Annotated in this window: 113 protein-coding genes and 1 tRNA gene (2 of these 114 running past the window's edge); 71 read left to right on the top strand and 43 right to left on the bottom strand. The window is 62.2% G+C overall.

Annotated elements, in window-relative coordinates:
- A protein-coding gene (locus J2045_RS08290) for a GNAT family N-acetyltransferase (protein ID WP_307371540.1) crosses the window boundary here: on the top strand, nucleotides 1–74 show its end. It extends 433 nt beyond the left edge of the window; the window shows 74 of its 507 coding nt (coding positions 434–507); its start codon lies beyond the left edge, outside the window; the stop codon is at nucleotides 72–74.
- A gap of 11 nt (nucleotides 75–85) precedes the next feature.
- Here J2045_RS08290 and J2045_RS08285 read toward each other — a convergent pair whose 3' ends face one another.
- Nucleotides 86–712, bottom strand: a complete 627-nt coding sequence (locus tag J2045_RS08285; RefSeq protein ID WP_307371538.1) for a hypothetical protein — start codon at nucleotides 710–712, stop codon at nucleotides 86–88.
- Between the two features lie 120 nt (nucleotides 713–832).
- Here J2045_RS08285 and ppa point away from each other — a divergent pair, with 120 nt between their 5' ends.
- Entirely contained in the window at nucleotides 833–1,369 is a 537-nt protein-coding gene (gene ppa, locus J2045_RS08280; RefSeq protein WP_166600420.1) for an inorganic diphosphatase, read from the top strand.
- Nucleotides 1,370–1,371: 2 nt separating this feature from the next.
- Here ppa and J2045_RS08275 read toward each other — a convergent pair whose 3' ends face one another.
- Together J2045_RS08275 and J2045_RS08270 are read right to left on the bottom strand one after the other, a co-directional pair.
- Nucleotides 1,372–1,686, bottom strand: coding sequence for a DUF167 domain-containing protein (locus tag J2045_RS08275; RefSeq protein ID WP_307371535.1), 315 nt, complete (start codon nucleotides 1,684–1,686; stop codon nucleotides 1,372–1,374).
- Nucleotides 1,683–1,973: a YggT family protein gene (locus J2045_RS08270; RefSeq protein ID WP_166600418.1), complete on the bottom strand. Its 291-nt coding sequence runs from the start codon at nucleotides 1,971–1,973 to the stop codon at nucleotides 1,683–1,685. Before J2045_RS08270 ends, J2045_RS08275 begins: the two co-directional genes overlap by 4 nt.
- 127 nt (nucleotides 1,974–2,100) lie before the next feature.
- Here J2045_RS08270 and J2045_RS08265 point away from each other — a divergent pair, with 127 nt between their 5' ends.
- Nucleotides 2,101–3,348 (top strand): MFS transporter, encoded by a 1,248-nt coding sequence (locus tag J2045_RS08265; RefSeq protein ID WP_307371531.1) that lies wholly within the window; start codon nucleotides 2,101–2,103, stop codon nucleotides 3,346–3,348.
- On the opposite strand, the gene J2045_RS08260 is transcribed toward J2045_RS08265, so the two are convergent.
- The 6 genes from J2045_RS08260 to hemC all read right to left on the bottom strand — a co-directional run bounded on the left by J2045_RS08260 (nucleotide 3,333) and on the right by hemC (nucleotide 9,225).
- Entirely contained in the window at nucleotides 3,333–4,067 is a 735-nt protein-coding gene (locus J2045_RS08260; RefSeq protein WP_307371529.1) for a glutamine amidotransferase, read from the bottom strand. The two genes, J2045_RS08265 and J2045_RS08260, sit on opposite strands and share 16 nt — an antisense overlap.
- Nucleotides 4,057–4,536, bottom strand: a complete 480-nt coding sequence (locus J2045_RS08255; RefSeq protein WP_307371527.1) for a tellurite resistance TerB family protein — start codon at nucleotides 4,534–4,536, stop codon at nucleotides 4,057–4,059. Before J2045_RS08255 ends, J2045_RS08260 begins: the two co-directional genes overlap by 11 nt.
- An 11-nt stretch (nucleotides 4,537–4,547) precedes the next feature.
- Complete coding sequence (locus tag J2045_RS08250) at nucleotides 4,548–6,212, bottom strand: heme biosynthesis protein HemY (protein ID WP_307371525.1); 1,665 nt, start codon at nucleotides 6,210–6,212, stop codon at nucleotides 4,548–4,550.
- Nucleotides 6,213–6,215: 3 nt separating this feature from the next.
- Nucleotides 6,216–7,487 carry a COG4223 family protein gene (locus J2045_RS08245; RefSeq protein ID WP_307371523.1) on the bottom strand — a complete coding sequence of 424 codons (1,272 nt, stop codon included), beginning with the start codon at nucleotides 7,485–7,487 and terminating at the stop codon, nucleotides 6,216–6,218.
- Between the two features lie 90 nt (nucleotides 7,488–7,577).
- Nucleotides 7,578–8,291: a uroporphyrinogen-III synthase gene (locus tag J2045_RS08240; RefSeq protein WP_307371521.1), complete on the bottom strand. Its 714-nt coding sequence runs from the start codon at nucleotides 8,289–8,291 to the stop codon at nucleotides 7,578–7,580.
- A gap of 4 nt (nucleotides 8,292–8,295) precedes the next feature.
- Nucleotides 8,296–9,225: a hydroxymethylbilane synthase gene (gene hemC, locus J2045_RS08235; RefSeq protein WP_307371520.1), complete on the bottom strand. Its 930-nt coding sequence runs from the start codon at nucleotides 9,223–9,225 to the stop codon at nucleotides 8,296–8,298.
- Nucleotides 9,226–9,298: 73 nt separating this feature from the next.
- Between hemC and tsaD the strand changes: the two genes are divergently transcribed.
- From tsaD to J2045_RS08210, 5 genes are read left to right on the top strand one after another with little or no spacing between them, the layout of a single operon-like run.
- Nucleotides 9,299–10,393: a tRNA (adenosine(37)-N6)-threonylcarbamoyltransferase complex transferase subunit TsaD gene (tsaD, locus tag J2045_RS08230; protein ID WP_307371518.1), complete on the top strand. Its 1,095-nt coding sequence runs from the start codon at nucleotides 9,299–9,301 to the stop codon at nucleotides 10,391–10,393.
- Entirely contained in the window at nucleotides 10,390–11,379 is a 990-nt protein-coding gene (locus tag J2045_RS08225) for an NAD(P)H-dependent glycerol-3-phosphate dehydrogenase (protein ID WP_307371515.1), read from the top strand. The genes tsaD and J2045_RS08225 overlap by 4 nt, the downstream gene beginning before the upstream one ends.
- Nucleotides 11,380–11,401: 22 nt before the next feature.
- The gene (locus tag J2045_RS08220; protein WP_307371513.1) at nucleotides 11,402–11,695 is read left to right on the top strand and encodes a YciI-like protein; all 294 of its coding nucleotides are present in this window, start codon (nucleotides 11,402–11,404) and stop codon (nucleotides 11,693–11,695) included.
- A 5-nt stretch (nucleotides 11,696–11,700) separates the two neighbouring features.
- Complete coding sequence (locus J2045_RS08215; protein WP_307371510.1) at nucleotides 11,701–12,132, top strand: EVE domain-containing protein; 432 nt, start codon at nucleotides 11,701–11,703, stop codon at nucleotides 12,130–12,132.
- A gap of 7 nt (nucleotides 12,133–12,139) precedes the next feature.
- Nucleotides 12,140–12,784 carry a class I SAM-dependent methyltransferase gene (locus J2045_RS08210; protein WP_307371507.1) on the top strand — a complete coding sequence of 215 codons (645 nt, stop codon included), beginning with the start codon at nucleotides 12,140–12,142 and terminating at the stop codon, nucleotides 12,782–12,784.
- On the opposite strand, the gene J2045_RS08205 is transcribed toward J2045_RS08210, so the two are convergent.
- On the bottom strand, nucleotides 12,781–13,131 hold the full coding sequence (locus tag J2045_RS08205) for a hypothetical protein (protein WP_307371504.1): 351 nt from the start codon (nucleotides 13,129–13,131) through the stop codon (nucleotides 12,781–12,783). The genes J2045_RS08210 and J2045_RS08205 overlap by 4 nt on opposite strands.
- A gap of 288 nt (nucleotides 13,132–13,419) precedes the next feature.
- Here J2045_RS08205 and sdhC point away from each other — a divergent pair, with 288 nt between their 5' ends.
- The 17 genes from sdhC (at nucleotide 13,420) to J2045_RS08120 (ending at nucleotide 30,791) form a co-directional block, all read left to right on the top strand.
- A complete protein-coding gene (gene sdhC / locus J2045_RS08200) occupies nucleotides 13,420–13,815 on the top strand; it encodes a succinate dehydrogenase, cytochrome b556 subunit (RefSeq protein WP_307371501.1) in 396 nt (131 codons plus the stop codon).
- A gap of 11 nt (nucleotides 13,816–13,826) precedes the next feature.
- On the top strand, nucleotides 13,827–14,207 hold the full coding sequence (sdhD, locus tag J2045_RS08195; protein ID WP_166600404.1) for a succinate dehydrogenase, hydrophobic membrane anchor protein: 381 nt from the start codon (nucleotides 13,827–13,829) through the stop codon (nucleotides 14,205–14,207).
- Between the two features lie 6 nt (nucleotides 14,208–14,213).
- The gene (sdhA, locus tag J2045_RS08190) at nucleotides 14,214–16,058 is read left to right on the top strand and encodes a succinate dehydrogenase flavoprotein subunit (protein ID WP_307371498.1); all 1,845 of its coding nucleotides are present in this window, start codon (nucleotides 14,214–14,216) and stop codon (nucleotides 16,056–16,058) included.
- Between the two features lie 15 nt (nucleotides 16,059–16,073).
- Nucleotides 16,074–16,853: a succinate dehydrogenase iron-sulfur subunit gene (locus tag J2045_RS08185; protein WP_307371496.1), complete on the top strand. Its 780-nt coding sequence runs from the start codon at nucleotides 16,074–16,076 to the stop codon at nucleotides 16,851–16,853.
- A gap of 191 nt (nucleotides 16,854–17,044) precedes the next feature.
- A complete protein-coding gene (locus J2045_RS08180) occupies nucleotides 17,045–17,572 on the top strand; it encodes a protease inhibitor Inh/omp19 family protein (RefSeq protein ID WP_307371494.1) in 528 nt (175 codons plus the stop codon).
- 59 nt (nucleotides 17,573–17,631) lie between these two features.
- Nucleotides 17,632–18,807 carry a cell division protein ZapE gene (zapE, locus tag J2045_RS08175; RefSeq protein ID WP_307371491.1) on the top strand — a complete coding sequence of 392 codons (1,176 nt, stop codon included), beginning with the start codon at nucleotides 17,632–17,634 and terminating at the stop codon, nucleotides 18,805–18,807.
- Nucleotides 18,808–18,968: 161 nt separating this feature from the next.
- Complete coding sequence (gene mdh, locus J2045_RS08170) at nucleotides 18,969–19,931, top strand: malate dehydrogenase (RefSeq protein WP_307371488.1); 963 nt, start codon at nucleotides 18,969–18,971, stop codon at nucleotides 19,929–19,931.
- Between the two features lie 45 nt (nucleotides 19,932–19,976).
- The gene (gene sucC / locus J2045_RS08165; protein ID WP_102020994.1) at nucleotides 19,977–21,170 is read left to right on the top strand and encodes an ADP-forming succinate--CoA ligase subunit beta; all 1,194 of its coding nucleotides are present in this window, start codon (nucleotides 19,977–19,979) and stop codon (nucleotides 21,168–21,170) included.
- A gap of 18 nt (nucleotides 21,171–21,188) precedes the next feature.
- Entirely contained in the window at nucleotides 21,189–22,091 is a 903-nt protein-coding gene (gene sucD, locus J2045_RS08160; RefSeq protein WP_112239456.1) for a succinate--CoA ligase subunit alpha, read from the top strand.
- A 162-nt stretch (nucleotides 22,092–22,253) separates the two neighbouring features.
- Nucleotides 22,254–25,250, top strand: a complete 2,997-nt coding sequence (locus J2045_RS08155; protein ID WP_307371484.1) for a 2-oxoglutarate dehydrogenase E1 component — start codon at nucleotides 22,254–22,256, stop codon at nucleotides 25,248–25,250.
- A 57-nt stretch (nucleotides 25,251–25,307) separates the two neighbouring features.
- Nucleotides 25,308–26,537, top strand: a complete 1,230-nt coding sequence (odhB, locus tag J2045_RS08150) for a 2-oxoglutarate dehydrogenase complex dihydrolipoyllysine-residue succinyltransferase (protein WP_307371481.1) — start codon at nucleotides 25,308–25,310, stop codon at nucleotides 26,535–26,537.
- 12 nt (nucleotides 26,538–26,549) lie between these two features.
- Nucleotides 26,550–26,963: an MAPEG family protein gene (locus J2045_RS08145; protein ID WP_307371479.1), complete on the top strand. Its 414-nt coding sequence runs from the start codon at nucleotides 26,550–26,552 to the stop codon at nucleotides 26,961–26,963.
- Between the two features lie 8 nt (nucleotides 26,964–26,971).
- Nucleotides 26,972–27,466 (top strand): hypothetical protein, encoded by a 495-nt coding sequence (locus J2045_RS08140; RefSeq protein WP_307371477.1) that lies wholly within the window; start codon nucleotides 26,972–26,974, stop codon nucleotides 27,464–27,466.
- Nucleotides 27,463–28,212 (top strand): SDR family oxidoreductase, encoded by a 750-nt coding sequence (locus J2045_RS08135; RefSeq protein WP_307371475.1) that lies wholly within the window; start codon nucleotides 27,463–27,465, stop codon nucleotides 28,210–28,212. The genes J2045_RS08140 and J2045_RS08135 overlap by 4 nt, the downstream gene beginning before the upstream one ends.
- A gap of 25 nt (nucleotides 28,213–28,237) precedes the next feature.
- Nucleotides 28,238–29,644, top strand: coding sequence for a dihydrolipoyl dehydrogenase (gene lpdA, locus J2045_RS08130; RefSeq protein WP_307371473.1), 1,407 nt, complete (start codon nucleotides 28,238–28,240; stop codon nucleotides 29,642–29,644).
- Nucleotides 29,645–29,772: 128 nt separating this feature from the next.
- Nucleotides 29,773–30,273, top strand: a complete 501-nt coding sequence (locus J2045_RS08125) for a cytochrome b (RefSeq protein ID WP_307371471.1) — start codon at nucleotides 29,773–29,775, stop codon at nucleotides 30,271–30,273.
- A 17-nt stretch (nucleotides 30,274–30,290) separates the two neighbouring features.
- Nucleotides 30,291–30,791 (top strand): DUF2867 domain-containing protein, encoded by a 501-nt coding sequence (locus J2045_RS08120; RefSeq protein ID WP_307371469.1) that lies wholly within the window; start codon nucleotides 30,291–30,293, stop codon nucleotides 30,789–30,791.
- On the opposite strand, the gene J2045_RS08115 is transcribed toward J2045_RS08120, so the two are convergent.
- Nucleotides 30,772–31,863, bottom strand: a complete 1,092-nt coding sequence (locus J2045_RS08115; protein WP_307371467.1) for a TraB/GumN family protein — start codon at nucleotides 31,861–31,863, stop codon at nucleotides 30,772–30,774. The genes J2045_RS08120 and J2045_RS08115 overlap by 20 nt on opposite strands.
- A gap of 90 nt (nucleotides 31,864–31,953) precedes the next feature.
- A complete protein-coding gene (locus J2045_RS08110) occupies nucleotides 31,954–32,877 on the bottom strand; it encodes a tyrosine recombinase XerC (RefSeq protein ID WP_307371465.1) in 924 nt (307 codons plus the stop codon).
- A gap of 145 nt (nucleotides 32,878–33,022) precedes the next feature.
- Between J2045_RS08110 and J2045_RS08105 the strand changes: the two genes are divergently transcribed.
- From J2045_RS08105 to J2045_RS08070, 8 genes are all read left to right on the top strand, one after another.
- Nucleotides 33,023–33,916 (top strand): GNAT family N-acetyltransferase, encoded by an 894-nt coding sequence (locus tag J2045_RS08105; protein ID WP_307371463.1) that lies wholly within the window; start codon nucleotides 33,023–33,025, stop codon nucleotides 33,914–33,916.
- 60 nt (nucleotides 33,917–33,976) lie between these two features.
- The gene (locus tag J2045_RS08100; RefSeq protein ID WP_307371461.1) at nucleotides 33,977–36,190 is read left to right on the top strand and encodes a primosomal protein N'; all 2,214 of its coding nucleotides are present in this window, start codon (nucleotides 33,977–33,979) and stop codon (nucleotides 36,188–36,190) included.
- A gap of 113 nt (nucleotides 36,191–36,303) precedes the next feature.
- Nucleotides 36,304–36,687, top strand: a complete 384-nt coding sequence (locus J2045_RS08095) for an AGROH133_08824 family phage infection protein (protein WP_307371459.1) — start codon at nucleotides 36,304–36,306, stop codon at nucleotides 36,685–36,687.
- Between the two features lie 263 nt (nucleotides 36,688–36,950).
- Nucleotides 36,951–37,517: a F0F1 ATP synthase subunit delta gene (locus tag J2045_RS08090; protein ID WP_307371457.1), complete on the top strand. Its 567-nt coding sequence runs from the start codon at nucleotides 36,951–36,953 to the stop codon at nucleotides 37,515–37,517.
- Nucleotides 37,517–39,046, top strand: coding sequence for a F0F1 ATP synthase subunit alpha (gene atpA / locus J2045_RS08085; protein ID WP_102020980.1), 1,530 nt, complete (start codon nucleotides 37,517–37,519; stop codon nucleotides 39,044–39,046). Before J2045_RS08090 ends, atpA begins: the two co-directional genes overlap by 1 nt.
- A 29-nt stretch (nucleotides 39,047–39,075) precedes the next feature.
- Nucleotides 39,076–39,954, top strand: coding sequence for a F0F1 ATP synthase subunit gamma (locus J2045_RS08080; RefSeq protein WP_307371454.1), 879 nt, complete (start codon nucleotides 39,076–39,078; stop codon nucleotides 39,952–39,954).
- Nucleotides 39,955–39,978: 24 nt separating this feature from the next.
- Nucleotides 39,979–41,442, top strand: coding sequence for a F0F1 ATP synthase subunit beta (atpD, locus tag J2045_RS08075; protein ID WP_307371452.1), 1,464 nt, complete (start codon nucleotides 39,979–39,981; stop codon nucleotides 41,440–41,442).
- 69 nt (nucleotides 41,443–41,511) lie between these two features.
- Nucleotides 41,512–41,919, top strand: coding sequence for a F0F1 ATP synthase subunit epsilon (locus tag J2045_RS08070; RefSeq protein WP_307371449.1), 408 nt, complete (start codon nucleotides 41,512–41,514; stop codon nucleotides 41,917–41,919).
- 66 nt (nucleotides 41,920–41,985) lie between these two features.
- Here J2045_RS08070 and J2045_RS08065 read toward each other — a convergent pair whose 3' ends face one another.
- The 4 genes from J2045_RS08065 to J2045_RS08050 all read right to left on the bottom strand — a co-directional run bounded on the left by J2045_RS08065 (nucleotide 41,986) and on the right by J2045_RS08050 (nucleotide 47,327).
- On the bottom strand, nucleotides 41,986–43,605 hold the full coding sequence (locus tag J2045_RS08065) for a GMC family oxidoreductase (RefSeq protein WP_307371447.1): 1,620 nt from the start codon (nucleotides 43,603–43,605) through the stop codon (nucleotides 41,986–41,988).
- A gap of 9 nt (nucleotides 43,606–43,614) precedes the next feature.
- Nucleotides 43,615–44,832, bottom strand: coding sequence for a mandelate racemase/muconate lactonizing enzyme family protein (locus tag J2045_RS08060; RefSeq protein ID WP_307371444.1), 1,218 nt, complete (start codon nucleotides 44,830–44,832; stop codon nucleotides 43,615–43,617).
- 42 nt (nucleotides 44,833–44,874) lie between these two features.
- Nucleotides 44,875–46,299, bottom strand: coding sequence for an aldehyde dehydrogenase (gene aldA, locus J2045_RS08055; protein ID WP_307371441.1), 1,425 nt, complete (start codon nucleotides 46,297–46,299; stop codon nucleotides 44,875–44,877).
- Between the two features lie 101 nt (nucleotides 46,300–46,400).
- Nucleotides 46,401–47,327: a LysR substrate-binding domain-containing protein gene (locus tag J2045_RS08050; protein ID WP_307371438.1), complete on the bottom strand. Its 927-nt coding sequence runs from the start codon at nucleotides 47,325–47,327 to the stop codon at nucleotides 46,401–46,403.
- 169 nt (nucleotides 47,328–47,496) lie between these two features.
- Between J2045_RS08050 and J2045_RS08045 the strand changes: the two genes are divergently transcribed.
- The 8 genes from J2045_RS08045 to J2045_RS08010 all read left to right on the top strand — a co-directional run bounded on the left by J2045_RS08045 (nucleotide 47,497) and on the right by J2045_RS08010 (nucleotide 56,046).
- A complete protein-coding gene (locus J2045_RS08045; RefSeq protein WP_307371436.1) occupies nucleotides 47,497–48,429 on the top strand; it encodes an L-lactate dehydrogenase in 933 nt (310 codons plus the stop codon).
- An 85-nt stretch (nucleotides 48,430–48,514) separates the two neighbouring features.
- On the top strand, nucleotides 48,515–48,880 hold the full coding sequence (locus tag J2045_RS08040) for an ArsR/SmtB family transcription factor (RefSeq protein ID WP_166600376.1): 366 nt from the start codon (nucleotides 48,515–48,517) through the stop codon (nucleotides 48,878–48,880).
- A gap of 29 nt (nucleotides 48,881–48,909) precedes the next feature.
- Nucleotides 48,910–49,848: a LysR family transcriptional regulator gene (locus J2045_RS08035; RefSeq protein ID WP_307371432.1), complete on the top strand. Its 939-nt coding sequence runs from the start codon at nucleotides 48,910–48,912 to the stop codon at nucleotides 49,846–49,848.
- Nucleotides 49,849–49,914: 66 nt separating this feature from the next.
- The gene (locus tag J2045_RS08030; protein WP_307371428.1) at nucleotides 49,915–50,394 is read left to right on the top strand and encodes a formate dehydrogenase subunit gamma; all 480 of its coding nucleotides are present in this window, start codon (nucleotides 49,915–49,917) and stop codon (nucleotides 50,392–50,394) included.
- Entirely contained in the window at nucleotides 50,391–51,947 is a 1,557-nt protein-coding gene (locus J2045_RS08025) for a formate dehydrogenase beta subunit (RefSeq protein ID WP_307371425.1), read from the top strand. The genes J2045_RS08030 and J2045_RS08025 overlap by 4 nt, the downstream gene beginning before the upstream one ends.
- A gap of 151 nt (nucleotides 51,948–52,098) precedes the next feature.
- On the top strand, nucleotides 52,099–54,981 hold the full coding sequence (fdhF, locus tag J2045_RS08020; RefSeq protein WP_307371422.1) for a formate dehydrogenase subunit alpha: 2,883 nt from the start codon (nucleotides 52,099–52,101) through the stop codon (nucleotides 54,979–54,981).
- Nucleotides 54,978–55,808: a formate dehydrogenase accessory sulfurtransferase FdhD gene (fdhD, locus tag J2045_RS08015; RefSeq protein ID WP_307371418.1), complete on the top strand. Its 831-nt coding sequence runs from the start codon at nucleotides 54,978–54,980 to the stop codon at nucleotides 55,806–55,808. The genes fdhF and fdhD overlap by 4 nt, the downstream gene beginning before the upstream one ends.
- Nucleotides 55,801–56,046 (top strand): formate dehydrogenase subunit delta, encoded by a 246-nt coding sequence (locus J2045_RS08010; RefSeq protein ID WP_307371416.1) that lies wholly within the window; start codon nucleotides 55,801–55,803, stop codon nucleotides 56,044–56,046. Before fdhD ends, J2045_RS08010 begins: the two co-directional genes overlap by 8 nt.
- Nucleotides 56,047–56,054: 8 nt before the next feature.
- On the opposite strand, the gene J2045_RS08005 is transcribed toward J2045_RS08010, so the two are convergent.
- From J2045_RS08005 to rocF, 4 genes are all read right to left on the bottom strand, one after another.
- Nucleotides 56,055–56,900 carry an asparaginase domain-containing protein gene (locus J2045_RS08005; protein WP_307371412.1) on the bottom strand — a complete coding sequence of 282 codons (846 nt, stop codon included), beginning with the start codon at nucleotides 56,898–56,900 and terminating at the stop codon, nucleotides 56,055–56,057.
- 126 nt (nucleotides 56,901–57,026) lie between these two features.
- Complete coding sequence (locus tag J2045_RS08000) at nucleotides 57,027–57,503, bottom strand: chemotaxis protein CheW (RefSeq protein WP_006724495.1); 477 nt, start codon at nucleotides 57,501–57,503, stop codon at nucleotides 57,027–57,029.
- A complete protein-coding gene (locus J2045_RS07995) occupies nucleotides 57,503–59,287 on the bottom strand; it encodes a methyl-accepting chemotaxis protein (protein WP_307371404.1) in 1,785 nt (594 codons plus the stop codon). Before J2045_RS07995 ends, J2045_RS08000 begins: the two co-directional genes overlap by 1 nt.
- A 235-nt stretch (nucleotides 59,288–59,522) precedes the next feature.
- Entirely contained in the window at nucleotides 59,523–60,458 is a 936-nt protein-coding gene (gene rocF, locus J2045_RS07990) for an arginase (protein WP_307371401.1), read from the bottom strand.
- Nucleotides 60,459–60,582: 124 nt separating this feature from the next.
- On the opposite strand from rocF, the gene J2045_RS07985 reads away from it, so the two are divergent.
- Nucleotides 60,583–61,008 carry an Lrp/AsnC family transcriptional regulator gene (locus J2045_RS07985; protein WP_307371398.1) on the top strand — a complete coding sequence of 142 codons (426 nt, stop codon included), beginning with the start codon at nucleotides 60,583–60,585 and terminating at the stop codon, nucleotides 61,006–61,008.
- 21 nt (nucleotides 61,009–61,029) lie between these two features.
- Here J2045_RS07985 and J2045_RS07980 read toward each other — a convergent pair whose 3' ends face one another.
- The 3 genes from J2045_RS07980 to J2045_RS07970 all read right to left on the bottom strand — a co-directional run bounded on the left by J2045_RS07980 (nucleotide 61,030) and on the right by J2045_RS07970 (nucleotide 67,565).
- Nucleotides 61,030–65,193, bottom strand: a complete 4,164-nt coding sequence (locus J2045_RS07980) for a translocation/assembly module TamB domain-containing protein (RefSeq protein WP_307371396.1) — start codon at nucleotides 65,191–65,193, stop codon at nucleotides 61,030–61,032.
- Nucleotides 65,194–65,219: 26 nt separating this feature from the next.
- The gene (locus tag J2045_RS07975) at nucleotides 65,220–67,154 is read right to left on the bottom strand and encodes an autotransporter assembly complex protein TamA (RefSeq protein WP_307371394.1); all 1,935 of its coding nucleotides are present in this window, start codon (nucleotides 67,152–67,154) and stop codon (nucleotides 65,220–65,222) included.
- Nucleotides 67,155–67,301: 147 nt separating this feature from the next.
- Nucleotides 67,302–67,565 (bottom strand): YMGG-like glycine zipper-containing protein, encoded by a 264-nt coding sequence (locus J2045_RS07970; protein ID WP_006724501.1) that lies wholly within the window; start codon nucleotides 67,563–67,565, stop codon nucleotides 67,302–67,304.
- 319 nt (nucleotides 67,566–67,884) lie between these two features.
- On the opposite strand from J2045_RS07970, the gene J2045_RS07965 reads away from it, so the two are divergent.
- From J2045_RS07965 to J2045_RS07945, 5 genes are all read left to right on the top strand, one after another.
- Entirely contained in the window at nucleotides 67,885–68,373 is a 489-nt protein-coding gene (locus tag J2045_RS07965; RefSeq protein WP_307371392.1) for a (2Fe-2S)-binding protein, read from the top strand.
- A 115-nt stretch (nucleotides 68,374–68,488) separates the two neighbouring features.
- A complete protein-coding gene (locus J2045_RS07960; RefSeq protein ID WP_307371390.1) occupies nucleotides 68,489–70,855 on the top strand; it encodes a xanthine dehydrogenase family protein molybdopterin-binding subunit in 2,367 nt (788 codons plus the stop codon).
- A 14-nt stretch (nucleotides 70,856–70,869) separates the two neighbouring features.
- Nucleotides 70,870–71,670 carry an FAD binding domain-containing protein gene (locus J2045_RS07955; RefSeq protein WP_307371388.1) on the top strand — a complete coding sequence of 267 codons (801 nt, stop codon included), beginning with the start codon at nucleotides 70,870–70,872 and terminating at the stop codon, nucleotides 71,668–71,670.
- A gap of 220 nt (nucleotides 71,671–71,890) precedes the next feature.
- Nucleotides 71,891–73,105, top strand: coding sequence for a 5-aminolevulinate synthase (gene hemA, locus J2045_RS07950; protein ID WP_307371386.1), 1,215 nt, complete (start codon nucleotides 71,891–71,893; stop codon nucleotides 73,103–73,105).
- 78 nt (nucleotides 73,106–73,183) lie between these two features.
- A complete protein-coding gene (locus J2045_RS07945; protein WP_307371384.1) occupies nucleotides 73,184–74,302 on the top strand; it encodes a serine hydrolase domain-containing protein in 1,119 nt (372 codons plus the stop codon).
- A gap of 8 nt (nucleotides 74,303–74,310) precedes the next feature.
- Here J2045_RS07945 and dxr read toward each other — a convergent pair whose 3' ends face one another.
- Nucleotides 74,311–75,489 (bottom strand): 1-deoxy-D-xylulose-5-phosphate reductoisomerase, encoded by a 1,179-nt coding sequence (gene dxr, locus J2045_RS07940; RefSeq protein ID WP_307371382.1) that lies wholly within the window; start codon nucleotides 75,487–75,489, stop codon nucleotides 74,311–74,313.
- 108 nt (nucleotides 75,490–75,597) lie between these two features.
- Here dxr and J2045_RS07935 point away from each other — a divergent pair, with 108 nt between their 5' ends.
- A complete protein-coding gene (locus tag J2045_RS07935) occupies nucleotides 75,598–77,445 on the top strand; it encodes a heavy metal translocating P-type ATPase (RefSeq protein WP_307371380.1) in 1,848 nt (615 codons plus the stop codon).
- 152 nt (nucleotides 77,446–77,597) lie between these two features.
- Entirely contained in the window at nucleotides 77,598–78,098 is a 501-nt protein-coding gene (locus tag J2045_RS07930) for a YciE/YciF ferroxidase family protein (protein ID WP_307371377.1), read from the top strand.
- A gap of 244 nt (nucleotides 78,099–78,342) precedes the next feature.
- Here J2045_RS07930 and J2045_RS07925 read toward each other — a convergent pair whose 3' ends face one another.
- Nucleotides 78,343–78,870, bottom strand: coding sequence for a sigma-70 family RNA polymerase sigma factor (locus tag J2045_RS07925; RefSeq protein ID WP_307371973.1), 528 nt, complete (start codon nucleotides 78,868–78,870; stop codon nucleotides 78,343–78,345).
- 333 nt (nucleotides 78,871–79,203) lie between these two features.
- Between J2045_RS07925 and J2045_RS07920 the strand changes: the two genes are divergently transcribed.
- The 3 genes from J2045_RS07920 to J2045_RS07910 all read left to right on the top strand — a co-directional run bounded on the left by J2045_RS07920 (nucleotide 79,204) and on the right by J2045_RS07910 (nucleotide 80,131).
- Nucleotides 79,204–79,605, top strand: coding sequence for a hypothetical protein (locus J2045_RS07920; protein WP_307371374.1), 402 nt, complete (start codon nucleotides 79,204–79,206; stop codon nucleotides 79,603–79,605).
- A gap of 43 nt (nucleotides 79,606–79,648) precedes the next feature.
- Entirely contained in the window at nucleotides 79,649–79,837 is a 189-nt protein-coding gene (locus J2045_RS07915; protein WP_307371373.1) for a hypothetical protein, read from the top strand.
- A 72-nt stretch (nucleotides 79,838–79,909) separates the two neighbouring features.
- On the top strand, nucleotides 79,910–80,131 hold the full coding sequence (locus J2045_RS07910) for a hypothetical protein (RefSeq protein WP_307371369.1): 222 nt from the start codon (nucleotides 79,910–79,912) through the stop codon (nucleotides 80,129–80,131).
- Here J2045_RS07910 and J2045_RS07905 read toward each other — a convergent pair.
- From J2045_RS07905 to J2045_RS07895, 3 genes are all read right to left on the bottom strand, one after another.
- Nucleotides 80,095–80,328: a hypothetical protein gene (locus J2045_RS07905; RefSeq protein WP_307371366.1), complete on the bottom strand. Its 234-nt coding sequence runs from the start codon at nucleotides 80,326–80,328 to the stop codon at nucleotides 80,095–80,097. The genes J2045_RS07910 and J2045_RS07905 overlap by 37 nt on opposite strands.
- A gap of 129 nt (nucleotides 80,329–80,457) precedes the next feature.
- A tRNA-Arg gene (locus J2045_RS07900) sits at nucleotides 80,458–80,534 on the bottom strand.
- A gap of 66 nt (nucleotides 80,535–80,600) precedes the next feature.
- Nucleotides 80,601–81,764 (bottom strand): M20 aminoacylase family protein, encoded by a 1,164-nt coding sequence (locus tag J2045_RS07895; protein ID WP_307371364.1) that lies wholly within the window; start codon nucleotides 81,762–81,764, stop codon nucleotides 80,601–80,603.
- A 189-nt stretch (nucleotides 81,765–81,953) separates the two neighbouring features.
- On the opposite strand from J2045_RS07895, the gene J2045_RS07890 reads away from it, so the two are divergent.
- Nucleotides 81,954–83,045, top strand: a complete 1,092-nt coding sequence (locus J2045_RS07890) for a serine hydrolase (RefSeq protein ID WP_307371361.1) — start codon at nucleotides 81,954–81,956, stop codon at nucleotides 83,043–83,045.
- Between the two features lie 8 nt (nucleotides 83,046–83,053).
- On the top strand, nucleotides 83,054–84,211 hold the full coding sequence (locus J2045_RS07885; RefSeq protein ID WP_307371358.1) for a CobW family GTP-binding protein: 1,158 nt from the start codon (nucleotides 83,054–83,056) through the stop codon (nucleotides 84,209–84,211).
- Here the strand turns inward: J2045_RS07885 and J2045_RS07880 are convergent.
- From J2045_RS07880 to J2045_RS07860, 5 genes are all read right to left on the bottom strand, one after another.
- Entirely contained in the window at nucleotides 84,208–84,462 is a 255-nt protein-coding gene (locus J2045_RS07880; RefSeq protein WP_307371354.1) for a sulfurtransferase TusA family protein, read from the bottom strand. The two genes, J2045_RS07885 and J2045_RS07880, sit on opposite strands and share 4 nt — an antisense overlap.
- Before the next feature lie 4 nt (nucleotides 84,463–84,466).
- Nucleotides 84,467–85,720, bottom strand: a complete 1,254-nt coding sequence (locus J2045_RS07875) for a L,D-transpeptidase family protein (protein WP_307371352.1) — start codon at nucleotides 85,718–85,720, stop codon at nucleotides 84,467–84,469.
- A 180-nt stretch (nucleotides 85,721–85,900) separates the two neighbouring features.
- Complete coding sequence (locus J2045_RS07870) at nucleotides 85,901–86,854, bottom strand: acetyl-CoA carboxylase carboxyltransferase subunit alpha (protein ID WP_307371350.1); 954 nt, start codon at nucleotides 86,852–86,854, stop codon at nucleotides 85,901–85,903.
- A gap of 62 nt (nucleotides 86,855–86,916) precedes the next feature.
- Nucleotides 86,917–87,858, bottom strand: a complete 942-nt coding sequence (gene xerD, locus J2045_RS07865; RefSeq protein ID WP_307371348.1) for a site-specific tyrosine recombinase XerD — start codon at nucleotides 87,856–87,858, stop codon at nucleotides 86,917–86,919.
- A gap of 14 nt (nucleotides 87,859–87,872) precedes the next feature.
- Nucleotides 87,873–88,025, bottom strand: coding sequence for a hypothetical protein (locus tag J2045_RS07860; RefSeq protein WP_307371346.1), 153 nt, complete (start codon nucleotides 88,023–88,025; stop codon nucleotides 87,873–87,875).
- 144 nt (nucleotides 88,026–88,169) lie between these two features.
- Between J2045_RS07860 and J2045_RS07855 the strand changes: the two genes are divergently transcribed.
- From J2045_RS07855 to J2045_RS07845, 3 genes are read left to right on the top strand one after another with little or no spacing between them, the layout of a single operon-like run.
- The gene (locus J2045_RS07855; protein ID WP_307371344.1) at nucleotides 88,170–88,760 is read left to right on the top strand and encodes a shikimate kinase; all 591 of its coding nucleotides are present in this window, start codon (nucleotides 88,170–88,172) and stop codon (nucleotides 88,758–88,760) included.
- Nucleotides 88,757–89,884 (top strand): 3-dehydroquinate synthase, encoded by a 1,128-nt coding sequence (aroB, locus tag J2045_RS07850; protein ID WP_307371342.1) that lies wholly within the window; start codon nucleotides 88,757–88,759, stop codon nucleotides 89,882–89,884. The genes J2045_RS07855 and aroB overlap by 4 nt, the downstream gene beginning before the upstream one ends.
- Nucleotides 89,881–91,185, top strand: a complete 1,305-nt coding sequence (locus J2045_RS07845) for an HlyC/CorC family transporter (RefSeq protein ID WP_307371340.1) — start codon at nucleotides 89,881–89,883, stop codon at nucleotides 91,183–91,185. The genes aroB and J2045_RS07845 overlap by 4 nt, the downstream gene beginning before the upstream one ends.
- A 10-nt stretch (nucleotides 91,186–91,195) precedes the next feature.
- Here the strand turns inward: J2045_RS07845 and J2045_RS07840 are convergent, their stop codons facing one another.
- Nucleotides 91,196–91,477, bottom strand: coding sequence for a BolA family protein (locus tag J2045_RS07840; RefSeq protein WP_102020932.1), 282 nt, complete (start codon nucleotides 91,475–91,477; stop codon nucleotides 91,196–91,198).
- A gap of 102 nt (nucleotides 91,478–91,579) precedes the next feature.
- Here J2045_RS07840 and J2045_RS07835 point away from each other — a divergent pair, with 102 nt between their 5' ends.
- From J2045_RS07835 to J2045_RS07820, 4 genes are read left to right on the top strand one after another with little or no spacing between them, the layout of a single operon-like run.
- On the top strand, nucleotides 91,580–92,206 hold the full coding sequence (locus tag J2045_RS07835; RefSeq protein WP_166600343.1) for a J domain-containing protein: 627 nt from the start codon (nucleotides 91,580–91,582) through the stop codon (nucleotides 92,204–92,206).
- Nucleotides 92,207–92,265: 59 nt separating this feature from the next.
- Complete coding sequence (gene cobS, locus J2045_RS07830; protein ID WP_006724531.1) at nucleotides 92,266–93,258, top strand: cobaltochelatase subunit CobS; 993 nt, start codon at nucleotides 92,266–92,268, stop codon at nucleotides 93,256–93,258.
- A 12-nt stretch (nucleotides 93,259–93,270) separates the two neighbouring features.
- Complete coding sequence (gene cobT / locus J2045_RS07825; RefSeq protein ID WP_307371335.1) at nucleotides 93,271–95,166, top strand: cobaltochelatase subunit CobT; 1,896 nt, start codon at nucleotides 93,271–93,273, stop codon at nucleotides 95,164–95,166.
- On the top strand, nucleotides 95,135–96,181 hold the full coding sequence (locus J2045_RS07820) for an esterase-like activity of phytase family protein (RefSeq protein ID WP_370873041.1): 1,047 nt from the start codon (nucleotides 95,135–95,137) through the stop codon (nucleotides 96,179–96,181). Before cobT ends, J2045_RS07820 begins: the two co-directional genes overlap by 32 nt.
- A 74-nt stretch (nucleotides 96,182–96,255) precedes the next feature.
- On the opposite strand, the gene J2045_RS07815 is transcribed toward J2045_RS07820, so the two are convergent.
- Nucleotides 96,256–96,894 (bottom strand): queuosine precursor transporter, encoded by a 639-nt coding sequence (locus tag J2045_RS07815; protein WP_307371332.1) that lies wholly within the window; start codon nucleotides 96,892–96,894, stop codon nucleotides 96,256–96,258.
- Between the two features lie 152 nt (nucleotides 96,895–97,046).
- Nucleotides 97,047–97,337 (bottom strand): 50S ribosomal protein L28, encoded by a 291-nt coding sequence (rpmB, locus tag J2045_RS07810; protein WP_102020925.1) that lies wholly within the window; start codon nucleotides 97,335–97,337, stop codon nucleotides 97,047–97,049.
- 242 nt (nucleotides 97,338–97,579) lie between these two features.
- Here rpmB and J2045_RS07805 point away from each other — a divergent pair, with 242 nt between their 5' ends.
- Genes J2045_RS07805 through J2045_RS07795 form a run of 3 tightly spaced genes read left to right on the top strand, consistent with a single transcriptional unit; the run spans nucleotide 97,580 to nucleotide 99,907 of the window.
- Complete coding sequence (locus J2045_RS07805) at nucleotides 97,580–98,341, top strand: DUF3108 domain-containing protein (RefSeq protein ID WP_307371327.1); 762 nt, start codon at nucleotides 97,580–97,582, stop codon at nucleotides 98,339–98,341.
- A gap of 33 nt (nucleotides 98,342–98,374) precedes the next feature.
- Nucleotides 98,375–99,253 carry an aromatic amino acid exporter YddG gene (gene yddG, locus J2045_RS07800; protein WP_307371324.1) on the top strand — a complete coding sequence of 293 codons (879 nt, stop codon included), beginning with the start codon at nucleotides 98,375–98,377 and terminating at the stop codon, nucleotides 99,251–99,253.
- Nucleotides 99,254–99,265: 12 nt separating this feature from the next.
- The gene (locus J2045_RS07795; RefSeq protein WP_307371322.1) at nucleotides 99,266–99,907 is read left to right on the top strand and encodes a lysoplasmalogenase family protein; all 642 of its coding nucleotides are present in this window, start codon (nucleotides 99,266–99,268) and stop codon (nucleotides 99,905–99,907) included.
- Here J2045_RS07795 and J2045_RS07790 read toward each other — a convergent pair.
- The gene (locus J2045_RS07790; protein ID WP_166600336.1) at nucleotides 99,901–100,323 is read right to left on the bottom strand and encodes a cupin domain-containing protein; all 423 of its coding nucleotides are present in this window, start codon (nucleotides 100,321–100,323) and stop codon (nucleotides 99,901–99,903) included. The genes J2045_RS07795 and J2045_RS07790 overlap by 7 nt on opposite strands.
- Nucleotides 100,323–101,093, bottom strand: a complete 771-nt coding sequence (gene gloB, locus J2045_RS07785; RefSeq protein ID WP_307371319.1) for a hydroxyacylglutathione hydrolase — start codon at nucleotides 101,091–101,093, stop codon at nucleotides 100,323–100,325. The genes J2045_RS07790 and gloB overlap by 1 nt, the downstream gene beginning before the upstream one ends.
- Nucleotides 101,094–101,184: 91 nt before the next feature.
- Here gloB and J2045_RS07780 point away from each other — a divergent pair, with 91 nt between their 5' ends.
- From J2045_RS07780 to J2045_RS07770, 3 genes are all read left to right on the top strand, one after another.
- Complete coding sequence (locus J2045_RS07780; protein ID WP_307371317.1) at nucleotides 101,185–101,937, top strand: class I SAM-dependent methyltransferase; 753 nt, start codon at nucleotides 101,185–101,187, stop codon at nucleotides 101,935–101,937.
- Nucleotides 101,938–102,069: 132 nt separating this feature from the next.
- Nucleotides 102,070–103,173, top strand: coding sequence for a pyridoxal phosphate-dependent aminotransferase (locus J2045_RS07775; RefSeq protein WP_307371315.1), 1,104 nt, complete (start codon nucleotides 102,070–102,072; stop codon nucleotides 103,171–103,173).
- Nucleotides 103,173–104,096: a prephenate/arogenate dehydrogenase family protein gene (locus J2045_RS07770; protein WP_307371313.1), complete on the top strand. Its 924-nt coding sequence runs from the start codon at nucleotides 103,173–103,175 to the stop codon at nucleotides 104,094–104,096. The genes J2045_RS07775 and J2045_RS07770 overlap by 1 nt, the downstream gene beginning before the upstream one ends.
- Nucleotides 104,097–104,108: 12 nt before the next feature.
- Here the strand turns inward: J2045_RS07770 and J2045_RS07765 are convergent, their stop codons facing one another.
- The gene (locus tag J2045_RS07765) at nucleotides 104,109–105,119 is read right to left on the bottom strand and encodes a DUF2125 domain-containing protein (protein ID WP_307371311.1); all 1,011 of its coding nucleotides are present in this window, start codon (nucleotides 105,117–105,119) and stop codon (nucleotides 104,109–104,111) included.
- Nucleotides 105,120–105,166: 47 nt separating this feature from the next.
- On the opposite strand from J2045_RS07765, the gene J2045_RS07760 reads away from it, so the two are divergent.
- On the top strand, nucleotides 105,167–105,700 hold the full coding sequence (locus J2045_RS07760) for a gamma-glutamylcyclotransferase (RefSeq protein ID WP_307371309.1): 534 nt from the start codon (nucleotides 105,167–105,169) through the stop codon (nucleotides 105,698–105,700).
- 22 nt (nucleotides 105,701–105,722) lie between these two features.
- Here the strand turns inward: J2045_RS07760 and J2045_RS07755 are convergent, their stop codons facing one another.
- The 4 genes from J2045_RS07755 to ftsE all read right to left on the bottom strand — a co-directional run bounded on the left by J2045_RS07755 (nucleotide 105,723) and on the right by ftsE (nucleotide 109,066).
- Nucleotides 105,723–106,508: a lysophospholipid acyltransferase family protein gene (locus J2045_RS07755; RefSeq protein ID WP_307371307.1), complete on the bottom strand. Its 786-nt coding sequence runs from the start codon at nucleotides 106,506–106,508 to the stop codon at nucleotides 105,723–105,725.
- A gap of 81 nt (nucleotides 106,509–106,589) precedes the next feature.
- Nucleotides 106,590–107,315 carry a YdcF family protein gene (locus J2045_RS07750; RefSeq protein ID WP_370873057.1) on the bottom strand — a complete coding sequence of 242 codons (726 nt, stop codon included), beginning with the start codon at nucleotides 107,313–107,315 and terminating at the stop codon, nucleotides 106,590–106,592.
- A gap of 76 nt (nucleotides 107,316–107,391) precedes the next feature.
- The gene (locus J2045_RS07745; RefSeq protein WP_370873040.1) at nucleotides 107,392–108,414 is read right to left on the bottom strand and encodes a cell division protein FtsX; all 1,023 of its coding nucleotides are present in this window, start codon (nucleotides 108,412–108,414) and stop codon (nucleotides 107,392–107,394) included.
- The gene (gene ftsE / locus J2045_RS07740; protein ID WP_166600327.1) at nucleotides 108,407–109,066 is read right to left on the bottom strand and encodes a cell division ATP-binding protein FtsE; all 660 of its coding nucleotides are present in this window, start codon (nucleotides 109,064–109,066) and stop codon (nucleotides 108,407–108,409) included. The genes J2045_RS07745 and ftsE overlap by 8 nt, the downstream gene beginning before the upstream one ends.
- Nucleotides 109,067–109,266: 200 nt before the next feature.
- Between ftsE and J2045_RS07735 the strand changes: the two genes are divergently transcribed.
- From J2045_RS07735 to J2045_RS07725, 3 genes are all read left to right on the top strand, one after another.
- On the top strand, nucleotides 109,267–109,920 hold the full coding sequence (locus tag J2045_RS07735) for a hypothetical protein (RefSeq protein WP_307371303.1): 654 nt from the start codon (nucleotides 109,267–109,269) through the stop codon (nucleotides 109,918–109,920).
- An 81-nt stretch (nucleotides 109,921–110,001) separates the two neighbouring features.
- Nucleotides 110,002–110,544 (top strand): hypoxanthine phosphoribosyltransferase, encoded by a 543-nt coding sequence (gene hpt, locus J2045_RS07730; RefSeq protein ID WP_166600325.1) that lies wholly within the window; start codon nucleotides 110,002–110,004, stop codon nucleotides 110,542–110,544.
- 150 nt (nucleotides 110,545–110,694) lie between these two features.
- On the top strand, nucleotides 110,695–110,714 hold the 5' portion of the coding sequence (locus J2045_RS07725) for a response regulator (protein ID WP_307371300.1). It continues 340 nt past the right edge of the window; only the first 20 of its 360 coding nucleotides appear in the window; it begins with the start codon at nucleotides 110,695–110,697; the stop codon falls past the right edge of the window.

The following is a 110,714-nucleotide window of genomic DNA, read 5'->3' as shown; positions in this document are numbered from 1 at the left end:
GCATGGATGCCGTCGAGGGCATGGAAGACTTTGACGATGTTCACCTCAAGAAGCTCGGCTTCATCTGGAACTGAAGCCGGATCCGTCAATCCACCACATAGCCCTCGGGCCAGCTGAAGGTGCGCTCGCTCGTCAGTTGACCGCGATTGCCGTACCAGAGCGGGGGCTGCATCCCGCAATCGAACCCTGCCGCAACCTTGTCTGCCACCTGTCTGGCCACGATGTTGGCGTTGGCCGTTGCCTTGGCATCGACCATGCCGACAAAGCAGGAGCCTGGATAGTCCGGGGTCGCAATGCGGGAGACAACGAGAACCTGGCCGGTGCTTTCCGGGCCGGGTGAACCGTCCGGCCCAGGGTTTTCGATGAACCAGCGGAGGATCGCGGCAAAGGGCTTGCCGGAGTCATCCAGCCGCCACTCGATCTTGTCGTTAACGCGGTTGAAGGCACTGAAACTCTCGAAGCCGGCGTCGCGCAATTCCCTGTCGACGGGGCCGAACAGCACGCTCTGCCGGAGGTCTCCTTCCTTGAAATGAACAGCCAGGCCCTTGAAGCCCTTGCAAAGCATACTGGCGCCCATCGCATCGGCTTCGATGGTCTGGCAATTGTCGAGGTCGAGGTTGGTATAGGCGCTGTCATTGGCCTGCGCCGGTGCCGCGAGGGTAATCTTTGCGGCCATGAGCACTGCGATCCGCACAGGGGTGGTGGCTTGCATCGTCTCATCTCCTGTATGCCCGCCGGTGAAGGCGAAGGGGCTTCTCCCAAAGCCGTGTTGCATTGCGCCATAATTCGCATTAGGTAACGCAGGAATTCAACACTCTACGGGGTCCAAAATATGCGTATTGATGCCATTGCCATCGGCAAGAACCCGCCGGAAGACATCAACGTCATCGTCGAAGTTCCTGTCGGCGGCCAGCCGATCAAGTATGAGATGGACAAGGACGCCGGCACGCTGGTCGTCGACCGTTTCCTCTACACCCCGATGACCTATCCGGGCAATTACGGCTTCGTGCCGCACACGCTCTGCAAGGATGGCGACCCGCTCGACGTCCTCATCTGCAACACGCGCCCGCTCGTTCCGGGCTGCGTCATCAATGTCCGCCCGATCGGCGTAATGATGATGGAAGACGATGGCGGCATGGACGAGAAGATCCTCGCCGTGCCGGTGCCGAAGCTGACCCGTCGCTACGACAAGATCACGAACTATACGGATCTTCCGGAAATCACACTGAAGCAGATCCAGCACTTCTTCGAGCACTACAAGGACCTCGAGCCGGGTAAGTGGGTCAAGATCGGCGACTGGATGGACGTCGATGTCGCCAAGCAGATCATCCTCGACTCGATCCAGCGGGCCAAGGACGAAGGCAAGTAAGTTCAGGCCGAGGCGACTGCCTCTATCCGCGATTTCAAGTCCTCCGGATCGCCCTCGATCCGGAGGATTTTTTGTCTGGCGGTCTCGCCGGAGACAACCGTTATGGCGGTTTTCGGGATTCTGAGCGTCTTCGAGAGCAGCGCAACAAGTGCCTTGTTGGCCTTGCCCTTTTCCGGCACGGTAGTCACGCGCGCCTTGAGGTGCGCCAGACCGTCAGCACCAACCTCTACACCGTCAAACGCATCGCGCCCGCCATTCGGTGTCAGCCGAACGGCGAGCAGCAGATGATCATGGCCAAGACGGCAGGGGCTGGTCACGCCACCAGCGGATAGATGCTGTTCCAGAGGAAGGAACGCAGGAAGAAGATAATCAAAAGAACCACGATCGGCGAGATGTCGATGCCGCCGAGGTCCGGCATGAAGCGGCGGATCGGACGCAGGACGGGTTCGGTGACGTTGTGAAAGAACTGTCCGAGCGAAGCGACGAAGCGGTTGCTGGAATTGATCACGTTGAAGGCATAGAGCCAGGAGAAGATCGCACTGCCGATCAGAATCCAGGTGAAGATGCTCAGGGCAAGGTCGATCGTCTGAAACAGGGCGTACATTCAGGTCTCCATTTCTCGGTTGACAGAGATGTAGACATTGGCGACTTAACGGACAAGTGGATGGGGCCCACGCAATCCGAATCATGTTTAACGGCGGGCCTGCCCCCGCAGTCCAAGGTATTGTTCGATGCACGCCTCCTCAGCCGACGATCGTTTTGCTGCGTTTCGGCATACTTCCTACACGCGCTTCTTCTTTGCCCGCTTCCTCGGCGCCTTCGCCACCCAGATCCTCAGCGTCTCGGTCGGTTGGCAGATGTATGACCAGACCGGCAATGTCTTCTATCTCGGCCTGATCGGTCTCGTGCAGTTCCTGCCATCGCTGTTGCTGATCCTGGTGACCGGTTCCGTTGCCGATCGCTACAATCGCCGAGCGATCGTCGCGGCCTGTATGATCGTCAGTGCCGCCTGTGCGGGGGCGCTGCTGGGGCTGACGATGGCGGATGCCTTCGAGCCGACGATCGTCTTTTCCATCCTTGTGATCTTTGGTATCGAGCGCGCCTTTGCCGCACCTGCCGTCCAGTCCCTTGCACCCAATCTGGTGCCGCAGAAGGATCTGTCGAATGCGGTTGCCTGGAACTCGTCTTCCTGGCAAACGGCCTCCATCGTCGGACCCGTCGCCGGAGGCCTGCTCTACGGTGCAAGCCCCGTCCTGGCCTATTCAGTGTCTCTCGCCTTTTTTGCCGGCGCCGCCGTTCTGGTCTTCCTGGTGAAGAGGCCGCCGCAACGCCAACCGGGCAAGGCGGTCACGCTCGATACCTTGTTTGCCGGCTTCCGCTTCATCTTCGGCGAGAAGGTGGTGCTCGGCGCGATTTCGCTTGATCTCTTCGCCGTGCTGCTGGGAGGTGCCGTGGCGTTGATGCCGGTCTTCGCCCGCGACATTCTCGATCTCGGCCCCTGGGGGCTCGGCCTTTTGCGCGCCGCACCCGGGATCGGCGCCATCATCGTCGCGATCGCGCTTGCAAGCTTTCCGATCCGCCACAATGCCGGGACCTTCATGTTCATCGGTGTTGCCCTCTTCGGGGTCGGGACGATCCTGTTCGGCTTCTCCCAGACGGCCTGGCTGTCAATATTCGCGCTGATGCTGATGGGCGCCGCCGACATGGCGTCCGTCTATGTGCGCGAGACGCTGATTGCGCTCTGGACACCGGACGAGGTGCGCGGCCGTGTCAACGCCGTCAACATGGTCTTCGTCGGTGCGTCCAATGAGCTCGGCGAGTTCCGGGCCGGCACTATGGCGCATTTCATCGGGCCGGTACCTGCCGTCGTGCTTGGTGGCTTTGGGACGCTCGCGGTTGCCGCCGTCTGGGCGCTCGGTTTCCCGCAATTGCGCAAGATCGACAGCCTTGAGGCGCCGGAGCGTCAGGACGTGCGCTGACTGCGCTCGAAGACCAGGTCGAGAAAGTCCGACAACCAGGCTCGTAGCGGCGCGTCGAAAATCATCCGGCCTTCCAGATGCTCGCGGCCTTGCTGGGCATTCGGCAGGACAAAGCGATGGGCGCCGTGAACCACCCAGCGGTGCATCATGGCGCGGGTCAATTCGGCATGGAACTGCACCGCCCAGGCATTCTCACCATAGTGAAAGGCCTGGTTCGGATATATGTCTCCGGTCGCCAGCAGTTTGGCGCCCTGTGGCAGGCTGAAGCCCTCGCGGTGGAAGTGATAGACCATCTTCGGCCAGTGCATCAGTAAGCGGCCATGTTCGGTCGGCTTGATCGGATACCAGCCGATTTCGGTGCGCTCATCCCGGTCGGCCTCCACCTTGCCGCCGAGGTGACGGACCAGCATCTGGGCGCCAAGGCAGATGCCGAGGAACGGTTTGTTTTCCTTGAGCGGCACATCGAGCCAGTTGATTTCGGTCTTGATGTAGTCGTCGGGATCGTTCGCGCTCATCGGACCGCCAAAGACGACCGCGCCCGCATGGTCCGCCAAGGTTTTTGGCAGAGCCTGCCCAAGCACCGGACGGCGGATGTCGAGGGGATAGCCCTTCTCCTCGAGCATCTGGCCGACACGGCCGGGGCTCGATCGCTCCTGGTGCAGGACGATCAGGACAGGCTGTTTGCGATCGCGAGGGCGCGATCGTTCGTCACGTGGCATCGTCGATCGCTCCAAGGCCGGCTCGTTCGGCCGCTTCCTGCCTTTGGACGATGCGTTCACGCCCGGATACGCCGAGCAGGTCGGCGACCCGCCAGATGGCGTGGTCTTCCATCTCACTGCGGCTGCCGTCTGCATAGACGATGTCCCAGAGGATGCCGACCAGATGTTGGCGCTCGTCTTCGTTCAGCTGTCGCTTCAGTTCCGTGGTGAAGCGGTAGTAATCGACTGCCTCGCTCTCGGCGTCCTGACCAGCCGCGATCAAGGCGTCGATGTCGCTCTCTTCGAGCCCGTATTCCTCCTTGAGGATTTCCCGCAGTTTTGCCTTTTCGGCGTCGCGAACGACGCCGTCCGCTTCCATGACCTGGAGACAGAGGGCGGCAACGGCGATCCGAGGGTCGTCAGGCGCAAAGACCGCCTTGGGGCGGTCCTGCATCATGGATTGAAAGAAGGATTGCAGGCGATCGAGCATGCCGGTTCCTGTCAGAAGAGTTTCAGTCGGGTCTTGGGTTCCGGTGCAGCGAGCGCCGGATCCTTGACGCCGGGGTCATCGGGAGGGCGACCGAAAAAGGGTTCGACCACTGCGGCCTCCTTCGCGGGCCTACCTTCCTTCGTTGAGTCAGCCGCCGGGGTCTCCGGCTTCGCCGGCTTGGCCAAAGGCACCTCTGGTTCTGCCGATTTGGCTGAAACCTCACCTTCGATCACTGGGCCCTTTGTCTCCATCACTTTTGGGCGTGTCGGCTCGACCAAAGGCTCGGGCTTGGCTGGAGCTTCCGTCCGAGCAACAGGCGGAAGTGATGCGAGCGCTTTCTCGCCTTGGGATGCCGTGCCTTCCTCGATCGGGCTAGCCAACTGGTCGAAGGGCGTCTTCCATTCGAACGCGTCGAGGCGGCCGGTTACCGGCGAGATCGGCATCCAGCGCTCAGACACGTGGCCATCGGCCACCCAGGACGGATCCCTTGGTGCTTTGAGCGCCTGACCCATCCAATGGCGGATTCGGCCCTGGTCGCCGGTCTCGGCTTCCTCGATGTCAGCCAGCAGCAGATAGACGCGTTCGCGCGAGGCAATACGGGCCGCTGCTTCGGCCTTGGCACGGGCCTTCTTGAAGTCCTGCGCATCGAGCGCTGCTTCCGCAACGGCTAGCAGGGACTCATAGTTATTCGGCTTCAGAGCTTCCAGCTTTTCGGCCTTCTTCAGGCGGTCGACCGCACTGTCGCCGCTGCGGGCTCTGACATAGGCGCGGGCGATTTCCGGATGCGGCTCGATCTTCCAGACCTGCTCCAGGGTGTTCGACGCCTTGCGCAGATTGTCTTCGCGCATGTAGGCCTTGGCGGCGACGATGGCGGCGGGCACCAGATCCTTGGCGAGTTTCAACGCCTTCAAGGCGCTGTCGCGCGCGCCGGCCGGATCGGCTTCCAGCTGGTCTTCGGCCTTTGCGGTAAGCAGGACCGCCTTCAGGCGTTCAGCTTCATGACGTTCAAGGACGTGGGCGATCTTCTGCTGATCGAGCAGGCGGATCGCATCGTCCCAATGACCGGCGCGGCAGCGGTGTTCCAGCGTCGCCTTCGCTGCCCATGGCAGATAGGGCGCAGCTTCTGCTGCGGTTTCGGCATATTGCCGGGCAGCCTCATGCGCGCCGAGGCGGTTCGCTTCCACGTAAAGGCCGCGCAGTCCAAGCTCCCGGGTTTCGGGGTCCTCCGACATCTCCTGGAACAGGCGACGGGCCTCGTCGTGACGGCCTTCGATCAATGCAGCCTGGGCATCGAGAACGCGGATCAGTGGTTCCTGGTCGGCGCGGATCAGGCCACGGGCGCGGGCGCTCATCTTGCGGGCGAGAATAGCATTGCCGGCGCCGGCTGCAATCAGGCCGGTGGATATCGCCTGGTAGCCACGGTCCCGTTTGCGTGCGCGGAAAAAGCGGCGGACCGAATGTGGCGAGGTCCACACTGTGCGGAGCAGCCACCACAGAAGCATGAGGGTGGCGACGAGGGCGACCAGCGCCGTCACCGCGACGATGAGATCGGTATTGTATTGCTGGCCTTCCCAGATCAGCGAGATTTCACCGGGACGATCGGCCACCCAGGAAAAACCGAAACCCAGCGCCAGGATGAAGCCGAAGAAGAAGAGGATCTTGAGGATGGTGGTCATGCGTCAGCCTCCGTTCCCGGCCACGGTCTGGGACAGGGCGGCGGCAACACGCTCCTCGGCCTCGATCCTGTTTTTCAGCTTGGTGGAAAACTCGGAGGATGCCTGCTTGCCGGCCTCGGGCAGCGTCTCCCATTCAAGAGCAGCTCCCTTCAGGTCGCCGTTCTGCAGCTTGTTCTCGACGCGGGCAACGATGGCCTCGGGCGTCTCGCCTTCGACATTGCCGACCGGTCGAACCTTGACCAGAGACCGGGCGCTTGCGAGCAGACGGTCTGTCCAGCCTTCGCCGGTTGCCGGCTGGTTGATGGCAGCGAGGATATCCTCTGCGACCTGGTTGAAGTCGCGAGCAAGATCCGAGCGAGACGACACACCGGCGCTCGCGAGCGGAGTGAGTGCTGCTATGGCCGGGTCTTCCGGCGACACGCTCTTCAGCGCGTCGAGCTCCGACAGGAAGGGGCCGCCGCGATCGATGGCGGTCTTGAGGCCGGCCAACGCAATCGCCCGCGCCATTTCAACATCGCTGCGCGGCTCTTCGAGCTTGCGCTCGGCTTCGGTCAGACGGGTGGTGCTCTGATCCAGAGCCTGCTTGTTGCTGGCGATTTCGGCACGCAGCGATTCAATCGCCTGTTCAGCCGCGACAAGCTGGGTCTTCAGTGCTTCAACCGCTGCCGCATCGGCTGCGGGAGCTGAGCCGGCATTGGCGACACTTGTTTCCAGGGCCGCAATACGCTCGGCCAGAGCAGGGTCTGTGGCCGGTGCTGCCGGTTGCGCAGCCAGGCGCGCAACCTCTATTTTCAATGCATCGAGCTCTGCCGTATCCATGACAGGGGCTTGAGCGGCCTGCTCGGGGCCGAGACCCGGCACGATCCCGGCATATTGCATGCTGCCCGCGAGGGCGAGCGCCACGAGGCCGCCGAAGATGCCGGAGGCGACCAGCGTCGAGGTTGCGGGTGATTGGCGGATCGGCTCCTGGGAAGGCGGCGCTTGGGTCTTCGCCGTGTTGTCGACAGGCGCGTCCTTTTCGCCGATCGACGTGGTTGATTCCGAGGTCTGAGGCGCAGGTTCCCAGGGGTCGGCGGGCGTGTCGGTCCGGGTGTCGCTTGCCGGTGTGGCGTCTGCGGGCGCACCATCAGTCACCAAAGACGGGGCAGGGGCATCAGATGGCGCGGCATCGACCGTGCCGTCATCCCTCGGTGTGGCGGCTTCCTGAGCGGTCAGATCTATCGTCACCGGATCATCGGTGGCTTTCGATCGACGGGGTGGCTTTCCGGAAACCATGGCAACCTCTTCATTTCGCGCGTGTGGCTAAACCTAGTCAGTCCTCATGGCGAAGGAAAGGCCTGAGGTTCCATTTCACGCGGCACTGCATCAAAGCAGAAGAAGCAGTTGATCCTCCCGAGGTTCCATCGACCACTGGCTGTTGGGCTGAATTTCTGCGGGGAGGGCTGAAGCGATCTTGTCGCTGAGGCATAGAAAGCGTACCCGGCGCCAGTCGAGCGTTTCACGCGTCTGGTTGTGCAATTCGCCCAGACGTCGGGCCGTTTCGGATGAGTAAACCAGGATGGCATCGGGCATCGGCGTAAGCATCCGGATCACTTCGGCGTCCGCATGCGTTGCCGGGATCATCCGATAGCATTCTCGGATATCGACCGAATATCCCGCTTCGGCGAGGTCTGTCTCGAATTCTGAGGACCGCGGGGTGCCGGTCAGATAGATGATTGGTGCCGCTGGATCGCGCCTGGCGATGAGCAGTCTCGCCAGCGACCTGCCGTCGCCATCGGCAACCGAGACGTCGTCAAATCCGGCGTCCCGGGCTGCTCGCGCCGTGGCGCGACCGACGGCGAAGAGGGGCAGGGCGAGGAACGGTTGTTGTGCTTCATCCGTCAGGGTCTCGATCACGCGCATCGCCTCGGCGCTGGTCACGGCTATGGCAGCCGTGCCGGTCAGGGGCGGCGGCGCCAGTGCCTGCGGTTGCTGCACTGCCTGCATCAGCGGCAGCAGGACCGGCTCATGGCCACGACGCTCAAGCTCGGCGGCAGTTCTGGCCGATGCCGGCTCGGGGCGCGTCACCAGAACGCGCATCGGTTCAGCTCCAGCTGTCGAAGAAGTCGGTACCAGCCTTGGCTCGCACCGTGCCGCCGGCTTGTGCACCAAGCACGGCACCTTCCGTGCGGCTGCCCTCGATCTCCACATCGTGCCAGCGGCTGCCATCGGGCGTGAGGATCATGCCGGCAAAGCGGATTGCGTCTCCGTCGACCGTTGCGTGGCCCGCAATCGGCGTGCGGCAGGAGCCATCGAGTGCGCCGAGAAAGGCCCGTTCGCAGCTCACGGCATCGAAAGTGTCGCGGTCATTGATCGCGTCGAGCAGGTCGTTGACCCTGGTGTCGCCGATACGGCTCTCGATGCAGATCGCGCCCTGGGCCGGAGCCGGGGGAAAGTCGGCTGGATTGAGCAGTTCGGTCGGAACATCAGGTTTTCCAAGACGGCGCAGGCCGGCATAGGCGAGGAGGGTCGCGTCGACTTCCCCGTCTGCGAGCTTGCGCAGGCGCGTGTCCACGAGGCCGCGAAAGGTGATGACTTTGATGTCGGGACGGATGCGACGGATGAGCGCCTGGCGTCGAAGCGACGACGAGCCGACGGTTGCTCCCTCCGGGAGTTCCTTCAGCGTCGGGGCTGTGCGGCCAACGACGGCATCACGGACATCTTCGCGTGGCAGGAAGGCCGAGAGGAAAAGCCCTTCCGGCAACTTGGTCGGCATGTCCTTGGACGAATGCACGGCGAAATCGAGATCGCCCGACAGCAACTGTTCTTCCAGTTCTTCGGTGAACAGCCCCTTGCCGCCGATTTCGGAGAGGGGGCGGTCGGTGATCCGATCGCCCTTGGTGGAGAGCACCACAATCTCGAACATGTCCTCTGGCAGACCATGGGCCTCCATCAGGCGGCGGCGGGTCTCATAGGCCTGGGCGAGAGCGAGCGGGCTGCCCCGCGTGCCGATGCGGAAAGGTTTTGTTTGCATCCGAACTTGTCCGTTGTTACCGACAGATTTCGTAGACCGGTTTCTCGGCAACCGCAATCAATGAACGGGTTCCATGACATCCAAACTGCGCATCCTCGGCATCGAAACCAGCTGTGACGAGACGGCGGCCGCTGTCGTCACGCGGCTTGCTGATGGCTCTGCTATCACCGAGGCGGATGTCGTCTTGAGCCAGCTCGACGAGCACAGCGCCTATGGTGGTGTGGTGCCGGAGATTGCGGCACGCGCCCATGTCGATGCGCTGGATACGCTGATCGAGGAAGCGCTCACCCGGGCAGGCATCACGCTGGCCGAGGTGGATGCCATCGCCGCTACCTCCGGCCCCGGCCTGATAGGTGGCCTTCTCATTGGGTTGATGACCGGCAAGGCAATCGCGCGGGCGACGGGCAAGCCGCTTTACGCCGTCAACCATCTCGAGGGCCATGCACTGACCGCGCGTCTCACCGATGGCGTTCCCTTTCCCTATCTGATGCTGCTGGTTTCAGGCGGCCACACGCAATTGGTTCTGGTCAAAGGCGTTGGCGAATACGAGCGTTGGGGCACCACGGTCGATGACGCGCTGGGCGAAGCCTTCGACAAGACCGCCAAGCTTCTCGGGCTTCCCTATCCGGGTGGTCCCGCCGTCGAGCGGGCGGCGGCCACGGGCAATCCCAAGCGGTTTGCCTTTCCCCGGCCTTTGGTTGGCGAGGCTCGCCTCGATTTTTCCTTCTCGGGCCTGAAGACCGCCGTACGTCAGGCGGCGGAAGGCATCGCGCCTGTCACCGATCAGGACATCGCCGATATCTGCGCTTCGTTCCAGCATGCCATCTCGCGCACGCTGAAGGATCGCATCGGCCGAGGCCTGCAGCGGTTCAGGCAAACATTTCCTGATGTGACCGAGCCTGCTCTGGTCGTGGCCGGCGGTGTCGCTGCCAATAAAGAGGTGCGCCAGACGCTGGATACGCTCTGCGCCGAGCATCGCTTCCGCTTTGTCGCGCCGCCGCATCATCTGTGCACCGACAATGCCGTGATGATCGCCTGGGCGGGCCTGGAACGCATGGCGCTTGGCATGCCCTCGGATGATCTTGCCGTCGCCCCCCGGTCGCGCTGGCCGCTGGATCAGGATGCGAAAGCTTTGCTTGCTTACGGCAAGCGTGGGGCCAAGGCATGAGCGGGATGCAGCGTATCGCCGTGATCGGCGCCGGTGCTTTTGGTACCGCGCTTGCCGCAGTGATTGCCCAGACCGGAAAGGGCGACGTGGTTCTGATTGGCCGCGATGCCTCGGTGATGGCAGATCTTGCCGCCAGTCGGGTGCATGAGGCCGCGCTCCCCGGTATCCGTCTGCCCGACACACTTGCCTTTTCTTCCACGCCGAAGGATCTCGTGAGTGCGGACATCGTGCTCTTCGCGATGCCATCCCAGGCGCAGATCGCGGCGGCCGAAACCTATGGGCCGCATCTGAAGCCGGGTGCGCCCGTCGTCATCTGCGCCAAGGGCATCGAGAAGCAAAGTTCGCGTCTGCTTACTGACGTTCTGGAAACGGCACTTCCCGGCCATCCAATCGCGATGCTCTCGGGTCCGGGCTTTGCGGCCGATATTGCCAAGGGCCTCCCGACGGCTATGGCGATCGCGGCTGAGGATCTTGTTCTGGCTGAGCAGCTCGCCAAGGCGATTTCCGGCCAGACTTTCCGGCTTTATGCGTCCGATGACCGGATCGGCGTGCAGCTCGGCGGTGCCTTGAAGAACGTGCTCGCGATTGCCTGCGGCATCGTCGAAGGGATGGGGCTGGGTGATTCGGCGCGGGCGGCACTCATCGCTCGTGGCCTTGCGGAAATGTCGAGACTGGTCGACGCGATGGGCGGGCGAGGGGACACGGTGCGGGGCTTGTCTGGTCTCGGTGACCTCGTGTTGACGGCGACCAGCCACCAATCACGCAATCTGCGCTTCGGCATCGCGCTCGGCCGTGGCGAACCCATCGGCTCCCAGCAAGGTTCGCTCGTCGAAGGTGCCTTTGCGGCTGCGGTCGCCGCGCGTCTCGCCGAAGGTCACCAGATCGAGATGCCGATTACTGAGGCCGTTGCCGCGATCATCGATGGCAGACTGGACATCCCGACCGCGATCACCCAACTGATGTCGCGACCGATCACCACCGAATAAGAGACCCCTTAGGAGAGACAAGATGCTGTTTGCCGTCATCTGCGCCGACAAGCCAGGCCACCTGAACCTTCGGATGGAAACACGTCCGCCGCATGTCGAGTGGCTGAATGGGCTCAATGCCGCCGGCCAGTTGAAGATCGCCGGCCCGTTCCTCGATTCCGACGGCAAGCCCTGCGGTTCGATGCTGATCATCTCCTCCGACGACATCGAGGCCGCCAAGGCGCTGGCAGCACAAGACCCCTATGCCAAGGCCGGCCTGTTTGAGAGCGTCGAGATCAAGCCCTATAACTGGGTCTTCAACAATCCGGAGGCGTGAACGGCATGGCATTCTGGCTCTACAAGTCCGAACCCTTCAAGTGGTCCTGGGAAATGCAGAAGGCCAAGGGCGACGTCGGCGAAGAATGGACCGGCGTTCGCAATTATCTCGCGCGCAACAACATGCGGGCGATGAAAATCGGCGACAAGGGCTTCTTCTACCACTCCAACGAGGGGCTCGAAGTTGTCGGCATCGTCGAGGTCTGCGCGCTTTCGCATCCGGATTCGACCGCCGAGGGAGACGCCCGCTGGGACTGCGTTGATATCCGCGCCGTCTGCGATATGCCGAAGCCGGTCAGCCTCAAGGACGTGAAGGCGAACGAAAAGCTGGCGAAGATGGCGCTTGTCACCTCGATGCGGCTTTCGGTCCAGCCGGTGACGGATGACGAGTATTTCGAGATCTGCCGCATGGGCGGTCTCGATAATCCGCCGATCTGATCCGCCCGTGAAGACCGATCCGGACCGTTTCATCCTCGAAAACACCAGCGTGCTCTCACCGCCGCATGTGCCTGAGATCCGGCTTCATCTTGCAAGCGAAGTGCATGACCTCTGGCTGAAGACGGAGGCGGATCTGGAGGCAATCGGTCTGCCGCCACCGTTCTGGGCCTTTGCCTGGGCGGGTGGCCAGGGGCTCGCGCGCTATGTGCTTGATCATCCGGAGACGGTTCGGGGAAAGCGTGTCCTGGATTTCGCCAGCGGGTCCGGTTTGGTCGCGATTGCGGCAGCCATGGCAGGGGCGACGCAGGTTCTGGCCGCCGACATCGATCCCTGGGCAGGAGGCGCGGTGCGGCTGAATGCCGCTCTCAACGGCGTGACCATCGAATTTTTCAGCGAGGATCTGATCGGGCGTTCGCCTGATGTCGATGTGATCCTCGCAGGCGACGTCTTCTACGACAGCGATTTCGCTCGTGCGCTCATCGCCTGGTTCGGTTCCATGACGAAGGCCGGCTGTCTGGTTCTTGTGGGTGATCCGGGGCGAAGCTATCGACCCACGGAGCATCTGGAGCCGCTCGCCACCTATCAGGTGCCTGTCACGCGGGTGCTGGAGGACAGCGAGATCAAGAAGACCACCGTCTGGAGATTTCTCTAGTTCTTCGGGCGGATGATGCAAACGCCCGCTTCGAAGGAGCAGGCTTCTTCCGGGTTTTCCGCTGAGATTTCAATGATTTTCGCCTTTGGCGCTCGATAGGCGACAACCTTCGGTCCCGGCGTCCGGTCAATGGCGAAAAAGACGCCGTTGCCCTTGATGCGCAGGGCTGAAACGTTCCCTGCAAACGTCCCGATGCCCGGGATCACAGACGGCAGCCCGTTGCTACCGATGATGGCATGGCTCTGTCCGCGATGATTCCACTGATCATGGTCCCCGGCCTGTGCAACGCCGGATGTTCCGATCAACAGGACGGAGAGGGCCGTCAGGGCCAGGCGAGACTTTAGCATGAGGGGCTCCCGGGAACGCAGTTAACAAATCGTTAACCCAACATGCCGCAAGTGATTGCTAAAGTCATCCATCTCCACGCTTTTTTCGTATCGAGGGATGCGGTTTGTCGTGGCGCTAAAGTTCTGTTCACGCGAATCGATTAAATTGAAATCGTCAAGCGAATGTGCTTGTCGTCCGGGATTTCGAGGATTAAACGTCGCCCTGATGCAATGCACTACAAACGTTATGACGCATTGCGAACAGCATGTCCGTATGGTCGGACCGCATCGAGACGCCGCGAGGTTTAGATGGCGAATGTGACAAAAAGCCGGCCCCTGTCGCCGCATCTGCAGATCTACAAGCCCATTCCCACCATGATTATGTCGATTCTGCACCGCATTACCGGTGCGGCGCTTTATTTCGGCACGATCCTGGTTGCGTGGTGGCTGATTGCGGCATCCACCGGTGCCGAATACTTTGAATGGGTGAATTGGTTCATGGGCACCATCGTCGGTCGCCTGATCCTGTTTGGCTACACCTGGGCGCTGATTCATCACATGCTTGGTGGCCTGCGTCACCTGATGTGGGATGTCGGCTACGGTTTCGACAAGCATTTCTCGACCAAGCTTGCCAAGGCCAACATCGTGGCATCCGTCGTCCTGACGATCCTGATCTGGGTCGTCGCCTATCTCATTCGCACCTGAGGCACCATTCCATGGATATGCGCACTCCGCTCGGCAAGGTCCGCGGTCTCGGCTCGGCCAAGGAAGGCACCGAGCATTTCTGGCGTCAGCGTCTGACGGCCGTTTCGAACATTCCGCTGATGCTCTTCTTTATCGGCTTCCTGGTTATGTACAACGGCGCTCCCTACGCCGAGGTGGTCGGCGCATTGTCGCACCCTCTCGTCGCGGTCGTCATGGGGCTGGTCCTGTTGTCGGCCCTGATCCATATGAAGCTCGGCATGCAGGTGATCATCGAGGACTATGTCCATACCGAGATCACCAAGCTGCTGCTTCTGATGCTGAACACGTTCTTCGCGATCCTGATCGGTGGCCTCTGTCTTTTCGCCATCTTGAAGATCGCATTCGTAGGGTAAATCAACATGGCAACCATTCATAACTTCGCCCAGACCGGCAAGGCCTACACCTATGTTGATCATTCCTACGATGTCGTGGTCGTCGGTGCCGGTGGCGCCGGCCTGCGTGCGACGCTCGGCATGGCCGAACAGGGCTTCAAGACGGCCTGCATCACCAAGGTTTTCCCGACCCGTTCGCATACGGTCGCAGCGCAGGGCGGTATCGCCGCCTCGCTGAACAACATGACGCCGGACTGCTGGCAGTGGCACCTCTACGACACCGTCAAGGGTTCCGACTGGCTCGGCGACGTCGACGCCATGCAGTATCTCGCCATGGAAGCGCCAAAGGCGGTCTATGAGCTCGAACATTACGGCGTTCCCTTCTCGCGTAACGAAGAAGGCAAGATCTACCAGCGCCCGTTCGGCGGTCACATGCAGAACTATGGCGAAGGCCCGCCGGTGCAGCGCACCTGTGCTGCTGCCGACCGTACCGGCCACGCGATCCTGCATACGCTTTATGGCCAGTCGCTGCGCAACAACGCAGAATTCTTCATCGAGTATTTCGCGCTCGACCTGATCATGTCTGACGATGGCAGCCGTTGCACCGGCGTCGTCGCCTGGAATCTGGATGACGGCACGATCCATCGCTTCTCGGCGAAGATGGTCGTGCTGGCGACCGGCGGTTATGGCCGCGCTTATTTCTCGGCGACATCAGCGCATACCTGCACCGGTGACGGCGGCGGCATGATCGCCCGCGCAGGTCTTCCGCTGCAGGATATGGAATTCGTCCAGTTCCACCCGACCGGTATCTACGGCGCCGGCTGTCTGATCACCGAAGGCGCACGCGGCGAAGGCGGTTATCTCGTCAACTCCGAAGGCGAGCGCTTCATGGAGCGCTATGCGCCGTCGGCGAAGGACCTTGCCTCGCGTGATGTCGTTTCGCGCTGCATGACGATGGAAATCCGTGAAGGCCGCGGCGTCGGCAAGAACAAGGACCACATCTTCCTGCATCTCGATCACCTCGATCCGGCGGTCCTGCACGAGCGCCTGCCGGGCATCTCGGAATCGGCCAAGATCTTTGCCGGCGTCGACGTGACCCGCGAGCCGATCCCGGTTCTGCCGACGGTTCACTACAACATGGGCGGCATTCCCACGAATTACTGGGGTGAAGTGCTGAACGCGGATTCCAGCAATCCGGAGCGGATCATCCCCGGCCTGATGGCCGTTGGCGAAGCCGGTTGCGCTTCGGTGCATGGTGCAAACCGTCTTGGCTCGAATTCGCTGATCGACCTCGTGGTCTTCGGTCGTGCGGCTGCTATCCGTGCAGCTGAAGTCATTGACCGCACGTCGCCTATTCCGCACCTCAACGTTGCGGCCTGCGACAAGATCATGGACCGCTTCGACAATACGCGCCATGCTTCCGGCCAGACGCCGACGGCTGTTCTGCGCGACAAGATGCAGCGCGCCATGCAGGACGATGCGGCCGTTTTCCGGACCCAGGAATCGCTCGAAAGCGGCTGCCAGCGCCTGTCGGCGATCTGGAAGGAGCTGCCGGATATCAAGGTCACCGACCGTTCGATGATCTGGAACTCCGATCTGGTCGAGACGCTCGAACTGCACAATCTGATGGCCAATGCGATCACCACGGTTTATGGCGCCGAGGCCCGCAAGGAGAGCCGCGGTTCGCATGCGCGCGAAGACTACACGTCCGGTCCGTTTGCTGGACGCGACGACGAGAACTGGCGCAAGCATACGCTGGCCTGGGTCTCCGAATCGGGTGACGTCAAGCTCGACTACCGTCCGGTTCACACCGAGCTCATCGCCGAAGGCATCGATCCCAAGAAGATCGCGCCCAAGGCTCGCGTCTACTGATTTGAGGACCTCATCATGGTAGAACTCGCTCTCCCCAAGAATTCCCAGATCACCGAAGGCAAGGTCTGGCCGAAGCCGGCTGGGGCCAAGAATGTCCGCGAATACCGGATTTATCGCTGGAACCCGGATGACGGTGCAAACCCGCGGATCGACACCTACTATATCGATGTCGATGACTGCGGCCCGATGGTTCTCGATGGTCTTCTCTACATCAAGAACAACATCGACCCGACGCTGACGCTGCGCCGGTCCTGTCGTGAAGGCATCTGTGGTTCGTGTGCGATGAACATCGACGGCACGAATACGCTGGCCTGCACAAAGGGCATGGAAGAGATCAACGGCACGGTGAAGGTCTATCCCTTGCCGCATATGCCTGTCGTGAAGGATCTGGTGCCTGACCTCACCAATTTCTACGCCCAGCATCGTTCGATCGAGCCGTGGCTGAAGACGGTGTCGCCGCCGCCGGCCAAGGAATGGAAGCAGAGCCACGAGGATCGCCAGAAGCTCGATGGACTCTATGAGTGCATCCTCTGCGCCTGCTGCTCGACCTCCTGTCCGAGCTACTGGTGGAATGGCGATCGCTATCTTGGGCCCGCCGTGCTCCTGCAGGCCTATCGCTGGCTGATCGACAGCCGCGATGAAGCGACCGGCGAGCGTCTCGACAATCTCGAGGATCCTTTCCGCCTTTATCGCTGCCACACGATCATGAACTGCGCGCAGGCCTGCCCGAAGGGGCTCAACCCAGCCAAGGCGATCGCAGAGATCAAGAAGATGATGATCGAGCGTCGCGCCTGACAAATCGGGACTGTCGATGAAAAGATCGCGAGGCCGCCCGGGAACAGTTTCGGGCGGCCTTAATTTATCCGTATAGTGCCGGCTATGGATCGCGCGCGGTGTGGAACTTGATTAACCATATTCGCGTAACATATTTCTAACCCAGTTGTACGGCAGGTTGCGGCGCAGGTCGCGAGAGCGGGAGTATAATGATGAAATTCAGCCATGCAGTTACCGGAGCAGCCATCCTCCTGGCGCTCGCAGGATGCCAGCGGACCTCCTATAGCAGCATGAACGCCGCCAACAGCGCCCTTCCGCCGCTGCAGGCCCAGCCCGTGCCTTCCGTCCAGTCCGGCCAGTTGCCGCCGCCCGGAGCGGTCGATCCCTCGCAATTCCCGGCAGCTCCCCAGACGACCGCAGCGCTCGATCCGGCCGCTGCTGGTGCGCCTGCGACGGCACTCGATGTCACCAAGGAATCAATGGTCGGCAACTGGCGTGTCCAGAGTGCCGGTACGAGCTGCGACATGTTCCTAACGCTTACCAATCTCGGCAGTGGCTCACGCGGCGGTACCCGCGGCTGCGCTGGCGAGCTTACTGCCATGGGCTCCTGGGAGGTGTCCGGCAAGCAGGTCGTGCTGAAGGATCGCAACGGCAATACGCTTGGCAGCCTGTACAAGACGGCTGATGCCCGGTTCGACGGCAGCACCGCATCCGGTCAGCCGGTCAGCCTGAGCCGCTGATCCAAATTCCAATCCTGCGGTGGCTCCGATGAGCCACCCTCCCGGCGGGACACAATTTCATGCAGCCAGTTCCTGACTACGGGCTCAGTGTCGCCGAGCAGTTGCGCGCGATGACGGAGGCGGGAACGCTGCAGCCCGACCGCTACCAGTTCGACGTCGCGGAGAAACTCGACCGAATCCTGACAGAGTTCAAAGCGCGCAAGCCGGCTGCCAAGACCAGCGCCCTCGGCTGGATGTTTGCGCAGAAGCGCAAGCCGCAAATTCCGATCCAGGGGCTTTATGTCCATGGCAGCGTCGGGCGTGGCAAGACCATGCTGATGGATCTGTTCTTCAGGCTCGCACCCGTCGAGAAGAAGCGACGGGCGCACTTCCATGAATTCATGGCCGATGTGCATGCGCGTATCCATGTCCATCGGCAGAAGCTGAAGGCTGGCGAAACCAAGCAGGCCGATCCGGTGCCGCCGGTGGCGGCAGCACTGCGCGAAGAGGCGCAGCTTCTGTGTTTCGACGAATTCACGGTGACCGACATCGCCGATGCGATGATCCTCGCCCGGCTCTTCACTGAGCTTTTTGCGCGCGGTTGCACGCTCGTCGCGACCTCCAATGTCGAGCCCGACAATCTCTACAAGGACGGCCTCAATCGCGGCCTCTTCCTGCCCTTCGTCGATCTCCTGAAGAAAAACGTTCAGGTCTCAACGCTCGACTCGCCGACCGATTACCGGCTGGAGAAAATGGAGAGCCTGCCGGTCTATATCGCGCCGCTCGACGATGCCCCGAAGTTGATGGACATTGCCTGGAAGCGTGTGACGGAGGGGATGTCCGAGGCTCCTGCTTCCATCGAAATGAAGGGCAGGACCATCGAGATCCCGCGGGCGACGGGTCGCTTGGCGCGCTTCACGTTCCGCGAACTGTGCGAGCGCCCTCTCGGCGCTTCCGATTATCTCGCCATTGCCAAACGTTTCGATGTGGTTTTCGTCGAGAACATTCCCCATCTCGGGCCTGAGAAGCGGAACGAGACCAAGCGTTTCATCATTCTGATCGATGCGCTGTACGATGCGAGCGTCCGCTTGTTCGCCTCTGCCGTTGCCATGCCGGAATCGCTGCTCACGGAAAAGAAGGGCACTGAAGGCTTCGAGTTCGATCGTACGGTTTCGCGTCTCTTCGAGATGCGCAGCGCAGACTATCTTGAACTGCATCAGGCAAAGCGACAGAATCATGACGATCCGGTGACATAATATTTGACGTTTACGTAAGAATTTTATGTTCTAACCGATTGAATTTGATACACAGAAAATTATCGTTTGCGATTTAAAGCCTTTGGAGCTATGCGGTTTGTCCTCAAGGGCAGGCTAAAACTTGTCTCGACCTTGGTCGCGGATCCAAAAGGAAGTCTACAATGGCGCGCAAAAAGATCGCTCTTATCGGTTCTGGAATGATTGGTGGTACCCTGGCGCATCTCGCCAGTCTGAAGGAACTGGGCGACATCGTCCTTTTCGACATTGCTGACGGCATCCCGCAGGGCAAGGGTCTCGACATTGCCCAGTCCGGTCCGGTTGAAGGCTTCAATGCCAAGCTGTCTGGCGCCAGCGACTACGCCGCCATCGAAGGTGCTGACGTCTGCATCGTCACCGCCGGCGTTGCCCGCAAGCCGGGCATGAGCCGCGACGACCTGCTCGGCATCAACCTGAAGGTCATGGAACAGGTCGGCGCCGGCATCAAGAAGTATGCCCCGAACGCTTTCGTCATCTGCATCACCAACCCGCTCGATGCGATGGTCTGGGCGCTGCAGAAGTTCTCGGGCCTGCCGGCCAACAAGGTCGTCGGCATGGCCGGCGTTCTCGACTCCGGTCGTTTCCGCCACTTCCTGTCTGAAGAATTCAACGTTTCCGTTCAGGACGTCACCGCCTTCGTTCTCGGTGGCCACGGCGACACCATGGTGCCGCTGGCTCGCTACTCGACCGTTGGCGGCATCCCGCTGACCGACCTCGTCAAGATGGGCTGGGTCACCAAGGAGCGCCTCGAAGAGATCATCCAGCGCACCCGTGATGGCGGCGCCGAAATCGTCGGCCTGCTGAAGACCGGCTCTGCCTATTATGCGCCTGCTGCTTCCGCCATCGAAATGGCCGAGTCCTACCTCAAGGACAAGAAGCGCGTTCTGCCCTGCGCGGCTTACCTGACCGGCCAGTATGGCGTGAAGGACATGTATGTCGGCGTTCCCGTCGTCATCGGCGAAGGTGGTGTCGAGCGCGTCATCGAGATCGACCTGAACAAGGCCGAGGAAGAGGCCTTCCAGAAGTCCGTCGGCGCTGTCGCCGGCCTCTGCGAAGCCTGCATCAACATCGCCCCGGCTCTCAAGTAATTGCCATAGCCCTATCATCGGGCGGCCCAGAACAGGGACACGACAATGAACATTCATGAATACCAGGCCAAGGCTCTTCTGAAGAGCTTTGGTGCACCGGTCGCCGAAGGTGTGGCGATCTTCTCCGCAGAAGAAGCCGAAGCCGCCGCGAAGCAGCTGCCGGGCCCGCTCTACGTCGTCAAGAGCCAGATCCATGCTGGTGGTCGCGGCAAGGGCAAGTTCAAGGAACTGTCGCCGGAAGCCAAGGGCGGCGTCCGCCTCGCCTTCTCGATCGACGAAGCCAAGGCGCATGCCAAGGAAATGTTCGGCAACACGCTGGTGACCGCTCAGACCGGCGACGCCGGCAAGCAGGTCAACCGCCTCTACATCGAAGATGGCGCCGACATCGCTCGCGAACTGTACTGCTCGCTGCTCGTTGACCGCTCGGTTGGCCAGGTTGCCTTCGTCGTTTCGACCGAAGGCGGCATGGACATCGAAGCCGTTGCCCATGACACGCCGGAAAAGATCCACACGATCGCGATCGACCCGGAAGCCGGCGTCACCGCCGCTGACGTGGCCAAGATCTCTGCTGCTCTCGAGCTCTCGGGTGCTGCTGCCGAAGACGCCAAGGCGCTCTTCCCGATCCTCTACAAGGCCTTCGTCGAGAAGGACATGGCACTGCTCGAAGTCAACCCGCTGATCGTCATGAAGAATGACCACCTGCGCGTTCTCGACGCCAAGATGTCCTTCGACGGCAATGCGCTCTTCCGCCATGACGACGTTCGCGCTCTGCGTGACGAAACCGAAGAAGATGCCAAGGAAATCGAAGCCTCCAAGTGGGACCTCGCTTACGTGGCGCTCGACGGCAATATCGGCTGCATGGTCAATGGTGCCGGTCTCGCCATGGCGACGATGGACATCATCAAGCTCTACGGCAAGGAGCCGGCAAACTTCTGCGACGTCGGCGGTGGCGCCGGCAAGGAGAAGGTCGCGGCTGCCTTCAAGATCATCACGGCTGACCCGAAGGTCGAGGGCATCCTCGTCAACATCTTCGGCGGCATCATGAAGTGCGACGTCATCGCGGAAGGCGTGATCGCCGCCGTGAAGGAAGTCGGCCTGAAGGTTCCGCTCGTCGTGCGCCTCGAAGGCACCAATGTCGAACTTGGCAAGAAGCTCCTGAACGAATCCGGCCTCGCGATCACCGCAGCCGACGATCTGGACGACGCTGCCAAGAAGATCGTTGCGGCCATCAACGGCTAATCTCAAGGGACCTATCTGATGTCTATTCTTGTAAACAAGAACACCAAGGTCCTCGTTCAGGGCCTGACCGGCAAGACCGGCACCTTCCACACCGAACAGGCGCTCGCCTATTACGGTACGCAGATGGTCGGCGGTATCCATCCGAAGAAGGGTGGCGAAAACTGGACCGGCTCCAAGGGTGAAAGCCTGCCGATCTTCGCGACGGTTGCAGAAGCCAAGGAAAAGACCGGCGCTGACGCGTCCGTCATCTACGTTCCGCCGGCAGGCGCTGCCGACGCCATCATCGAGGCGATCGACGCCGAGATCCCGTTCATCACCTGCATCACCGAGGGTATCCCGGTCATGGACATGGTGCGGGTCAAGGCTCGCCTCGACAAGTCGAAGTCGCGCCTGCTTGGGCCCAACTGCCCGGGCATCCTGACGCCGGAAGAATGCAAGATCGGCATCATGCCGGGCTCGATCTTCCGCAAGGGTTCGGTCGGTATCGTCTCGCGCTCGGGAACATTGACCTATGAAGCGGTGTTCCAGACCTCGAACGAAGGCCTCGGCCAGACGACCGCTGTTGGTATCGGTGGCGACCCGGTCAAGGGCACCGAATTCATCGACGTGCTGGAGATGTTCCTGGCTGATCCTGCCACGACCTCGATCATCATGATCGGCGAAATCGGCGGCTCGGCTGAAGAAGATGCAGCCCAGTTCCTGATCGACGAAGCCAAGAAGGGCCGCAAGAAGCCGATGGCCGGCTTCATCGCAGGCCGTACAGCTCCGAAGGGCCGTACCATGGGTCACGCTGGCGCTGTCGTTTCCGGCGGCAAGGGCGATGCGGAATCGAAGATTGAAGCCATGGAAGCCGCCGGCATCAAGGTTTCGCCTTCGCCGGCACGTCTGGGCAAGACCCTGGTCGAAGTCCTCAAGGGCTGAGACCTGACGAAAATCAAGCCAGGCGAAGGGTTGGTCCGCCAATCCTTCGCCTGGACTTCGCATATTTGAGACGATTCGCGTTTGAAGCGATCGCGAGCGGCAGGTCGGGCATCCGGCCATCAATTCTAGTCGGGAGGCGAGCCGAGAGGTTCGCAAAGCACAATGGGTAGGCAAGAAGCCAACGAGCAGTTTCTGATCACGTCCTTCCTCGACGGACAGAACGCGGCCTATATCGAACAGCTCTACGCGCGTTATGAGGAAGATCCCTCGTCGGTTTCCGACGAGTGGCGGGCCTTCTTCAAGGCGCTGGCCGACAATCCGACAGACGTCAAGAAGGCTGCCAAGGGCGCCTCCTGGCAGCGCAAGAACTGGCCGATCGCTGAAGGTGGCGATCTCGTAAACGCGCTCGACGGCAATTGGGGCGTGGTCGAAAAGGTCATCGAAAAGAAAGTTCAGGCCAAGGCTGAAGCGACCGCCGCTTCCACTGGCAAGTCTGTTTCGGAAGCTGAAGTCCTGCAGGCAACGCGCGATTCCGTCCGCGCCATCATGATGATCCGTGCATACCGCATGCGCGGTCACCTGCATGCCAAGCTCGATCCGCTCGGTCTCGCAGCGCCGGTTGATGACTACAACGAGCTTTCGCCGACGGCTTACGGTTTCACCGAGGCCGATTACAGCCGCAAGATCTTCATCGACAACGTGCTGGGCCTGGAATACGCCACGATCCCGCAGATGCTCGACATCTTGCAGCGCACCTATTGCTCGACGCTCGGCGTCGAATTCATGCACATCTCCAATCCGGAAGAAAAAGCCTGGATCCAGGAGCGCATCGAAGGCCCCGGCAAGGGCGTTGAATTCACGCCGAACGGCAAGAAGGCCATCCTTCAGAAGCTGATCGAGGCCGAGGGCTTCGAGCAGTTCATCGACGTCAAGTACAAGGGCACCAAGCGCTTCGGCCTCGATGGCGGTGAATCGCTGATCCCGGCGCTGGAGCAGATCATCAAGCGCGGCGGCCAGGAAGGTCTCGAGCAGGTTGTTCTCGGCATGGCCCATCGCGGCCGTCTGAACGTCCTGACCAACGTCATGCACAAGCCGCATCGCGCGGTCTTCCACGAATTCAAGGGCGGTTCCTTCAAGCCTGACGAAGTCGAAGGTTCCGGTGACGTGAAGTACCACCTCGGCGCTTCCTCCGACCGCGAGTTTGACGGCAACAAGGTTCACCTGTCGCTGACGGCTAACCCGTCGCATCTGGAAATCGTCAACCCTGTCGTCATGGGCAAGGCCCGCGCCAAGCAGGACCAGCTCGCCAAGGTCTGGGAAGGCGACGTCATCCCGCTCAAGGAGCGCGCCAAGGTTCTGCCGCTTCTCCTGCATGGTGATGCAGCCTTTGCCGGCCAGGGTGTCACGGCAGAAATTCTCGGCCTGTCGGGCCTGCGCGGTCATCGCGTGGCCGGCACGCTGCACGTCATCATCAACAACCAGATCGGTTTCACCACGAACCCGGCCTTCTCGCGTTCGTCGCCCTATCCGTCCGACGTCGCCAAGATGATCGAAGCGCCGATCTTCCACGTCAATGGTGACGATCCGGAAGCCGTCGTCTATGCGGCCAAGGTCGCGACCGAATACCGGATGAAGTTCCACAAGCCTGTCGTCGTCGACATGTTCTGCTACCGCCGCTTCGGTCACAACGAAGGCGACGAGCCGAGCTTCACCCAGCCGAAGATGTACAAGGAAATCCGCGCTCACAAGACTGTGGTCAACATCTATGGCGAGCGTCTGATCGCCGAAGGCCTGATCACCGAGGGCGAACTTGAGAAGATGAAGGCCGACTGGCGCGCCCATCTCGAGCAGGAGTTCGAAGCCGGCCAGAGCTACAAGCCGAACAAGGCTGACTGGCTGGATGGCGCATGGTCGGGTCTCAGGACCGCTGATAATGCCGACGAGCAGCGTCGCGGCAAGACCGCCGTGCCGATGAAGCAGCTCAAGGAGATCGGCCGCAAGCTGTCGACCATTCCGGAAGGCTTCAAGGCACACCGCACCATCCAGCGCTTCATGGAAAACCGCGCGCAGATGATCGAGACCGGCGAAGGCATCGACTGGGCCATGGGCGAAGCGCTTGCCTTCGGTTCGCTCTGCCTCGACGGCCACAAGATCCGTCTGTCCGGCCAGGATTGCGAACGCGGCACCTTCTCGCAGCGCCATTCGGTACTCTACGATCAGGAAACCGAAGACCGCTACATCCCGCTCGCCAATCTCGCGCCGAACCAGGCTCGTTACGAAGTCATCAACTCGATGCTTTCGGAAGAGGCCGTGCTCGGCTTCGAATACGGCTATTCGCTGGCCCGTCCGAATGCGCTGACCCTCTGGGAAGCCCAGTTCGGTGACTTCGCCAACGGTGCGCAGGTCGTCTTCGACCAGTTCATCTCGTCGGGCGAACGCAAGTGGCTGCGCATGTCGGGCCTCGTCTGCCTTCTGCCGCATGGTTACGAAGGTCAGGGTCCGGAACACTCGTCTGCCCGCCTCGAGCGCTGGCTGCAGATGTGCGCCGAAGACAACATGCAGGTCGCAAACGTCACGACGCCGTCGAACTACTTCCACATCCTGCGCCGTCAGATGAAGCGTGACTTCCGCAAGCCGCTGATCATGATGACGCCGAAGTCCTTGCTGCGCCACAAGCGCGCAACGTCGAGCCTTGCCGAACTGGCTGGCGAAAGCTCGTTCCACCGCCTGCTGTGGGACGATGCCGAAGTCATCAAGGACGGCCCGATCAAGCTGCAGAAGGATGCCAAGATCCGTCGCGTCGTCATGTGCTCGGGCAAGGTCTATTACGACCTTCTGGAAGAGCGCGAGAAGCGTGGCATCGACGATGTCTACCTGCTGCGCATCGAACAGCTCTACCCGTTCCCGGCCAAGGCGCTCATCAACGAGCTCTCGCGCTTCCGCAATGCGGAGATGGTCTGGTGCCAGGAAGAGCCGAAGAACATGGGCGCTTGGTCCTTCATCGATCCGTATCTGGAATGGGTCCTTGCCCATATCGACGCCAAGTACCAGCGCGTGCGCTACACCGGTCGTCCGGCTGCCGCCTCGCCGGCAACGGGCCTGATGTCCAAGCACCTCGCCCAGCTCGAAGCCTTCCTCGAGGACGCTCTGGGCGGTTGATCCGCCCAGACTTTCCCTCGCAGACCGAAACGTTCTCTGATCAACGGAATTGAGATCATGGCCACTGAAATCCGCGTACCCACCCTCGGCGAATCCGTCAGCGAAGCCACTATTGGCACCTGGTTCAAGAAGGTCGGTGACACCGTCAAGGCCGACGAGCCCCTCGTCGAACTGGAAACCGACAAGGTGACCGTCGAAGTCCCGTCGCCGGTCTCGGGCGTTCTGACTGAAATCGTCGCCCAGAACGGCGAGACCGTCGGTCTCGGCGCGCTGCTCGGCCAGATCGCTGAAGGTGCTGCAGGCTCCGCCGGTGCAGCCGCTCCGGCTCCTGCCGCAGCACCGGCTCCTGCTGCTGCGCCTGCTCCGGCCGCCGCTGCTCCGGCTGCTCCCTCGGCCATGCCGGCTGCTCCGGCTGCTGCCAAGCTTGCTGCCGACAACAACATCTCGACCGCTGATGTCGATGGTTCCGGCAAGCGTGGCCAGGTGCTGAAGGGCGACGTCATCGCCGCCATCGCCAAGGGCGTCTCCGCTCCGGCACCGGCTGCCACCCCGGCTGCGCCGCGTCCGGCGTCTTCCGGTGACGACGCATCGCGTGAAGAGCGCGTGAAGATGACCCGTCTGCGCCAGACGATCGCCAAGCGCCTGAAGGATGCCCAGAACACCGCTGCCATGCTCACCACCTATAACGAGGTGGACATGAAGGCTGTCATGGACCTGCGCAACCGCTACAAGGATATCTTCGAGAAGAAGCATGGCGTGAAGCTCGGCTTCATGGGCTTCTTCACCAAGGCCGTGACCCATGCGCTGAAGGAACTGCCGGCCGTCAACGCCGAAATCGACGGCACCGACATCATCTACAAGAACTACTGCCACATCGGCGTTGCCGTCGGCACGGACAAGGGCCTGGTCGTTCCGATCGTGCGCGATGCCGACCAGATGTCGATCGCCGAAATCGAGAAGGACATCGGTCGCCTCGGCAAGGCAGCGCGCGACGGTCAGCTCTCGATGGCCGACATGCAGGGCGGCACCTTCACCATCTCGAATGGTGGCGTCTACGGCTCGCTGATGTCTTCGCCGATCCTGAATGCGCCGCAGTCGGGTATCCTCGGCATGCACAAGATCCAGGAGCGTCCGGTCGTTGTCGGCGGCCAGATCGTCATCCGTCCGATGATGTATCTCGCGCTCTCCTACGATCACCGCATCGTCGACGGCAAGGAAGCCGTCACCTTCCTCGTCCGCGTCAAGGAAAGCCTTGAGGATCCGGAACGTCTGGTTCTCGATCTCTAAGGAAAACTCACGATGGAGCCGGTATCTGCTTCCGCCTCTCTGCTCGTCACGCTCCTTGCCTGGAGCGTGGTCCTTCTGGTTGCGCATGTCCTCACGCAGGGCATGCTCGCCACCAAGGAGTTGGGCACGCAGTGGAATGCCGGCCCGCGTGACGATAACAAGCAGCCGGCGAGCAAACTCGCCGGCCGTGCTGCCCGCGCCTCATCGAATTTTCGCGAGACCTATCCCGCGTTTGTGGCACTTGCCGCTGGCTTGCTCTTTACGGGCGAGACTGCGGGTCTCGGGTTGACCGGTGCGATCGTCTGGTTCGTCGGGCGGATCGTCTATTACCCGCTCTATCTCGCGGGCGTTCCCTATATCCGCTCTGTCGTCTGGACCGGGTCGATGGTCGGCCTTGGGCTGATGTTTCTCGCGCTGGCGTTTTGAGGTGAGGCATGGGCGCGTCGTCAGGAGCAGCCGTTCTTCTTGCCGCGCTTGCGCTCTGTCCCGCAGCTTCGGCTGCCGATTGCCGGATTGAAAAAGCCACCTACCGCGAAGCCGAAACCGGAGTCGAGCTTGTCTTTGCTGCTGCCAGCGGCGAGAACACGCCTGTGACGCATGGCTTCCGCACGGAGATCGGCAAGTACAAGCTTACTGGCCACGTCCTCTACGATCCCGAGATCGAGCGACCCATCGGCATGCTGATGAACAATTGCCCGGACGGCGACGTGACTGGTGCGACGATTGCCGCCTGTACCGTCTGGAAGGGCATCGTCTACGGCATCGACGAGGCGACCGGCCATGTCGATCTCTTGCCCCCGGAAGGGGCCGATGCACCCGACGCGCTTCTGCTGCCTGGCTTCGGCCCCGCCATCCTGTCGTCGGTCGTCGGCAAGGGCATGGAAAGCGCCCCCTGGGATGTCTTCGAGTTCAAGGGATGCGCGTCATGAGTAGCCGTCCTCTCCTTCTCGTCACCGGTGGTAGCCGCGGCATCGGTGCTGCCATCTGCCGCAAGGCTGCAGCGCAGGGTTGTGATCTGCTGGTGAACTATCGCTCGGACAAGGCGGCTGCCGAGGCCGTCGCCGCGGACTGCCGGACGCTCGGCGCCGGTGCGGAAATCGTCCAGGGTGATACCGCCACCGAAGAGGGCATTGCCGCGATCTTCGCCGCCGTTGACCGGCTGGGACCGCTCTTTGGTCTCGTCAACAATGCCGGCGTCGTCGACGTCACGGCGCGGGTCGAGGAATTCGACCGGGCGCGGCTCGACCGCATGTTCGCCGTCAATGTGATCGGCAAGATCCGCTGTGCCACGGAAGCGGTGAAGCGCATGTCGACGAAACATGGCGGGCAGGGAGGTGTGATCGTCAACATCTCCTCCATGGCCGCGGTGATCGGCAGTGCAGGACAATATGTCGACTATGCCGCCGCCAAGGCTGCGGTGGATACCTTTACTGTCGGGCTCTCGCGCGAAGTCGCGACCGAGGGTATCCGGGTCAATGCTGTCAGGCCCGGCATCATCGATACCGAAATTCACGCATCCGGCGGATTGCCGGACAGGGCGCGCGATCTGGCGCCCGTTGTTCCGATGCAAAGGCCCGGAACGGCGGACGAAGTGGCCGACAGCGTTCTTTATCTCCTCTCGCCTCAGGCATCCTATGTGACGGGTGCCCTCTTGAATGTCAGCGGCGGTCGGTAACCGTCGAAAACGAAGGAAGCTCCCCATGTCTTATGATGTCATCGTTATCGGCTCCGGTCCCGGCGGCTATGTCTGCGCCATCAAGGCGGCCCAACTCGGCATGAAGGTTGCCGTGGTCGAAAAGCGCGCCACCTATGGCGGCACCTGCCTCAACATCGGCTGCATTCCGTCCAAGGCCCTGCTGCATGCGTCGGAAGTCTTCCACCAGGCCGCCCACGGCATGGCGGATCTCGGTGTCGAAGTCGGCGCGCCGACGCTGAACCTTTCCAAGATGATGGCCCACAAGGACGCGACCGTGAAGTCGAACGTCGAGGGCGTCGCCTTCCTGTTCAAGAAGAACAAGATCGACGGCATCCAGGGGACGGGCAAGATCCTCGGCGCCGGCAAGGTGCAGGTCACCAATGATGCGGGTGAGGTCCAGGTTCTCGAGACCAAAAACATCGTCATCGCCACCGGCTCCGACGTCGCCGGCATTCCGGGCGTTGCGGTCGAGATCGATGAGAAGATCATCGTGTCCTCGACCGGCGGTATCGCGCTTGAAAAGGTTCCGGCCAAGATGATCGTCGTCGGCGGCGGTGTCATCGGCCTCGAGCTCGGCTCGGTCTGGTCGCGCCTCGGCGCAAAGGTCACCGTTGTCGAATATCTCGACACGATCCTCGGCGGTATGGACGGCGAAGTCTCCAAGCAGTTCCAGCGTATCCTTGCCAAGCAGGGCATGGAATTCAATCTTGGCGCCAAGGTCACCGGTGTGGTCAAGTCGGGTGATGGCGCCAAGGTCACGTTCGAGCCGGTCAAGGGCGGCGAAGCCCAGACGCTCGACGCCGACTTGGTGCTCGTCGCCACTGGCCGCAAGCCCTACACGGCTGGTCTCGGCCTTGAAGAATCCGGCGTTGCGCTCGACAATCGTGGTCGCGTCGAGATCGACGGCCACTACCGCACCAATGTTGCCGGCATCTTTGCGATCGGCGATGTGGTCAAGGGCCCGATGCTGGCCCACAAGGCGGAAGACGAAGGCGTGGCGCTTGCCGAAATCCTCGCCGGCCAGCATGGCCACGTTAACTACGAGGTCATCCCGGGCGTCGTCTACACCCAGCCGGAAGTTGCTTCCGTCGGCAAGACCGAGGAAGAGCTGAAGGCTGCAGGCGTATCCTATAAGGTCGGCAAGTTCCCGTTCACGGCCAATGGTCGTGCCCGCGCGATGCTCGCCTCGGACGGTTTCGTCAAGGTTCTCGCCGACAAGGACACCGATCGTGTTCTCGGCGTGCACATCATCGGTCTCGGCGCCGGCGAGATGATCCACGAAGCGGCCGTGCTGATGGAGTTCGGCGGTTCGTCGGAAGATCTCGGCCGCACCTGCCACGCGCACCCGACCATGTCGGAAGCCGTGAAGGAAGCCGCACTCGCGACCTTCTTCAAGCCGCTGCATATGTGAGCCTGCTGACCTGACATAGGTCAATTATTATATTTCGGTAAGATTGAAGGCCGTCGCTTGTGCCTCAAGCGGCGGCCTTTATCATGCGTGGTCAGTGCCTCCCATTGCTCCTCCCGAAAGGCAAGACCATGGCCCATGTCGCGCCCGCCTCCTATTCCATCCCGCAGAAGGCCCTTCACTGGCTGATGGCCTTGCTCATCCTGTTCAATCTCATCTTCTCTGATGCGATGGAGGAGGTGGCCGAAGCCTATGAGCGTGGGGAGGTCCCTTCCCCTGAGGACCTGACCTTCGCCAATATCCATGCCTATGTCGGGATCGCTGTGATCTGTCTCGGGCTTGTCCGGCTCGCGGTCCGGCTGACGCGCGGTGCGCCACCCGCGCCGGCCGAAGAGCCGCCGATGTTGGCACTCGCTGCGAAGCTGGCGCATGGCACCTTCTATGCGCTCTTCTTCCTGATCCCGCTTAGCGGCATCGGCGCCTACTACTTCGGCAACGAGACTGCGGGTTTCGTGCATGGTGGCCCGCTGAAGAGCCTCATGTGGCTTTTGATCGCAGTGCACATTCTGGCGCTTCTGGTACATCAGTTCTACTGGAAGACGCAGGTCGCCAAGCGCATGACGCGCGGGTGATCGCCAAGGGGGACCGGATGGGTGTTGTCGTCGAGCAGCGTGTGACGCTTCCGCATCCCGACCTTCCCTCAGCCGATTGGGCTGATAGCTACTGCGTCCGGCTTGATCGAAACGATCTCGATCCTATGGAGGTCGCCAGGGATCTAATGGGTCGCGCGCCGCGCTGGGTCGGGGCCCTGCTCAAGATCCGCAATCGGATTGTCGGTCTCTTCGGATTGAAATCGGCTGAGCTTGAACTGACCGGTCAGAATAAGATCGGCGGCTTTCCGGTGATTGATCATGATGGTGAGCGCGTCCTGCTCGGCTTCGACGACAAGCATCTCGATTTCCGGATCATCGTGACGGTCGAGCCGGAGGGTGCCGGCCACCAACACGTGTCGCTGACGACGCTCGTCAATCGGCACAATCTGTTTGGCCGGATCTACATCCTCGTCGTCACGCCGTTCCACAAGCTGATCGTGAAGACCTTCCTGAAGCGCTTTGCCGCTTCGAAAGGCCTCAGCCGTCGATCCGCGTAACGGTGTAGCCCTGGCCGCGCAGAAGTTCGACCAAGCCTTCTTCGCCCGGCAGATGCAGTGCACCGACGGCGATGAAGGCATTGCCCTTTGCGAGATGCTGCTTGCTGCCTTCGGCCATCACCAGGTTGCGGTCGCGGACGATCCGCGTCTCGAAGGCGGCATAGGCGCTCTCGTCTTCGCCTGACTCGGTCGGGGCCACGGCCTTCAGCATGGGCATGGTCATGCCGATGTCACCGGCGAGATAAAGCTCGGTCATCGTCTCGATGACGTCTTCCATCTTGTCGCCGAGCGCGATCGTCTCGATCAGAGCTTTGAAATGAAAGTCGACCGGCAGGTCGGCCATGGCTTCGAGCTGTTCCACGAGGGTTTCGAGCCCGGCGATCGGCTTGCCGGCTTTGACCGCATCTTCCGCGATCTGCTTGTCGAGGAAGGAGGCGCCGGCTGCCTTGCGCGACATTTCGCAGGCGGGGAGCGCAACGAAGCTCGCGAGGATCCAAGGCTTCATCCGGGCAACGGCGCCAAGCGCGAGACCGCGCTCCTTCAGGCCGGATTCCAGTTTAGCGAGTTCCGTAGCGTCGAGGTGGTCATTCACGGACTTGCCGTCCGTGAACATGGTGAGTTCGGGATGCATGAGCAGCGAAGCGGCGGCCTTCTGCTCGTCGAGGATCTCGTCTGATTCGATGACGACCACATCTGCCGCTGCCGCCGCTTCGCGGGCGCCGTTCGGCATGGTGAGAACGCGGGGATCGGTGACATGCATGGTGCCGAGCAGATAAGAAGGCTTGAGCCCCTCCTTCTCGACCTTCCAGAAGATACCTTGGCCATTCGGCACCTTGGCGGCTTCCGCGCGGATCTTCGCAAGCTCTTCCGGTTTATTCTTTTCCATGGCCACGAGCAGGTTCTCGCCATGGCAGGCGGTATCGGATGCGCGGGCAGGGCTGACCGCAAGCAGGGTAGCCAGCAGCAGGGCGACAAGCACAAGCGGCAGCGCGCCGGCGATCCAGAGACCGATCTCGGACGGCGAAAGGCGCGGCAGGGTCGGTCGCAGCGTGAAAAGGCGATGCGCGTTCATGTCGTCTCCTGTCAGAAGTCCGGAGAATAGAAGCGATCGCCCTCACGTTCGATTAAGGATCTTGGTTAACGCGGGCGAGATCGGCTCTCGTCACGCGCGGGGATGGGCGCGATCGTAGATGTCGAGCAGGCGTGCGCTGTCGACACCGGTGTAGATCTGTGTGGTCGAGAGGCTCGCATGGCCAAGCAGTTCCTGGATCGTCCTCAAGTCCCCGCCGCTGCCGAGAAGATGGGTCGCAAAGGAATGGCGTAGCGCATGCGGCGTGGCCGAATCCGGCAGGCCGAGGGCCGAGCGCAGCTTCTGCATCTCGCGCTGGATGATCGCCGGCTGAAGCGGTCCACCACGGGCACCCCGAAAGAGGGGAGCGCCGGGTTCGAGATGATAAGGGCAGAGGCCATAATAGGTTTCGACCGCCTCCATGACGACCGGAAGCAACGGCACTAGTCGCATCTTGCCGCCCTTGCCGGTGATGCGCAGACTGGTCGGTCTGCCCTGGAAAACGTCGGGTGTCAGCCCGAGTGCCTCGGAGATGCGAAGACCGCATCCATACAGGAGCGAGAGCACGGCTGCGTCACGGGCCGCGATCCAGGGCTCTTCGTGCATCTGCGTGTCGATCGCGACGACGGCCAGAGCCTGACGGTCGCTGAGTGGCTTGGGCAGGGATTTCGGCTGCTTCGGTGAGCGGATCGCACTCGCACCCGCCGCATTGACCAGGCCCTTGCGTTCCAGGTGACGCAGGAAGGAGCGCAAGCCCGCCAAATGGCGACCGAGCGTTCGCGCACCGGCCCCGTCCTTTCGGCGATGGGCAAGGAAGCCGCGCAGATCCGCCGGGCGCAGCGCCTCGATATCGCGGATCTTGACCATGCCGCCGACATGGGTGGACAGGAACTGAAGGAATTGCCGCGTGTCGCGTTCATAGGCTTCCAGCGTATTGCCCGACAGCCGACGCTCGGCGCCAAGGCTTTCCAGCCAGGCGGCGCGTTCGCCGAGGAGTTTTTCGTCTGCCTGGATCAATTTCGCGCCTTCCGCGTTGTTGGGTGTCGGCCAGCCCTCGCACGATGGCGCGGGAGGGTTAACGAAAGACGAATGCCGGGGCTGTCATGAACGGATCACAAATCGCTGCCAGAACGCCTCTGGAACTCTGGCGAGGTATTTGCTGATGCGCCGCTCTCCCGTCTCCACCTTCGCAAGCGTCACCGACACCCTGTCGCTTCTTTCCCACGGTCGCCCCGGGCATATCGTCGACACGCTGATTGCCGAGCGTGGACAGAAGCTCGTCGAGCATCCGCTCTGGCCCGTCATGCGGCCCTTTCTCTATAGCGTTCTGCGCTACGACAAGGCGATCCAGTTCGCCAATGATGTTGCCAACCTGCCGGGTCCGCAGGTGTTCGACTATCTGAGCGCTGCTCTTGGCCTCGATATCCAGGTCCGACATGCTGATCGCATCCCGTCATCCGGGGGCTTCATCCTGGTCAGCAATCACCCGACCGGCATTGCCGACGGGGTTGCGATGTATGATCTGCTGAAAGACCGCCGTCCCGACATGACCTTCTTCGCCAACCGCGATGCCGTCAGGGTCAATCCGCGGCTTGCCGAAATCATCATCCCCGTGGAATGGCGCGAAGAGCACAAGTCGAAGCTCAAGGCGCGCGAAACGCTGAAACTCACCACGCGGGCCGTAGAAGAGGGCAGGGCAACCGTGCTCTTTCCGTCCGGCCGCATCGCCTATTGGGATGAGGGCAAGCTCAACGAGCGGCCCTGGAAGACGTCTGCCATCTCGCTTGCGCGCAAATACAATCTGCCGATCCTGCCGGTGAACATGAAGGCGCGTAATTCCGGCCTGTTCTACTGGTTTGCCCGCTGGTCGACGGAACTGCGCGACATGACCGTCTTTTACGAGCTTCTCAACAAGCGCGGCGGTCGTTTCGATTTCACCGTCGGCAATCTGATTCCGGTCGAGGCTCTCGACGGGGATCCCGCCGAGGTGACCCGGGCGCTGGAGGATTACACCGTCCATCAGCTGCCTGCCGATCCCGACCGCAGTTTCCGCTGATTTCTCCCCGTACATAAAGCCTGTTTTCTTTCTGTTCTTCAGGGGGCAAGTTGCAGCCCGATGAAGGACGATTCGAAAAGCCTGTTCGGGGAGCTGTTCGAGACACCGCGCCGCAAGGTGGTGCCGGTGCTCGTGCCCATGCCTGCGCCGACTGCCTATAGTTATGCCGTGCCGGATGGGCTGACGGTCGAGCCGGGTGCGATTGTGCAGGTGCCGCTCGGGCCGCGTCAGGTGATCGGTGTGGTCTGGGATGGCGGCGAGGACACATCAGTTGATCCGAAGAAGCTCAGGGAAATCACCAAGGTCTTCGATTGCCCGCCGCTCGACAAGGACATGCGCACCTTCCTCGACTGGGTGGCTGCCTACACGCTTTCCCCGCCCGGCTATGTCGCCCGCATGGCGCTTCGTGCGCCCGCTGCCTTTGATCCGGAGCCGATGATCGAGGGACTGCGCTATGCCGGCTACGAGCCTGAGCGTCTGACGCCTGCACGACAGAAGGTGCTGGAGATGGCGGCCGATGGTCTCTCCTGGACCAAAAGCGGGCTTGCTCATGCAAGCGGCGTCTCGACCAGCGTCATCGACGGTCTCGTCAAGCAGGGCGTGTTCGAACAGGTCTTCCTGCCGCCGCCGCCGCTGGTTGCGGCTCCCGATCCTGACTACGCGGAGAACCGGCTCGCCGGTCCGCAGAAGGAGGCGGCCGAAGAGATTCTCGACAGCCTGCGCAAGGGCGGTTTCACTGTTTCCCTGATCGATGGCGTGACGGGCTCCGGCAAGACGGAGGTCTATTTCGAAGCGATTGCCGAGACGTTGAAACAGGGCAAGCAGGTGCTGATCCTGCTGCCGGAAATCGCGCTTACGGCCAACTTCCTCGAACGCTTCCAGGATCGCTTCGGCTCCAAGCCCGGCGAATGGCATTCTGATCTTGCGACCCGCACGCGTGAAAAGGTCTGGCGCCAGGTGGCGACCGGCGAGATCCGCGTCGTTGCCGGCGCCCGCTCGGCGCTCTTCCTGCCCTTCGAAAATCTGGGCTTGATCATCGTCGACGAAGAGCATGATCCTGCCTTCAAGCAGGAAGACCGTGTCTTTTATAATGCGCGGGACATGGCGGTCGTGCGGGCGCGGATTGCAAACTTCCCGGTCGTGCTGGTCTCGGCGACGCCCTCCGTCGAGAGCCAGGTCAACTGCATCGCCGGGCGATACACGCGCATCCATCTGCCGACCCGCTTTGCCGATGCGGCGATGCCGGATCTGCATCTCATCGATATGCGTCGCGCGCCGCCCGAACGGGGTGGGTTCCTGTCGCCGATCCTTTTGCGATCCGTCGGCAAGGCCGTGGAGCGCGGCGAACAGGCGCTGCTCTTCCTGAACAGGCGTGGTTACGCGCCGCTGACGCTCTGCCGTGTCTGCGGCCACCGCTTCCAGTGCCCGCAATGTTCGAGCTGGCTTGTCGAGCATCGTTTCCGTGGCCAGATCCAGTGCCACCAATGCGGCTATCACGAGCCGACGCCGAATTCCTGCCCGGAATGCGGCACGTTGGACCACCTCGTTGCCTGCGGCCCAGGTGTCGAGCGCATCGCCGAGGAAGTGGAAAAGCACTTTCCCGATGCGCGCACGCTGGTGCTCTCTTCGGATATAGGCGGGGTGAAGCGCTTGAGACTGGAACTCGAGGCGATCGCCAATGGTGAGGCCGATATCGTCATCGGCACCCAGCTCGTCGCCAAGGGACATAACTTCCCGCTGATGACGCTGGTCGGCATCATCGATGCGGATATCGGTCTGTCGAACGGCGATCCCCGGGCTGCCGAGCGCACCTTTCAGCTGCTTTCCCAGGTCACAGGCCGCGCGGGCCGCACCGGGCGCAAGAGCCTTGGCCTCCTGCAGACCTTCCAGCCGCAACATCCTGTCATGCAGGCGATCGTATCGGGTGATGCGGCCGCCTTTTATGAACGCGAGATCACCGAGCGCGAGCGGGCCCAGCTGCCACCTTACGGGCGGCTGGTCTCGATCATCGTCTCGGCCGATACGCGCGCCGAAGCGGAAGGCCATGCCCGTGGGCTGCGCCAGGCAGCACCCCATGAAAGCGGCATCATGATCCTTGGTCCGGCTGAGGCGCCACTGGCCCTGATCCGCGGACGCCATCGCTTCCGGCTCTTGGTGCATGGGCGCCGCAACAGCGACATGCAGGCCTTCGTGCGCAGCATGCTGGAACGGGGGCCGAAGGAGCGTCGATCGATCCAAGTGCAGGTGGATGTCGATCCGCAAAGCTTCCTCTGAGCGGTCAGCGCGGTTTCCGTCGCATCGCCAGCGAATTAAGGCGTTGGGGGCCATACCGCAGACGCCAGTTTCGTGGCATAAGCCCGGCGATTTCTTTCATCGCGGGTTGATCCATGGAATTCTACTTCCCCACTGAACTTGGCGAGCAACTGGCCTTCCTCTCCGCTGCCGCAGCAGCGCTTGTCGGCTGCTTCGTCCTCTTTGCTCCAGGCCTCACCCTGAAGGCGCTCGGTCTCACCGCTGCCGAGGGGCGCCCGGAAGGCCTGGGCGCTGCACGCTCGGTTGGCGGACTGATCGTCGGCTTCGCCGGCACAGCGCTCCTGCTTGCCCAGCCGACCGTCTATCTCGCCTTTGGAGCCGCTGTCGGCCTCTCCGCCTTCGCCCGGATACTCTCCATCATGTCCGACCATGGCAGCACCTGGCGCAACCTTCTCCTTCTGGTTGTGCAGGTGTTGATCGCTTCTCTCACGCTCGCCTATGTCTTTGGTCTGACTTGAAGATCGGTTCACAGGGTTCTGACCCTGCAGTCTCGCCAATTTGACGCAGTTTCGGACAAAAAACGCCGCGAGGCCTTGCTCTCAGGGAGCAAACCGTTAATACGCGTGTTGCGAGTCTAGACCTGCTATGCTAGACGAACCGCGAAATTCGGAAAACGCAAGTGCAGCATGCTTGTGTTTTTGGGGAAAAACAAAACGATATCAGGAGTTTGAGAGGCCTCAATCGAGGTGTCCGGCATCCTGGATCAAGATCAGGGAATTTTTTGCCCGTGGCAGACGCATCCCAAGTGATTTCAGGCGTGGCGGAGCGTTACGCTTCGTCGCTTTTCGAGCTCGCGCTCGAAGGCGGCGCAATTGACGCCGTTGCTGCCGATCTCAACCGTTTCCAGGCGATGATCGACGAAAGCGGCGATCTGAAGCGTCTGGTCCTGTCGCCCGTCTTCACGGCCGAAGATCAGGTCAAGGCCATCAGCGCTATCGGCGAAAAGGCCGGTTTCAACGCGCTGGTGTTGAACTTCCTGAAGGTCGTTGCAAGCAATCGCCGCCTGTTTGCCGTTCCTGGCATGGTGGCTGCCTATCGCCAGATCGCTGCCCGTCACAAGGGTGAGATCACGGCTGACGTCACCTCTGCTCACGCCCTCACGGCTGAGCAGGAAACCGAACTGAAAGCGGCGCTGAAGGGCGTTACCGGCAATGAAGTCTCGATCTCCGTCACGGTCGATCCTTCCCTGCTCGGCGGCCTGATCGTGAAGGTCGGCTCCCGCCAGATCGACACGTCCCTTCGCACCAAACTTTCCACCCTTAAGCTTGCACTGAAAGAGGTTGGCTGATGGATATCCGCGCCGCGGAAATTTCCGCAATTCTGAAAGATCAAATCAAGAACTTCGGCAAAGAGGCGGAAGTCTCTGAAGTTGGCCAGGTTCTGTCCGTCGGTGACGGTATCGCCCGCGTCTACGGCCTCGACAATGTTCAGGCCGGCGAAATGGTCGAGTTCCCGGGCGGCATCCGCGGTATGGCGCTCAACCTCGAGGCCGACAACGTCGGTGTGGTTATCTTCGGTGCCGACCGTGGCATCAAGGAAGGCGACATCGTCAAGCGGACCGGTGCCATCGTTGACGTTCCGGTTGGTCCGGAACTGCTCGGCCGCGTCGTTGACGCGCTTGGCAACCCGATCGACGGCAAGGGCCCGATCAACGCGACCCGCCGTTCGCGCGTCGACGTAAAGGCTCCTGGCATCATCCCGCGCAAGTCGGTTCATGAGCCGATGTCGACCGGCCTCAAGGCTATCGACGCCCTCATCCCGGTTGGCCGTGGCCAGCGCGAGCTCGTCATCGGCGACCGTCAGACCGGCAAGACCGCGATCATCCTGGATGCCTTCCTCAACCAGAAGGCCATTCACGACAATGGTCCGGACGCTGAAAAGCTGTACTGCGTTTACGTTGCTATCGGCCAGAAGCGTTCGACGGTTGCTCAGTTCGTGAAGGTTCTCGAAGAGCGTGGCGCTCTCCAGTACTCGATCATCATTGCTGCTACCGCTTCGGACCCGGCTCCGATGCAGTATCTCGCACCGTTCGCCGGTTGCGCGATGGGCGAATACTTCCGCGACAACGGCATGCATGCCCTGATCGCTTATGACGACCTGTCCAAGCAGGCTGTCGCTTACCGCCAGATGTCGCTTCTTCTGCGCCGTCCGCCGGGCCGCGAAGCTTATCCGGGCGACGTCTTCTATCTGCATTCGCGGCTTCTCGAGCGCGCCGCCAAGATGGGCGACGCTGCCGGTGCTGGCTCGCTGACCGCTCTGCCGGTTATCGAAACCCAGGGTAACGACGTTTCGGCCTTCATTCCGACCAACGTCATCTCGATCACCGACGGTCAGATCTTCCTTGAAACCGACCTGTTCTACCAGGGTATCCGTCCGGCCGTTAACGTCGGTCTCTCGGTTTCGCGCGTTGGTTCTGCCGCTCAGATCAAGGCGATGAAGCAGGTTGCCGGCTCGATCAAGGGTGAACTCGCCCAGTATCGCGAAATGGCCGCCTTCGCCCAGTTCGGTTCTGACCTCGACGCCGCCACCCAGCGCCTGCTGAACCGTGGTGCCCGTCTGACGGAACTCCTGAAGCAGCCGCAGTTCTCGCCGCTGAAGACGGAAGAGCAGGTTGCGGTGATCTTTGCTGGCGTGAACGGTTACCTGGACAAGGTCCCGGTCAATCAGGTCGGCAAGTTCGAGCAGGGCTTCCTTTCCTACCTCCGTTCGGAAGGCAAGGCGATCCTCGATGCGATCCGCACCGAAAAGGCGATCAGCGACGATACCAAGGGCAAGCTCAAGGCCGCTCTCGATACTTTCGCGAAGAACTTCGCCTAATTCAGGCTCAAGCCAAGGACGGATAACGGATGCCTTCACTTAAGGATCTGAAAAACCGGATCGCCTCCGTCAAGGCGACGCAGAAGATCACCAAGGCGATGAAGATGGTCGCCGCGGCGAAGCTGCGTCGTGCGCAGGAGGCGGCCGAGGCTGCCCGCCCGTACTCGCAGCGCATGGGTGTCGTCCTGGCCAACATCGCGCAAGCCGTGGGTTCGGACGACAGCGCACCGCGCCTGATGACCGGCACCGGCAAGGACGACGTGCATCTGCTCGTCGTCTGCACCGCCGAGCGTGGTCTGTGTGGCGGTTTCAACTCGTCGATCTCGCGTTTCGCCCGTGACCATGCGCGCAAGCTCCTGGCCCAGGGCAAGACGGTCAAGATCTTCTGCGTTGGCAAGAAGGGCTACGACAGCCTGCGCCGCGAATTTGCCGGCATGATCGTCGAGCGTGCGGATCTGCGCGAAGTGAAGCGTATCGGCTTCACCAATGCAGATGCCATCGGTCGCAAGGTCATCGGCATGTTCGAGCGTGGCGAATTCGATGTCTGCACGCTGTTCTATTCCGAGTTCAAGTCGGTGATCAGCCAGATCCCGACCGCCCAGCAGATCATCCCGGCCGCTCCGGCCGAAGCTGCTCCGCAGGGTGGTGCATCCGCGCTTTACGAATACGAGCCGGATGCGGCTGGGATCCTCGAGGATCTCATCCCGCGCAACATCTCGGTTCAGATTTTCCGGGCCCTGCTCGAAAACGTTGCTGGTGAAATGGGCGCCAAGATGAGCGCCATGGACAATGCGACGCGCAATGCCGGTGAGATGATCAACAAGCTGACGCTTTCGTACAACCGCCAGCGTCAGGCGCAGATCACCAAGGAACTCATTGAAATCATTTCGGGCGCGGAAGCGCTCTGAGGTTAAGGAAAGAGGGTAAGATAAATGGCTAAGGCAGCTACCCCCAAGTCTAAGGCGGTGAAGTCCGCAGCCGGTGCTCTCGGCAAGGTCACGCAGGTCATCGGCGCCGTCGTTGACGTCGCATTCGAAGGCGAACTGCCCCCGATCCTGAACGCGCTGGAAACCGACAACGGCGGCAACCGCCTCGTTCTCGAAGTCGCGCAGCACCTCGGCGAAAACCAGGTCCGCACGATCGCCATGGACTCGACCGAAGGTCTCGTCCGCGGCCAGCCGGTCTCCGACACGGGCGCTCCGATCTCGGTTCCGGTCGGTCCGGAAACGCTCGGCCGCATCATGAACGTTATCGGCGAGCCGGTTGACGAAGCTGGTCCGCTGGTCACCGAATCGAAGCGTTCTATCCACCAGGAAGCCCCGGCTTACGTCGAGCAGTCGACCGAAGCCCAGATCCTGGTCACCGGCATCAAGGTCGTCGACCTTCTGGCTCCTTACGCCAAGGGCGGTAAGATCGGCCTGTTCGGCGGCGCCGGCGTTGGCAAGACCGTTCTCATCATGGAACTGATCAACAACGTCGCTAAGGCGCACGGTGGTTACTCGGTCTTCGCAGGCGTGGGTGAGCGTACCCGCGAAGGCAACGACCTTTACCACGAAATGATCGAGTCCGGCGTTAACAAGCACGGCGGCGGCGAAGGCTCGAAGGCTGCGCTCGTTTACGGCCAGATGAACGAACCGCCGGGCGCCCGCGCTCGCGTTGCTCTGACCGGCCTCACGATCGCTGAAGACTTCCGCGACAAGGGCCAGGACGTTCTGTTCTTCGTCGACAACATCTTCCGCTTCACCCAGGCAGGTTCGGAAGTGTCGGCTCTGCTCGGCCGTATCCCGTCGGCCGTTGGTTACCAGCCGACGCTCGCCACCGACATGGGCCAGATGCAGGAACGCATCACCACCACGACCAAGGGATCGATCACCTCGGTTCAGGCCATCTACGTTCCCGCCGACGACTTGACCGACCCGGCTCCGGCCACCTCGTTCGCCCACCTGGACGCAACGACCGTTCTGTCGCGTTCGATCGCCGAAAAGGGTATCTACCCGGCCGTTGACCCGCTCGACTCGACCTCGCGCATGCTCGACCCGATGATCATCGGCGAAGAGCACTACGAAGTTGCTCGTAAGGTTCAGTCGACGCTGCAGCGCTACAAGGCCCTGCAGGACATCATCGCGATTCTCGGCATGGACGAACTGTCGGAAGACGACAAGCAGACCGTTGCCCGCGCCCGCAAGATCGAACGCTTCCTGTCGCAGCCGTTCTTCGTTGCTGAAGTCTTCACCGGTTCGCCGGGCAAGCTGGTGGCTCTCGAAGACACGATCAAGGGCTTCAAGGGCCTGGTCAACGGCGACTACGACCACCTGCCGGAAGCCGCCTTCTACATGGTCGGCTCGATCGAGGAAGCCATCGAGAAGGCCAAGCGCCTGGCTGCCGAAGCCGCCTAAGTATCGGGACTGCCGGCACGCGGGAAGCCTCGCGTGCCGCTCCATCCTTCATCAGAGAAGTGAACGACCATGGCCGACAATTTCAACTTTGAGCTCGTTTCGCCCGAGCGTCTTCTGCTCTCCGAACAGGTCAGCGAAGTCGTCATTCCGGCAACGGAAGGCGAAATGACCGTCATGGCCAATCATGCGCCGACCATGACGACCATCAAGCCGGGCGTGGTGACCGTGAAGCTCGCTTCCGGTCAGGTGTCCAAGTATGTGGTCTTCGGTGGTTTTGCCGACGTCCTGCCGACCGGCTGCACGCTGCTCGCCGAATCCGCCGTTCCGCTGGCCGAGATTTTGCCTGATACGCTGACGAAGCGCATCGACGAAGCCCGCAAGGAGCTGGAAGGTGTCGAGCATCACGAGCACCGCACCAAGCTCGAGCAGTATCTCGCTGAGCTCACCAACCTGAACGGCGTTCTCGTGGCTGCGTGATCGGCTGCTGACGATCGACAAGAATTTAAGCCGGGCCCTCGGGTCCGGCTTTTTCATGCCCTGATGTCAGGCGGAGACAGCGTCTTCCAGGATCATCGCCGCACCCTTTTCGCCGACCATCATCGTCGGCGCGTTGATGTTGCCTGCCGTGATGTTCGGGAAGACAGAGGCATCGACGATCCGCAGCCCCGGCACGCCATGCACACGGAGCCGGGCATCCACCACAGTTTCGCGGGGATCGCTGCCCATCGCGCAGGTGCCGCAGAGGTGATAGATGGAGCCGCTGTTAAGGCGGAAATAGTCGAGCAGCTTGTCGTCGCTGTCGACGGTCTTGGACGGTGATACTTCCTCCTCCACCCAATCCGACAGTGCCCGGGCATCCGCAATCCGCCGCATCAACCGGCTGCCCTGCACGACCTCCGCGATGTCCCGCTCCGTCGACAGGTAGTTCGGTCGAATAAGCGGTGCGTCTGCGGCATCGGGTGACGCGATGGTCACCGTCCCCTTGCTCGTCGGCCGGCAGGCATTGAAGGCGATCAGGAAGCCAGGATAGGGCTCGGGCGTCAGACCTGCTCGCGGATTGTCCGGAATGCGGTAGGAGAGCGGGTTGAAATAGAGCTGGATGTTCGGCCTGATCTCCTCCGGCGAGCCCCGGAAGAAGCCGCCGGCCTGATTGACGCTCATCGCAAAGGGGCCGCTGCGCTTCAACAGCCACATCAGGCCAAAGCGGGCCTGGCCAATGACACTGGCAAAATCGCCGTTCAGCGTCGGTTTCTTCGAGCGGTAGTAGAAGCTGGCGCAGAGATGGTCCTGAAGGTTCCGCCCGACGGCGGGCAGATGTTTGCGCGTTTCGATGCCCTGGGCAAACAGGTTTGCTCCATCGCCGAAGCCTGAAAGCTGCATCAGCTTGGGCGTGTCGACGGCCCCAGCTGCCAGGATCACCTCGCGGCGAGCGCTGAAGCTTCTCACCCGGCCATGCTGCATGACCTCGACGCCGGAAACCCTGCCGTCGGTTTCGACCAGCAGACGCCGCGCATGGGCCTCGCGCTCGATCGTCAGGTTCGCTCGCTTGAGCGCCGGTCGCAGATACTCCGCGCTTGAGTGGGAGCGCTGGCCGCGCCTTGTGTTGACGTCGTAGACGCCGGCGCCTTCGATCGTCGCGCCGTTGAAATCCTCGTTCAGGGGGATACCGAGCTCGTCACAGGCATCAAGAAAGGCGTCACTGACCGGATGCGTGGCGCCACGCATCGGGGTCACATGGATCGGGCCATTCGCGCCATGCCAGGGGCTCTCGCCACGGGCATGGGTTTCCAGCTTGCGGAAGTAGGGCAGCACGTCGTCGAAGCCCCAACCGGGATTGCCCGCGTCGCGCCAGTCGTCGAAATCCTGACGCGCGCCGCGCACAAAGACCATGGCATTGATCGAGCCGGAGCCGCCCTGCACCTTGCCACGCGGTGCATAGATCCGCCTGCCGGCGAGATTGGGCTCGGGCTCGGTGCGGTACATCCAGTTGACCTTCGGATTGTAATAGCTCTTGGCGTAGCCCACGGGGATCTTGAACCAGAAGGACTTGTCTTCGCCTCCGGCCTCGATGAGCAACACGGAATAACGCCCGCTTTCGCTCAGGCGGCTCGCCACGATGCAGCCTGCCGAGCCAGCACCGACCACGATGAAATCGAAGATCATGGTGCCACCTCAGCCCTTGGCCGGTGCGAAGGCCTTCACGTCGGCATGCTCCGCCGCCATTTGCAGATGCAGCCGCTCGCCGGTATAGGGCGTGTGCCTGGCGATGACGTCGTGGTTCAGCTCGATGCCGAGGCCCGGCTCGCGAGACGGGATGAGATAGCCGTCGTCGAAGCCTAGCTTCGTCTTCAGCACCTCGGCATGGAAACCGCCAAAATCCATGATCGCCTCATGGATCAGGAAGTTCGGGCAGGTCGCCGCAAGCTGGATCGAGGCGGCAGCCCCGACCGGGCCGTTGTAGAGATGCGGCGCGATCTGCGCATAAAAGGACTCGGCCATCCCGGCGATCTTCTTCGCCTCCAGCAAGCCGCCGACGCGAGCGACATTCATCTGCAGGATGGAGGCAGAGCCAAGCTGCAATACTCTCTGGAATTCGTATTTCGTCGTCAGGCGCTCGCCCGTCGACACGGGTATCGAAGTGGCGCGAGCGACTTCGGCCATCGCCGCTTCCTGGCCGGGCGGAACGGGCTCCTCGAACCAGAGCGGATCGTACTTTTCGAGCCGCTTGGCAAGACGGATTGCCGAGGAGGGTACCATCTGGCCGTGGGTACCGAAGAGGATGTCAGCGCGATTGCCGATGGCATCGCGGATCTTGCGGCAAAACTCCTCGCAGCGATCCATGACGGCCAGCGACAACTGGTGACCGGAATAGTTGGTGTAGGGGCCGGCCGGATCGAATTTCAACCCGGTGAAACCGGCCTCGACCATGCGGATCGCCTCTTCGGCGGCGAGATCCGGATCGTTGTAGTCGTATTCGCCCGATGCGTTTTTTGGGTAGAGATAGGTATAGGCGCGCAGTTTGTCGTGGACCGGGCCGCCGAGAAGATCGGCCACCGGCCGTCCCGCCGCCTTGCCGATGATGTCCCAGCAGGCGATTTCGAGGCCTGAGATGATACCCAGCATGGTCGGGTCGGGCCGCTGGGTGAAGCCGCTCGAATAGGCGGCGCGCCAGAAGCGCTCGATCTGGTGCGGATCGTGACCTTCGAGATAGCGGGTGAAGACGTCTTCGACTAGGACGGCGATGCCTGAGGGGTGGAAGGCGGTCGAATAGATCTCGCCGACGCCCTTGACGCCGCAGGCCGTCTCCAGCTCGACGAAGATCCAGTACATGCCTCCGATATGCGGTGCGGGCGTGGCGACAATGTGTGTCTTGAGCGAAGCGACTTTCATGGATGCCCCCGATGAAGAGTTCTTGAGCCGGCTAATCGGCGATCAGTGTTTGAGGATGACGAGACGGGTCTGGGTGAATTCCAGCATGCCGTGCTTGCCGTCGTCACCGCCGAGGCCGGAGCGCTTCCAGCCGGCGTGGTAGCCCTGGTAGGGGTCGGCCGGGAAGCGGTTGATGTAGAGCTCACCCGCCTCGATCTCGTTCGCGGCCTTCATCACCTTGCGGTAGTTCTCGGTGAAAACGACGGAGGCGAGGCCGAACTGGTGGTCGCTTGCCATGTCCAATGCTGCGTCGAAATCGGTGTAGGGGATGACCGCGAGGACAGGCCCGAAGACTTCCTCCTGGACGATCTCCATGTCCTGGCGACAATCGGAGAGCAGCGTCGGCGGATAGAAGTAGCCGTCGCCTGGCGGCAGGAAGCCGCCCGTTTCGATGACGGCGCCGTCGGCCCTGGCGCGCTCGACCATGTGATGAACCCTGAGGCGGGCTGCCGCATTGGCGAGCGGCCCCATGCGGGCCGGATCCTCGGCGCGATCGCCATAATGGCGACGTTCGAAGGCATCCTTCAACTTGGCGAGAAGCGTGCCATGCACAGAGGCATGCACGTAAAGCCGCTCGACGGAGGTGCAGACCTGGCCGCAATGGGCGGTCTTTGCCGCGAGCACGCTCCTCGTCACCACATCGAGATCGGCATCCGGCTCGACGATCACAGGCGTCTTGCCGCCGAGTTCGAGCGAGGGCTTGGCGATATTGGCCTTGCAGTATTCCAGAACCGTCTGGCCGGCGGCGACGCTGCCGGTCAGGGTGATCATGCCGACCTCGCGGCGGGTCGACATGACCTGGGCCACCTCGTGGCTCATGGCCATGATGCTGACGAGGCCTGCGGGAATGTCGGCTTCCCTGATCGCTTCGGCGAAGACGAAGGCCGAGGTCGGCGTGTTGTTGCTGGGCCTGACGACCACCGCGTTGCCGGTGATCAGAGCCGGCGCGATCTTGCGCACCAGCGTGTAAACAGGGAAGTTGAAGGGGATCAGGCAGGCGATGACGCCGATCGGGGCGCGCTTCAGCATCAGCGTTTCATCGGGCGTGTCACTCTCGATCACCTCGCCCTCGACGCGGCGCGCCCATTCGGCGTGGTAGCGCATCAGCTCGACGCCATAACCTGTTTCGGCCACGGCATCCTCGAGGCTCTTGCCGGATTCCTGCGCCAGTGCTGCGCCGATCTTCTGCTGATGACGCTCGACGGCATCCGCGAGCCTGCGCAGGGCATTGCCGCGTTCGATGGCCGGCAGACGACCCCAGGGCTTCTGGGCAACAGCGGCGGCGTCCACCGCCTCTATGACATCGGCTTCCGTCGCCGCCGTGACCGATGCAAAGACCTGGCCCTTGGCCGGGTTCTTCACCTCGATCGTCTGGCGGGCACCGGTCTCGCGAAAGGACCCGGCAATGAAGTTCTGGAAGGTGGTCATGGCAGGCGCTCCGGCAACGGACAGTCGCGCCAAGTAGGAAGTCGAGCCTTCTGCTTCGCAAGCGACTTATTGTCGGGTTGAGCATTCCAAAAAGGAATGTTTCAGGCGCTGATCTGCTTCAGTGGTGGAAGCGAGCCTTCGCTGAGTTCGCGGCTCAGCCAGCGCCTGAGCGCCTCGACATGCGGCGACAGCGCCCGGTCGGTGCGTGTCACCAGCCAGTAGGATTCGTGGCCCTCCACCTCGACATCCAGCACCTGGGTGAGCGCGCCCGTTTGCATCAGGGGTGCGACCATCGACCTGTCGGCCACCGCGACCCCGAGCCCGTTGCAGGCAGCTTCGATGACGAGATCAAGCAGGTCGAATTCCAGCCCGCCTTGCGTATCTGTTTCGGCGAGGCCCGCTGCATCCAGCCAGCGTTGCCAGGTGAGATACCGCTGGTCTGCAGAAGCCAGCACATGCAGGAAGGTGAAGCGGGAGAGGTCGATCGCCTCGTCGTTCTGCAAGCTCTCGATGAGATGAGGAGCGCAGACGGCGATATGGCGTTCGGTGAAGAGACGTTCCGAGCGCAAGCTCGGCCACTCCCCGTCGCCGAAGCGGATGGCGCAATCGAGCATGCCGCGTTCGGAAAGATTGTCCTCGAGATCGGTGGTGATGCTGAGATCGACATCGGGCAGGAAGGCCCTGAGGCTCATCAGCCGCGGCATCAGCCAGCGCTTGGCAAAGGTCGGTGGCACGTTGATCCGGAGACGGCGGAGATTACTCTTCTCGCGGATGTTGCGAACGGTCATCTCGACCGTGTGGAAGGCGTGCTGCAGCGAGGCCAGCAGTTCGGCGCCAGACGGCGTCAGTTCCAGGTGATGATGCCTGCGGATGACGAGGGTTTCGCCCAGCTGTTCCTCCAGATTGCGCACCTGGCGGCTAACAGCACTCTGGGTCAGGTTCAGCAATTCCGCGGCACGCGTGAAGCTGCGAGTCTGGCCGACCACCTCAAACACCTTCATCGCGGACAAGGCCGGCAGCCGTCTCATGTTCCCTCGTGCCATCTCATTTTAGTTTGAAGTATTAAATCAGAGGCGATCGGCGGGCGCCATGCAGTTCTGACGCGAATATGTCATGCTTTGCGCTATAGCTGGTTGGTGGAGCCGGATGGCCGGTGACATGGGTTTCGGGAATCTTGTGCTTTCGGGGGGAAACGGCATGAAAGTCGGTATCGTGGGTGCGGGAATGGTCGGCAGCACGGCGGGTTATGCGCTTGCGCTGATGGGGCTTGCGAGCGAGATCGTGCTGATCGACCGCAACGATGCACTGGCGGTCGCGCAGGCCGAGGATATCGCCCATGCGGTTCCCTTCATGTCATCCACCGTGGTGAATGCCGGACAGTACCGGGATCTGGAGGGGGCCGGCGTGGTCATCCTCGCCGCCGGTGTCAGCCAGAAGCCGGGCGAAACGCGCCTTGAACTCCTGGAACGGAATGCCGCCGTCTTCCGCGCGGTTCTCGCCGAGGTCCTGCCGGTCGCGCCGGATGCAATCCTGCTGATTGCCTCCAACCCCGTCGACATCATGACCCAGATCACCACTCGCCTGTCCGGCATCGATCCGCGACGGGTGATCGGCTCCGGCACCATTCTCGACACAGCCCGTTTCCGCAGTCTTGTCGGACGCCATCTCGGGATCTCGCCGCAGTCGGTGCATGCCTATGTGCTCGGTGAACACGGTGACAGTGAGGTTCTTGCCTGGACGAGTGCGCGTGCTGGCTCCGTGCCGCTGTCTTCCTTTGCCGCCCAGGTCGGGTCACCACTCACGGCAGAGGTGCGCGCCCAGATCGACGACGGCGTGCGCAACGCGGCTTACAAGATCATCAACGGCAAGGGTTCGACCTATTACGGGATCGGCGCCGGCCTTGCCCGTATCGTCAAGGCGATCGCGCGCGACCAGCGCGACGTGCTGTCTGTTTCCATCTCGACGCCCGAAGTTGCGGGTGTGCGCGATGTTGCTCTGTCCATCCCGCGGGTGGTGGGTGCAGACGGAGTGCTGGCGGATCTGTTCCCGGATCTCGATGATGCGGAATATGCGGCGTTGAACCGCAGCGCGTCGCTTCTGAAGGAACGAGCCGACGCCATTCCTTTGTAGGTAGCGCAGCCTATATGCTAGAAGATTGCGCAACAGGGTTCCCGTTGCCGTTAGTGAACACAACCCTTCATGTCTGGACCTCGTCATGAACGAAACGCCGCCACTCACGCCAGAAGCTCTCGAGGATTTCCTTTCGAAAGCGCGCGCCGCTAGCGGTTTGTTGAAAGCCCTGTCACACGAGACCCGCCTTCTGATGCTCTGCATTCTCTGTCAGGGCGAAAAGACGGTGACCGAGATCGAGCAGTTTCTCGGCATCCAGCAGGCGGTGGTTTCGCAGCAACTGGCGCGGCTCAGAAGCGACAAGGTCGTGCAAACCCGCCGTGAAGGCAGGCAGATCTATTATCGGATCGCCGATCCGCAACTCGCCGAACTGATTTCCGTGCTCTACAAGATGTATTGTGGTCCGACGCCCGTGATGCGCGAAGCAGAAGAAGCTCTCGCCGACGCCTGAGTTTGTCGGAACGACCGAAGGGCGGGAGCATGATCGACAAGCTGGAATTCTTCATCGCGCTCGCCCGCCAGCAGCATTTTGGCCGCGCGGCGGAAGAATGCGGCGTAACACAGCCGACGCTGTCTGCTGGCATCCGCCAACTCGAAGAACAGCTTGGCGTGATGCTGGTGCAGCGCGGCTCGCGCTTTCTCGGCCTCACCCCGGAAGGCCAGCGGGTGCTCGAATGGGCGCGGCGCATCGTCGGTGATAGCAGGACCATGCGCGAGGAGATGCGGGCGGCTCGCCGCGGTCTTGCGGGTCATATCCGGCTTGCCGTCATTCCCACGGCGCTTGCCATGGTGCAGAAGCTCACCGAACCCTTCCAGACGCGGCATCCGGACGTGACCTTTTCCGTCTTGTCGCGCACCTCGCTGCAGGTCTTGAGCTTGCTTGAAAATCTCGAGATCGACGCCGGCATCACCTATCTCGACAACGAGCCGCTGGGGCGCGTGACCAGCGTGCCGCTCTATTCCGAGCGCTACCACCTGATCACCGGTGTCGGCACGCCGCTTGCCGACCGCGACAGCGTCACCTGGAGTGAGGTGGCCGACTTGCGCCTCTGTCTGCTGACCGCCGACATGCAGAACCGCCGGATCATCAACCAGCACATGGCAGAGGCCGGGGTGACGCCGAAGCCGACGCTCGAATCCAATTCGATGATCGTGCTCTTCTCGCATATCCGCACCGGTAAATGGGCCTCGATCATGCCGAAAAATGTGGCGGAGTCCTTCGGCTTCGGCGAGGAGATCCGGATGATCCCGATCACCGCGCCCGAGGCGGAACATCTGGTCGGGCTGGTCGCCACCCACCGCGAGCCTTTCACGCCGCTGGTCTCCGGACTGTTGCACGAGGCACGGCTTCTGGCGGCCTCGAATGCCTTCGATAGAAATCTTCTATCGAACGACGGAAGCGCCGTATTGACCTCCTGACATCAGACCCATCATCATCTTCCGATAAACGAACCTGCAAGAGCTCGGCAGGTGAGGAGGATTTCGATGAATATTCGTGTGGCTGCGGACGACGTCTCCGCCCGCATATCGGCTGTGATCGCCGAGTTGCAGCATCTGGAGGGGCCGATGCTGCCGATTCTGCACCGCGTGCAGGAGGAATTCGGCTACATCCCGGAAGTCGCCAAGCAGATCATCGCCAGCGCGCTGAACCTGTCGCGCGCCGAAGTGCATGGTGTGATCACCTTCTACCACGATTTCCGCGCCCAACCGGCCGGGCGACACGTGCTAAAGTTCTGTCGCGCCGAGGCTTGCCAGTCGATGGGCTGCGAGCCTCTTGCGGAGACGATCAAGGTCAAGCTCGGCATCGATTGGCACGAGACGACGGCTGATGGTGCCGTCACCCTCGAACCCGTCTTCTGTCTCGGCCTTTGCGCCCAGGCGCCGGCTGCGATGCTCGACGGCGAGCTGCATGCCCGGCTCGACGAACACTGTCTCACCGACATTCTGGCGGAGGTGCGCTCATGAGCATTACCGTCTTCGTCCCCCGCGATGCGGCAGCCCTTGCCGTCGGCGCCGACAAGGTGGCGGCTGCCATCGAGCGCGAAGCCAAGGCGCGCGGCCAGGACGTTACCATCGTCCGCAATGGCTCGCGCGGCATGCTGTGGCTGGAAGTGCTGGTCGAGGTCCGCACCGAGCGCGGTCGCGTCGCCTATGGTCCGGTCAAGGCCTCCGACGTACCGTCGCTTTTCGATGCCGGCTTCCTTGATGGCGGCGAGCACCCCCTCGGCCATGGCCTGACCCAGGACATTCCCTTCCTCAAGGGCCAGACGCGGCTGACCTTCGCCCGCTGTGGCGTTACCGATCCGCTTTCGCTCGATGACTATCGCCACTATCAGGGCCTCAAGGGTCTTGCCAATGCCATTGCCATGCCGCCGGCCGACATCGTCAAACAGGTCACCGACAGCGGCTTGCGCGGTCGTGGCGGCGCAGGTTTCCCGACCGGCATCAAATGGAAGACGGTCGCGGACGCGAAGGCCGACCAGAAATACATCGTCTGCAATGCCGATGAAGGCGACAGCGGCACCTTTGCCGACCGGATGATCATGGAAGGCGATCCCTTCGTGTTGATCGAAGGCATGGCGATTGCCGGGATCGCGGTCGGTGCCACCAAGGGCTATGTCTACACCCGCTCCGAATATCCGCATGCGATCGCCGTCATGGAAGAGGCGATCGATATCGCCCGGCGCGAGGGCATCCTCGGTGCCTCGGTGATGGGATCGCCTTACGCCTTCGACATGGAAGTGCGCATGGGCGCTGGCGCTTATGTCTGCGGCGAGGAAACCTCGCTGCTCAATAGCCTCGAAGGCAAGCGCGGCGTGGTGCGCGCCAAGCCGCCGCTTCCGGCCCTTCGGGGTCTCTTTGGCAAGCCGACCGTCGTCAACAACGTCATGTCGCTCGCCTCCATCCCCGTCATCATGGATCGCGGTGCTGCGTTCTACCGCGACTTCGGCGTCGGTCGTTCGCATGGCACGATCCCGATCCAGCTTGCCGGCAATCTCAAGCATGGCGGCCTCTATGAAACCGCCTTCGGCCTGCCGCTCGGCCAGCTGATCAACGAGATCGGCGGCGGAACGATCTCCGGGCGTCCGGTCAAGGCGGTTCAGGTCGGCGGGCCGCTCGGCGCCTATTTCCCGCCCTCGCTGTTCGACACGATCTTCGACTACGAAGCCTTCACCGCTGCCGGTGGCCTGATCGGCCATGCCGGTGTGGTGGTCTTCGATGACACCGCCGACATGCTGAAACAGGCGCGTTTCGCCATGGAATTCTGTGCGGTCGAAAGCTGCGGCAAGTGCACGCCCTGCCGCATCGGCTCGACCCGTGGCGTCGAGACGGTCGACAAGATCGCGCGCGGCATCGAGCCGGAGAAGAACAAGGTGCTGCTGGAAGACCTTTGCAACACCATGAAGTTTGGCTCGCTATGTGCGCTGGGTGGTTTCACGCCTTACCCGGTGATGAGCGCTCTGACGCATTTCCCGGAAGATTTCGCGCCGGCCCCAGTCAGGGAGGCTGCGGAATGAGTGACGCTTCTCTTTCGTCATCCTCGGGCTTGTCCCGAGGATCTACCGATTTTGCCATGTGGGGGACGTTCGTTGCTGAACCGGCTCCCGAAGTTCAGACGCAGCAGATCCTCGGGACAAGCCCGAGGATGACGGCGGAAAGGTAAGCGCCATGCCCCTCGTTCCTGAAGTTGACTACGGCACGCCCGCCTCGCGCTCGGAGAAACTGGTGACGCTCACCATCGATGGTCGCGAGATCACGGTGCCCGAGGGCACGTCGATCATGCGCGCCTCGATGGAGGCTGGCATCCAGGTGCCAAAACTCTGTGCCACCGACATGGTCGATGCCTTCGGCTCCTGCCGTCTCTGTCTGATCGAGGTCGAGGGCCGCAATGGCACGCCCGCATCCTGCACCACGCCGGTTGCGTCAGGTATCGTCGTCCACACCCAGACGGAGCGGCTGAAGGCCATCCGCAAGGGCGTGATGGAGCTCTATATCTCCGACCATCCGCTCGACTGTCTCACCTGTGCGGCCAACGGCGACTGCGAGCTGCAGGACATGGCCGGTGCCGTGGGTCTGCGCGATGTGCGCTATGGCTATGAAGGTGAAAACCACGTCAAGGCGCGGTCTTCCGAGGGCGGCATCAACGCCCAGTGGATGCCGAAGGACGAGAGCAATCCCTATTTCACCTATGATCCGTCCAAATGCATCGTCTGTTCGCGCTGCGTGCGTGCCTGCGAAGAGGTGCAGGGTACGTTTGCACTGACCATCGAGGGCCGCGGTTTCGACAGCCGTGTGTCACCCGGTGCGCACGAAGCGTTCCTGTCGTCGGAATGTGTCTCGTGCGGCGCCTGCGTGCAGGCCTGCCCGACCGCGACACTGACGGAAAAGTCCGTGATATCAATCGGCCAGCCGGAGCATTCGGCCGTCACCACCTGCGCCTATTGCGGCGTCGGCTGTTCCTTCAAGGCGGAGATGCGCGGCGAGGAACTCGTGCGCATGGTGCCGTGGAAGGATGGCCAGGCCAATCGCGGCCATTCCTGCGTCAAGGGTCGGTTTGCCTATGGTTACGCAAGCCACAAGGACCGCATCCTAAACCCCATGGTTCGTGAAAAGATCACCGATCCCTGGCGCGAAGTGACCTGGGAAGAGGCCTATGCGCATGTGGCCTCCGAATTCAAACGCATCCAGTATCAGTATGGCCGTGAAGCCATCGGCGGCATCACATCGTCGCGCTGCACGAATGAAGAGACCTATCTGGTCCAGAAGCTGATCCGCGCCGGCTTCGGCAACAACAATGTCGATACCTGCGCCCGCGTCTGCCACTCGCCGACCGGTTACGGCCTCGGCCAGGCCTTCGGCACCTCGGCCGGCACCCAGAATTTCGATTCAGTCGAGCATTCCGACGTCGTCGTGGTCATCGGTGCCAATCCGACCGATGGCCATCCGGTCTTCGGCTCCCGGCTGAAGAAGCGGCTGCGTCAGGGGGCAAAGCTGATCGTGATTGATCCGCGCCGCATCGATCTCGTGCGCACGCCGCATGTGGAAGCGGCTTACCATCTGCCGCTGAAGCCAGGCACCAATGTCGCCGTCTTGACCGCACTCGCGCATGTCATCGTCACCGAAGGCCTGTTCGATGAGCGCTTCATCCGTGAGCGTTGCGACTGGTCGGAATTCGAAGACTGGGCGTCCTTCGTCTCTGAACCGGCACATTCGCCGGAGGAAACGGAAAAGTTCACCGGCGTGCCGGCTGCCGAGCTGCGTGGTGCCGCGCGCCTGTTTGCCACCGGCGGCAATGGCGCGATCTATTACGGCCTCGGCGTTACCGAGCACAGCCAGGGCTCGACCACCGTCATGGCGATTGCAAACCTTGCCATGGTCACCGGCAATATCGGCCGTCCCGGCGTCGGCGTGAACCCGCTGCGTGGTCAGAACAATGTCCAGGGCTCCTGCGACATGGGCTCCTTCCCGCATGAGCTACCGGGTTACCGCCATGTGTCAGACGATGCGACGCGCGAGACCTTCGAAAAGCTGTGGGGTGTCGAGCTCAGCAACGAGCCGGGCCTGCGCATCCCCAATATGCTGGATGCTGCCGTGGATGGCAGCTTCAAGGGCATCTATATCCAGGGCGAGGACATCCTGCAGTCCGACCCCGACACGAAGCACGTGTCGGCAGGACTCGCCGCCATGGAATGCGTCGTCGTGCATGACCTTTTCCTCAATGAGACGGCAAACTACGCGCATGTCTTCCTGCCGGGCTCGACCTTTCTGGAAAAGGACGGGACCTTCACCAATGCGGAGCGCCGCATCAACCGGGTGCGCCGCGTGATGAGCCCGAAGAATGGCTATGCCGACTGGGAAGTAACCCAGAAGCTTGCCCAGGCCATGGGCCTAACCTGGAACTACACGCATCCGTCGCAGATCATGGACGAGATCGCGGCGACCACGCCGAGCTTTGCCGGCGTCTCCTACGACTATCTCGAAAAGATGGGCTCGGTGCAGTGGCCCTGCAACGAGACATTCCCGGTGGGATCGCCGATCATGCATGTCGACGGTTTCGTGCGCGGCAAGGGCAAGTTCATCCGCACGGAATATGTGCCAACGGACGAACGCACCGGCCCGCGCTTCCCGCTGCTTTTGACCACCGGTCGCGTTCTCTCGCAATACAATGTCGGTGCGCAGACGCGCCGCACGGAAAACAGTGTCTGGCATGAGGAAGACCGGCTGGAGATCCATCCGCATGATGCCGAACAGCGTGGCATCAAGGATGGTGACTGGATCAAGCTTGCCAGCCGCTCCGGCGATACGACGCTGCGCGCCCTGATCACCGATCGCGTGGCCCCGGGTGTGGTCTACACGACCTTCCACCATCCGAACACGCAGGCCAATGTCATCACCACCGACTTCTCCGACTGGGCGACCAATTGCCCGGAATACAAGGTGACCGCCGTGCAGGTCTCGCCGTCCAACGGCCCGACCGAGTGGCAGGCGGAGTATGAAGAATTGTCGCGCCAGTCGCGGCGGATCCTTGGCAAACTGGAAGCGGCGGAATGAGCGATCTGATCGGCTCCACCGCACGCATGGTTGGCGGGCTCAAGGCGAGCCGAGGGCTCGTTTCGAGCAGCAGCCGACTTGTGCCCGAGGAGGTGCCTATTGCCTTTTCCTATGCCGGCTCCACCCATGCCGTGATGATGGCGACCCCGGATGATCTCGAAGACTTCGCGGTGGGTTTTTCGCTCGCCGAGGGCATCATCGAGGGGGCCGAGGATGTGGTCGCCATTGACGCCCTTGAGGCGGGCGATGGGATCGACGTTCAGGTGACGCTGAGGGAGATGACGGCGGAAGCGCTGACTGCCCGACGTCGTCGCATGGCCGGACCTGTTGGCTGCGGGCTCTGCGGCATCGAGTCGATCGAGCAGGCGAGCCGTGCCGTGCGTCCCGTTCCGGCCAGCCCGCTGTGTGTCACCGCGCAGAACATCGCCTGTGCGATGTCGCAGCTCAACGTGGCGCAGGATCTCAATCGCCAAACACGCGCGGTGCATGCGGCGGGGTTCTTCATGCCGACGGAGGGGCTGGTGGCTGTGCGCGAGGATGTCGGACGGCACAACGCACTCGACAAGCTCGTCGGTGCGGTGCTCTTGGGCGGCTGGAACCCGGCCCAAGGTGCAGTCGTGGTCACCAGCCGTCTGTCCGTCGAGATGGTGCAGAAGACCGCGGCGCTCGGGGCGCCCATGCTGATTGCCATTTCCGCGCCGACAGCGCTTGCCATCCGTACCGCCGCGCAGGCCGGCATCACCTTGGTCGGCATTGCGCGCGACGAGGATTTCGAGATTTTCACCCGGCCCGACCGGGTGGCCGAGGGAGTACCGCTGCATGTCTGAAACCGGCACCGATGCCAAGCTGATCCGCATGGCCAATCAGATCGCCACCTTCTTTGCCTCCCAGCCGGAGGCCGAGCGGGTGGATGGTGTGGCCAGCCACATCAACAAGTTCTGGGAGGCGCGCATGCGTCGGCGTTTCCACGAGCTGGTGGATGGCGGCACAGAAGGATTCCTGCCGCTGGTGATCGCTGCATCAGCGAAGATCCGCCGCCCGGAGCCGGTTGCTGCCGCGACCTGAGCAGCGGATCAGTTGAGCCAGAGATGGATGAGGGCGGCTTCCGGGGTCTCGGTGCCGCCGTTTTCGATGCCCGTGCTCCAGAGGCTGGCACCGGCGGCATAGACGCCGGGTGACAGGCCACCGGCCTCGCACTGGCTGACTGCCCTCAGCCGCTTTCCGCTCTTCACCGCCTCGGCAAGCACCTTAAGCAGGTTCGTATCGTTCATCGCCGTCCCGGAGCCAAAGATCCGCAGCACGGCGCCGTCCAGCTTCTCCAGTATGGCTTCAACCGCATCTGCCGGAATGCCCGGCGAGAGCGTTAGGATTGCAAGCTTGCGGTCAAGGAAGGTCCGGCGCTTCGTCGTGCGTGGCGTCGCCTGCGGCTGTGTTCGAAACGAATCGGCTTCCTGGCTGTGATGCTTGATGAGGCCGTCTGCGGCGAGAAGCCTGCCGTAAAAGGCCAGCAGGACGCCGGGCTCCGTGCCCATCGCAGCGGAAATCGCGAGATCGAGATTGCCCTCGGCATCGCCTTCCTGTCCAAGCGGCAGCATAGAGCCGCAAAGGATGACCCGCCGGACCTCGCCGGCAAGGGCTTGGCTGAGGGCTGCACCGGTAAAGGCCATGGTGTCGGTGCCGTGGGTGATGATGACCGTGGCGTCCGGATGGCTGCGGATCGTCTCCAGCATCCGGTTCCAGTGGGCAGGACCGACATCGGCGCTGTCGAGCAGGGGATTAAAGACATCGGTGATAAGTTCCGTGCCCTGCGGCAGCCGTTTGGTGATCGCCTCTTCCACGAGGCCCTTGCGGGGTGCCAGACCTTCCGGCGTTTCCGCCATGCCGATCGTGCCGCCGGTGTGGATCAAGAGCAGTTTCATGGTCTTCCTCCCAGACTTTTTGGGGTCTGGTAGGCCAGCTGCGCGCCAAGATCAACCATGTGCGTCAACGCGCAAGGGCAGCGCCTTGCAGCGCTGCCCTTGCGAAAGAGACGGAGTGGGCCCTAATCAGGCGGCCAGATCTTCCAGATCGCTGCCCTTGAACATCTTGGCGAGGTTCAGGAAGCAGATCATGCCATTCTCGTTGGCGATGATGCCTTCCGAGAAGGTCTTGTCGAAGGAGGCCGAGACTTCCGGAACAGGCTGGACCTGGCTCGACGGGATGGTCAGGATGTCCGAAACGCGGTCGACCAGCATGCCGATGACCATGTTGTGGACTTCGGCGACGACGATGGCCGAACGCTCGTTGGCAACGGTGCTCTTCATGCCGAGCTTGTAGGCCAGATCAATGATCGGGATGACCGAGCCGCGCAGGTTCATGACGCCGATGACGTCTGCCGGTGCATGCGGGATCGGCGTCGACGGGGCCCAGCCGCGGATTTCGCGAATGGTCGTGGTCTTGACGCAGAACTCCTGATCATGAAGCCGGAAGGCGATGATCTCGAGGGTCTCACTGCCGAAGCTGGTGGAGCTGATAGTTGCCATTAGAAATCTTCCCAACCTTCCTGTACCTTGGCGGCAGCGGCGCCACCTGCGGCGCGAGCGACGCTCGCCATGAGTTTGCGTGCCGGTGATGCGACAGGTGAAGCATCGGGACGCGCTTCCATGACTTTATGCGAAGAGTGTTGCCCAATTCTAAACTGCGCCACCAGTTCTCGCAGGGCTGCGGCCTGTTTGGCCAGACTGTGGCTCGCCGCCGTCGATTCTTCCACCATGGCGGCGTTCTGCTGGGTGTTCTGGTCCATGGCGTTGACCGCCTTGTTGATCTCGGTGAGGCCGGTCGACTGTTCACGCGAGGCTTCGACGATCGCGATGACGTTGACGTTGATCTCCTTGACCTCTGTGACGATCAGTTCGAGCGCCTTGCCGGTTTCGCCGACCAGTTGCACGCCGGCCTTGACCTGATCGGACGAGGTGTTGATCAGCGCCTTGATTTCCTTCGCAGCGGTTGCCGAGCGCTGCGCCAGTTCGCGAACTTCCTGGGCGACGACGGCAAAGCCCTTGCCGGCTTCACCAGCGCGAGCCGCCTCGACGCCTGCATTGAGCGCGAGCAGATTGGTCTGGAAGGCGATGTCGTCGATAACACCGATGATGTTGGAAATCTCCTTGGAGGAGTTTTCGATCTGGCCCATCGCCTCGATGGCGTTCTTCACCACCAGACCCGATCGCTCGGCGCCTTCCTTCGTGCGTCCGACAAGCTGGCCGGCTTCGTTGGCGCGCTTCGAACTGTCGGCAACAGTCTGGGTGATCTGCTCCAGGGCGGCTGCCGTTTCCTCGACCGCTGCCGCCTGCTGTTCGGTGCGTTTGGCGAGATTGTCGGAGGCTGCCCGAATTTCCTCAGAACCGGAGGCAATTGCATCCGTGTTGCTGTTTACGGTCTGCATCGCCTCCCGCATCCGCTCGATGGCGGCATTGAAGTCAGTGCGAACCTGCTCCAGTTCCGGCGGGAATGGTGTATCGATGCGCGCCGTCAGGTCGCCGGTGGCGAGAGCGGCGAGCCCCTTCGCAGTCGCGTCAACGGCGTTGACGCGCCCCGTGATGTCAGTCGCATACTTTACCACCTTGAAGACACGGCCGCTCGCATCGAAGATCGGATTGTAGGAGGCCTGGATCCAGACCACCTTGCCACCCTTGCCGATGCGCTTGAACTCCTGCGAGATGAATTGTCCCGAGGCGAGCGTCTTCCAGAAGTCCCGATAGGCCTCCGTGCGGGTGTAGTCAGGATCGCAGAACATTGAATGGTGCTTGCCGGCGATCTCGCCGAGCGTATAGCCGAGGGTTGACAGGAAATTCTCGTTGGCTGTCAGGATCTCGCCCGTGGTGGTGAATTCGATCGTCGCCTGGACACGGGAGATCGCTTCGAGCTTGCCGGAGTCTTCGGCGCTCTTCTGCTTTGCCGCCGTGATGTCGCTGGCGAACTTGACGATCTTCCAAAGTTTGCCGTTCCGGAAGACCGGGTTGTATGAGGCCTGGATCCAGATCTCGCTGCCGTCCTTCTTGAAACGCTTGTATTCGCGGCTCTCGAACTTTCCGGAGTTGAGCATCGCCCAGAACTCACGATAGTCCGCTGTCGCCGTGTAGGCGGGATCACAGAAGATCCTATGGTGCTTGCCCTTGATTTCCTCAAGGCTGTAACCCAGGGCCCGACAGAAGTTTTCATTCGCCGTGATGATCGTGCCGTCGAGCTTGAATTCGATGACCGCCTGTGACCTCCCCAATGACTGAAGGATCGCTTTTGACTCCGCCCCAGGCAACGCTATCAATCCCATTTGTATTCCCCCTCACAAGAATCCCTGCATGCACCGCTGGCCAGTGCAACTATGTCAATATTAGCCTTGTGGGTTTAAGCAATGGTCAATGTTCAACGATCTTTGCGGGTATCGGTGAGCGAAATTCGCTCACTTACCCCAAGATTTTGGGGGTGTTGAATTGACAAAAGGCAAGTTTGAATCGAAAAGTGCGCATATGATAACGTTATAATGTTGAGTGCCTGGCTGGTGAGGGTCACCCGCCACGGGTCGGACGGTCGAGGATCCGCTTGCCAAACAGGCTGGCAGCCAGCTCCACCATCACACGTGCGCTGCGCCCGCGATCGTCGAGAAAGGGGTTGAGTTCGACGAGGTCCAGCGAGGAGACCAGGCCGCTGTCATGCAGCAGTTCCATGATCAGATGTGCCTCGCGGAAGGTCGCTCCGCCGGGCACCGTGGTGCCGACGCCGGGGGCCACATCCGGGTCCAGGAAGTCGACATCAAGGCTGACATGCAGGAGTGCCCCGGCTCCGCGCACATCTGCGAGGATGCGCTTGACGATGCTGCCCATGCCTTCTTCGTCGATGGCCCGCATGTCGTATACGTTGACGGCGTGGTCGGTGATCAGCTTGCGCTCTTCCTCGTCGACGGATCGAATGCCGACCTGGTACACATGGTGCGGGTCGACGAAGGGCCGGTTCGCGGGAAGGATCGGCGCGAATTCCGCCTTGCCGCAGAAGAAGGCGACAGGCATCCCGTGGATATTGCCCGAGGGTGAGGTCTCCGGTGCATTGAAGTCCGAGTGGGCGTCAAGCCACAGAACGTAAAGCGGCCGGCCAATGTCGCTTGCATAGCGCGCCATGCCCGAGACACTGCCCATGGACAGGCTGTGGTCGCCGCCGAGGAGGATGGGCACGGCACCCGTGCTCGCCGCCGCGTGGGTCTGTGCCTCGATTGACCGGGTGAATGCGCCGACAACCGGCAGGTGCCTGGCACGGTCCATTTCGGGCAGATCCTTTGCCGGCTCGGGACGCAGGTCGCCGCGGTCCTCGACATGGTAACCGAGTTCTCGCAAGGCTGCGGCGATCCCGGCAATCCTGTAGGCCGCCGGCCCCATGGCGCAGCCACCGCGGCCTGATCCTTCCTCGAGCGGCACGCCGATCAACGCCACGGTCTTCTGCTGTTTTTCCATGTCTTTTCCTCGTCTGTCTTTTCGGGCCATGATCCGTCAAAGCGTCGTTATCAAAAAGATGGAACTTCGCCACAAAGCGCTATAGTTTGCGCAGATCGCAACCTCCATGTGACAGTTTGACAAGATGGACGACCTTGATCGTGATATCCTTGGCGCACTTCGCCAGAATGCGCGCCTTCCCGTCGCCTCGCTCGCGGCCATGACCGGCGCCTCGCGTGCCACCGTTTCCGCGCGGATCGACAGGCTCGTGGCAAACGGGACCATTGCAGCCTTCACGATCCTGACCGGGAGCGAAATCCAACCCAGCGGCGTCAGGGCCATCATCATGATCGAGGTGGTGGGCAAGGTCGCGGACCGTGTCGCCCATCAACTGCGCGGCATGCCGCAGGTCCGTTCGCTGCACAGCACCAATGGCAAGTGGGACTTCATCGCCGAGCTTGAAGAGCGGGATCTCGCGAGTTTCGATGAGACCTTGCGTCGTATCCGGCTGATCGAGGGCATCAATGTCACCGAATCGCATATCCTGCTCAAGACCAGCAAGGTGACCTAAGAGCGAACGCCGATCCCGCGCTCAGTATTCCTTCTCATAGAAGATGCCACCGCCTGCGCCTGTGCCGCCGGCTTCGCCCTTCAACTTCAGGCCCCGACCGATATCGAGGTTGATGACGGCCTTGGCTCCGCCGCTGCCACTCTGCTGCAGTTCGATATAAGTCCTGTCATTGAGATATTTGCCGGCGCTGATGCTCGTGCCACCGGTCTCGTCCGTCGAGATGTCCAGGTCGTCGATGCCGAGCGTACTGCGCAATGACTGGAAGAGTGAACTGCCGCGGCCACCGGCCAGTTGTGCTGCCGCATCGGCAAGCTGTGCGATCTGCAGCGGCGACAGACGCGACAGCGACTGGCCGAAAATCAGCTGTGCCAGGATTTCGTCCTGGGGCAGGGCCGGGCTGGAGCTGAAGCTGACCTCCGGATTGCTGGCAAGCCCACTGAGCCGGATGGTGATCGTGGTATTGCCCGAGGTCGTTGTCGCTTGGAGATCGAGCAGGGGTACGAGATCGCCGCCGAAGGTGATGGTTGCCTTCGTGATGTCGAGACGCCGCGTCAGGATCTGCATCCGTCCGCGGCGCAACTCGAAGGCGCCGGAGACCATAGGCGTCGCTGCCGTGCCCGCCAAGGTGATGGTCCCGCCGATTTCCGCATCAATGCCGCGACCACGCACGAAGGTTTGCGAGGGAGACGAGATCGTCAGGTTGAGCGCTATCGGCGCGCTTGCCGAGCGTCCCTCGGCTGGCTCCTGATCGCGTTGCTGCCGCAGAACGCCGGAAGGTGCATTACGATGCTCGATATCCAGCGCCTGCAGGCTTGACGGGCGGCTTTCGGACAAGGTGATCGATGTGCGTGAGAGGTTGATCGTGCCGGCGAGCGTCGGCCCGTTGAGAAGCTGCCCGGTCAGAGTGAGCCGGCCGTCTGCGGTGCTGGTGACCGTATTGCCATCGACATAGACGGCCTGATCCAGCACGATCGTCAGGTCTGCGGGCAGGCCCGCGCTGCCGATCTCGATGAAGCCGCTGGCCGACAGCCGGCCGCCCGTCGCCAGGTTGCCGCTGAGGCTGCCGATTTGCGCGCGGCTGCCGGTGAGATTGACTGTGGTGGATATTCCTTCGATGGCCAGATTGCGCCGCACGTCGACCACACGTGCGCCAGTCGTCGCCACCGTGCCGGTGATCTGCGGGCTGGAGGCCGGGCCGCCGATCGTCAACTTGACGCTGGCATTGCCTTCGGCGACCAGTCCCTGGGCGGCGAGCTGCCCGTTGGCCGCAGAGAGGGGAACGTTGCCCTGAACGCGGACATCGAGGCCCGGACCCTTCTGCAGTGCCACCGATCCCCCGGCGGTCAATGCGATGCCGCCACCGTCGAGGCGGCTGTCGATGGTGAGGTTCTGGTTTTCGAAGCGCCCTTTGGCGGCTATGCCGAACGGTGCCAGTCCCGCCTTGCGCGTCTGGGCGATTGCAGCTCCCTGCCAGTCCAGGCGGTAGTCGACCGCCGGAGACGCGGGCGTGCCACCCACAGTGACAGTGCCCGAGATCGTGCCCTCCGGTGCGATTTGCGGGACGAGCGCGGTGAGCAGCGAGGCCGGCAGCGCACGGATGTCTGCCCTCAGATCGAGCCTGTCGGCTACAGTTCCCGATACCGTGACACGTCCGGAGCCGGCGGATACAACGGTTTCGGCGATCACGACACTGCCATCGGCGACCCGCACGGATGTGGGGGAGGCCAAAGCCAGCGCAATGCCGCGCGGGGCGGCACGCAGCTCCTCGATGCCCACGAAGAGGATACCAGCGTCCTGACCAAGTGTGCCGCGCAGCAAGACGGGCGCATCGTCGTAACGCCCCGTCAGGCGGACATCGGTCTCTGCGCCGGCCCGTGTGAAATCGAGGGTCACTGCGTCAACGCGGTTGGTGCCCGATGCCACACTGGCCGCCTTGATGGAGCCTTCCGCCGCCATCGCTGCGACGTCCGAGACAGTCAGATCCACACGAGGCTCGGCAATCGTGAGGTTTCCCTGCTTGATCGCTGAGCCGGATGCTTCCACGTCTGCGGACAGGCGACCCGCAGTCGTGTTGATCGCCACGGTCCCCGTCAGATCCCCCTGGACGCTCTGACCCGCGAGCGCTGCCAACAGGCTGAGGTCAGGAAAGTCGAACGACACCCGGCCGTTGGGTTGCAGGTCGGTTCCAAGGTCGATGACGCCGGTCAGGCTGTTCGCGCCGACCAAGACTTCGAGCGCGTCAATGCGTGTCCTGCCGCCATTGCTCAGGACCTCTGCCGTTGCCGCGACCGGCTTGCCGTCGATCTGGCCGCTTGCGGTCAAGGTACCCTTCGGGGAAACCTGGCTTGCGATTCCGTCCAGCTGCAGCGTCAGCGCTTCAAGCCGGTAGCCCGCTGCCTGGCCTTCGTCGATGGCCAGGTTCAGTGTCGTTTCTATCGCATCCAACGGTCCTGAGGCTGACAGGTTGAAGGCTGCCGGTGCTGTGATGCGCTCGACGAAAATGCCGAGATCGCGCAGTTGTCCCGTCAGATCGGCGGCAATCACCCCTTCCTGGTCTAGCGACACGCTCCCCTCTGCATTGCCGATATCGGTCGAGAGCAAGATCTCCCGCAGGGCGATCGCCCGGGGTGCTGCGAAATCCACACGAGCGGACAGGGTTGCCGGATCGGTGATCACGTTTTCCAGAGCCGCTGGCAGAAGATTGGCCGCAGCCGTCAACTGCAGGCGACCCGAGAAGCTGTTCGTATCGAGGGAGTAGCGCCCGCTGCCTTGCAGGTCGAGGCCATCGCTGTCGGCATAGAGTTGCTGGAAGCCGATCGCGTCTGCAGAGATGTCGAGCGGTGCGTTCAGCGTCAGCGGTGCCCGGACATAGGTGGCGATGGCCGGATCCTGGATCTGCGCCCCCTGAACGGAAGCTAGGACTGTTACGGCACCCTCGCGGCTTGCGAGATTGAAGTCGTCGCTGGCTGCGGTCACCGTGACGTCGGCAAGACTGCCTTGCGGAACGGTCAGTTCCGCCAGCTCAACCCGGGCGGAGAGGGCTGCCGTTGTCGCCTGGCCGGTTATAGAAACCTCGAGGCTGCGCAGTTTCAGGTTGCCGGTGAATGCGGGTGACTGGGACGCGAGGAAAATCGGATCATCCTTGGCCCTGGCCGTCAATCGCATGTCGTTCCGCCCATCCGGGTCGTAACGTCCGGCGGCCGTTACCTCGGCGGATGCCGTGCCGAAGTGTCCTCTTTCGATGTCGATCGATCCGTTGGGCCCAAGCCGAGCGGCGATATCGATGCTGGTGTCTCCGGCAAAGACATCGCGCAGTTCCGGAGGCATCAAGCCGGCAAAGCGCCCGCCTCCGGTGGCTGTCAGTGACCGTCTGCCGTCAGCTTCCAGGCGATGAGTGGCATCGACGGCCATCGTGCGCTCGTCGTCCAGGGAGGCGGTGAGCTCGCCGGCCCAATCGTCAAGAGGCCCGTCGCCTTCGATCTCGATCGCCAGCGCGGGCCGACCCGGCAGTTGCAGCAGCTCACCCAGCAGGCCTGCCTGCGGCTCCTGATAGTCGAGATTGATGCGCAGCCGGTTTTCATTCGGGGCATAGAGCAGGTCGGCGACGGCGTTGTTGCCTGGCTCGTCGAGACGTGTGGCGGCGAGCCTGCTGGCAATCGTCTCGCCGACAATCTCGAGCGATCCCTGGGCAGAGAAGAGCATCTCCTTCTGGACCAGCGCTTCTCCGAGCGTGATCGATGTCAGATCGAGGGTCTCGATGGCGATTTCGACCGGCAGAGAAAAGGGTTCGTCCGTCTCCGGCGCAGGTTCTGCGGGGGGGAGAGGTGGACGTGCCACGGTTACCTGCCGCGCGGAGATGCGTTTGGCGGTGAACCGCTTGCGGACCAGATCCCGGGGTGTCCAGTCGAGCGCCAGGTCCTCGATCGAGGCGTAGACACCTTCGCTGTCGGACACCGTCACGCGTTCGACCGAGAACTGGCTGCTCAGTAGCGGGCCCGTGCCGCTGATTGTGATCTGGCGGTTGTCGGTGGACACGAGTGCGGCGATCCGGTCGGCGAGGAACTGACTGCCCGTGCGCGAGAAACCGCCCACGAGGATCACCACCACGAACAGCGCAATCAGCGCTGCCACGAGGGCGCCGATGAGGCGGGCCGTCCAGGTGAGAAAGCGCTTCAACCAGATCATGCTGTCAACCGTCCTGTCTTGCCCGTTCAGAAGCTCTGGCCGATTCCGGCATAGATGCCGTAACGGCTGCCGCCCTCATAAGGATCCAGGGGAACGGCGAGATCGAGCCTGAGCGGCCCGAAAGGTGTCATGTAGCGCAGGCCGATGCCTGCACCCATCTTGATATCGGAGAAATCGGGCAGGCTGTTGTCAGAGACGGTGCCGATGTCGAGAAACGGCACGATCCCGATTGTGTCTGTGATGCCGATGCGCGCTTCGAGGTTGGCCGTCATGTAGGAGCGCCCCCCGGTGCCGTCTCCAGCACCGTTGTACGGCGTGATTTCCTGGAAGGAATAGCCGCGCACCGAACCGCCGCCGCCGGCGAAGAACCGGCGGGTTGCCGGGATCGCGGAGAGATCGTCTCCGCCGACCAGCGTGCCCGCATTCAGGCGTCCGGCCAGCACGAACCGGTCCTCCTCGCCGAAGCCGAGATAGGCCGAGAGCGATCCGTCCAGCGACGTGAAGAAGGTCTGGCCAAAGAAATCGTAGCTCGGCGTCAGAGTCACGGTTCCGTAGTGACCTTCCGTTGCGTTCAGCCGGTTGTCGCGGGTGTCGCTGACGTAGCCGATCGGTATACCTAGCGTCAGATATTCGTTGTCGTCGCCAAAGGCATCGTCGATGCTGTCATATGACAGGGAGACCCCGGCATTCACGGTATCGGTGTCGGTCAGTTCGTAGGCAAGCGACACCTTTCCCGCGACGGTGGCCGCGTCATAGTAATCGGTCTCCAGCGTGCTGCCGCGAATGCTCGCCTCCAGCGTTGCGGATGGAAAGAAGGCTCCCGGTTTGATGAAGGTGAGGCCTGCTGTGTAGTCCAGTGAGGAGACATCGCTGACGTCCTCAAGCTCTCCCAGACCGCGTACCGAGCCCTCCAGGCGCAAGGACTCTGCTTCGCCGAAGAGGTTGCGGTGGCCCCAGTAACCTTCGATCCCACCCCCGTCGAGGGAGGAGTAGCTGGCGCCGAAGCCGAAATAACGGTGTTTGCCCTCGGAGACGACGATGCCGACCGGGAGGCTTCCATCCGGGTCGAGGCCATCGGCTTCATTGATCGTCACCGACGAGAATACGCCCAGGGCCCGCAGCCGCTCGGCGGCCTTGCGCAGTTGCTCAGGAGAATAGGTCTGTCCCGCGCGCAGCCGTGAATATCGCTCGATGAACGCAGGCTCTACAGCGCGCGCGCCCTTGACGGTCACGGCGCCAAGAGGTGCCACCGGACCGGCCTCGACAGCGATCGTCACGTCGACCGTGTTCGTTTCATGGTCTGCCACGACCTCGCGCCGGGTCACCTCGGTCAGCGGGCGCCCTTCCGTCTTCAGCCGTTCAGCCATTTTTTCGGTGGCTTTCAGGATGACGAGCGACCCCGCATCCTTGCCTGGCACCAATTCGAATTCCGCCGGGTCCAGGCGGCTCGCATCGCCTTCGAGCCTTATGTCGTCGAGCAGAAAGGCCTGGCCTGGCTGAATGGTGATCACGACCGGCACGGGATGCGACCGGTCGAATGTCGGGTTCGGCGGGAGGCTGTCGATGTCGCGGCCGTCGATGGTGACATTGACGATGCCGCCATAGAGCGCGTTCTCATAGAGCGTGGCGATGAGACGATCGCGATCGTCGCGCGCCTTGATCACCAGTCCGAGGTCGCCGGAGACCGGTTCGTCTTCTTCGGCCAGGAGGAGCGAGGTGCGTTCCAGCGACTTCCGGAGCCCGCGCTGCGTCGTGCCAGCGCCGAGCGTGATCGTGTAGTCCAGTGGGTCGATCATGTCACGATCGGCCTCATCGCTTCCGAAAAGACGGATGCCAAAAATCTCGAAGGCGCGTGCCTGCGAGGTCGCGCCGATCAGGAATGAGCAGGCAACAGACAGGGCAAGCCCCAGCCGCAACGCATGACTAAACTTCGGCAATGTCCATCCACTCGGTCTACGCATGTCGCTTTCATCGCGAAATGTTGGCGGTTCTCCTCGACGCCAGCCGACAACTTAGGCGTAAACGTCTGCGAGCGCATACCCCTTTTTAAGCGAGACATGAAAAAAGGCGGGGGATGCCCCCGCCTTTCACAGTCGTTGTGCCAGCGCTCAGTAGCTGCGCGGGCAAGCGTCGATGTAGCGGTTGCCGTAGCGGTCGCGGTAGTAGCACTGGCCCGGCTGTTCCGACACACGGCCGATTACGGCGCCGGCAACGCCGCCGATGGCGGCACCGACTGCAGCACCCCGGACGTTGCCTGTGGCAATGCCACCGATGATCGCGCCGGAGGCGGCGCCGATACCTGCGCCGCGTTCCGTCTGGGTGCAGCCTGCGACCGAAAGGCCGACCAGCATCAGCACTAGAGCTTTCTTCATCTTCATCTCTCCAAGTTCCACGCGTCCGGGCGAGCCGGTCTTGTTGTGACAGCGTGACGCGCCGCTCGAGTTCTCCCCACGCGGCCGTCGGCTTTCATGAGCATAGCCTTGACCAAGGGAAAGTCCATGGTCGTGGCTCACACCCGTCAGGGTGGTTTTCCTGCATGAGCCATCGAAGATGAACCCAGGATTTACAGGTGGTTTGATGCTGCGATGCGGCACACAAAATTTTCGTTTGCGACCTTCTGGACGGTTGCACATGTCACGTAAAACTCCCACCATGCTTCCCGTGTCCGGGAGAGACACGAGGAGGAACAACATGGCTAAAGTGACACTGACGGTGAATGGCCGGACAGTGAGCGGAGAGTGCGAGGATCGCACCCTGCTCGTGCATTTCATTCGCGAGAAACTTGGTCTGACGGGAACGCATGTGGGTTGCGACACCACCCAATGCGGCGCCTGCGTCGTTCACATGGACGGCAAGTCGATCAAGAGCTGTTCGATCCTGGCCGTCCAGGCGTCGGGATCGTCGATCACGACGATCGAGGGTCTCTCTTCCGGTGGCGAGCTGCATCCGGTGCAGGCGGCCTTCAAGGAGCATCACGGCCTGCAATGCGGCTTCTGCACGCCGGGCATGGTGATGACAGCGCTCGACATGATCTGTCGTCACAACGGTGCGCTCGATGAGGCCACCGTCCGCCATGAGCTCGAAGGCAATATCTGTCGCTGCACGGGCTACCACAACATCGTCAAGGCCGTGCTTTCGGCCAATGAAGCGATGACCGCCGGCCGCCAGGCCGCCGAATAAGGACTTTGGCAGTTCCGGTCGCCGCGACCGAGCGCCTGACCAAGGCCTCTGTGATGCCGACTGCGATTGCCTCTGTCCGACTGCCTGAAGTCCTGTTTCTCTGGAGGAGAAGACAATGGGTGTTGAAGGAATCGGCGCGCGGGTGGCGCGCAAGGAAGACAAGCGTTTTCTGACCGGCAAGGGCCGGTATACCGACGACATGGTCGTCCCGGGCATGAAGTATGCCTATTTCGTCCGTTCGCCCTATGCGCATGCGAAGATCAAGTCGATCGATGCGGCGGCGGCCAAGGCGATGCCGGGCGTCATCGACGTTCTCGACGGCAAGCAACTGCTCGCCGATGGCATCGGCAACCTGATCTGCGGCTGGATGATCCATTCCAAGGACGGCACGCCGATGAAGATGGGCGCCTGGCGTCCCCTTGCGCATGAGACCGTGCGTTATGTCGGCGATGCCGTCGCGATCGTGATCGCCGACAGCATCGGCGAGGCACGCGATGCGTCGGAGGCCGTCTCGGTCGAATACGAGGAGCTGCCGGTCGTTACCGGTGCTGTCGATGCCCTCAAGTCCGGTGCGCCGCAGCTGCATCCGGAAGCCCCTGGCAACCTTATCTTCGACTGGGAAATCGGCGACAGCGCTGCGGCCGATGCCGCAATCGCCAGTGCCGCCCATGTCACCGAGATCGACATCTTCAACAACCGCCTCTCGCCCAACCCGATGGAGCCGCGCGCGACGCTCGGCATCTACGATACGGCGGAAGACCATTTCACCTGCTACACGACCTCGCAGAACCCGCATGTCGCGCGTCTCGTCATGAGCGCCTTCTACAATGTGGCGCCCGAGCACAAGCTGCGCGTCATCGCGCCCGATGTGGGCGGTGGCTTCGGCTCGAAGATCTACATCTATCCGGAAGAAGTCGTCTGTCTCTGGGCCTCCAAGAAAACAGGCGTGCCGGTCAAGTGGACCTCCGATCGTACCGAGGCCTTCCTCACCGATGCGCATGGACGTGACCATGTGTCGAAGGTGAAGATGGCCTTCGACAAGGACCACAGGATCATCGGTCTGAAAGTCGACACGATCGCCAATCTCGGCGCCTATATGTCGCTCTTCTCGTCCTCGGTCCCGACCTATCTCTATGCGACGCTGCTGTCGGGCCAGTATGCGATCCCGGCGATCCACGCCAATGTGCGGACCGTCTATACCAACACGGTGCCGGTCGATGCCTATCGTGGTGCCGGGCGTCCGGAGGCGACATATCTCCTGGAACGCACCGTCGAGACCGCCGCTCGTGAACTCGGCATCTCGCCGGCGGAACTGCGCCGCAAGAACTTCGTGCGGACCTTCCCGTACCAGACCCCCGTGATCATGTGCTACGACGCGGGCGATTACGACGCTTCGCTCGAAGCCGCCATGTCCGCTGCCGACTGGAACGGTTTTGCCGCCCGCAAGACGGAAGCGGCACGGCGGGGCAAGCTGCGCGGCATCGGCATGAGCTGCTACATCGAGGCCTGCGGCATCGCGCCGTCGGCGGCGGTCGGCTCGCTCGGGGCCGGCGTGGGTCTCTGGGAATCGGCTGAAGTCCGCGTCAACGCAGTCGGTACGGTCGAAGTGCTCACCGGCTCGCACAGCCATGGCCAGGGTCACGAGACCACGTTTGCCCAGCTTGTCTCGGAGCGTTTCGGCCTGCCGATCGACAATATCTCGATCGTGCATGGCGATACCGACAAGGTGCAGATGGGCATGGGCACCTATGGTTCCCGTTCCGGTGCCGTCGGCATGTCGGCGATCGTCAAGGCGCTCGACAAGGTCGAGGCCAAGGCGAAGAAGATCGCGGCCCATCTGATGGAAGCCGACGAGAGCGACATCGTCATCGAGAATGGTGAGCTCAAGGTCGCAGGCACCGACAAGACGCTGCCCTGGTTCCAGGTGGCGCTTGCCGCCTATACCGCCCACAACCTGCCGTCGGGCATGGAGCCCGGTCTGAAGGAGGGCGCGTTCTATGACCCGTCCAACTTCACCTTCCCGGCCGGCTGCTACATTGCCGAAGTCGAGGTCGATCCGGAAACGGGCAAGACCGAGATCGTGCAGTTCGTCGCCGCCGACGACTTCGGCAACATCATCAACCCGATGATCGTCGAGGGCCAGGTGCATGGCGGCATCGCGCAGGGTATCGGCCAGGCAATGCTGGAGGCCGTGCATTACGATCCGCAGACGGGGCAGCTTCTGACCGCAAGCTACATGGATTATGCCATGCCGCGTGCCGACGATCTGCCGTCCTTCAATGTCTCGCACCAGAACACACCTTGCCCGGGCAATCCGCTCGGGATCAAGGGCTGCGGCGAGGCCGGCGCCATCGGTTCGCCGCCGGCGCTGATCAATGCGATCACGGACGCGATCGGCAATAACGACCTCAACATGCCGGCGACGCCGCTTGCCGTCTGGAGTGCGCTCCAGGCCAATGCGACCCGCCAGGCCGCCGAGTAAGGAAGGAGAGAACCATGCAGCTCTATTCCACCAGCTATCATCGTGCCTCGTCGATCGAGGATGCCGGAAAACTTCTCTCCGGTGCCGAAGACGGCAAGTTCATTGCCGGCGGCCAGACCCTGATCGCGGCGCTCAAGCAGCGCCTCGCCCAGCCGTCTGACCTCGTTGATCTCCGGCACATCGCGTCGATGAAGGGCATCACGGTGAATGGCCGTCAGGTCACCATCGGTGCTGCGGTCACCCATGCGGAGGTCGCCTCTTCGGCGGCCATCCGTGCAGTCTGCCCTGCGATTTGCCATCTCGCCTCGCTCATCGGTGATCCGCATGTGCGCCATATGGGCACGATCGGGGGTTCCGTCGCCAATGATGATCCGGCTGCCGACTACCCGTCAGCCGTACTCGGCCTCGGGGCGACGGTGGTCACCAATTCCCGCGAGATTGCGGCGGACGATTTCTTCGTCGGCCTCTTCGAGACGGCGCTTGCCGAGGACGAGATCATCACGGCGATCCGCTTCGATGCTCCGGAAAAGGCGGGTTATGCCAAGTTCGCCAATCCGGCCTCCCGTTATGCCATGACCGGCGTCTTCGTCTCGAAGGGATCAGGTGGCGTGCGCGTTGCGGTCACCGGCGCCGGGTCGTCGGGCGTCTTCCGGCATGCCGGACTTGAAGCGGCCCTCTCCGCCAACTGGTCACCGGAGGCTGTCGCAGGTGTCGAAATTGATTCGGCGGACCTCATGTCGGATCTGCATTGCACGGCGGAATACCGGGCCAATCTGATCCGGGTCATGGCGAAACGCGCCATTCAGGCCGCGTAATTGCCTTTGCTTTCCGGCATAAACGGAAAAGGACGGCTTCGGCCGTCCTTTTTCCTGCGCTTGACGCAGATCAAGTTTGCTCCGGCACGATCCGTTAGTATCTCTATGCAACCGTTCTAATGTTCGCGCCATTTGTCGCAGTTTAGAATGAATTTACAATGACGGGGTTGACCCCGGCGCCGGAGAGACACAAAAGAGTGTCGTAGACTGGAGTTTAGGCATGGATTTCGAGGCGTTTTTCAAGGATCAGCTCGCGGGGCTTCACGAGGAAGGCCGGTACCGCGTCTTCGCTGATTTGGAACGCCAGCGTGGCAATTTCCCGCGCGCGACCCGCTACACCGAGAACGGCACCCAGGAGGTCACCGTCTGGTGCTCCAACGACTATCTCGGCATGGGCCAGAACCCGCTCGTGATCGACGCCATGAAAAAGGCGATCGACGACTGTGGCGCGGGTGCGGGAGGCACCCGGAATATCTCTGGCACCAATCACTACCACGTTCTGCTGGAGCGCGAGCTCGCGGATCTGCACGGCAAGGAATCGGCGCTGATCTTCACTTCGGGCTATGTCTCGAACTGGGCAGCGCTTGGCACGCTCGGCGCCAAGATCCCGGGCCTGATCATCTTCTCCGACGCCCTCAACCACGCCTCCATGATCGAAGGCATCCGCCATTCCAAGGCCGAGCGTGTCATCTGGAAGCATAACGACGTCAAGGATCTGGAAGCCAAGCTCGCTGCTGCCGATCCGAAGGCGCCGAAAATGATTGCGTTCGAATCCGTCTACTCGATGGATGGCGACATCGCCCCGATCAAGGAGATCTGTGATCTCGCCGACAAGTATGGCGCGATGACCTATCTCGATGAAGTCCATGCGGTCGGCATGTACGGCGCCCATGGTGGCGGCATCGCCGAGCGCGAAGGCCTGATGGATCGTTTGACGATCATCGAAGGCACGCTTGGCAAGGCGTTTGGTGTCATGGGTGGCTATATCGCTGCCTCGACCGCGCTCTGTGATTTCGTCCGCTCGTTTGCCTCGGGCTTCATCTTTACGACGGCGCTGCCGCCGGCACTTGCCGCCGGTGCGGTCGCCTCGATCCGCCATCTGAAGACCAGCCAGGTCGAGCGCTTCGCCCATCAGGAGCGCGTGCGCCGCCTGCGCTCCATGCTCGACAAGGCCGGCATTCCGCATGTGCAGAACCCCAGCCATATCGTGCCGGTGCTCGTCGGCGATGCGTCGAAGTGCAAGTGGATCTCCGACCTGCTGCTCGACAACTGTTCCATCTATGTGCAGCCGATCAATTATCCGACGGTCCCGAAAAAGACCGAACGGCTGCGCATCACGCCGACGCCTTTGCATTCCGACGCCGATCTCGACCATCTGGTCGGCTCGCTGCACCAGCTCTGGTCGCGTTGCGCGCTCGCCCGCGCGGTCGCTTGATCGCAGGCCAAATCCTTCGCATAACAATGCGGGTCCCGGTAACGGGGCCCGTATTTTCGTTTAAGGGGTTTCAGCCAAGTGACCATTGCGACACGCGTCAATGATCTGATCGACAGGGTGATCGAAGAGGAACGCATTACGGGTGCCGTGGTGCTGGTCTATCAGGACGGTCAACCCATCCTGGAGAAGACAGCCGGCTTCGTCGACCGTGAAGCGGGCGTGCCCGTGCAGCGCAACACGATCTTTCGCTATGCCTCGATCAGCAAGCCAATCGTCGCAGTCACCGCCCTTGTTATGATCGACAAGGGACTGCTAAGCCTCGACGACCGCGTCGTCGATCACCTGCCCTGGTTCCGGCCGAAGACGCCGGATGGGCGTGAGGCCACGATTACCATCCGCCATCTGCTGACCCATACGTCTGGCCTCACCTACGACCCCGCGCTTGAACTCCTGCCCGAGGGGCAGCGGATGACACTCGGGCTCGGCAATACCGATTTCAGCCTCGAAGAGAATTTCAGCCGCCACAATGGCATTCCGCTCGCCTTTGAGCCGGGCAGTCGCTGGGCCTATTCCTTTGCTACCGACATTCTCGGCGGCGTGATCGCCGCCGTCCATTGCGGCACGCTGGAAGCGGCCGTGGTGCATCATGTCGCCGGCCCGCTCGGCATGGCCGATGCGCGTTTTCATGTGACGGATGCGAAGCGCCTCGCGGTCGCTTATGCTGATCATCCTGGCCGCCCGGTCCGGATGCCAGACCCTTGGGTGAGCGGTGACGAAGAGCGCTGGCGCACGGTGTTTTCGCCCTCTCGGATCTTCAACCCCAAGGCCTTCCAATCCGGCGGCGCCGGGATGGTCGGCACCGCAGGGGACGTGATGAGGCTTCTGGAGATGCTGCGCAGCGGTGGAGCTTCGCTGCTGAAGCCGGAAACTGCCAAGGCCGCACTCTCGAACCAGATCGGGGATATTGAGGGTGAACCTGGCTACCGCTTCACCTTCGTTGGCGGCCTCGTTGTCGATCCGGTCGCAGCTATGACATCCCTGCCCAATGGGGCGATCCAGTGGGGCGGCGTCTATGGCAATACCTGGTTCATCGATCCAGCCGAGCGGCTGACCGTTGTCAGCCTCACCAACAATGCGCTTGAAGGCTGCACCGGCGCCTATCCGGAAATGTTGCGGGCGGCTGTCTATGATAGGTGAGGTGCTGCCTATCTGGCAGCGATAACCTCTGCCGCCTTGCGCCTCGCCTCACGATCAGCGGCAAACACGTCTTCGATCGTGTCTGCCGGCACGCCTTCGACCATCGCGTCCATAACGGTCTCCACCACGTCGGCCATGTCGAGGAAGCGGATCTTGTCCTCGATGAAGGCGTTGAAGGCGGTTTCTTCGGCGGCGTTGAGGATTGCGCCCTGCAATCCGCCGCGTTCGAGTGCCGTGCGAGCAAGGCGGATGGCCGGAAAGCGGATTTCGTCGGGGGCTTCGAAATCGAGCCTTGCCAGCTTGGCAAAATCGAGCCTGTCAACATTCAGCGCCGGACGCTTCGGATAGGTCAGCGCATAGCCGATGGCGGTGCGCATGTCCGGCACACCGAGTTGGGCGATGACGGAGCCGTCGGTGTAGCCGACCATCGAATGGATGATCGACTGCGGATGCACGACGACCTCGATCTGGTCGGGGCGCACATCGAAGAGGTGCTTGGCCTCGATCATTTCCAGCGCCTTGTTGAACATCGAGGCGCTGCCAACGGAGATCTTCAGGCCCATCGACCAGTTGGGATGGGTGCGGGCCGTCTGCACCGTGACATTCGCCATCTGCTCGCGGCTATGGGTGCGGAAAGGGCCACCGGAGGCTGTCAGCACGATGCGCTCGAGCGCGTGCCGCTGGTCCTGTTCCAGGCACTGGAAGATCGCCGAATGTTCGCTGTCGACCGGGATCAGCCGTCCGCCGCCATGTCTCACCGCCTCGACGAAGAGGTGGCCTGCGGAGACGAGGCATTCCTTGTTGGCAAGCGCGATGTCGGCGCCCCGTGCGGCAGCCTTCAGCGTCGGAGCGAGGCCTGCGGTGCCGACGATTGCGGCCATCACCCAGCCGGCCGCCATGTCGGCTGCCTCGTCCAGTCCGCTCGTGCCGGCGGCAACGTCGATGCCCGATCCTGACAGCAGGTCCTTGAGCGCCATGTACTGGCTCTCGTCGGCGGTGACGGCGAGTTTGGCACCCGTGCGACGCGCCTGTTCGGCGAGCAGATCGAGATTGCCGTTGCCGGTCAGCGCCATGACCTCGAAGGCATCACGGCCACCGAGCTGCTCGATGACGTCGAGCGTGTTGACGCCGATCGAGCCGGTCGAGCCGAGGACTGAAAGGCGGCGGGGCCGGGCGCTGTCGATCATGCTGCTTACGTCCGATTGCTTCATGCTCAGAAGGCTCTACAAGGGAAAGGGAAGACCAGCAAGAGAGGTCGATCTCGACCCCTCGCCAGCCCGCTCGGGAATGAGAGAATGCCGGACATTCTGCAGTCGACACCTTTGCGTGAGAGCCTGCCGGTCCTGCTCGCGGCGCTTGCCTTTCTCTGCCTCGCCGGCGGCGGCATTCTTGCCCTGACGGACTATCCCGAGCTTGCGCGTCAGGTCTGGCTGGTCGGGGCCGGTTCCGTCTTTGTCGTCCTCGTCATCGACATTCTGCGGGCGCTTGTGAACGGTCGGATGGGCGTCGATGCGATCGCCGCTTTGTCGATTGGCGTCGGCCTCGCACTCGGCGAAAACCTCGCTGCCGCCATTGTCGCCGTGATGTATGCCGGCGGCCAATTGCTTGAAAGCTTCGCCGAGGGGCGCGCCCGGCGTGACATGACGGCCCTGCTCGGTCGTGTCTCGCGCACGGCCATGCTCTACCACAGTCAGGCTCTCGAAAGCGTGCCGATCGAAAGCCTGAAGCCACAGGACCGGATCTTGGTGCGCAAGGGCGAAGTCGTGCCCGCCGACGGGCGCCTGCTTGCGGCCACCGCCGTACTCGATCTCTCGGCACTGACGGGCGAATCGCTGCCGGTGCCGATCCAGATGGGGTATGAGGTGCCGAGCGGCGCGACCGTTCTCGGCGATGCCTTCGATCTGCTGGTCTTGCGCGGCTCGAAGGAAAGCACCTATGCCGGCATCGTGCGCCTCGTCGAGCAGGCCCAGGCAAGCCGGGCCCCGATGGCGCGTCTCGCGGACCGCTACGCACTCGTCTTTCTCGGCGTCACGCTGCTGCTTTCCGGTGGCGCCTGGTGGTGGAGCGGGGACGCGACACGGGCGCTCGCCGTGCTCGTCGTTGCAACCCCCTGTCCGCTGATCCTCGCCGTGCCCGTTGCCGTCATTGCCGGGATGTCACGGGCTGCGTCGCACGGCGTGCTGGTGAAAACCGCCGGCGCGCTCGAAGCGCTCGCTGCCGTCACCACTGTCGTCGTCGACAAGACCGGCACAGTGACCTCCGCGCGGCCGGAAGTGTCGGAGGTCCGGCCGCAACCGGGTTTCACGCCCGATCGGGTGCTGGCACTGGCCGCCTCTCTCGATCAGGCCTCCGGGCATGTCGCGGCGGAAGCGCTTGTGCGCGCCGCCACCATACGTGGTCTAAGCCTGACTCTGCCTCAGGGCGTCATCGAAGAGGCGGGGCGGGGGCTTTCCGGCCTGGTCGGAGGCGTCAAGGTGGTGCTCGGCGGCAGCGGCTATGTCAGCTCGCAGCTGCTTGCCGGCGAAGACTTTGCCAGAGCCGACATCGACAACGGCACGGCGGTGGTCGCCGTCGGTATCGATGGACGGGCCGCCGGCTTCATTCTGCTGTCCGATCCCATTCGTGCGGACGCCGGTGACACGATCAGTGCTTTCAGGGCTGGCGGGGTGCGCCGCATCGTGATGGCCTCCGGCGACCGCACCGATGTGGCGGAAAAGGCCTCGGCCAGTCTCGGCCTCGATGCCGTCGCCGGAGACCTCGCGCCGGAAGACAAGGTCGGGCTCATTCGGCGGGAGCGGGCTTCTGGCGTGGTGATGATGGTGGGAGACGGGGTCAATGATGCCCCGGCGCTGGCGCTGGCCGATGTCGGCGTGGCAATCGGTGCGCGCGGCTCTGCGGCCTCTTCGGAAGCGGCGGATGTGGTGCTGCTGGCGGATGATCTGTCACGCCTGCCGCTTGCCTGCGGCATCGCGAAGAGGTCCCGCAAAATCGCCCGGCAAAGTGCGATTGCCGGGCTTGTTCTCTCGGGCGGCGCCATGGTGATGGCCGCCTTCGGCTATCTGACGCCGGTTCAGGGGGCGCTATTGCAGGAGGTGATCGATGTCGCGGTCATCCTCAATGCCTTGCGCGCGCTTCGCGGCTGAGGCTTCCTTTCGAAAAAGCGAGCCAGAAGCGCTCGCAGGCAACTCCGATCGGCCATGTTCGTTCCCCGCCGTATGCGAAATAAAGCCAGGAACAAAGGGGTTTGGGGCCAGTTAGTCAGCGGTAATTCCCAAAACCCGAGGAGATAGCCATCATGGCCAGCAAAACACTTGAAGACCTGTTTCACGAGACCCTCAAGGACATCTATTACGCGGAACGGAAGATCCTGAAGGCTCTGCCGAAGATGGCGCGTGGCGCCCAGGACGAGAAGCTCAAGGCTGCCTTCCTGCAGCACCGGGACGAGACCGAAGGTCAGGTCGAGCGACTGCAGCAGGTGTTTGAGATCATGGGCAAACGGCCGCGGGCCAAGACCTGCCCGGCGATCGACGGCATTGTCGAGGAAGGCGAGGAGATCATGGACGAGTTCAAGGGCTCGCCCGCGCTTGACGCCGGACTGCTGGCTGCCGCGCAGGCGGTCGAACACTATGAGATCAGCCGCTACGGCACGCTTCGCGCCTGGGCCCAGCAGCTCGGCTATACCGATGCCGTCGCGCTGCTCGAGCAGACTCTGGCCGAGGAAACAAAGACCGATCAGGCTCTGACCAAGCTTGCCGAAAAGGCGGTCAATGCCGCTGGCCAGAAAAAGGCTGCGTAAGTCGTCATCATCACTTTGCTATCGGGGCCGGTTCTGCCGGCCCCATTCTTGTGTGCCGCTTTCGGCGCGCAGTTGTGGGCTCGCTATCTGACACCTCAGATCGCCCGCATTCTGTGCGGGTGATCCGAAGTTGGCGGCTATATCTTTTGGATTACCGGTCTTTCCCCTGATCGGGCGGAGCACCCGGCTTTGTCGGGACCGGCGATACGGCAAGCCTCGAAGAGGTGGGTGGTGGTTGACGGCCTCATCCGAGGGGACTGTCGTTGCCCATCTCGCCGAGCTCGCGCCGCAATTGCTGGCGTGCGCGGCTAAGCCTGCTTTTCACTGTACCCACGGCGCAGCCGCAGATTTCGGCGGCGTCCTCGTAGCGTTCGCCGAGCATGACGATCAGCACCAGCATTTCACGATGATGTTCGGGCAGGCGGTTCAATGCGCGGCGGACCTCATCGGCCTGCACCGTCCATTCCTGGCTGGCTTCGGTTGTCAGCCGAGTGGTGATCACGTCTGGCAGGCCCACAGTCTCACGGCTGCTCTTCTTGACGCGTGTACAGAAGGTGTTGCGCATGATTGTGAACAGCCAAGACTTCAGTCGTGTTCCCGGCTCGAACTTGTCAAGGTTCGCCAGGGCCCTGGTCAGCGTTTCCTGAACCAGATCGTCGGCCTCCTCGGGCTTCTGGCAGAAGGTTCGTGCGAAGGCACGCAAGGCCGGAATGAGTTCAACCACCTCAGACTGTGCGGCAAGCTCGGCTCTAGGGGTCGTCAAGATCGCCATCCTCCATGTCTGCAATACCAGGCCTATCGACAACGCGTCCCGATTTGCTTGGTTCCTGAAATCCTCAACCATTCCGCAATGGTCCCACTCTCCTTGACGCCTGACGACCGACCATCGCGGATCTCGATCCATCGCCTTGTCCTGCCATGCCCGGTAATCCCGCCGGCACTGCCCATCGTCATATCCTGTCGGGTTCTCCTCAAGGTAATCCCGTGCAGAAAACGCCTCGTCAGGGGTGTGGTTCCGGCGGATGCGCAACTTTCTGAAAGGGAACCAGACAGGCAACAAAGGGTTACCTGCCAGAGCAATGCCTGAACCAGGAACGGCAACTCCATGACTCACGTGCAGAACTCCGGCGCCACCGGGCAGCTCCTCATTGGTGAGCGGCTATCGCCGATGGCCTATCACGTTGCGGTGGAGCAAGCCGAAGGGCACTACCGCGTGACGGTCGAGGCGCTGGCGCCGCGAGACTGGCTCATCCGTCAGGGCTTCGAGCGGTGCGCGACGCTGCTTCTGGCATCCGGAAACCGTGTGGAGCTCGAACATCAGGAGCGGGTGGATGTGTCGGACAACATCAGCGTTGTCTTGCGGGCGCCGCCGCTGGACTACGATGATCATGTAGCGTTGTTCGCCGCCTTTCCCGAAGTCGAAGATGGCTTTTCCTCACGAATCGTGACGGGGCCATCCAAGATTCTGTTTGATCCGGTTCAAACGACGCGCCTTATGAACTCTTAGACAAACCAACAAACCTCAAGAATTTTGAGCAGGAGGCCGGCCAATGGCGAAATCAGAGGCGATGTCGATGCAGGGCCGGCGAGACCGCACCGGCGGGATCGTGCGTGACAAGCTCGACCTGCTGATGGCGGAACTGGAGCGTGAAAAGGCGCCGACGCGCCTCGTCGAGCTGGCGAAGGATCTGCAAGCTGCCATGGACGACAAGATGGCCGCCTGCGACAAGCGCGACTGACCTGCGACAGAGGAACCTTGGTCGCCGCTTTGGGTTGCCCCATGACACCTCATGGTCATGAAAGCACGCGGCATGTTGGATTTTCTCTGGCTTTTCGTCGTCATGATGGGGCCCGCTCTTCTTGCTGGCGCCATTGCCTATGCCGTCATCGGGCAAAGGCGCTTGAGCGGAGAGTACCGCGACTATCGTGATGCCGCGACACGCCAACTCTACCGGAAGAACGAAGCGGCGGGCGCCGCTGAAGGCGCCGGCTGCTATCACGGCTCCAGGAAACTGCCATTGCTTGGATCGTAACGCTTGCCATTGGCAATTCTGGCAAATTCGACGAGTTCGTCCTCATCGCGAATGCCGCTCTCAATCAGATAGGTCACAAGTGCTGCGGCATTTTCTTCCTGGTGACTGTCCGACCGTCTGCGGCCGTAGATGCGCCTGACGGCGCGTTCGACGATTGCGATTTCTTCGCTGGTCTTGCCCGGGGGTCGTGATGCCATGGCATGTCCTCCCTTTGAGGCCGACGTCAAAAACAGAAGCACCCGCCAGCGTGGCATGGAACCATCATGCCGGACAACGACCTGAGTGCAACCCCCGATTCGCAATGGCAAGATATCAGTAGCTGAGAGTGGTGATCCCGACGCGATTCGAACGCGTGACCCTCAGATTAGGAATCTGATGCTCTATCCTGCTGAGCTACGGGACCACTTCCTTCTCCATACAAAAGCAGAGCCTTCAAGCCAAGCGGTTTTGCATGGTCGAAATGCCGTGTTCAGCGCGGCAGGCGTTGCTCGGCCAGACGAACCCAATAGGATATCCCCGCCGCGATCGCCTCATCGTTGAAGTCGTAAGCCGGATTGTGCAGGCCAGCCGTTTCGCCATTGCCGATCAGGATATAGGCGCCGGGGCGCGACTGGAGCATGAAGGCGAAATCTTCGCCGGCCATGCTCGGATCCACTTCGGTGTCGACATTGCCAGAGCCCACCACGTCGATCGCTGCGCGTGCAGCAAAGTCGGTCTCAGCGGGATGATTGACGGTCACGGGGCACGCGCGCTCGTATTCATACTCGATGGTTGCGCCATGGGCTGCCGCTATGCCGGTCGCGATCTCGCCGATCCGGCGCTCGGCCAGATCGCGCACACCTTCGTCCAGCGAGCGCACGGTGCCGGAAATGAATGCCTCTTCTGGAATGATGTTGTGTGTCGTGCCGGCATGAAACTGGGTGACGGAGACCACGACCGAGCGGAGAGGATTGGCGTTGCGGGCGGCAATCGTCTGAAGGGCGCCGACGATCTGCGCGCCGATGACGATCGTGTCGGCCGTATTGTGCGGTTCAGCCGCATGGCCGCCGAGGCCGGTCAGCTTGAGCTGGAACTTGTCGGGAGCCGCCATGATGCCGCCCTTGCGGATGGCGAAGGTCCCCACGGACTTTCCGGGCATGTTGTGCATGCCGTAGATCTCCGCGATGCCGAAGCGATCCATCATGCCGTCTTCGACCATGGCCAGTGCACCACGCCCACCTTCTTCAGCCGGCTGGAAGACGACCGCCACGGAGCCTGAAAAATTGCGGGTCTCTGCGAGGTATTTGGCGGCACCCAGCAACATGGCGGTGTGACCATCATGGCCGCAGGCATGCATGCGTCCTGCAATGGTCGAAGCCCAAGGCTTGCCGGTGATTTCGTCGAGCGGAAGCGCATCCATGTCAGCACGCAGACCGATGGTGCGGCCCTCGCCGCCCGATCCCTTGATGATGCCCACCACGCCGGTGCGGCCAAGCCCGGTCACAACTTCGTCTACGCCGAATTCGCGCAGCTTTCCTTCCACGAAGGCTGCTGTGTTTTCAACGTCGTAGAGGATTTCCGGATTGGCATGCAGATGGCGGCGCCATTCAGTGGCCTCCGTTTGGAGTTCGGAGGCTCGGTTCAGAAGAGGCATTCTCTCGTCCTGGGTTCAGTCCTGGTCACGCACAACTCGCATCACGCGATTGTCGGACACGAATGTGCGCCTTTCAATTGACGTATTCAATGGGCTTTGCCATTCCTTCCCTACATAAGATCTCGTCATGCGTTGACGAGCGACCCGCCGAACCAGAGGATCGAAGTCGTGTTTGCGAAACGTCCCCGCATGTTGTCTTCAACCGGATCCGTCCGCCGACTGGCGGTCGCCGTCTCGCTGGTGGCAATGGTTCTGCCGGGTTTGGCTGCCGCCAATCCGATCATGGTCGTCGATGTCGGTAGTGGCCGCGTGATCGCGCATCAGGAAGCCTTCCGCAAATGGTATCCGGCCTCGCTGACCAAGCTTATGACGGCCTACACGACCTTCCGCTCGATGCGATCAGGTGAGCTTTCGCCCGAAACCGTGGTCGTCATGAGCAAGCATGCCGCCGACCAGCCGGCCAGCAAGATGTATTTCAAGCCGGGCTCGAAGCTGACCCTCGATAGCGCATTGAAGCTCCTGATCATCAAATCGGCCAATGACGTTGCCGTCGCGATCGGGGAAACCGTGAGCGGCAGCGAGGGTGCCTTTGTCCAGCGGATGAACCAGGAGGCTCAGCGCCTCGGCATGACCTCGACGCGCTTCGTCAATCCCAATGGACTGCCGGGCAAGGGCCAGTATACGACGGCCCGCGACATGGCGCTTCTGGCGGCAACCATCCGGCGGGAATTCCCGGAATATGCGGGCTACTTCGCACTCGAAGGGGTGACGACGGGCAAGAAGGACTATCCGAACTTCAATCTGCTGGTGGGCCGCTTTCCGGGCGCCGATGGCATGAAGACCGGTTATGTCTGCGCTTCCGGCTTCAACCAGGTGTCTTCCGCCACCCGCAACGGCCGCACGGTGATCTCCGTCGTGCTTGGCGCTGACAGCCTCGGCGCGCGCGCAGACCTCTCCGCCGAACTCCTGCAGAAGGGGCTGACGACAACGGTCGCCGGAAACCGGCTGGAGCAACTCGCCCCCTATGGCGAAGGGCTGGATCAGGTGACCGATATCAGCGCCGAGATCTGCAACCCGCAGGCGCGCAAGGTGCGAAGCGAAGGTCGCGACGAGGCCGGGCGGATGAAGCTGCTCTCGCCCTATATCCGCGAGATGGGTCGCCCGCCGGCCATGAGCTTCGCCGGTCTGATCCCGGGCAGCGAACCGGTCGAGACCAAGAAGGGGGCCGGCACGGGCGAGATCGCCAATGTGCCGATCCCCAAGCCGCGTCCCACCTTCTGAGCTGATCCATGACCCAGACCCGCATCCCCGTTTCCATCCTCACCGGCTTCCTCGGTGCGGGCAAGTCGACGCTCCTCAACCGGCTCCTCAAGGATCCGGCGATGAAGGATGCGGCCGTCATCATCAACGAATTTGGTGAAGTCGGGATCGATCATCTCCTCGTCGAGGCGTCCAACGATGCCGTGGTCGAGCTCTCCGACGGCTGCCTCTGCTGCACGGTGCGCGGCGAGTTGGTTGACACGCTGGCAGAGCTGATCGACGGCATGCAGACGGGCAGGATCAAGCCGCTGTCGCGGATCGTCATCGAAACGACCGGGCTTGCCGATCCCGCACCTGTGATGCAGTCGGTCATGGGTCATCCCGCCGTCGCCCAGCATTTCGACCTCGATGGCGTCGTGACGGTCGTCGATGCGGTGAACGGTCTTTCGACCATCGATGCCTATCCGGAGGCCTACAAGCAGGTGGCTGTGGCTGACCGGCTGATCCTCACCAAGAAGACGCTCGCCGACGCGGCGACGATCGCAGGGCTCACCCAGCGCCTGCGGTCGCTCAATCCGCGTGCGCCGATCACCGATGGCGACGCCGAGGATGCCGGCTCTGCTGCCATGCTGGTCAACGGGCTCTACGATCCCGCAAGCAAGATCGCCGATGTCGGTCGCTGGCTGAAGGACGAGATGGCGGCGGACGATCATCATCACCACGACCACCACCACCATGGTCACGACCATCATCACGGCCATGGCCATGATCACCATCACCATCACCATGCTCACGACGTGAACCGTCACGGCGCCTCGATCCGGTCCTATTCGATCCTGCATGACGAGCCGATCGATCCGATGGCGATCAACATGTTCATCGATCTCCTGCGCTCGACGCATGGCGAAAAACTGCTCCGGATGAAGGCGATCGTGGCGCTCACCGACCGGCCCGACAAGCCGCTGGTGCTGCATGGTGTGCAGTCGATTTTCCATCCGCCGGTGCGCCTGCCGGCCTGGCCAGAAGGTTCGGATCGCAAGACGCGGCTGGTGCTGATCACGAAGGATCTGTCGGAGAGCTATGTGCGCGACCTGTTCGGCGCCTTCACCGGGAAGCTTGCGGTTGACCGGCCGGACCGCGCTGCGATGATGGACAATCCGCTGTCCATTCCCGGCTTCAAGTTCTAACCAGTCTCGGTCTCGGTCTCGGTCTCGCCCTTGCGGATATGAAAGCGGTGGCCGCCCTCCAGCCGCTCCTGCGCCAGTAAGTGGTGGCCGTCTTCATTGCAGAAATGCGGAATGTCGATGCCGGCGAGGGGATCGCTGGTTTCCACGATCAGTTCGTCACCGGGCTTCAAGTCGGCCATGCGGCGGCGCGTCTTCAAAACGGGAAGGGGGCATTTCAGCCCCCTCAGATCGTATGTCGGCGCCTCGGGCATGCTCTTACCAGAGCTTCCAGAAAGGCTTCTTCGGTACGACTTCGGGAGCCGCCTGTGCCGTCTGCGGTGCAGGGGCGAGCGGGTTCGGCTGCGGAACGGGTATCGCGGTGGTTCCTGCAGCCGGGGCCGCTGCGGTGGCGGCAGTGGTGGTCGGCGCGGTCTGTGCGGCCTGAACCTGCGGATCACCGTTCGGGTTGGTCGCCATCTGGTTGACGGCGGCGGTCCCATTGGCGGGTGTCGACATCGCAGGAGCGACATCGTCGATGTCGAGCAGCTTGCCGGCCTTCAGGGCAGAGCCCGTCGGTGCGAAAGCGAGATCATGCGAACGCGACTTGCGCAGGTCCGCTACCAGCGCCTTGCGCTCGGCCTCGGTTGGGTCGTACCAGATCTTGCCGTCGTATTTCTTCAGCGCCTTGGCATAGGCTGCGTCATAGGCCTCGTTGTAGCCGTTGAGCGCCACCGAGAGTGCTGGCGGCGTGCTGATCGGCGGGCAGGCGCCCTGCGGATTGAAGCTCGATCCGGCCGGAGCCGTCTGGTTGAAGACATACTTCTTCTCGCAGACATTGACCTCGGGCGGACGCTTGGTCACCTCAAAGTGGTCGTAGCCGACCTTCAGCGTCTTCCAGAAATCATAATGCGGGCTATGGCGATGGCGCGCCATGTTTTCCGCGGTCATGCGGAAGGGGAAGGCCTGCAGCTGAACTGCCTGCTGGCCGCCCTTGAAGGCGTCACGCGCGAAGGCATAGATCTCCAGCATCTGGGCATCGGTCATGGAATAGCAGCCCGAAGACGAGCAGGCGCCATGGATCATCAGATGCGTGCCGGTGCGGCCGTTGGCCCGGTCGAACTGGTTCGGGAAGCCGGTGTTGATGGCGAGGAAATACTTGGAATTCGGGTTCAGGTGGTAAGGCGTCAGCGGATAGAAGCCTTCCGGCGCCTGGCGGTCGCCTTCCTTCACCTTCGGACCCAGCCTGCCCGACCAGGCACAGATGTCGTATTCCACAACCTTGTCGAAGCGGTTGTTGGTTTTCGCCTTCCAGACTTCGAGCTTGCCCTCTTCCTTGAAGATGCGGATCATGATCGGCGAGTTGCGATCCATGCCCTTCTTCTGGATTTCGGCAATCAGGCGAGCGGGCAGCGGCTGCGCGACCTTGTTGGATACCCGCGGCGTATCATAGGCCGCGCTTTCCAACGTGTCATTGCAGCCGGCCAGGGCGGCGGCGAAAAGCAGAACCAGGGCCGTCGATGTCAAGCGCATGCGCGAACGCTCTTTCCAGGAACACATGTTGCGGCTCGAGACGAGCCATTCATGGGTAGTTTAGAACTGCTTTCTTCACAAATTATAAACCAATGGCCACTGATTTCGCCATTCGTCCTTCCGCGCTATCCACGCAAAGCGGCGGAGTGATGGCGAATGATCGCAGCCTGTCGGTCAAACTCAGAGATTGCGGCCGATATCGAGGAATTTCTGGCGGCGGTCGGCGCGCAGCTTGTCGCCCGGCAGCGGTGTCAGTTCGGCAAGGGCGCTGGCGATGACGTCGCCGGTCATGCCGATCACCCGGTCCGGTGCGCGATGAGCGCCGCCGACGGGTTCCGGAATGATGGCGTCGATGATGCCAAGACCCTTCAGGTCTTCCGCCGTGATCTTCATGTTGGTCGCAGCTTCCTTGGCGCGGGTGGAATCGCGCCAGAGGATCGAGGCTGCACCTTCCGGCGAGATCACCGAATAGATCGCGTGTTCCAGCATATAGACGCGGTTGCCGGTGGCGATCGCGATCGCCCCACCCGAACCGCCTTCGCCGATGACGACGGAGACCATTGGCACCTTGAGGCCAAGGCACATCTCGGTGGAGCGGGCGATTGCTTCCGCCTGGCCGCGTTCTTCCGCACCAACGCCCGGATAGGCGCCTGCCGTGTCGATCAGGGTGATGACAGGCAGGCCGAAGCGGTCGGCCATTTCCATGACGCGGATCGCCTTGCGATAGCCTTCGGGGCGCGGGCTGCCGAAATTGTGCTTGATGCGCGACTTGGTGTCGTTGCCCTTTTCCTGGCCGATCACGGCGACAGGCTGGCCGCGGAAGCGGGCGAGGCCGGCCTGAATGGCGGCGTCCTCGCCGAACTTGCGGTCACCGGCGAGCGGCGTGAATTCGGTAAACAGTGCTTCGGCATAGTCGACGAAATGCGGACGCTGCGGATGGCGCGCGACCTGCGTCTTCTGCCAGGCGTTGAGCTTCGAATAGATCTCCACCATCGCCTCGTCGACGCGGCTTTCCAGCCGGCTGATCTCTTCAGACGTGTCGATGCTCTCGTCCTCTTCCGCGATCTTCTTCAGTTCGCGGATCTTGGCCTCGAGGTCGGAGATTGGCTTTTCGAAGTCGAGATAGTTGTGCATGAACTCCGTTCCGATCGTTCGTTCCTGGCGCTCGCCGCCCGCAGGAACCGGCTTTGCCGGCTCTAATCGGGGTTTTTGGCCTGTTTTGCAAGGGGGTGGTGTGTATGCACCAGATGTTGCAGGCGCTCATCGAGCACATGCGTATAGATTTGTGTCGTTGAAATGTCGCTGTGGCCGAGCAGTTCCTGCACGGCACGCAAGTCTGCACCATTGCCCAGGAGATGGCTGGCAAAGGCATGCCTAAGCACATGCGGGGACACGGCATTTGCGGACAAGCCGGCCCTGATGGCGAGATCCTTCAGCTCGCGTGCAAAGACCTGGCGGGGGAGGTGGCCCTCCTTGCTCGCGGCGGGAAAGAGAAACGGGCTGTCGGCCTGGGCCGGGTCCGCCCCCCTGAATTTACCGTATCGTGCCAGCGCCTCAAGCGCCGTGCGTGACAGCGGAACGAGCCTTTCCTTGTTGCCCTTGCCGCGCACCAGCAGGAACCGCCCCTCCTGTGTGAGCACCTTCACCGGCAGGGAAACAAGTTCGCTGACGCGCATGCCGGTCGCGTAGAGCAGTTCTAGCAGTGCCAGCCGACGTATGCGCGCCGGTTGCTCTGGGCCTTCAAGACCTGCTTCCTCCTCGGCGCGGGACAGCATGGCGGTGACGTCCTGCACCGACAGCACCTTGGGCAGTGATCGCGCCTTTTTCGGCGCGTCGAGAATGGTCGTCGGATCGTCTCCGCGCAGTCCTTCGGCATAGAGGAACTTGTAGAACTGGCGCATCGCAGACAGGCGCCGGGCCTGCGACGTCGGTTGAAAGCCGCGCCGTGCGAGATCGGAGAGATAGGCCGTCAGGTCCTCCCGCGATGCCGCGCCCAGGCTCACCTTGCGGCCCGAGAGAAAGTCAGAGAGATCGTCGAGGTCGCGCTCGTAGGAGGCAAGCGTGTTCTGCGCCGCGCCTCGTTCGGCACTCAACATTTCGAGAAAGGCTTCGACCCTGGCGCGGCTCAGATCCGACATTGCGTTTCCTCCCGCTATTGCTCGACCGGATTGATCCGCTCGGAGGGGATGCGCACTGTGACATCCCGTTCCCGCGGCTCGACGAACACGACGAAGGACCACATGGCGGCGTAGACCATGCCGACAATGGTGGCGCAGATGAACAGAAAGCGGAACAGGGTGGGCATCGGCGATCCTCGGCCAGTCATCGCAATAAATAGGTCTCGACGCCGGCCATACCAAGGGCGGGACAGTCCGGCTGCAATTGCAGCCATGGCTTGACGCTAGCCTCCTATATGTCAATAGGTCATGAAACAGTCGTGAACAGGCCGATGACCGATACGATCCTCAACCTTGCTCCCAGTCTGGGCGAGCGCGCCAAGGCGGCGCTCGGAAAACGCAATCTCGTGCTTGTCGGCCTGATGGGCGCGGGCAAGTCGGCGATCGGCCGGATCGTCGCGCAGCAGCTCGGCCTGCCTTTCGTCGACACGGACACCGAGATCGAGCGGGTCTCGCGCATGTCCATCAGCGAGCTCTTCGCGGCCTATGGCGAAGACGAGTTCCGCGCGCTTGAAACGCGTGTCATCAAACGTCTGTTGCGCACAGGCCCGCGTGTCGTTTCCACCGGCGGCGGGGCCTTCATCAATGAGAAGACCCGCAAGCAGGTCGAGCGCGGCGGGCTCTCCATCTGGCTGAATGCAGATCTGGAGGTTCTCTGGGAGCGGGTCAACAAGCGGGATCACCGCCCGCTGCTCAAGACAGAAAATCCGAAGCAGACTCTCAAGGACCTGATGGACAAGCGCTATCCCATCTATGCGCTCGCCGACATCACCGTCCAGTCGCGCGACGTGCGCAAGGAAGTGATCGCCAACGAGGTCATGACCTCGGTGATCGAACATATCGGCAAGGACAAGACGTTATGACGAAGCTCGAGATATCAGAACGCCTGGTGCATGTGCCGCTGGGCGAGCGCTCCTATGACATTCTCATCGGACCCGGCCTGATGGCGCGCGCCGGCGGCGAGATCACGAGCCGCATCAAGGGCCGCCGCGCGGCGATCGTCACCGACGAGAATGTCGGCGCGCGTTACCTCGATGGCCTGATGGACAGCCTGCAGACGGATGGCATCGAGGCCGTGTCGGTGACGCTGCCGGCTGGCGAAAAGACCAAGAGCTTCGACTACCTCACCAAGGTCTGCGACGTGCTGCTCGAGGCGCGTATCGAGCGCAACGACACAGTGATTGCGCTTGGCGGGGGCGTCATCGGGGATCTCACCGGCTTTGCCGCCGGCATCGTCAGGCGCGGCGTGCGCTTCGTGCAGATCCCGACCTCGCTGCTCTCGCAGGTCGACAGTTCCGTCGGTGGCAAGACGGGCATCAATGCCCGCCAAGGTAAGAACCTCGTCGGTATCTTCAACCAACCCGATCTGGTGCTTGCCGATACCGACGTGCTCGACACGCTGTCGGAGCGCGAATTCCGCGCCGGTTATGCCGAGGTCGCGAAATATGGCCTGATCGACAAGCCCGATTTCTTCGAGTGGCTGGAGAACAACTGGCGCGATGTGTTTGCCGGCGGTGCGGCTCGCATCGAGGCGATTGCCGTCTCCTGTCAGGCCAAGGCCGATGTGGTGGCTGCCGACGAGCGCGAAAACGGTCGCCGGGCGCTCCTCAATCTCGGCCATACCTTCGGTCATGCGCTCGAAGCCGCCACCCAGTATGACAGCAGCCGCCTGGTGCATGGTGAGGGCGTGTCGATCGGCATGGTGCTTGCGCATCGCTTCTCGGCCCGCATGAACCTTGCAAGCCCGGATCTTGCGGATCGCGTCGAGGCGCATCTGAAGGCCGTCGGCTTGCCGACCCGCATGGATCAGATCCCCGGCGAGCTGCCGCCGACCGATGTTCTGATGGATGCGATCGCCCAGGACAAGAAGGTCAAGGCTGGCCAGCTGACCTTCATCCTCACCCGTGGCCTCGGCCAGTCATTTGTCGCCGACGACGTGCCTGCCTCCGAAGTCCAGCGTTTCATCGAGGAGATGCGTCCGTCATGATCGAGCAAGTTCTCTCCACCCTCGCCGACTACTGGCTGACACTCGCTGCGATCCTCGGGCTGATCTGTGCCTCGGCCTTCTTTTCCGGTTCCGAGACGGCGCTGACCGCAACGTCCCGCGCGCGCATGCATAGCCTGGAAGTGAACGGTGACGATCGCGCGGGCGTGGTGAATTTTCTGATCGAGCGGCGCGATCGGCTGATCGGCGCGCTGCTGATCGGCAACAACCTTGTTAACATCCTTGCCTCGTCGCTGACGACCAGCCTGTTTCTCGGCCTGTTCGGCGATTCCGGTGTCGCCATCGCCACGCTGTTGATGACGGTTCTGCTCGTCATCTTCTCGGAAGTGCTGCCGAAGAGCTGGGCGATCTCCACGCCGGAGCGCTTTGCTCTGGTCGTCGCGCCTCTGGTGCGCCCCTATGTGGCCATCGTCGGCCCGCTGTCGAGCGTGGTCAACTGGATCGTGCGCCAATTGCTCGGCCTGTTCGGGGTCTCGATTTCCGGCGAGGCGTCGATGCTTTCGGCGCATGAAGAGTTGCGCGGCACAGTGGCGCTCCTGCATCGCGAGGGATCCGTGGTCAAGGCCGACCGCGACCGTCTGGGCGGCGTTCTCGATCTCGGCGAGCTCGAAGTTTCCGATATCATGATCCACCGCACCGCCATGCGGGCCGTCAACGCCGACGAGCCGCCAGAAGTCGCGATCCGCAACATTCTCGAAAGTCCCTATACCCGCATGCCCGTTTGGCGCGGGGCGACCGACAACATCATCGGCGTGATCCATGCCAAGGACCTGATCCGGGCGCTCGCCGAGCCGCATGTCGAGCCGCAGGATCTCGATATCGTCAAGATTGCGCAGAAGCCCTGGTTCGTGCCCGATACCACCAACCTCAAGGACCAGCTCAACGCCTTCCTGCGCCGCAAGACCCATTTTGCCGTCGTCGTCGACGAATATGGCGAAGTGCAGGGCGTGGTGACGCTGGAAGACATTCTGGAGGAAATCGTCGGCGACATTTCCGACGAACACGATCTGGAGATCCAGGGCGTGCGGCAGGACAGCGACGGCTCGATCGTCGTCGATGGCGGCGTGCCGATCCGCGACCTCAATCGCGCCATGGACTGGATGCTTCCGGACGAGGAGGCGACGACGATCGCTGGTCTCGTCATTCATGAGTCAAAATCGATTCCCGAGGAGCGCCAAGCCTTCACCTTCTACGGCAAGCGCTTCGTGGTGCTGAAACGCGAAAAGAACCGCATCACGCGCCTGCGCATCCGCCCGATCGACCCGACAGAGCCGCAGACCTGAAGGCCCGCAGCTACCAGCGCGTCGGCTCGCCAGGCGCTGCCGGCTCGATTGCAAGGGCATGCAGGCCGGCATCGAGCTCCGGCTTCAGGAGATCCGTCACGGCCCTGTGACGGGCGAGCCGTGTCATTCCCTCAAAGGCCGCCGCGACGATCCGCACACGCATATGGGTCTCGCCGGTGCCGGTGATATCAGGCTGGTGGCCGGCATGGTGGTGGCTCTCGTCTAACACGACGAGGCGTTCGGGGCTGAAAGCCTCCGTGAGACGGGTCTCGATCCGGCTCTTTACCGACATGGTCTGCCTCTTCCTGCTGCTTCGCAAAACGCCCCACAAAGCGCGTAACAAACCGGTTTGTCAATTCTTGTCCGCCTCCAGCCTACGCCCCATAATTACGGCATGAAACTCGACTCGAAATACTTCGATCGGATCCGGACCCGGCGAAAGCGGGAGGCCGAGCCCGAGCCATCCAATCCAGTGTGCCAATGGGACGGCTGCGACAAGCCGGGTGCTCATCGCGCACCCGTGGGCCGCCATGCCGAAGGCCAGTTCTTCCTGTTCTGCTTCGAGCACGTCAAGGACTACAACAAGGGCTACAACTACTTCTCCGGCCTCTCGGACACCGAGATCGCGCGCTACCAGAAGGAGGCGATCACCGGTCATCGCCCCACCTGGACCGTCGGCGTCAACAAGGCGGCGAAAGCAAGCCCGCTTCACTCCACCATGCGCTCCGGTTCGGCTGCGTCACAGGCGCGCATGAAGGACCCCTTCGGCTTCGTCCAGCAGGGGCGCGGCGGTGCGTCGCGCTATCAGGCGGCGGATCGAAAACTCAAGACTCTCGAGGCAAAAGCCCTTGATACGCTTGGGCTTAACGTCAGCTCCACGCCGACCGACATCAAGACCCGCTACAAGGAGCTTGTAAAAAAACACCATCCTGACGCAAATGGCGGAGACAGGGCTTCTGAAGAGCGTTTTCGCGCTGTCATTGAAGCCTACAAATTGTTAAAGCAGGCCGGTTTCTGTTAGTCCAAACATACAGCAGCGATGAGATGCGGCCGGTCGGTGGCGCCCGGCATGGAGAAACGATGAGCAAAATTGATCTTGATATTACCAATCTCCCCGACACCACCGTGTCGGTGCGCGAAGTGTTTGGTATCGACAGTGACATCCGGGTGCCTGCCTATTCCAAGGGTGACGCCTATGTACCGGATCTCGATCCGGACTATCTCTTCGACCGTGAAACCACGCTCGCCATCCTCGCCGGCTTTGCCCACAACCGCCGCGTCATGGTCTCCGGCTTCCACGGCACGGGCAAGTCGACGCATATCGAGCAGGTTGCGGCCCGCCTTAACTGGCCTTGCGTGCGCGTCAACCTCGACAGCCATGTCAGCCGTATCGATCTCGTCGGCAAGGACGCCATCGTCCTCAAGGACGGCAAGCAGATCACCGAATTCAAGGACGGCATCCTGCCCTGGGCCTACCAGCACAATGTCGCGCTCGTCTTCGACGAATATGATGCCGGCCGTCCGGACGTGATGTTCGTCATCCAGCGCGTGCTGGAATCGTCCGGCCGCCTGACGCTGCTCGACCAGAGCCGCGTCATCCGTCCTCACCCCGCCTTCCGCCTGTTTGCGACCGCCAACACGGTTGGTCTCGGTGACACGACCGGCCTCTATCACGGCACGCAGCAGATCAACCAGGCGCAGATGGACCGCTGGTCGATCGTCACCACGCTCAACTATCTGCCGCATGACAAGGAAGTCGACATCGTCTCGGCCAAGGTGAAGAGCTTCGGCTCGACCGCCGAGGGTCGCGATACCGTGTCGCGCATGGTCCGCCTCGCTGACCTTACGCGCGCCGCCTTCGTCAATGGCGATCTCTCGACCGTCATGAGCCCGCGTACCGTCATCACCTGGGCTGAAAACGCCGAGATCTTCGGCGATGTCGCATTTGCCTTCCGCGTCACCTTCCTCAACAAGTGTGACGAGCTGGAACGCACGCTGGTGGCCGAGCAGTATCAGCGCGCCTTCGGCGTGGAACTCAAGGAAAGTGCGGCGAATATCGTGCTTGGCGCATAAGGACTGATCGGCATGGCAGGGCGGGGCGACAATTCGAAGGCCAAGGCAGGCGGCGTGGTGGACATGGAGCCAATGCGCCGCGCCATCACCGGCTGCGTTCGCTCGATTGCGGGTGACCCGCAGGTCGAAGTCGCTTTCGCCAATGAACGCCCCGGTCTCGCCGGCGAGCGCGTGCGCTTGCCGGAACTCTCCAAGCGTCCGACCGCCCATGAACTTGCCGTGACCCGTGGTCTCGGCGACAGCATGGCGCTGCGCATTGCCTGCCATGATCAGAAGATCCATGCCGCCCTTGCCCCGCAGGGTGCGGATGCGCGCTCGATTTTTGATGCCGTGGAGCAGGCACGCGTCGAGTCGCTCGGCTCGCTGCGCATGCCAGGTGTGGCTTCGAACATCCAGTCGATGAACACCGAGAAATACGCGAAAGCCAATTTCTCGACGATCAGCCGCCAGGAAGACGCGCCGATCCAGGAAGCCGTCGCCATGCTGGTGCGCGAAAAGCTCACCGGCCAGAAGGCCCCTGAGTCTGCCGGCAAGGTGCTCGACCTCTGGCGTCCGTTCATCGAGGACAAGGCCGGCGCCGACCTCGACAATCTCTCTTCCGTCATCGAAGACCAGCAGGCCTTCTCCCGCGTGATCCGCCACATGCTGTCGGCCATGGAGATGGCCGAGGACATGGGTGACGATCAGGAGCAGAGCGAGGACGATCAGTCCACCGACGAGGAGCAGCCGCGCAGCGGCGAGCAGGACCAGGAGACCTCTGAGGAAGAGGCCGGACAGGACTCCGCGCCTGCTGAGGAGAGCGAAGCCTCGCAGGAACAGCTCGACGACGGCGAGATGGACGGTGCCGAGATGTCCGATGAGGAGATGTCGGACGAGGGCGAGGACGACAGCGAGACGCCCGGCGAAATGCGCCGACCCGCAACGCCCTTTGACGATTTCAACGAGAAGGTCGACTACAAGATCTTCACCCAGGAATTCGACGAGGAAATCACCGCCGAAGAACTCTGCGACGAGGCTGAGCTCGACCGGCTGCGCGCCTTCCTCGACAAGCAGCTTGCCCATCTGCAGGGCGCCGTCGGTCGTCTGGCCAACCGTCTGCAGCGCCGCCTGATGGCGCAGCAGAACCGCTCCTGGGACTTCGACCTCGAAGAGGGTTACCTCGATCCGGCGCGCCTGACGCGTCTGATCATCGACCCCATGCAGCCGCTCTCCTTCAAGAAGGAAAAGGACACCAAGTTCCGCGATACCGTCGTGACGCTGGTCATCGACAATTCCGGCTCGATGCGCGGCCGTCCGATTACGGTTGCCGCCTCCTGTGCCGACATTCTCGCCCGTACGCTGGAGCGTTGCGGCGTCAAGGTCGAGATCCTCGGCTTCACCACCAAGGCCTGGAAGGGCGGTCAGTCCAGAGAGAAGTGGCTCGCAGGCGGGAAGCCGCCGGCACCCGGCCGTCTCAACGATCTGCGCCACATCATCTACAAGTCGGCTGATGCTCCGTGGCGCCGGTCGCGCCGCAATCTCGGCCTGATGATGCGCGAAGGCCTGCTCAAGGAAAACATCGACGGCGAGGCGCTGATGTGGGCGCATAACCGCCTGATCGGGCGGCGCGAGCAGCGCAAGATCCTGATGATGATCTCTGACGGCGCTCCGGTCGACGATTCGACGCTGTCGGTGAACCCCGGCAACTATCTCGAGCGCCATCTGCGCGCCGTCATCGAGCAGATCGAGACGAAGTCGCCGGTGGAACTGCTCGCCATCGGCATCGGCCACGATGTCACCCGCTACTATCGCCGCGCCGTCACGATCGTCGATGCGGATGAACTGGCGGGCGCGATGACCGAACAGCTCGCCTCGCTCTTCGAGGAAAAGCCGTCGGGTGGTGCCGGTCGGGTCCGCCTGCGTGCTTGAGCGCTACGCCCGGACGCTGGGTGGCGCCTGCGCTCTGTCGGCGCTGGTCGCACTGTCGTCCTGCACGCCGGCCACCATTCCGCCTGGTGAAATGCTTCCCATCGCTGTCGATAGTGCCGTTATCGATGATCTCGGGGGCAACCCGACCCTGTCACAGGGGCTTACCTTCCTCGGGGGCATCGAGCTCTCTTCGCCGGAGCCGCTCTTCGGTGCGTTCTCGTCGATCCGCTTCCGGGATGAACAGTCTTTCCTTGGTGTCTTCGACACCGGCTACTGGATCGAGGGGCGCATCAGGCGCGATGCCGAGGGCCGTCTCTCGGGGGTCGACGCGGTTCGCCTTGCCCCGCTGCTCGACGCGTCAGGCCGTGAGAGTTCGAGCAAGTTCCTGGTCGATGCCGAGAGCCTGGCGCTGGATGGCGCGCGTGCCTTTGTCGGCTTCGAGCAGCGGCATCGCGTCGTTACCTATGCGCCGCTCGCCGACCTCGGAAAGGCGCTGCCGTCGGTCCCGGTCGCCTTCCCCTTCGACCTCGACATCCTCCACAGCAATGGCGGCTTCGAGTCCCTCGTCATGGCGCCGAAGGGCAGCCAACTCGAGGGCGCGCTGGTGGCGATTACAGAGAAGAGCTTCGACGAAAACGGCAATATCTACGCCGCCATCGTCGGCGGGCCACTTGCCGGCGAGTTTCGTGTGCGCCCCCGCGACGCGTTCGAGATCACCGATGCCACCTTCCTGCCCGATGGCGATCTTCTCCTTCTCGAACGGCGCTTCTCGATTGCCACCGGTGTCGGCATGCGGCTGCGCCGTATCGAAGGGGCGAGCATCAGGCCCGAGGCTGTTGTCGACGGGGAGATCCTGTTCGAAGCGAACTACCGGTCGCAGATCGACAATATGGAAGGCCTCGACGCCATTCCGGAAGCGGATGGTTCCGTCCGCTTGATCGTCGTCTCCGACGACAACCACTCGATCCTGCAGCGCACGCTGATGCTGGAATTCCGGCTGGCGCCGCAGATGTGAGGTTACTCCATCCTGCAAAAAAACAGCCCCGGTCTCCCGAGGCTGTTTTTTGTTGTCTGCCGAGTTTGCCTGCATCAGGCCGAGCGTGCGACCGGCGGCATTGGCCGTACAACGCTCATCAGGGCGCCGTAGGGCAGAAGCATGATCACGCCGATCAGCATCTTCACGCCGAAATCGGCGATCGCCCAGGAAATCCAGCGCGGTGCTTCCGCCGTCATGACACCGAGGATCGGTGCTGCGGCGATCGCGAAGTCGTCATTCGGGCCGATGAAGCCGAAGACGGGTGCGAAGGAGAGCGAGAAGAAGATGACCGTGTCCAAGGCTGAGCCGATCAGCGAGCCCATCAGCGGCGCCTTCCACCAGGACTGCTGGCGCAGCCGGTTGAAGACCGAGATGTCGAGCAGCTGGCCGACCAGGAAGGCCGTGCCGGACGCGACCGCGATGCGCGGCGTGGCGAGCAGGATCGAGAGGAGAACGCCGGCAATGAAACCGACAAGCACTACACGGCGCGCAACCTGAGAGCCAAACTGACGGTTGGTCAGGTCGGTGACGAGGAAGGCGATCGGATAGGTGAATGCGCCGAAGGTCAGGAGATCGGCGAGATTGATACCGGCCAGGACGCCGTTGACCGGGTGCTGGACGAGGAAGTTCGATGCGACGACGATGGTCGTCATCAGAAGGCTGTAGATAAAGAAATAGCGCTTGTTCAGCATTTTTTTATCCTGGGTGATGCCACCAGTTGGAGGGACAATACTGTAAAGGGTGAATGCGCATGGCAGGCATTTGACCTGCATGAACATCCCAAACGAAAAGGCTTGCCCGGCGAACCGGTCAAGCCTTTCGAAAGTCTGGCCGAATGACGCTATTAAGCGGCTTCAGCTGTCTTCTTGACGATCTGGCGACGCAGCAGACGTGCGCGCATGCTCAGGTCGTTTTCGGAAGCCTTGATCAGGAATGCATCGAGACCACCGCGATGCTCGACCGTGCGCAGGGCAGCAGCCGAAACGCGCAGGCGGAAGCGCTGGTTGAGAGCGTCCGAGATCAGCGTGACGTCGCAAAGGTTCGGCAGGAACCGGCGCTTGGTCTTGTTGTTCGCGTGGCTCACGTTGTTGCCCGACTGGACGCCCTTGCCGGTCAATTCGCAACTGCGGGACATGGTACACCTATTGTTTTTCTAGGCCATCGCATCGCTTCCGGCCAAATGCCGGCGAGGCAATCCAACAGCGTCTGATTGGAAAGTTGCGGTTCTATAGTCAGTGAGAACCGGCGCGTCAAGCCAAACCTTGGATTTTCCGGGCGGCAGAGAGGCTGTAGGATATTTTCTTGCCACAGTCCACCGTGAGTATGCATTCTCGATTGTGCCGATCGTCCGGCCATGCCCCATCTGGAGACCGCGCCTTGCGTCCAACCGGCCTCGCCCTTGCCTTCCTTGCCCTGATGCCGGTCGCGGCCGGTGCGTCTGATTACCGCTATGACACAAGCTACAGTGTTGCGCTGGGGATCCTGCCGATTGCCCGCATGACGTTTCAGACGGAGGTGATATCCGATCGCTACACGATCTCCGGGCAGTTCCATTCCTCCGGCCTCGTCGACATCGTGCGTGAGGTTGCCGCCAAGAGTACCGTGACCGGTACGCTCGCCGGTGGGCGGATGCTGCCCCGGCGCTATGCGCTCGACTACACGAGCGGCAAACGGGCAAGTACTTACGAAGTGCTGTTTTCGGGCGGCAATGTCGTGGAGACTCGCGTCAAGCCAGAGCGTCGCAAGCCGAGCTCCTGGGTGCCGGTCGCGCCCGCTGACCTCAAGGCCGTGCTCGACCCGATCGGCGCCCTGCTGATCCCTGGCGATGCGGATGTCTGCGGACAAACTTTGCCCGTCTATGATGGCGAGAGCCGAATGGATCTGGTGCTTTCCCCGAACCGCTCCGAGCGCTTTTCAGCGGGCAAGGCGAAGGGCGAGGCTATCGTCTGTTCGGTCCGTTACGTGCCGAAATCGGGCTACCGCAAAGGGCGCAAGGACATCGAGTACCTCCAGTCCGTGGCCGGCATGGAGATCTGGTTTGCCAAGACGGCGACGCTGAAGCTATATGCTCCTGTCTATGCGAAGATCCCGACCCGCTACGGGACGGTGCATGTGACTGCGGAAAAGTTCGACGGCTAGTTTTTGCGGGCGCGCGCCACATCAGGGGATTTCATGAAGACCAAGGCAACGCTCATCGGGTTCACCGCGATCCTGATGTGGTCCTTCCTCGCGCTGATGACGGCAGCGTCCGGCACCATGCCGCCCTTCCAGCTGTCGGCCATCACCTTCGCCATTGGCAGCCTGCCGGGTATCCTGCTCTTCATCGCGCGGCCGGAACGTCTCAAGGCGCTCCGCCAGCCGCCGAAGGTCTGGCTCGCCGGTGTCGGCGGTCTCTTCGGCTATCATTTCCTCTATTTCACGGCGCTCCGGAATGCGCCCGCCGTCGAGGCCGGGTTGATCGCCTATCTCTGGCCGCTGCTGATCGTCGTCGGCTCGGCCCTGCTCCCGGGCGAGAAGCTCCGCTGGCATCACATCGTCGGGGCCCTGTGCGGTCTGGCCGGTACGGTGCTGATCGTGGCGAAGAACGGGCTCGCCTTTGATCCCGCTTATGGCCTCGGTTATTTCACCGCCTTCCTCTGCGCCTTCACCTGGGCTGCCTATTCGCTGGTCAGCCGCAAGTTCGATGCGGTCTCCACTGATGTCGTCACCGGCTTCTGCCTCGCTACCTCGATCCTGTCGCTTGTCTGCCATCTGGCGCTCGAGACCACCGTCTGGCCGGATACGACGGGGCAATGGGCGGCGGTGGTTGGCCTCGGGCTACTGCCGGTGGGGCTCGCCTTCTATGTCTGGGACTATGGGGTCAAGAACGGCGACATCCAGATCCTCGGCGCTTCGAGCTATGCCGCGCCGCTTCTGTCCACGCTGATCCTGATCATTTTTGGGTTTGGGGATATTAGTGTTAGAATTGGCCTGTCCTGCCTGCTGATCACCGGTGGTGCAGTGCTGGCCGCGCGGGATATGCTCTTCCGGAAACAGAAACACCGGACCTGACCAGGAGGCCGTATGGCTCTCGCGACCAGCATCCTATGGCTCTCGGTCGCGCTCGGTTCGAGTTATCTCTGGATTTTGCCGCGCGAAAAGACCCTCTTCCGGGCGGCATGGAAGACATTGCCCGTCTTGCTTTTGGCGCTTTATGCCTTGCTTGTGGGCGCCCATCCACTTCTCGTTCTTGCGCTCGTTTTCGGGGCGCTCGGTGACCTGTCGCTTGCCTTCGAAGGTGACCGTGCCTTTGTCGGCGGCGTAGCCTTTTTTCTCTCGGCGCATGTCGCCTACATCGCCCTGCTGCTCACGCTGGCGGAGCCGGCAATCGCTTTCGGCGAGCCCTGGCGCATCATCGCCGGCGCCGTCATCGCGCTCGTGACATGCGGGGTGCTCTTCCGCATCTGGGGGCCGGCCGGTCGCATGGCCATGCCGATCGGCATCTACGTGTTGCTGTTCATGATTCTGGTGTGGTTGACACTTGGCCTTGCGAACCCCCTCGTCTTTGTCGGGGCCGCGCTGTTTATCCTTTCCGACATCGTTCTGGCGATCCGGAAATACTGGTCGGGGCCTGACCACCCGATGGATAGTCAGGCCGCCCATTTTGTCTGGGTGACCTATTATGCCGCGCAGGTGGTCCTGACGCTGACGCTGTCGGATTACTGACCCGGAGCCCAGCCGGGTGCCGCCATCTCGAAGACGGAAAAATCGAAGCCCGGGGCGACGGTGCAGCCTACCAGCGTGAAGTCGCCAAGGCTCTCGGCTGACTGCCATTCATTGGCTGCGATCACGGCCTGGGGACGCTGCCCGGCGGCGAAGTCGAGGCCAAGGACCACCGTCTGAGCCGTCACGCCATCGAGGGAGCGATGCAGGGCGAGCGGTGCGCCGGCGTAATAGTGCCAGGCCTCCGAGGCGTCCACGACCTTGTGCCAGTGCGAGCGTTCGCCCGCCTCCAGAAGGTAGTAGATCGCTGTAGAATGGCCACGTGGGCCGCCATTTTCGTCACGATAGGTTTCCGTGTACCAGCCGCCCTCGGGATGGCGTTGCATGCCGAGGGTTGCGATGATGTCCTTTGCCTGCATCAGAATGTGTCCTTGCGCTTGCGGATCTCGGCGAAGACCTCCTCATTGGTCGCGCCCGCCATGCCGAGTGTCTTGCGGATGTCCGGGTCGCCGGCCCGCAGGAAGGGGTTGGTTTCCTTTTCCAGTCCGATGGTGGTCGGAATGGTGAAATCGCCGCGCTTGCGTTGCATCTCGATCAGTTCCACCCGGGACTTCAGACGCATGTTGTCCGGATCGATCGTCAGAGCGAAACGCGCATTCGACAGCGTGTATTCATGGCCGAAATAGACGACGGTTTCGTCCGACAGGGCGGCGAGTTTCTGCAGCGAATGCCACATGTCCATGGCCGAGCGCTCGAAGAGGCGACCGCATCCGAGGGCAAACAGGGTGTCGGCGGCAAAGAGCAGCATGTCCTCCGGCAGGTGGTAGCAGATGTGACCTGCCGTGTGGCCCGGTGTTTCGATGATCCGCACAGGCCGGTTGCCGAAGATGAATTCGTCGCCGTCGCCAACCGTCCGGTCGATCCCGGGGATTGCGACGGCCTCGTTGCGTGGGCCGATGATCTCGCAGCCGAATTTTTCCTTCAAGGCGAGATTGGCCTCGACATGGTCGCCGTGGTGATGGGTGGTGAAGACATGGGTAATCGTCCATCCTCGCTTTTCCGCGGCCTTGACGATCGGGTCCAGTTCGGGCGCGTCGATGGATGCCGTCTGCCCGGTCTCCGGGCAATGCAGCAGGACACCGAAGTTGTCACTTCGGCAGAGGAATACCTCGATCTGCAGTGATTTCATTGTTGATCCGCTTTTTTATGTCCCACCTCGTTTTCTCGAATGTAGCTGTTCGCGGCTTGAAGTCCAAGGATGGGCTGCTAACAATAAGTTCATGCATGTCGATATCGTCGATCTGAGGCAGTTCTATTACACGATGCTCGGTCGCGTGGCGGAGCAGTCCATTGCGCTTGCCCTGTCCTCGGTCTGGGCCCGCCTGCCGCAGGAGCGCCTGGTCGGCATCGGCTACTGTATCCCTTTCCTCGAACGCTTCCGCGCCGATACCGAGCGCACCATGGCCTTCATGCCGGCGGGGCAGGGGGCGGTGAACTGGCCGGTCGGCGAGCCCTCGGCCACGGCACTGGTCTTCGACGAGGAACTTCCGCTGCCGGACAGCTCGGTCGACCGGGTGCTGATGGTGCATTCGCTGGAATTTGCCGAAAACCCGCGCGAGACCTTGAAAGAGATCTGGCGCGTGCTGGCACCGGGTGGGCGTCTCGTCATCGTCGTGCCCAACCGCAGGGGTGTCTGGGCTCGCATGGAGCACACACCTTTCGGCTCCGGTCGCCCCTATTCGCGTGGCCAGCTCACCTCGCTCCTGCGCGAGACCAATTTCACGCCCGGCGCTTCAGCGGAAGCGCTGTTCTTCCCGCCATCCAAGATCCGGGCGGTTCTCAGGCTCCGGCGCGCCTTCGAGCGTCTCGGTCGCCTGCTCTGGCCGGCTTTTTCCGGTGTGATCGTGGTTGAGGCGCAGAAGCGGCTCTATCAGGGCCTGCCTGTTGCGTCCCGGGCATCGCGCCGTGTCTTCGCGCCGGTGCTGGCCCCCCAGGGCGTGCCGACGACGCGCAACCTGCCGCCTGCCGCCTGACGCGGTCCGTGAGGCCGCCGCCTAGGGGCAGAGGCGGTGCTCGTCCGCCTCGACAAACCGTGCTTTCCGCAGTAATCCCAAGCCTATGTGAAGGGTTGGTCTCTGCCGCCCGACGGGCCGGGAAGCAGCCGCATGAACGCCTCGACAAAGCCGACACCCCGGGCCGGGGTCATGGAGATCGCCGCTTATGTTCCGGGCAAGGAGCATGCCGGCGGGGTCTCCCGCGTCTTCAAGCTGTCGTCCAACGAGACGCCGCTCGGTCCCAGCCCCAAGGCCATCGAAGCCTTTCAGGCCGCAGCCGGAAAGCTCGAGATCTATCCGGACGGCCAGGCCCGTGTCCTGCGTGATGCGATCGCCGAAGTGCATGGGTTGAACCCTGCCAATATCCTTTGCGGCAATGGTTCTGGCGAACTGTTGGCGCTGCTTGCCAATATCTATCTCGGTCCGGGTGGCGAGGCCATCATCACCGAGCATGGCTTCCTGCTCTACCGCATCCAGATCCTGGCCGCTGGCGGGACGCCTGTTACCGTTCCCGAGACAGATCGGCGCGTCGATGTCGATGCGATCCTTGCCGCCGTGACGGATCGCACGAAGATCGTCTTCCTCACCAATCCCGGCAATCCGACCGGCACCTACGTGCCCTATGCCGATATCAAGCGGCTGCATGCAGAGCTTCCGCCGCATGTCATCCTCGTGCTCGACGCCGCCTATGCCGAATATGTCCGCCGCAACGATTATGAAGCTGGTGTCGAGCTCGTTTCGGCCAACCGCAACGTCGTGATGACGCGGACCTTCGCCAAGGTCTACGGGCTGGCGGCGCTGCGCATCGGCTGGATCTATGGCCCCGCCGAGATCATCGATGCGATGAACCGGGTGCGCGGGCCGTTCAACATCAACACACCGGCGCTATTCGCCGGGGCCGCCGCCATGCGTGATCAGGGGCATGTGGCGAGAGCCGTCGAGCACAATCAGGTCTGGCTTGCGCGCGTCTCGGAGGCGCTCACAGCACTTGGCCTCGAGGTCACGCCGTCTGTCACCAATTTCCTGCTCATCCATTTCCCTGACCGGGACGGAAAGCGCGCGCCCGATGCGGATCTCTTCCTGACATCGCGCGGCTTCGTATTGCGCGCCGTCGCGTCCTATGGTTTTCCCAATGCACTCCGCATGACGATCGGCAGCGAAGACGCCAATACCGGCGTCATCGCCGCCCTCACCGAATTCATGGAACGCACGTGATGTCTGAAATCCTGTTCGACCGCATCGCTCTGATCGGCATCGGCCTTATCGGCTCGTCGATCGCCCGAGATGTCAAGAAGCTCGGCCTGGCCAGGCAGGTGGTCATCTCGACCCGCAGCTTGGAAACGCTGAAGCGGGCGGAAGAGCTGGAACTTGGGACGTCTTACGTTGCCTCAGCCGCCGAGGCTGTCAGGGATGCCGATCTCGTCATCGTCTCCGTGCCGGTCGGCGCTTCGGAAGCGGTCGCCCAGCAGATCGCGCCGAACCTGAAACCCGGCGCCATCGTCACCGATGTCGGCTCGACCAAGGCCTCCGTCATCGCGCAGATGGCGCCGCATATGCCAGATGGCGTGCATTTCATCCCCGGTCACCCGCTGGCCGGCACGGAAAAGTCCGGTCCGGATGCCGGTTTCCCGGGCCTCTTCAAAGGCCGCTGGTGCATCTTCACGCCGCTCGAAGGCACTGATAGCCAGGCGCTTGCCCGTCTGCGCGGCTTCTGGGAGGCGCTGGGATCGATGTGTGACGAGATGGATCCGCAGCATCACGACAAGGTGCTCGCCATCGTCTCGCATCTGCCGCATATCATTGCCTACAACATCGTTGGCACGGCCGACGACCTGGAGACGGTGACGGAGTCGGAAGTCATCAAGTATTCGGCGTCCGGCTTCCGCGACTTTACCCGCCTCGCGGCTTCAGACCCCACGATGTGGCGGGATGTCTGCCTGCACAACAAGGATGCGATCCTGGAAATGCTGGCGCGCTTTTCGGAGGATCTCGCCTATCTGCAGCGGGCGATCCGTTGGGGCGAAGGCGACAAGCTGTTCGAACTCTTCTCGCGCACCCGCACCATCCGCCGCTCGATCGTCCAGGCCGGCCAGGATGTCGACGTGCCGGACTTCGGCCGTCACAGCCTCGACAAGTAGGTCGCGCTCTCTTCAGAGCGGCGGTATCTGTCCGAGCGGAATGAAGCCGAGCGAGGCGATGCCGTTCTGGATGGTGATTTCCGCCTCGCTGTCGTCGCGGCCGAAGGCCAGCGCTCGAAGCACATTGGCGACATTGTCGACCATGTCTGCCTGTTCGGGATAGGCCTTCTTCACGGCATCGCGCCAGGCGCGGATCTGCTCGACCTCGATCTTGATCCGCCCCGACAGCAGCCCGTCGTCACCCACTTCGAACGGGCCGCTCAGGGTCAGCACCCGGCCTTCGCCAAGATCGACCACCATGCGGCGGATCTCGCCTTTGGTGCCGTAAAGCTTCTGCTCCTGCGCGATCCTGGGATCGAGCAAGCCGCCCTTGTCGGCGAAGGTCGCGTCGAGGCTGGCCGAGACGGGTGGGAGCGCGATTTTCTCACCATCGACGGAGACCGTGACGTCGCGCACCAGCGTTGCATAATCGAGATTGCCCTCGTTCTGGCGTACATGCGACTGGGCGCTGGGTGCCGTCACCTGCAGCTGCAGGCTGGAAACGGTCGAGGTCACCGTGGCGTTCAGCCCTTCCAGCATGAGCGAACTGCGCGACAGGCCTGACAGTCCGATGCGGAAGCTCGACTGCATGTTGGTCCAGTCGAGCGCGGTGTTGAAACCGAGCGCCGAGCGGATCTCGGCCGGCGCATCCATCTCCCAGACGACATGGCCGGGATTGTAGATCTGCGCTGCCGCCCGCACGGGGCCAAAGGAGGCCGCGACACCCTGGAAATGGTCGTCCAGTGAAAGCCGCGAGCAGTTGAGCCGAAAGCGGAAGGGATAGCCGCCCATGGTCGCGTCTTCACAGGATGCCGTCACCCCTGCGGGATTTCCGCCGCCGAAGAAGCTCAAAATGCGGTTGCGCAGGAATTCTGCCGCGAAATACCAGGCTACGCTATAGACAGCGATGACAAGGACGATCAAAACCCCGAGCCGAAGCACCTTGCTGCTGATCGGGCTTTGCGGCGCGGTCGGGATGGCCATGGGTGCTCCTCGTTGCGATCTTTTCGTCTCTAGGATTGGCTTGCGATATGGACGAATTTTGGGTCTTTGGCTACGGCTCGCTGATGTGGAACCCGGGCTTTCCCTATGAAGAGCGGGTGCTTGCCCACCTGGGTGGCTATCGGCGTGCGCTCTGCGTTCGTTCCTATGTCCATCGTGGCACCGAACAGCGCCCCGGTCTCGTGCTCGGGCTCGATCGTGGCGGCTCCTGCAAGGGTGTCGCCTTCCGCGTCACGCCATCCGACTGGCAAGCGACCGTGGACTACCTGCGCGAACGAGAACTTGTCACGAGCGTTTATCTCGAGCGCCATGTTCGTGCCCGGCTCGGCGACGGGCGGGATGTCCGGGCCCTCACCTACGTCATTGACCGTACCCATTCGCAATATGCCGGCGCCGTCACCGTGGAGGAGGCCGCCCGCATCGTCGGTGGGGCCGTCGGACGATCCGGCCCCAATCCTGTCTATGTTGCCAACACGGTCGCCCACATGCGCGAACTTGGCATCCGCGACCATTGGCTCGAAAGTGTCGCCTCGGCGATCGGTGCCGATCAAGGGCGCGACTGAGCCTTGCGAGTCTGCAATACGCTCAGAGCGCCCCGAGTTCCTTCAGGCGGTTGACGGCCGTCGGCGGCAGGGGCAGATGCGGATTCTCCTTCGCCGTCTTCACCAGGAGCTCGTCGCTGGCCGCTTCCAGCTGCCGCATGAGCGTTTCGTGGAAGACATCCGGATCGAGACCCGGCTCGATCGGCGGCAGGATGCGGACAACGAAATGGCCTGGAAAGCGGAGGAACTTGCGGCGTGGCCAGAACAGGCCCGGATGCATGGCAACGGGCACGACTGGCACGTTGATGTCGCGGTAGAGGCGGGCGATGCCATACTTGTAGTCGGGTGCTGCACCCGGCGGACGGCGGGTGCCCTCGGGATAGATGATCAACTGGCGGCCACTCGCCATTTCCATTTTGGTGCGCTCGATCACCTGGGCCATGACCTTGCCCTTGGCGCCGCGATTGACCGGGATCATGCGCTGCTTGGCGACATACCAGCCGAAAACCGGAATCCACATCAGCTCGCGCTTCAGGATATAGACCGGGTCATCCAGCCAGGGCAGCAGCGCATAGGTGTCCCAGAAGGACTGGTGCTTGGGCGCCAGGATATAGCCGCCGCTCTTCGGAATGTTTTCCAGCCCCTCGACCGTGAAGGTCGTGCCGACGATCTTTTCCATCAGCCAGTGATTGGCGCGCGCCCAGTCCTTCGGCACGAAGAAGGCCTTCTTGCGCGGCAGCAGGAAATAGATCGGCGACAGCACGATCATCCGGAGGATCAGATTGGCGTAAAAGGCGATGTTGAAGAGTATGGAACGCAGCGGGATCATGTCATGGGGCTTTCGAGGGCGGGCGAAACCGTCCTTAGAGCAAAAGTTCCGCGAGCAAAAGCGTCCGCGTTGTGCTGCCGGTCAGGATATGCGGCCAGATTGGGTGATTTCCCCCTCGGGGCGCAGTCCCTGAGCCCGGCTCCAGCCGGTCACGCCCCTGATATAGGCGACGACCGTCTTGCCGTATTCGGCAAGCATGGTGCGCATCGCGTCCGGTTCGCTGTACCAGTTTCTCGTCTTGAGATCGGCATTGACCACGGGATAGCCGATGAAGGTCGTATCCGGATCGCTGCGGCGCAGCTCCATCAGGCTGCGGGCGAGATGATAGTTGCTGGTTACCACAAGCACGGTCCTGTAGCCCTTGTCGCGGATCCACATCGCGGTTTCGTTGGCGTTGCCAATCGTGTCGATTGCACCGTAACCGATGTCGACGCAGCATTCGAAGAGGTCCGGCGAGGTGCGGGTGGTCTTGCGGATCTGACCCGCCGTGGTGGCCGGATTGACACCTGATATCAGCAGTCTCTCGCCATAACCGCGTTTCAGCAGGCCGATCGCCTGCTCGATGCGCTGGTATCCGCCTGTCAGCACCACAATGGCATCCGCCTTGACCGTCTCTGGCGGGCGCATGTTGGTAACCGAATCAGCAAAAACAAGGAAGCCTGCCACGAGCACGGCGACACACAGGATCAGCGTCATGCCGCCATAACGCAAGGCCCTGCGGATCAGGCCTTTTCGCGCGAAGAGGCCGGCTGCCGAACTGGGCCGGTCGCCGTCACGCAGCGGTTGATTTGGCGTCATCCGATCCATGCTCATAGCCCGTGAATAACCGGGATTTCCCACAGCGAACAGGCGGCTTTAAGGCAAGTCAACATGCGAGTTTTCGTCAGTCGTCCAGAAGGCCGTCGGTGCGGGCCGGATCGGAGCGAACGAGATCGATCTCGTAGATCGTGCGCATCACGGTGAGCCGCGCCGTCAGCGTCGTCAGGAGTGCGATGACGATCATGGTCGCAAAGATGCCGAGATAGCCGCTCCAGCCGATCGTGAACGTGCCGAAGAGGGCCGTCGCCTGGTCGCTTTGTGGCGTCGCCAGCGAACGGCTCTGCCAGAAACTTGCGAGCGCAAAGAAGCTGGCGGCGAGGAAGCCACCCGCTGCTGCGCCCTTCAGGCTGATCTTCAGAAAATGCTTCTGGAATTCCTGGGCGACAAACGCACCCTCCGCGCCGACAAAATGCAGGACCTCGATAATGTGGCGATTGCCGGAAAGCGCACCCCGTGTCGCAAAGATGACGGTCAGCACCATGGCGGTAAAGACCAGGATCAGAATGCCGGAGCCGATCAGCACGGTGGTCCGCGCCATCTGCACCAGTCGATCGACCCAGGTGCGGTGGTCGTCGAGGAAGGCCTGCGGCACCTCCTCCTTCAGAAGCGCACGCATGGCCTCGAAATCGGGCGGGTTGGTCTCGTCGATGGTAATCACGATCAGCCGCGGAACCGGCAGATCCTCGAGGTTCAGCCCTGTGCCGAGCCAGGGCTCAAGCAGGCGAGCCGTCGCGCTGTCGTCCATGATCTGGCCGTCGCGGGTGCCGACGAAGGTGAGCGCCAGATCGCGCGCCTTGACCAGCGCTGCCCCCATGTCGAGTCCGTCTTCCGGCTTGATCTGGATGGTGATCTCGCGGGAGATCTGGCTCTGCCAGCCGGCGGCGGTGGCGCGGACCATGGAGACGCCGCCCAGCGTCAGGCAGGCGAGAAAGGCCATGATGGCGATCACCACCAGCAGCGCATTGCCCTGAATGTTCGACGGCGGCAGGATCGGCCCGGTCGGCCTCACCGTCATCTCGACGCGGCGCTTCTTCTGGCCAGAGTTCTGGTTTGCGTTCTGGTTTGCGTTCTGGGGGATCTCATTCATAGATGTCGAGCCGCCCGTCGGTGAGGATCATCCGGCGCGCATCCACCTGGTCCATCAGCGCGAGATCATGGGTCGCGATGACGACGGCGGTGCCGAGGCGGTTCAGTTCCAGAAAAAGGCTCAGGAGCCGGCGTGCCATGGGCGGATCGACATTGCCCGTCGGTTCGTCGGCGAGCAGGATTTCCGGTCGGTCGATCAGCGCGCGGGCAATCGCCACGCGCTGCTTCTCGCCGCCGGAGAGCACCGGCGGCAGTACGTTGATCCGCTCGCCGAGGCCGACCCATTTCAAGAGTTCGATTACATCCTGCCGATAGGTCTGCTCCGCCTTGCCGCGCACGCGCAGCGGCAGCGCCACATTCTCATAGGTCGTCAGGTGGTCCAGCAGGCGGAAATCCTGGAAGACGATGCCGACCCGGCGGCGCAGCATCGGCAGTTCGCTGCGGGGAATGCGGGTTATGTCGCGACCGAAGCTGCGGATCAGTCCGCGCGTCGGCTGCAGCGACATGAACAACAGGCGCAACAGCGTCGTCTTGCCGGCGCCCGAGGGTCCGGTCAGAAACTGGAAGGACCCTTTCGGCAGGTCGAAGGTCAGGTCGCGGAGGATCTCCGGTCCCATCCCATAGCGCAGGCCGACATTTTCGAAATGGATCAAAGGGGGCCCAGTCTGACGTGTCCGAGGTCTGGGGCACGTAAACGAAGATCGTCAACGGCCGGTAAACATGCACCGGGGACCATGGCTTCCGCGCCCGTCTTTCCGAAGCATTAACCATTTGAATTTACGTCTGGAGAGGATTCGTTTCAACCGCCGACTTTCGGGGTATCCGATTTTGGCTGTGCGAAAGGTCCGGATGAATGAGTGCTTTCCGCCAACAGAAGCAGGCCGCCATGGCGGACCTCGACCTCCTGCCGCCGGATCGTGCCCGCCGACGGATTGATCTCTCTGCCCACCGCATGGCGCGGAACGATGCCGTGGATGCGCAATTCGTAACTGTACGAGAGCCGTCCAGGCCTTCCTTGTATCAAGCTACTCCCCAGGCTTCTGCGTCGGTTGCGCCCGATTTTGCCTCGTATGTGCGCGCTGTAGTCACGGCTGTCGAAACACGCCTTCAGCGACTGTCGGACGTGGCTTTCTCGCTTCTCGTGGCGATTGCCTTTGTCTCGATCTTCTCGCTGGCCGGACAACTCGTCTTCGGCAGCGGCGAACATCCTGAGATCGCCGCCAAGCCGCTCGATTTCACCCATGTGAACCTCACGCCGCAGGACCGCAACGGTATGCGTGTGCTGCTGCTCAACGCGATCGTCGAAAATCGCACCGGTCGGCAAGTGACCCTGCCGAAGCTTCGCGCCGATCTCGTGCTCAACGGGCAAGTCGTCGCGAGCACCTATATCGATCCGCCCGTCGCCACGCTTGAAGGCGGCGAGAGCCGCGGCATCGTGACCCGGCTCCAGCATCCCGGTGGAAAAATCCCGGAAGTCCGGCTTTCCTTCGAAGAGGCGGGTGCCTAACACGCTCCAGTGTGTTAAGGCCCGTGCCTTTCCGGCATCCGCCGGCTCAAGGACCTGAGGTCGACCAGCAAGGAGTTCCCCATGCCCGTTGTTCGCGGAAAGAACATCGAACCGCTCTTTACCGCCGAACAGATCCGGCAGCGCAATCTGGAGCTTGCCCAGGACATCATGAAGGGTCCCTGCGACGACCTTCTGGTCATCTCGGTGCTCAAGGGCTCCTTCATCTTCGCCGCCGACCTCATTCGTGCGTTGCATGACGTGGGTCTTGCCCCGGAAGTCGAATTCATCACCCTGTCCAGCTATGGCACAGGCACGGTTTCCCAGGGCGTGAAGATCATCAAGGACATCGATTCGGATGTGAAGGGCCGCAATGTGCTCCTGATCGACGATATCCTGGAGTCGGGCCGCACGCTGCTTTTCGCCAAGGAACTGATGTTCGAACGGGGTGCGGCAAGCGTCACGATCGCCGTGCTGCTCGACAAGAAAGTGAAGCGAAAAGAAGTGTTTGAGGCTGACTATGTCGGTTTCGAATGCCCCGACTATTTCGTCGTCGGTTACGGCATGGACGTGGCCTATGCCTTCCGCGAACTGCCCTTCGTTGGTGTTGTCACCGGCGACGCCTGAGCTGTTCCACAAGGGAACATCTGGCCATCCAACGGCAGTGAGCTGTTAACCATCGCGCCGGACTGCGGGTCCGGCGTTTACCACTCGACAAGGAAAGTCTGGTGATTTGCCTCTCGCAAGGTCCAAAGGACGCGGGAGCATAATTCTACCATGGCGAGAATCCTCATCAC

This window comes from Peteryoungia aggregata LMG 23059 (assembly GCF_030814435.1).
Lineage (GTDB): Bacteria > Pseudomonadota > Alphaproteobacteria > Rhizobiales > Rhizobiaceae > Allorhizobium > Allorhizobium aggregatum.
The sequence above is the reverse complement of the archived record's forward strand: the minus strand, read 5'-3'. Positions and strand labels throughout refer to the sequence as shown.

Coding starts and splice junctions, on each gene's coding strand:
- J2045_RS08285 (WP_307371538.1), bottom strand. CDS start 712: ATGCAAGCCACCACCCCTGTGCGGATCGCAGTGCTCATGGCCGCAAAG.
- ppa (WP_166600420.1), top strand. CDS start 833: ATGCGTATTGATGCCATTGCCATCGGCAAGAACCCGCCGGAAGACATC.
- J2045_RS08270 (WP_166600418.1), bottom strand. CDS start 1,973: ATGTACGCCCTGTTTCAGACGATCGACCTTGCCCTGAGCATCTTCACC.
- J2045_RS08265 (WP_307371531.1), top strand. CDS start 2,101: ATGCACGCCTCCTCAGCCGACGATCGTTTTGCTGCGTTTCGGCATACT.
- J2045_RS08260 (WP_307371529.1), bottom strand. CDS start 4,067: ATGCCACGTGACGAACGATCGCGCCCTCGCGATCGCAAACAGCCTGTC.
- J2045_RS08255 (WP_307371527.1), bottom strand. CDS start 4,536: ATGCTCGATCGCCTGCAATCCTTCTTTCAATCCATGATGCAGGACCGC.
- J2045_RS08250 (WP_307371525.1), bottom strand. CDS start 6,212: ATGACCACCATCCTCAAGATCCTCTTCTTCTTCGGCTTCATCCTGGCG.
- J2045_RS08245 (WP_307371523.1), bottom strand. CDS start 7,487: ATGGTTTCCGGAAAGCCACCCCGTCGATCGAAAGCCACCGATGATCCG.
- J2045_RS08240 (WP_307371521.1), bottom strand. CDS start 8,291: ATGCGCGTTCTGGTGACGCGCCCCGAGCCGGCATCGGCCAGAACTGCC.
- hemC (WP_307371520.1), bottom strand. CDS start 9,225: ATGCAAACAAAACCTTTCCGCATCGGCACGCGGGGCAGCCCGCTCGCT.
- tsaD (WP_307371518.1), top strand. CDS start 9,299: ATGACATCCAAACTGCGCATCCTCGGCATCGAAACCAGCTGTGACGAG.
- J2045_RS08225 (WP_307371515.1), top strand. CDS start 10,390: ATGAGCGGGATGCAGCGTATCGCCGTGATCGGCGCCGGTGCTTTTGGT.
- J2045_RS08220 (WP_307371513.1), top strand. CDS start 11,402: ATGCTGTTTGCCGTCATCTGCGCCGACAAGCCAGGCCACCTGAACCTT.
- J2045_RS08215 (WP_307371510.1), top strand. CDS start 11,701: ATGGCATTCTGGCTCTACAAGTCCGAACCCTTCAAGTGGTCCTGGGAA.
- J2045_RS08205 (WP_307371504.1), bottom strand. CDS start 13,131: ATGCTAAAGTCTCGCCTGGCCCTGACGGCCCTCTCCGTCCTGTTGATC.
- sdhC (WP_307371501.1), top strand. CDS start 13,420: ATGGCGAATGTGACAAAAAGCCGGCCCCTGTCGCCGCATCTGCAGATC.
- sdhD (WP_166600404.1), top strand. CDS start 13,827: ATGGATATGCGCACTCCGCTCGGCAAGGTCCGCGGTCTCGGCTCGGCC.
- sdhA (WP_307371498.1), top strand. CDS start 14,214: ATGGCAACCATTCATAACTTCGCCCAGACCGGCAAGGCCTACACCTAT.
- J2045_RS08185 (WP_307371496.1), top strand. CDS start 16,074: ATGGTAGAACTCGCTCTCCCCAAGAATTCCCAGATCACCGAAGGCAAG.
- J2045_RS08180 (WP_307371494.1), top strand. CDS start 17,045: ATGAAATTCAGCCATGCAGTTACCGGAGCAGCCATCCTCCTGGCGCTC.
- zapE (WP_307371491.1), top strand. CDS start 17,632: ATGCAGCCAGTTCCTGACTACGGGCTCAGTGTCGCCGAGCAGTTGCGC.
- mdh (WP_307371488.1), top strand. CDS start 18,969: ATGGCGCGCAAAAAGATCGCTCTTATCGGTTCTGGAATGATTGGTGGT.
- sucC (WP_102020994.1), top strand. CDS start 19,977: ATGAACATTCATGAATACCAGGCCAAGGCTCTTCTGAAGAGCTTTGGT.
- sucD (WP_112239456.1), top strand. CDS start 21,189: ATGTCTATTCTTGTAAACAAGAACACCAAGGTCCTCGTTCAGGGCCTG.
- J2045_RS08155 (WP_307371484.1), top strand. CDS start 22,254: ATGGGTAGGCAAGAAGCCAACGAGCAGTTTCTGATCACGTCCTTCCTC.
- odhB (WP_307371481.1), top strand. CDS start 25,308: ATGGCCACTGAAATCCGCGTACCCACCCTCGGCGAATCCGTCAGCGAA.
- J2045_RS08145 (WP_307371479.1), top strand. CDS start 26,550: ATGGAGCCGGTATCTGCTTCCGCCTCTCTGCTCGTCACGCTCCTTGCC.
- J2045_RS08140 (WP_307371477.1), top strand. CDS start 26,972: ATGGGCGCGTCGTCAGGAGCAGCCGTTCTTCTTGCCGCGCTTGCGCTC.
- J2045_RS08135 (WP_307371475.1), top strand. CDS start 27,463: ATGAGTAGCCGTCCTCTCCTTCTCGTCACCGGTGGTAGCCGCGGCATC.
- lpdA (WP_307371473.1), top strand. CDS start 28,238: ATGTCTTATGATGTCATCGTTATCGGCTCCGGTCCCGGCGGCTATGTC.
- J2045_RS08125 (WP_307371471.1), top strand. CDS start 29,773: ATGGCCCATGTCGCGCCCGCCTCCTATTCCATCCCGCAGAAGGCCCTT.
- J2045_RS08120 (WP_307371469.1), top strand. CDS start 30,291: ATGGGTGTTGTCGTCGAGCAGCGTGTGACGCTTCCGCATCCCGACCTT.
- J2045_RS08115 (WP_307371467.1), bottom strand. CDS start 31,863: ATGAACGCGCATCGCCTTTTCACGCTGCGACCGACCCTGCCGCGCCTT.
- J2045_RS08105 (WP_307371463.1), top strand. CDS start 33,023: ATGCGCCGCTCTCCCGTCTCCACCTTCGCAAGCGTCACCGACACCCTG.
- J2045_RS08100 (WP_307371461.1), top strand. CDS start 33,977: ATGAAGGACGATTCGAAAAGCCTGTTCGGGGAGCTGTTCGAGACACCG.
- J2045_RS08095 (WP_307371459.1), top strand. CDS start 36,304: ATGGAATTCTACTTCCCCACTGAACTTGGCGAGCAACTGGCCTTCCTC.
- atpA (WP_102020980.1), top strand. CDS start 37,517: ATGGATATCCGCGCCGCGGAAATTTCCGCAATTCTGAAAGATCAAATC.
- J2045_RS08080 (WP_307371454.1), top strand. CDS start 39,076: ATGCCTTCACTTAAGGATCTGAAAAACCGGATCGCCTCCGTCAAGGCG.
- atpD (WP_307371452.1), top strand. CDS start 39,979: ATGGCTAAGGCAGCTACCCCCAAGTCTAAGGCGGTGAAGTCCGCAGCC.
- J2045_RS08070 (WP_307371449.1), top strand. CDS start 41,512: ATGGCCGACAATTTCAACTTTGAGCTCGTTTCGCCCGAGCGTCTTCTG.
- J2045_RS08065 (WP_307371447.1), bottom strand. CDS start 43,605: ATGATCTTCGATTTCATCGTGGTCGGTGCTGGCTCGGCAGGCTGCATC.
- J2045_RS08060 (WP_307371444.1), bottom strand. CDS start 44,832: ATGAAAGTCGCTTCGCTCAAGACACACATTGTCGCCACGCCCGCACCG.
- aldA (WP_307371441.1), bottom strand. CDS start 46,299: ATGACCACCTTCCAGAACTTCATTGCCGGGTCCTTTCGCGAGACCGGT.
- J2045_RS08050 (WP_307371438.1), bottom strand. CDS start 47,327: ATGAGACGGCTGCCGGCCTTGTCCGCGATGAAGGTGTTTGAGGTGGTC.
- J2045_RS08045 (WP_307371436.1), top strand. CDS start 47,497: ATGAAAGTCGGTATCGTGGGTGCGGGAATGGTCGGCAGCACGGCGGGT.
- J2045_RS08040 (WP_166600376.1), top strand. CDS start 48,515: ATGAACGAAACGCCGCCACTCACGCCAGAAGCTCTCGAGGATTTCCTT.
- J2045_RS08035 (WP_307371432.1), top strand. CDS start 48,910: ATGATCGACAAGCTGGAATTCTTCATCGCGCTCGCCCGCCAGCAGCAT.
- J2045_RS08030 (WP_307371428.1), top strand. CDS start 49,915: ATGAATATTCGTGTGGCTGCGGACGACGTCTCCGCCCGCATATCGGCT.
- J2045_RS08025 (WP_307371425.1), top strand. CDS start 50,391: ATGAGCATTACCGTCTTCGTCCCCCGCGATGCGGCAGCCCTTGCCGTC.
- fdhF (WP_307371422.1), top strand. CDS start 52,099: ATGCCCCTCGTTCCTGAAGTTGACTACGGCACGCCCGCCTCGCGCTCG.
- fdhD (WP_307371418.1), top strand. CDS start 54,978: ATGAGCGATCTGATCGGCTCCACCGCACGCATGGTTGGCGGGCTCAAG.
- J2045_RS08010 (WP_307371416.1), top strand. CDS start 55,801: ATGTCTGAAACCGGCACCGATGCCAAGCTGATCCGCATGGCCAATCAG.
- J2045_RS08005 (WP_307371412.1), bottom strand. CDS start 56,900: ATGAAACTGCTCTTGATCCACACCGGCGGCACGATCGGCATGGCGGAA.
- J2045_RS08000 (WP_006724495.1), bottom strand. CDS start 57,503: ATGGCAACTATCAGCTCCACCAGCTTCGGCAGTGAGACCCTCGAGATC.
- J2045_RS07995 (WP_307371404.1), bottom strand. CDS start 59,287: ATGGGATTGATAGCGTTGCCTGGGGCGGAGTCAAAAGCGATCCTTCAG.
- rocF (WP_307371401.1), bottom strand. CDS start 60,458: ATGGAAAAACAGCAGAAGACCGTGGCGTTGATCGGCGTGCCGCTCGAG.
- J2045_RS07985 (WP_307371398.1), top strand. CDS start 60,583: ATGGACGACCTTGATCGTGATATCCTTGGCGCACTTCGCCAGAATGCG.
- J2045_RS07980 (WP_307371396.1), bottom strand. CDS start 65,193: ATGATCTGGTTGAAGCGCTTTCTCACCTGGACGGCCCGCCTCATCGGC.
- J2045_RS07975 (WP_307371394.1), bottom strand. CDS start 67,154: ATGCGTAGACCGAGTGGATGGACATTGCCGAAGTTTAGTCATGCGTTG.
- J2045_RS07970 (WP_006724501.1), bottom strand. CDS start 67,565: ATGAAGAAAGCTCTAGTGCTGATGCTGGTCGGCCTTTCGGTCGCAGGC.
- J2045_RS07965 (WP_307371392.1), top strand. CDS start 67,885: ATGGCTAAAGTGACACTGACGGTGAATGGCCGGACAGTGAGCGGAGAG.
- J2045_RS07960 (WP_307371390.1), top strand. CDS start 68,489: ATGGGTGTTGAAGGAATCGGCGCGCGGGTGGCGCGCAAGGAAGACAAG.
- J2045_RS07955 (WP_307371388.1), top strand. CDS start 70,870: ATGCAGCTCTATTCCACCAGCTATCATCGTGCCTCGTCGATCGAGGAT.
- hemA (WP_307371386.1), top strand. CDS start 71,891: ATGGATTTCGAGGCGTTTTTCAAGGATCAGCTCGCGGGGCTTCACGAG.
- dxr (WP_307371382.1), bottom strand. CDS start 75,489: ATGATCGACAGCGCCCGGCCCCGCCGCCTTTCAGTCCTCGGCTCGACC.
- J2045_RS07935 (WP_307371380.1), top strand. CDS start 75,598: ATGCCGGACATTCTGCAGTCGACACCTTTGCGTGAGAGCCTGCCGGTC.
- J2045_RS07930 (WP_307371377.1), top strand. CDS start 77,598: ATGGCCAGCAAAACACTTGAAGACCTGTTTCACGAGACCCTCAAGGAC.
- J2045_RS07925 (WP_307371973.1), bottom strand. CDS start 78,870: ATGGCGATCTTGACGACCCCTAGAGCCGAGCTTGCCGCACAGTCTGAG.
- J2045_RS07920 (WP_307371374.1), top strand. CDS start 79,204: ATGACTCACGTGCAGAACTCCGGCGCCACCGGGCAGCTCCTCATTGGT.
- J2045_RS07915 (WP_307371373.1), top strand. CDS start 79,649: ATGGCGAAATCAGAGGCGATGTCGATGCAGGGCCGGCGAGACCGCACC.
- J2045_RS07910 (WP_307371369.1), top strand. CDS start 79,910: ATGTTGGATTTTCTCTGGCTTTTCGTCGTCATGATGGGGCCCGCTCTT.
- J2045_RS07905 (WP_307371366.1), bottom strand. CDS start 80,328: ATGGCATCACGACCCCCGGGCAAGACCAGCGAAGAAATCGCAATCGTC.
- J2045_RS07895 (WP_307371364.1), bottom strand. CDS start 81,764: ATGCCTCTTCTGAACCGAGCCTCCGAACTCCAAACGGAGGCCACTGAA.
- J2045_RS07890 (WP_307371361.1), top strand. CDS start 81,954: ATGTTGTCTTCAACCGGATCCGTCCGCCGACTGGCGGTCGCCGTCTCG.
- J2045_RS07885 (WP_307371358.1), top strand. CDS start 83,054: ATGACCCAGACCCGCATCCCCGTTTCCATCCTCACCGGCTTCCTCGGT.
- J2045_RS07880 (WP_307371354.1), bottom strand. CDS start 84,462: ATGCCCGAGGCGCCGACATACGATCTGAGGGGGCTGAAATGCCCCCTT.
- J2045_RS07875 (WP_307371352.1), bottom strand. CDS start 85,720: ATGCGCTTGACATCGACGGCCCTGGTTCTGCTTTTCGCCGCCGCCCTG.
- J2045_RS07870 (WP_307371350.1), bottom strand. CDS start 86,854: ATGCACAACTATCTCGACTTCGAAAAGCCAATCTCCGACCTCGAGGCC.
- xerD (WP_307371348.1), bottom strand. CDS start 87,858: ATGTCGGATCTGAGCCGCGCCAGGGTCGAAGCCTTTCTCGAAATGTTG.
- J2045_RS07860 (WP_307371346.1), bottom strand. CDS start 88,025: ATGCCCACCCTGTTCCGCTTTCTGTTCATCTGCGCCACCATTGTCGGC.
- J2045_RS07855 (WP_307371344.1), top strand. CDS start 88,170: ATGACCGATACGATCCTCAACCTTGCTCCCAGTCTGGGCGAGCGCGCC.
- aroB (WP_307371342.1), top strand. CDS start 88,757: ATGACGAAGCTCGAGATATCAGAACGCCTGGTGCATGTGCCGCTGGGC.
- J2045_RS07845 (WP_307371340.1), top strand. CDS start 89,881: ATGATCGAGCAAGTTCTCTCCACCCTCGCCGACTACTGGCTGACACTC.
- J2045_RS07840 (WP_102020932.1), bottom strand. CDS start 91,477: ATGTCGGTAAAGAGCCGGATCGAGACCCGTCTCACGGAGGCTTTCAGC.
- J2045_RS07835 (WP_166600343.1), top strand. CDS start 91,580: ATGAAACTCGACTCGAAATACTTCGATCGGATCCGGACCCGGCGAAAG.
- cobS (WP_006724531.1), top strand. CDS start 92,266: ATGAGCAAAATTGATCTTGATATTACCAATCTCCCCGACACCACCGTG.
- cobT (WP_307371335.1), top strand. CDS start 93,271: ATGGCAGGGCGGGGCGACAATTCGAAGGCCAAGGCAGGCGGCGTGGTG.
- J2045_RS07815 (WP_307371332.1), bottom strand. CDS start 96,894: ATGCTGAACAAGCGCTATTTCTTTATCTACAGCCTTCTGATGACGACC.
- rpmB (WP_102020925.1), bottom strand. CDS start 97,337: ATGTCCCGCAGTTGCGAATTGACCGGCAAGGGCGTCCAGTCGGGCAAC.
- yddG (WP_307371324.1), top strand. CDS start 98,375: ATGAAGACCAAGGCAACGCTCATCGGGTTCACCGCGATCCTGATGTGG.
- J2045_RS07795 (WP_307371322.1), top strand. CDS start 99,266: ATGGCTCTCGCGACCAGCATCCTATGGCTCTCGGTCGCGCTCGGTTCG.
- J2045_RS07790 (WP_166600336.1), bottom strand. CDS start 100,323: ATGCAGGCAAAGGACATCATCGCAACCCTCGGCATGCAACGCCATCCC.
- gloB (WP_307371319.1), bottom strand. CDS start 101,093: ATGAAATCACTGCAGATCGAGGTATTCCTCTGCCGAAGTGACAACTTC.
- J2045_RS07780 (WP_307371317.1), top strand. CDS start 101,185: ATGCATGTCGATATCGTCGATCTGAGGCAGTTCTATTACACGATGCTC.
- J2045_RS07775 (WP_307371315.1), top strand. CDS start 102,070: ATGAACGCCTCGACAAAGCCGACACCCCGGGCCGGGGTCATGGAGATC.
- J2045_RS07770 (WP_307371313.1), top strand. CDS start 103,173: ATGTCTGAAATCCTGTTCGACCGCATCGCTCTGATCGGCATCGGCCTT.
- J2045_RS07765 (WP_307371311.1), bottom strand. CDS start 105,119: ATGGCCATCCCGACCGCGCCGCAAAGCCCGATCAGCAGCAAGGTGCTT.
- J2045_RS07760 (WP_307371309.1), top strand. CDS start 105,167: ATGGACGAATTTTGGGTCTTTGGCTACGGCTCGCTGATGTGGAACCCG.
- J2045_RS07755 (WP_307371307.1), bottom strand. CDS start 106,508: ATGATCCCGCTGCGTTCCATACTCTTCAACATCGCCTTTTACGCCAAT.
- J2045_RS07750 (WP_370873057.1), bottom strand. CDS start 107,315: ATGGATCGGATGACGCCAAATCAACCGCTGCGTGACGGCGACCGGCCC.
- J2045_RS07745 (WP_370873040.1), bottom strand. CDS start 108,414: ATGAATGAGATCCCCCAGAACGCAAACCAGAACGCAAACCAGAACTCT.
- J2045_RS07735 (WP_307371303.1), top strand. CDS start 109,267: ATGAGTGCTTTCCGCCAACAGAAGCAGGCCGCCATGGCGGACCTCGAC.
- hpt (WP_166600325.1), top strand. CDS start 110,002: ATGCCCGTTGTTCGCGGAAAGAACATCGAACCGCTCTTTACCGCCGAA.